This is a genomic window from Halodesulfovibrio sp. (assembly GCF_025210605.1).
Classification (GTDB): Bacteria; Desulfobacterota; Desulfovibrionia; order Desulfovibrionales; family Desulfovibrionaceae; genus Halodesulfovibrio.
In genome coordinates, this window is the sequence record NZ_JAOARI010000018.1 from 1 (window position 1) to 115,343 (window position 115,343).

The 115,343-nt window shown below is 44.8% G+C and carries 97 protein-coding genes and 2 riboswitches (1 of these 99 running past the window's edge); of the genes, 44 read left to right on the forward strand and 53 right to left on the reverse strand.

The genetic code is table 11. The features are described from left to right. The first annotated feature begins 649 nt into the window (after positions 1-649). From proV to proX, 3 genes are read left to right on the forward strand one after another with little or no spacing between them, the layout of a single operon-like run. A complete protein-coding gene (proV, locus tag N4A56_RS06760) occupies positions 650-1,888 on the forward strand; it encodes a glycine betaine/L-proline ABC transporter ATP-binding protein ProV (RefSeq protein WP_295545996.1) in 1,239 nt (412 codons plus the stop codon). An 11-nt stretch (positions 1,889-1,899) separates the two neighbouring features. Next, a complete protein-coding gene (locus tag N4A56_RS06765) occupies positions 1,900-2,733 on the forward strand; it encodes a proline/glycine betaine ABC transporter permease (RefSeq protein ID WP_293668287.1) in 834 nt (277 codons plus the stop codon). 47 nt (positions 2,734-2,780) lie between these two features. Further along, positions 2,781-3,797: a glycine betaine/L-proline ABC transporter substrate-binding protein ProX gene (gene proX, locus N4A56_RS06770; RefSeq protein ID WP_293668288.1), complete on the forward strand. Its 1,017-nt coding sequence runs from the start codon at positions 2,781-2,783 to the stop codon at positions 3,795-3,797. 71 nt (positions 3,798-3,868) lie between these two features. Here proX and N4A56_RS06775 read toward each other — a convergent pair whose 3' ends face one another. Continuing rightward, positions 3,869-5,044: an aromatic amino acid transport family protein gene (locus N4A56_RS06775; protein ID WP_295545999.1), complete on the reverse strand. Its 1,176-nt coding sequence runs from the start codon at positions 5,042-5,044 to the stop codon at positions 3,869-3,871. Between the two features lie 723 nt (positions 5,045-5,767). Here N4A56_RS06775 and N4A56_RS06780 point away from each other — a divergent pair. The 6 genes from N4A56_RS06780 (at position 5,768) to N4A56_RS06805 (ending at position 11,881) form a co-directional block, all read left to right on the forward strand. Next, entirely contained in the window at positions 5,768-7,468 is a 1,701-nt protein-coding gene (locus N4A56_RS06780) for a SulP family inorganic anion transporter (protein WP_295546001.1), read from the forward strand. A 176-nt stretch (positions 7,469-7,644) separates the two neighbouring features. Next, positions 7,645-8,778, forward strand: a complete 1,134-nt coding sequence (locus tag N4A56_RS06785; RefSeq protein WP_295546003.1) for an ABC transporter permease — start codon at positions 7,645-7,647, stop codon at positions 8,776-8,778. Between the two features lie 2 nt (positions 8,779-8,780). After that, a complete protein-coding gene (locus N4A56_RS06790; RefSeq protein WP_295546005.1) occupies positions 8,781-9,557 on the forward strand; it encodes an ATP-binding cassette domain-containing protein in 777 nt (258 codons plus the stop codon). Further along, on the forward strand, positions 9,558-10,481 hold the full coding sequence (locus tag N4A56_RS06795) for an MlaD family protein (protein ID WP_295546007.1): 924 nt from the start codon (positions 9,558-9,560) through the stop codon (positions 10,479-10,481). Between the two features lie 8 nt (positions 10,482-10,489). Further along, a complete protein-coding gene (locus N4A56_RS06800; RefSeq protein ID WP_295546009.1) occupies positions 10,490-11,167 on the forward strand; it encodes an ABC-type transport auxiliary lipoprotein family protein in 678 nt (225 codons plus the stop codon). A 249-nt stretch (positions 11,168-11,416) separates the two neighbouring features. Continuing rightward, positions 11,417-11,881, forward strand: a complete 465-nt coding sequence (locus N4A56_RS06805; protein ID WP_293668301.1) for an Lrp/AsnC family transcriptional regulator — start codon at positions 11,417-11,419, stop codon at positions 11,879-11,881. 154 nt (positions 11,882-12,035) lie between these two features. Here N4A56_RS06805 and fdhF read toward each other — a convergent pair whose 3' ends face one another. From fdhF to N4A56_RS06830, 5 genes are all read right to left on the reverse strand, one after another. Next, positions 12,036-14,732 carry a formate dehydrogenase subunit alpha gene (gene fdhF / locus N4A56_RS06810; protein WP_295546010.1) on the reverse strand — a complete coding sequence of 899 codons (2,697 nt, stop codon included), beginning with the start codon at positions 14,730-14,732 and terminating at the stop codon, positions 12,036-12,038. A gap of 10 nt (positions 14,733-14,742) precedes the next feature. Further along, positions 14,743-16,590 (reverse strand): NADH-quinone oxidoreductase subunit NuoF, encoded by a 1,848-nt coding sequence (gene nuoF / locus N4A56_RS06815; RefSeq protein WP_295546012.1) that lies wholly within the window; start codon positions 16,588-16,590, stop codon positions 14,743-14,745. Positions 16,591-16,600: 10 nt separating this feature from the next. Beyond that, positions 16,601-17,083 (reverse strand): NAD(P)H-dependent oxidoreductase subunit E, encoded by a 483-nt coding sequence (locus tag N4A56_RS06820; RefSeq protein WP_293668307.1) that lies wholly within the window; start codon positions 17,081-17,083, stop codon positions 16,601-16,603. Between the two features lie 185 nt (positions 17,084-17,268). Further along, the gene (folD, locus tag N4A56_RS06825; RefSeq protein WP_295546014.1) at positions 17,269-18,159 is read right to left on the reverse strand and encodes a bifunctional methylenetetrahydrofolate dehydrogenase/methenyltetrahydrofolate cyclohydrolase FolD; all 891 of its coding nucleotides are present in this window, start codon (positions 18,157-18,159) and stop codon (positions 17,269-17,271) included. Positions 18,160-18,243: 84 nt separating this feature from the next. Then, on the reverse strand, positions 18,244-20,043 hold the full coding sequence (locus N4A56_RS06830; protein ID WP_293668310.1) for a formate--tetrahydrofolate ligase: 1,800 nt from the start codon (positions 20,041-20,043) through the stop codon (positions 18,244-18,246). Positions 20,044-20,607: 564 nt separating this feature from the next. On the opposite strand from N4A56_RS06830, the gene hrpB reads away from it, so the two are divergent. The 9 genes from hrpB (at position 20,608) to proC (ending at position 34,356) form a co-directional block, all read left to right on the forward strand. Beyond that, positions 20,608-23,130, forward strand: coding sequence for an ATP-dependent helicase HrpB (gene hrpB / locus N4A56_RS06835; protein ID WP_295546016.1), 2,523 nt, complete (start codon positions 20,608-20,610; stop codon positions 23,128-23,130). 330 nt (positions 23,131-23,460) lie between these two features. After that, positions 23,461-24,312, forward strand: coding sequence for an AraC family transcriptional regulator (locus N4A56_RS06840; protein ID WP_295546018.1), 852 nt, complete (start codon positions 23,461-23,463; stop codon positions 24,310-24,312). Positions 24,313-25,367: 1,055 nt separating this feature from the next. After that, positions 25,368-27,527, forward strand: coding sequence for a hypothetical protein (locus tag N4A56_RS06845; protein WP_295546021.1), 2,160 nt, complete (start codon positions 25,368-25,370; stop codon positions 27,525-27,527). A 138-nt stretch (positions 27,528-27,665) separates the two neighbouring features. Then, entirely contained in the window at positions 27,666-28,316 is a 651-nt protein-coding gene (locus tag N4A56_RS06850) for an endonuclease III domain-containing protein (protein ID WP_295546023.1), read from the forward strand. 417 nt (positions 28,317-28,733) lie between these two features. Further along, positions 28,734-29,861, forward strand: a complete 1,128-nt coding sequence (locus tag N4A56_RS06855; protein WP_295546025.1) for a peptidoglycan DD-metalloendopeptidase family protein — start codon at positions 28,734-28,736, stop codon at positions 29,859-29,861. A 368-nt stretch (positions 29,862-30,229) separates the two neighbouring features. Continuing rightward, positions 30,230-31,519 (forward strand): S41 family peptidase, encoded by a 1,290-nt coding sequence (locus N4A56_RS06860; RefSeq protein ID WP_295546026.1) that lies wholly within the window; start codon positions 30,230-30,232, stop codon positions 31,517-31,519. Positions 31,520-31,885: 366 nt separating this feature from the next. Continuing rightward, positions 31,886-33,082 (forward strand): divergent polysaccharide deacetylase family protein, encoded by a 1,197-nt coding sequence (locus N4A56_RS06865; protein ID WP_295546027.1) that lies wholly within the window; start codon positions 31,886-31,888, stop codon positions 33,080-33,082. A gap of 79 nt (positions 33,083-33,161) precedes the next feature. Further along, the gene (gene ndk, locus N4A56_RS06870; RefSeq protein ID WP_295546030.1) at positions 33,162-33,581 is read left to right on the forward strand and encodes a nucleoside-diphosphate kinase; all 420 of its coding nucleotides are present in this window, start codon (positions 33,162-33,164) and stop codon (positions 33,579-33,581) included. Between the two features lies 1 nt (position 33,582). Further along, positions 33,583-34,356: a pyrroline-5-carboxylate reductase gene (proC, locus tag N4A56_RS06875; RefSeq protein WP_295546031.1), complete on the forward strand. Its 774-nt coding sequence runs from the start codon at positions 33,583-33,585 to the stop codon at positions 34,354-34,356. Between the two features lie 173 nt (positions 34,357-34,529). Here proC and metG read toward each other — a convergent pair whose 3' ends face one another. After that, complete coding sequence (metG, locus tag N4A56_RS06880; RefSeq protein WP_293671287.1) at positions 34,530-36,476, reverse strand: methionine--tRNA ligase; 1,947 nt, start codon at positions 36,474-36,476, stop codon at positions 34,530-34,532. Between the two features lie 176 nt (positions 36,477-36,652). Then, on the reverse strand, positions 36,653-37,732 hold the full coding sequence (gene ricT / locus N4A56_RS06885; RefSeq protein ID WP_293671288.1) for a regulatory iron-sulfur-containing complex subunit RicT: 1,080 nt from the start codon (positions 37,730-37,732) through the stop codon (positions 36,653-36,655). A gap of 214 nt (positions 37,733-37,946) precedes the next feature. Here ricT and N4A56_RS06890 point away from each other — a divergent pair, with 214 nt between their 5' ends. The 3 genes from N4A56_RS06890 (at position 37,947) to N4A56_RS06900 (ending at position 40,807) form a co-directional block, all read left to right on the forward strand. After that, on the forward strand, positions 37,947-38,510 hold the full coding sequence (locus N4A56_RS06890) for an HD domain-containing protein (RefSeq protein ID WP_295546033.1): 564 nt from the start codon (positions 37,947-37,949) through the stop codon (positions 38,508-38,510). A gap of 17 nt (positions 38,511-38,527) precedes the next feature. Beyond that, positions 38,528-39,481 (forward strand): glycosyltransferase, encoded by a 954-nt coding sequence (locus N4A56_RS06895; RefSeq protein ID WP_295546034.1) that lies wholly within the window; start codon positions 38,528-38,530, stop codon positions 39,479-39,481. Positions 39,482-39,793: 312 nt separating this feature from the next. Next, on the forward strand, positions 39,794-40,807 hold the full coding sequence (locus N4A56_RS06900) for a zinc-binding alcohol dehydrogenase family protein (RefSeq protein WP_293671291.1): 1,014 nt from the start codon (positions 39,794-39,796) through the stop codon (positions 40,805-40,807). Between the two features lie 6 nt (positions 40,808-40,813). On the opposite strand, the gene N4A56_RS06905 is transcribed toward N4A56_RS06900, so the two are convergent. The 7 genes from N4A56_RS06905 to thiS all read right to left on the reverse strand — a co-directional run bounded on the left by N4A56_RS06905 (position 40,814) and on the right by thiS (position 48,691). Then, a complete protein-coding gene (locus N4A56_RS06905) occupies positions 40,814-43,966 on the reverse strand; it encodes an efflux RND transporter permease subunit (protein WP_295546036.1) in 3,153 nt (1,050 codons plus the stop codon). Positions 43,967-43,975: 9 nt separating this feature from the next. Further along, positions 43,976-44,974, reverse strand: a complete 999-nt coding sequence (locus tag N4A56_RS06910; RefSeq protein WP_295546039.1) for an HlyD family efflux transporter periplasmic adaptor subunit — start codon at positions 44,972-44,974, stop codon at positions 43,976-43,978. A gap of 338 nt (positions 44,975-45,312) precedes the next feature. Next, the gene (gene thiE / locus N4A56_RS06915) at positions 45,313-45,963 is read right to left on the reverse strand and encodes a thiamine phosphate synthase (RefSeq protein WP_295546041.1); all 651 of its coding nucleotides are present in this window, start codon (positions 45,961-45,963) and stop codon (positions 45,313-45,315) included. 1 nt (position 45,964) lies between these two features. Further along, entirely contained in the window at positions 45,965-46,576 is a 612-nt protein-coding gene (thiF, locus tag N4A56_RS06920) for a sulfur carrier protein ThiS adenylyltransferase ThiF (RefSeq protein WP_295546042.1), read from the reverse strand. Positions 46,577-46,594: 18 nt separating this feature from the next. After that, positions 46,595-47,701 carry a 2-iminoacetate synthase ThiH gene (gene thiH, locus N4A56_RS06925; RefSeq protein WP_295546043.1) on the reverse strand — a complete coding sequence of 369 codons (1,107 nt, stop codon included), beginning with the start codon at positions 47,699-47,701 and terminating at the stop codon, positions 46,595-46,597. A 1-nt stretch (position 47,702) separates the two neighbouring features. After that, on the reverse strand, positions 47,703-48,491 hold the full coding sequence (locus N4A56_RS06930; protein WP_295546044.1) for a thiazole synthase: 789 nt from the start codon (positions 48,489-48,491) through the stop codon (positions 47,703-47,705). Then, positions 48,491-48,691 (reverse strand): sulfur carrier protein ThiS, encoded by a 201-nt coding sequence (gene thiS, locus N4A56_RS06935; protein ID WP_293671300.1) that lies wholly within the window; start codon positions 48,689-48,691, stop codon positions 48,491-48,493. The genes N4A56_RS06930 and thiS overlap by 1 nt, the downstream gene beginning before the upstream one ends. A gap of 63 nt (positions 48,692-48,754) precedes the next feature. Continuing rightward, positions 48,755-48,857, reverse strand: a riboswitch (TPP riboswitch). Between the two features lie 85 nt (positions 48,858-48,942). Then, positions 48,943-49,045: riboswitch (TPP riboswitch) on the reverse strand. A 232-nt stretch (positions 49,046-49,277) separates the two neighbouring features. Here thiS and N4A56_RS06940 point away from each other — a divergent pair. Together N4A56_RS06940 and N4A56_RS06945 are read left to right on the forward strand one after the other, a co-directional pair. Next, positions 49,278-49,910 carry a hypothetical protein gene (locus tag N4A56_RS06940; protein ID WP_295546048.1) on the forward strand — a complete coding sequence of 211 codons (633 nt, stop codon included), beginning with the start codon at positions 49,278-49,280 and terminating at the stop codon, positions 49,908-49,910. A gap of 115 nt (positions 49,911-50,025) precedes the next feature. Beyond that, positions 50,026-50,475 carry a hypothetical protein gene (locus N4A56_RS06945; protein WP_293671303.1) on the forward strand — a complete coding sequence of 150 codons (450 nt, stop codon included), beginning with the start codon at positions 50,026-50,028 and terminating at the stop codon, positions 50,473-50,475. A gap of 151 nt (positions 50,476-50,626) precedes the next feature. Here N4A56_RS06945 and N4A56_RS06950 read toward each other — a convergent pair whose 3' ends face one another. From N4A56_RS06950 to N4A56_RS06965, 4 genes are all read right to left on the reverse strand, one after another. After that, positions 50,627-52,021, reverse strand: a complete 1,395-nt coding sequence (locus tag N4A56_RS06950; protein ID WP_293671305.1) for a multiheme c-type cytochrome — start codon at positions 52,019-52,021, stop codon at positions 50,627-50,629. A gap of 44 nt (positions 52,022-52,065) precedes the next feature. Then, positions 52,066-52,623, reverse strand: coding sequence for a NapC/NirT family cytochrome c (locus tag N4A56_RS06955; RefSeq protein ID WP_293671306.1), 558 nt, complete (start codon positions 52,621-52,623; stop codon positions 52,066-52,068). A gap of 242 nt (positions 52,624-52,865) precedes the next feature. After that, on the reverse strand, positions 52,866-53,387 hold the full coding sequence (locus N4A56_RS06960; RefSeq protein ID WP_295546051.1) for a YgjV family protein: 522 nt from the start codon (positions 53,385-53,387) through the stop codon (positions 52,866-52,868). A 544-nt stretch (positions 53,388-53,931) separates the two neighbouring features. Further along, entirely contained in the window at positions 53,932-54,783 is an 852-nt protein-coding gene (locus tag N4A56_RS06965; protein WP_295546054.1) for a deoxyribonuclease IV, read from the reverse strand. A 182-nt stretch (positions 54,784-54,965) separates the two neighbouring features. Between N4A56_RS06965 and N4A56_RS06970 the strand changes: the two genes are divergently transcribed. Then, a complete protein-coding gene (locus N4A56_RS06970) occupies positions 54,966-56,681 on the forward strand; it encodes a YcaO-like family protein (RefSeq protein WP_295546055.1) in 1,716 nt (571 codons plus the stop codon). Positions 56,682-56,921: 240 nt separating this feature from the next. After that, positions 56,922-57,698 carry a DUF4344 domain-containing metallopeptidase gene (locus tag N4A56_RS06975; RefSeq protein ID WP_295546057.1) on the forward strand — a complete coding sequence of 259 codons (777 nt, stop codon included), beginning with the start codon at positions 56,922-56,924 and terminating at the stop codon, positions 57,696-57,698. 165 nt (positions 57,699-57,863) lie between these two features. Here N4A56_RS06975 and N4A56_RS06980 read toward each other — a convergent pair whose 3' ends face one another. The 3 genes from N4A56_RS06980 to nth form a co-directional block, all read right to left on the reverse strand. After that, positions 57,864-58,400, reverse strand: a complete 537-nt coding sequence (locus tag N4A56_RS06980; protein WP_295546058.1) for a hypothetical protein — start codon at positions 58,398-58,400, stop codon at positions 57,864-57,866. Between the two features lie 47 nt (positions 58,401-58,447). Continuing rightward, positions 58,448-58,954, reverse strand: a complete 507-nt coding sequence (locus N4A56_RS06985) for a hypothetical protein (protein ID WP_295546059.1) — start codon at positions 58,952-58,954, stop codon at positions 58,448-58,450. Positions 58,955-59,141: 187 nt separating this feature from the next. Then, positions 59,142-59,780, reverse strand: coding sequence for an endonuclease III (gene nth / locus N4A56_RS06990; protein ID WP_295546061.1), 639 nt, complete (start codon positions 59,778-59,780; stop codon positions 59,142-59,144). A gap of 399 nt (positions 59,781-60,179) precedes the next feature. Here nth and cutA point away from each other — a divergent pair, with 399 nt between their 5' ends. Continuing rightward, a complete protein-coding gene (gene cutA, locus N4A56_RS06995; protein WP_293671320.1) occupies positions 60,180-60,491 on the forward strand; it encodes a divalent-cation tolerance protein CutA in 312 nt (103 codons plus the stop codon). 13 nt (positions 60,492-60,504) lie between these two features. Next, a complete protein-coding gene (locus tag N4A56_RS07000; RefSeq protein WP_293671322.1) occupies positions 60,505-61,431 on the forward strand; it encodes a carbohydrate kinase family protein in 927 nt (308 codons plus the stop codon). Positions 61,432-61,440: 9 nt separating this feature from the next. Here N4A56_RS07000 and N4A56_RS07005 read toward each other — a convergent pair whose 3' ends face one another. Together N4A56_RS07005 and N4A56_RS07010 are read right to left on the reverse strand one after the other, a co-directional pair. Continuing rightward, on the reverse strand, positions 61,441-61,593 hold the full coding sequence (locus N4A56_RS07005; protein ID WP_295546064.1) for a hypothetical protein: 153 nt from the start codon (positions 61,591-61,593) through the stop codon (positions 61,441-61,443). Positions 61,594-61,933: 340 nt separating this feature from the next. After that, complete coding sequence (locus N4A56_RS07010) at positions 61,934-62,137, reverse strand: heavy metal-associated domain-containing protein (protein WP_295546066.1); 204 nt, start codon at positions 62,135-62,137, stop codon at positions 61,934-61,936. Between the two features lie 248 nt (positions 62,138-62,385). On the opposite strand from N4A56_RS07010, the gene N4A56_RS07015 reads away from it, so the two are divergent. From N4A56_RS07015 to N4A56_RS07040, 6 genes are all read left to right on the forward strand, one after another. Continuing rightward, on the forward strand, positions 62,386-62,631 hold the full coding sequence (locus N4A56_RS07015; protein ID WP_293671326.1) for a hypothetical protein: 246 nt from the start codon (positions 62,386-62,388) through the stop codon (positions 62,629-62,631). A 42-nt stretch (positions 62,632-62,673) separates the two neighbouring features. Beyond that, positions 62,674-64,026, forward strand: a complete 1,353-nt coding sequence (miaB, locus tag N4A56_RS07020; protein WP_295546068.1) for a tRNA (N6-isopentenyl adenosine(37)-C2)-methylthiotransferase MiaB — start codon at positions 62,674-62,676, stop codon at positions 64,024-64,026. Next, a complete protein-coding gene (locus tag N4A56_RS07025) occupies positions 64,020-64,601 on the forward strand; it encodes a bifunctional nuclease family protein (RefSeq protein WP_293671330.1) in 582 nt (193 codons plus the stop codon). Before miaB ends, N4A56_RS07025 begins: the two co-directional genes overlap by 7 nt. A 207-nt stretch (positions 64,602-64,808) precedes the next feature. Next, positions 64,809-65,147 carry a multidrug efflux SMR transporter gene (locus N4A56_RS07030; protein WP_293671332.1) on the forward strand — a complete coding sequence of 113 codons (339 nt, stop codon included), beginning with the start codon at positions 64,809-64,811 and terminating at the stop codon, positions 65,145-65,147. After that, positions 65,140-65,472, forward strand: a complete 333-nt coding sequence (locus N4A56_RS07035; RefSeq protein WP_293671334.1) for an SMR family transporter — start codon at positions 65,140-65,142, stop codon at positions 65,470-65,472. The genes N4A56_RS07030 and N4A56_RS07035 overlap by 8 nt, the downstream gene beginning before the upstream one ends. 118 nt (positions 65,473-65,590) lie before the next feature. Beyond that, a complete protein-coding gene (locus N4A56_RS07040) occupies positions 65,591-66,442 on the forward strand; it encodes a hypothetical protein (protein WP_295546071.1) in 852 nt (283 codons plus the stop codon). Positions 66,443-66,552: 110 nt separating this feature from the next. Here the strand turns inward: N4A56_RS07040 and rbr are convergent, their stop codons facing one another. After that, entirely contained in the window at positions 66,553-67,137 is a 585-nt protein-coding gene (gene rbr, locus N4A56_RS07045) for a rubrerythrin (RefSeq protein ID WP_293671338.1), read from the reverse strand. Positions 67,138-67,543: 406 nt separating this feature from the next. Between rbr and N4A56_RS07050 the strand changes: the two genes are divergently transcribed. The 4 genes from N4A56_RS07050 to N4A56_RS07065 all read left to right on the forward strand — a co-directional run bounded on the left by N4A56_RS07050 (position 67,544) and on the right by N4A56_RS07065 (position 71,762). Beyond that, positions 67,544-68,197 carry a histidinol phosphate phosphatase domain-containing protein gene (locus tag N4A56_RS07050; protein ID WP_295546073.1) on the forward strand — a complete coding sequence of 218 codons (654 nt, stop codon included), beginning with the start codon at positions 67,544-67,546 and terminating at the stop codon, positions 68,195-68,197. A 34-nt stretch (positions 68,198-68,231) separates the two neighbouring features. Further along, positions 68,232-69,734 (forward strand): hypothetical protein, encoded by a 1,503-nt coding sequence (locus tag N4A56_RS07055; protein ID WP_295546076.1) that lies wholly within the window; start codon positions 68,232-68,234, stop codon positions 69,732-69,734. A gap of 376 nt (positions 69,735-70,110) precedes the next feature. Beyond that, positions 70,111-70,569: a hypothetical protein gene (locus N4A56_RS07060; RefSeq protein ID WP_295546079.1), complete on the forward strand. Its 459-nt coding sequence runs from the start codon at positions 70,111-70,113 to the stop codon at positions 70,567-70,569. A 71-nt stretch (positions 70,570-70,640) separates the two neighbouring features. Then, positions 70,641-71,762 carry a response regulator gene (locus N4A56_RS07065; protein ID WP_293671345.1) on the forward strand — a complete coding sequence of 374 codons (1,122 nt, stop codon included), beginning with the start codon at positions 70,641-70,643 and terminating at the stop codon, positions 71,760-71,762. 129 nt (positions 71,763-71,891) lie between these two features. Here the strand turns inward: N4A56_RS07065 and yjgA are convergent, their stop codons facing one another. The 3 genes from yjgA to N4A56_RS07080 form a co-directional block, all read right to left on the reverse strand. Next, entirely contained in the window at positions 71,892-72,524 is a 633-nt protein-coding gene (gene yjgA, locus N4A56_RS07070) for a ribosome biogenesis factor YjgA (RefSeq protein ID WP_295546082.1), read from the reverse strand. Next, positions 72,509-72,814 carry a hypothetical protein gene (locus tag N4A56_RS07075; RefSeq protein WP_293671349.1) on the reverse strand — a complete coding sequence of 102 codons (306 nt, stop codon included), beginning with the start codon at positions 72,812-72,814 and terminating at the stop codon, positions 72,509-72,511. Before N4A56_RS07075 ends, yjgA begins: the two co-directional genes overlap by 16 nt. A 77-nt stretch (positions 72,815-72,891) precedes the next feature. Next, positions 72,892-73,218, reverse strand: coding sequence for a hypothetical protein (locus N4A56_RS07080; RefSeq protein WP_293671351.1), 327 nt, complete (start codon positions 73,216-73,218; stop codon positions 72,892-72,894). 221 nt (positions 73,219-73,439) lie between these two features. Between N4A56_RS07080 and N4A56_RS07085 the strand changes: the two genes are divergently transcribed. Both N4A56_RS07085 and pgl read left to right on the forward strand, forming a co-directional pair. Beyond that, entirely contained in the window at positions 73,440-73,937 is a 498-nt protein-coding gene (locus N4A56_RS07085; protein WP_293671353.1) for a hypothetical protein, read from the forward strand. Positions 73,938-74,043: 106 nt separating this feature from the next. Further along, positions 74,044-74,778, forward strand: a complete 735-nt coding sequence (gene pgl / locus N4A56_RS07090) for a 6-phosphogluconolactonase (RefSeq protein ID WP_293671355.1) — start codon at positions 74,044-74,046, stop codon at positions 74,776-74,778. A 108-nt stretch (positions 74,779-74,886) separates the two neighbouring features. On the opposite strand, the gene N4A56_RS07095 is transcribed toward pgl, so the two are convergent. The 10 genes from N4A56_RS07095 to N4A56_RS07140 form a co-directional block, all read right to left on the reverse strand. Then, positions 74,887-75,510 carry a YigZ family protein gene (locus tag N4A56_RS07095; protein WP_293671357.1) on the reverse strand — a complete coding sequence of 208 codons (624 nt, stop codon included), beginning with the start codon at positions 75,508-75,510 and terminating at the stop codon, positions 74,887-74,889. Positions 75,511-75,616: 106 nt separating this feature from the next. Further along, positions 75,617-78,616 carry a chemotaxis protein CheA gene (locus N4A56_RS07100; RefSeq protein ID WP_295546087.1) on the reverse strand — a complete coding sequence of 1,000 codons (3,000 nt, stop codon included), beginning with the start codon at positions 78,614-78,616 and terminating at the stop codon, positions 75,617-75,619. A gap of 209 nt (positions 78,617-78,825) precedes the next feature. Next, the gene (locus N4A56_RS07105) at positions 78,826-79,194 is read right to left on the reverse strand and encodes a response regulator (protein WP_293671361.1); all 369 of its coding nucleotides are present in this window, start codon (positions 79,192-79,194) and stop codon (positions 78,826-78,828) included. An 11-nt stretch (positions 79,195-79,205) separates the two neighbouring features. Further along, positions 79,206-80,192: a chemotaxis protein CheW gene (locus N4A56_RS07110; protein WP_295546089.1), complete on the reverse strand. Its 987-nt coding sequence runs from the start codon at positions 80,190-80,192 to the stop codon at positions 79,206-79,208. Further along, positions 80,186-80,962 carry a ParA family protein gene (locus tag N4A56_RS07115; protein WP_293671365.1) on the reverse strand — a complete coding sequence of 259 codons (777 nt, stop codon included), beginning with the start codon at positions 80,960-80,962 and terminating at the stop codon, positions 80,186-80,188. The genes N4A56_RS07110 and N4A56_RS07115 overlap by 7 nt, the downstream gene beginning before the upstream one ends. A gap of 36 nt (positions 80,963-80,998) precedes the next feature. Then, a complete protein-coding gene (locus N4A56_RS07120; RefSeq protein ID WP_293671367.1) occupies positions 80,999-81,877 on the reverse strand; it encodes a protein-glutamate O-methyltransferase CheR in 879 nt (292 codons plus the stop codon). Between the two features lie 13 nt (positions 81,878-81,890). Continuing rightward, entirely contained in the window at positions 81,891-83,813 is a 1,923-nt protein-coding gene (locus N4A56_RS07125; protein ID WP_295546094.1) for a HEAT repeat domain-containing protein, read from the reverse strand. A 37-nt stretch (positions 83,814-83,850) separates the two neighbouring features. Next, positions 83,851-84,903, reverse strand: a complete 1,053-nt coding sequence (locus N4A56_RS07130) for a chemotaxis response regulator protein-glutamate methylesterase (RefSeq protein ID WP_293671370.1) — start codon at positions 84,901-84,903, stop codon at positions 83,851-83,853. A gap of 408 nt (positions 84,904-85,311) precedes the next feature. Then, positions 85,312-87,465, reverse strand: a complete 2,154-nt coding sequence (locus N4A56_RS07135; RefSeq protein ID WP_293671371.1) for a bifunctional (p)ppGpp synthetase/guanosine-3',5'-bis(diphosphate) 3'-pyrophosphohydrolase — start codon at positions 87,463-87,465, stop codon at positions 85,312-85,314. After that, entirely contained in the window at positions 87,462-89,162 is a 1,701-nt protein-coding gene (locus N4A56_RS07140) for a peptide-binding protein (RefSeq protein WP_293671372.1), read from the reverse strand. Before N4A56_RS07140 ends, N4A56_RS07135 begins: the two co-directional genes overlap by 4 nt. A 209-nt stretch (positions 89,163-89,371) precedes the next feature. Between N4A56_RS07140 and N4A56_RS07145 the strand changes: the two genes are divergently transcribed. Beyond that, positions 89,372-92,575 (forward strand): DEAD/DEAH box helicase, encoded by a 3,204-nt coding sequence (locus N4A56_RS07145; RefSeq protein ID WP_295546099.1) that lies wholly within the window; start codon positions 89,372-89,374, stop codon positions 92,573-92,575. Between the two features lie 132 nt (positions 92,576-92,707). Here the strand turns inward: N4A56_RS07145 and N4A56_RS07150 are convergent, their stop codons facing one another. The 7 genes from N4A56_RS07150 to N4A56_RS07180 form a co-directional block, all read right to left on the reverse strand. After that, positions 92,708-94,525, reverse strand: coding sequence for a methyl-accepting chemotaxis protein (locus N4A56_RS07150; RefSeq protein ID WP_295546101.1), 1,818 nt, complete (start codon positions 94,523-94,525; stop codon positions 92,708-92,710). Positions 94,526-94,980: 455 nt separating this feature from the next. Then, positions 94,981-97,089, reverse strand: a complete 2,109-nt coding sequence (gene sucD, locus N4A56_RS07155; RefSeq protein ID WP_295546104.1) for a succinate--CoA ligase subunit alpha — start codon at positions 97,087-97,089, stop codon at positions 94,981-94,983. A gap of 404 nt (positions 97,090-97,493) precedes the next feature. Continuing rightward, positions 97,494-98,150, reverse strand: coding sequence for a lactate utilization protein (locus tag N4A56_RS07160; RefSeq protein WP_295546107.1), 657 nt, complete (start codon positions 98,148-98,150; stop codon positions 97,494-97,496). Positions 98,151-98,154: 4 nt separating this feature from the next. Continuing rightward, complete coding sequence (locus tag N4A56_RS07165) at positions 98,155-99,516, reverse strand: hypothetical protein (RefSeq protein ID WP_295546110.1); 1,362 nt, start codon at positions 99,514-99,516, stop codon at positions 98,155-98,157. Then, positions 99,506-100,846 carry a histone deacetylase gene (locus N4A56_RS07170; protein WP_295546113.1) on the reverse strand — a complete coding sequence of 447 codons (1,341 nt, stop codon included), beginning with the start codon at positions 100,844-100,846 and terminating at the stop codon, positions 99,506-99,508. The genes N4A56_RS07165 and N4A56_RS07170 overlap by 11 nt, the downstream gene beginning before the upstream one ends. A gap of 25 nt (positions 100,847-100,871) precedes the next feature. Further along, on the reverse strand, positions 100,872-101,531 hold the full coding sequence (gene tmk, locus N4A56_RS07175; RefSeq protein WP_293671379.1) for a dTMP kinase: 660 nt from the start codon (positions 101,529-101,531) through the stop codon (positions 100,872-100,874). A gap of 217 nt (positions 101,532-101,748) precedes the next feature. Further along, positions 101,749-102,828 (reverse strand): HD domain-containing protein, encoded by a 1,080-nt coding sequence (locus N4A56_RS07180; RefSeq protein WP_295546115.1) that lies wholly within the window; start codon positions 102,826-102,828, stop codon positions 101,749-101,751. A 194-nt stretch (positions 102,829-103,022) separates the two neighbouring features. Between N4A56_RS07180 and surE the strand changes: the two genes are divergently transcribed. The 3 genes from surE (at position 103,023) to gap (ending at position 106,220) form a co-directional block, all read left to right on the forward strand. Next, positions 103,023-103,784 (forward strand): 5'/3'-nucleotidase SurE, encoded by a 762-nt coding sequence (gene surE, locus N4A56_RS07185; RefSeq protein WP_295546117.1) that lies wholly within the window; start codon positions 103,023-103,025, stop codon positions 103,782-103,784. A gap of 483 nt (positions 103,785-104,267) precedes the next feature. Next, entirely contained in the window at positions 104,268-105,191 is a 924-nt protein-coding gene (gene fba / locus N4A56_RS07190) for a class II fructose-1,6-bisphosphate aldolase (RefSeq protein ID WP_295546120.1), read from the forward strand. A 27-nt stretch (positions 105,192-105,218) separates the two neighbouring features. After that, positions 105,219-106,220, forward strand: a complete 1,002-nt coding sequence (gene gap / locus N4A56_RS07195) for a type I glyceraldehyde-3-phosphate dehydrogenase (protein ID WP_295546123.1) — start codon at positions 105,219-105,221, stop codon at positions 106,218-106,220. Between the two features lie 183 nt (positions 106,221-106,403). Here gap and N4A56_RS07200 read toward each other — a convergent pair whose 3' ends face one another. Genes N4A56_RS07200 through N4A56_RS07230 form a run of 7 tightly spaced genes read right to left on the reverse strand, consistent with a single transcriptional unit; the run spans position 106,404 to position 113,190 of the window. Beyond that, positions 106,404-107,243, reverse strand: coding sequence for an FAD/NAD(P)-binding protein (locus tag N4A56_RS07200; protein ID WP_295546126.1), 840 nt, complete (start codon positions 107,241-107,243; stop codon positions 106,404-106,406). Continuing rightward, positions 107,243-108,301, reverse strand: coding sequence for a 4Fe-4S dicluster domain-containing protein (locus N4A56_RS07205; protein ID WP_293671385.1), 1,059 nt, complete (start codon positions 108,299-108,301; stop codon positions 107,243-107,245). The genes N4A56_RS07200 and N4A56_RS07205 overlap by 1 nt, the downstream gene beginning before the upstream one ends. 2 nt (positions 108,302-108,303) lie before the next feature. Beyond that, the gene (locus N4A56_RS07210) at positions 108,304-109,260 is read right to left on the reverse strand and encodes a 4Fe-4S dicluster domain-containing protein (RefSeq protein WP_295546130.1); all 957 of its coding nucleotides are present in this window, start codon (positions 109,258-109,260) and stop codon (positions 108,304-108,306) included. Further along, positions 109,260-109,784: a hydrogenase iron-sulfur subunit gene (locus tag N4A56_RS07215; protein ID WP_293671387.1), complete on the reverse strand. Its 525-nt coding sequence runs from the start codon at positions 109,782-109,784 to the stop codon at positions 109,260-109,262. The genes N4A56_RS07210 and N4A56_RS07215 overlap by 1 nt, the downstream gene beginning before the upstream one ends. Then, positions 109,760-111,733, reverse strand: coding sequence for a CoB--CoM heterodisulfide reductase iron-sulfur subunit A family protein (locus N4A56_RS07220; RefSeq protein WP_293671388.1), 1,974 nt, complete (start codon positions 111,731-111,733; stop codon positions 109,760-109,762). Before N4A56_RS07220 ends, N4A56_RS07215 begins: the two co-directional genes overlap by 25 nt. A 12-nt stretch (positions 111,734-111,745) precedes the next feature. Continuing rightward, a complete protein-coding gene (locus N4A56_RS07225; protein ID WP_293671389.1) occupies positions 111,746-112,621 on the reverse strand; it encodes a CoB--CoM heterodisulfide reductase iron-sulfur subunit B family protein in 876 nt (291 codons plus the stop codon). Then, positions 112,621-113,190, reverse strand: coding sequence for a 4Fe-4S dicluster domain-containing protein (locus N4A56_RS07230; protein ID WP_293671390.1), 570 nt, complete (start codon positions 113,188-113,190; stop codon positions 112,621-112,623). Before N4A56_RS07230 ends, N4A56_RS07225 begins: the two co-directional genes overlap by 1 nt. 918 nt (positions 113,191-114,108) lie before the next feature. Here N4A56_RS07230 and N4A56_RS07235 point away from each other — a divergent pair. Next, positions 114,109-114,558 (forward strand): metal-dependent hydrolase, encoded by a 450-nt coding sequence (locus tag N4A56_RS07235; protein WP_293671391.1) that lies wholly within the window; start codon positions 114,109-114,111, stop codon positions 114,556-114,558. Between the two features lie 90 nt (positions 114,559-114,648). Here N4A56_RS07235 and N4A56_RS07240 read toward each other — a convergent pair whose 3' ends face one another. Beyond that, positions 114,649-115,343: the 3' portion of a J domain-containing protein gene (locus tag N4A56_RS07240; RefSeq protein ID WP_293671392.1), read on the reverse strand. 169 nt of this gene lie beyond the right edge of the window; the window shows 695 of its 864 coding nt (coding positions 170-864); the start codon falls outside the window, past its right edge; its stop codon occupies positions 114,649-114,651.

Sequence of the window (115,343 nt, forward strand, 5' to 3'; positions counted from 1 at the left end):
TCATGTCACCACTCTCCACTTGAGCAACAACAGCCAGTTTAAAGCCTAATGTGTAGTCCCGTTGTGTTCGCTTAGTCTTTGTTCTTGTTTGCTTTCTCATAATAAGTCCTTTTCTTGTGAACTTATTCAAGGACGGGACATTTTGAAAAAATTAGGGTCTACCTTTTTAGGTAGACCCTTTTTTTATGTAAAAAACTGACCCCATTCTGCTCTTGCAAGTTTTCTGCACAATGCCATGCAAAACAATCTCTTTTTCTTTATTTTATCCCATAGTGGTTGATGATTTCAGCAAGCATTATTTTTTTTTACAAGAAAGAGGTGTCCTATCTAATAGTATTAGACTATACTGCTCTGTTTATAAGCTTTTGAAAGAATACAAAGAAACTTAACAGCTTTAAAATACTATATTTTTTAGAGCGAGCTTTGTTTTTTGCACATTATTTGATGCAGTTACAATACGTCATCTATGTCGCTTGGCTTTCAAAAGCAACTGTTATGAAGCAGCATACTGAGTGGACGCATTCCATGTGTTCACTCTTGCGTAGTGCCTTTTAATTACTGAATGCAACGATGCTCTTCTGTCCCCGATGTGTAATGAACCGATTATGAACAAGGCACTTTCTAGGGTTTACAGGAAAAAGGAATTTGTATGTCATCCCAGAAGGTGATGCTTGAAGTTAACAATCTTACTAAAATCTTCGGCTCTAATCCCAAACGAGCCTTACCGTTACTGGAAGAAAAAATGTCTAAAGAGGACATTCTCCAGAAAACCGGTCTCACCGTAGGCGTGCACGATGCATCGTTTACAGTCTATGAAGGGGAAATATTTGTCATCATGGGACTTTCAGGGTCCGGCAAATCAACCCTTGTGCGCATGTTAAACCGGCTGATTGAACCAAACGCCGGCAGCGTCTCAATGCATGGAAAAGACATCATGAAAATGACGCACGACGAACTGGTTCAATTCCGGCTCCACAACATGAGCATGGTATTCCAATCCTTCGCTCTCATGCCCCATCTTACCGTTCTGGAAAACACAGCCTTCGGATTGGAACTGGCAAAAGTGCCAAAAGAAGAACGGAAAAAACGCAGCCTCCAAGCATTAGAACAAGTTGGCTTGTCAGGCTGGGAAAATGCTTATCCAAAGCAACTTAGTGGTGGAATGCAACAACGTGTAGGTCTCGCAAGAGGTTTAGCTGTTGACCCGGAAATAATGCTCATGGATGAAGCATTTTCTGCTCTAGATCCACTTATCCGCACAGAAATGCAGGATGAGCTGTTGATGCTCCAAGAAAAATACCGCCGTACCATTATCTTCATATCCCATGATCTGAATGAAGCGCTCAGAATTGGGGACCGAATCGGCATCATGGAAGGTGGCAAACTTATACAAGTAGGCACACCTGAAGATGTACTGCAAAACCCAGCTAACGATTATGTGCGAGCCTTTTTCAAGGGTGTTAACCCTGCCAATGTGCTTAGCGCCAAAGATATAGCCTCCGGTAGTCATCCTACAATCATAATCAGCAAGAGCGGAAACCTGCGTACATCGCATGAAATTCTCAGCTCCAGTGAACGTGACTATGCGTTCGTGCTTGACCCGCAGCACAAGTTGCAGGGGGTTGTTTCAGCTGACTCAATTCAGAACAAGCTTAAAGAAAAAAATCCTGATAATACTCTTCGTGATGCGTTTTTACCACATATTCACACAGTCAACGAAGATGATACGATGCAGGAAATTCTCCCAATCGTAGCACAAGGTTCTTGCCCTGTGCCTGTTGTAGATTCAGATAACCGTTTCAAAGGTGTTGTCTCGAAAACTCGTTTTCTTGATACACTTCACCGCAACGGCGACTCATTCGAAAATACAGTAGCACACAGCATGTAGGGAGAATTCATATGTTTGACGAACAAGTAATACCTTTGGATGTGTGGATTTCTGACTCCATTGAATGGCTGGTAAACAATCACAGGGAGCTTTTTCTCAAGCTCAAATGGCCTGTTGAACAAACGCTTACTGCGATTGACCATGGTCTAAATGCGCTGCATCCACTTATAATAATCGCTGCTGTCGTACTACTTTCATGGCGTCTTGCAGGCAAAAGAATATCGTTTTTTTCAGGTTGCTCTCTAGTCTTTATAGGACTGCTTGGGTTGTGGGAAAACACCATGACCACATTAGCAATGGTTCTGTCATCGGTTATATTCTGCGTTCTTGCCGGAGTTCCCCTCGGTATCTGTGCAGGAAGAAATAACCGTTTCGATCAGGTGATACGCCCGATGCTGGACGCCATGCAGACCACACCATCGTTTGTATATTTAGTCCCGATTGTAATGCTATTTTCTATCGGTAACGCCGCGGGTGTGCTTGCAACTATCATATTTGCTCTTCCGCCAATTATTCGCCTCACCTCTTTGGGTATCAGACAGGTACCGCGTGAGCTAGTTGAAGCAGCTGAAGCCTTTGGTGCAACAAACTTTCAGGTGTTACTCAAGGTGCAAATACCTCTGGCACTGCCTACCATTCTAGCAGGACTCAACCAAACCATTATGATGGCGTTATCCATGGTTGTGGTAGCTGCGCTTATCGGTGCTGGCGGTCTTGGTTCACCTGTCGTCGTCGGGCTTAACTCTCTCGATATAGGACTCGCCGCCATTGGTGGCATAGGTATTGTCCTTATGGCTGTAATGCTTGACCGCATCACACAAGCCGCTGCTCAAAAACGAGTGTAACGACACAAGCCCTGCACGAAACTCTTATTTCTTAGGAAAAATTCATTATGATTAAAAAAATAGTACTCGCATTATTGATTGTGTCTCTGGCAATTCCTGCTTTTGCATATAACGAATTACCGGGGAAAGGCGTTACGGTAAAACCGGCGCGCGGTCCGTGGAGTACAGGATATTTCCACGCATTAATTATTGAAAAAGGCTTGCAAGAGCTGGGATACAAAGTCCAAAGAACTAAAGAATTGCCTGTGGCACTGTTTTTTAAAACAGTTAACATGGGTGACATCGACTACTGGCCAAATACTTGGCTGCCAAATCAAGGTGACTATCTCAAAAAAAGCAAGCATGCGTCAGCTATCGGCTATGTATTAAGAAAACAAGCTCTCCAAGGGTACGCCGTTGATAAAAAACATGCAGAAAGCCTGAATATTACTTCTCTCGAGGATTTTAAACGCCCTGAAGTGCAGAAGGCTTTTGACAAAGATGGTGACGGCAAAGCAGACCTGACTGGTGCTCCACATGGGTGGAAAGCAGTTAAAACCATCAATCAGCACATCAAAGAATATGGTCTCAGCAAGCATGTTAAGCAGATAAGTGCCTCCTATGAAGCTGCAATGGCTGCAAACATCGCTGCTTATAAAAGCGGCGAGCCAATCTTCTACTACACATGGACTCCATGCTGGACAACGTACAAGCTTATTCCGGGACAAGACGTTGTATGGCTCAATGTGCCGTTTAATATCTCCCAGACTGAATCTAAAGACGACGTTAAGCTCATGCATCTTGAAGATGTCCAAGGCGCTGTGACAAACCCTATCGATATGGGATTCAGCGTTGCGGACATTCGTATTGTCGGCAACAACGAGTTTCTTGCCAAAAACCCAGCAGCTAAAAAGTTCTTTGAACTGTTTACAATCGACTTAGCTGACCTGAGTGCACAGTACACCAAGATGATGGAAGGGGAAAAATCTCGAAAAGATATTAACCGCCACGCTGATGAATGGATTAAGAATAATCAAAAAGCGTGGGATAGCTGGCTTGACCAAGCGCGTCATGCAGCAAACTAATCCTTTCTTCTCAAAATAATACACAAAAAAAACCGCCTTCAGCTGAAGGCGGTTTTTTTTCAGATGATATCTTATACATAGTTTGCAACAAGAATTACAACGCCGCACACCGCAGCAGTTGCAATCCCCATGTTGCCACCAGGAGTCATGTAGGCAAGTTTTTTTGCTGCTGCCTTTGCTTCAGAACGAAGTTTGTAGCTCATAGCACATGGAAGCAAAATGCAAATAACGGCAAGAGCTGCACCTGCATGAGCAAGAGCTGCAATAAAGCCACCCGGAGCCAGCAATGCTGCAACAAGCACTGGGACAAACACGATGAGTGTAGTACCAATGCGATCTTTTGCAGAATTTGTACGGCGCAATGTTTCTGCCATTAAGTCAAAGAGAGATAACGCCACCCCGAAAAAGGAAGTGATAAGTGCAAACGCTGCGAAAATAGACAAAATAGTCTGGATCACAACAGAACCATTACACATGGACTTAATTAACGCATCTACGCTGCCGCTCATGTTAACAATCTGATCCATAGGCACGCTACCAAGAGAAAGGAACAACCAGACCATGTAGCAAAGAAGCGGAAGTAATGTGCCCCAGAACATAATACGAACGAGCTGTCTGGTATCTGTTCCTACCACACTCGTGATACTTGGAATACAGAAATGGAAAGAAAAAGAAGCAAATAAAACAGGAACAGCACCAATCAGATAACTATAGTCTGGAGCAACGTTAACCAGCACGTTCACATCAACTGTTGTGCTCAACGTAGCAAATGCAATTGCCATTGCGCCAAGCATGCTCAGGAAAAACAGACTATTAAAGCGGATAATTGCGTTAGTTCCGCAGAACATGATTACTGCCATGACAACGGTAAATCCAACCGAGCATGCCCCCGTGCTGAAAGCATCACCATTGACGCCCAAGGCTGAGGCAATAATGCCACCCATTGCAGTCACATACGCAACAAGAACAGCGTAAAGAAGGAAGCCAAGGCAGACAACAGCAATAATCTGTCCCCAGCGTCCAAGAACTTTTTTAACCATCATATTCACGTTCAAGCCAGTTCCAACTTGCAGATTAACTTCGAGCAGCAGAAGAGATGTGTAGAAGGCCAAAGCCCACATAACTAGAAGCAGTACCATGCTGACCTTAAAGCCCAAAAAACCGATTGCCATCGGCAAGCCGAGCATTCCGGCACCAATGGTAGTACCGGCAACAACACATACTGCGTCCAGAGATTGCGACTTCATAATTGTAATACCCCCAATAGGTAAATTGTGCTCGCGCCTACACCTGATAAAAAACAAAAGTGCCCAAATATCTAAGTTCAACCGTTTTTGAACCAGACAAAAAAATCACTTCACGAGTGAAAATTGCAAGGGAAGAAAGCGTGGCGGCATCGCTTGCTATTGCAGGAGCACTTGCACTTATCAATGCAAAACCTGCTAATTTGTGTGCAACGATGTAGTAGCGATGCCAGCTTATACAGTTGCGCGATTAATCTTTATAGTCAGCACCAAGTACACGTTGTTCTAATGCATGGTCAAGCACTGTAATGCATATTTTTTACGTTTCTGACAAAATTCAATACTTCCAAACCATTATTCAATTTGATGCGAAACAAGGCTTTAGCAGTCTTTTTACAATATTGTTCACTGTATCGACAATATTGTTCACAGATTTTACAATCATGTACTATTCGATTTTACCAATTTTGCAAAAATTTCCTTCTTGCGCCATTGCGAAAAACCCACTATTAAGCTTTCGCTTTCTGTACAAAAAGTGACTGCTCACATAAAACCAGCCACATTTTATCCTATATTTACAGAATAATATCGGAAAAAGAACCTTTTGTTCTTCAAACGATTCCATTGTCAATATCTGACAAAGACCTCCAGACCGATCCGAAATTTCATACGGACCGCGCCTGTGTCCACCTTATGTGTTTTATACTATCTCATGGAGGATGCACTGTGCGTTCACACGCTTTATTCAGCAGGAAAACATTTCGCCCTGCCCTACTCAAAACTCTCACTTCCGGTTATAATCTTTCACAATTTGCCAAAGATGTAGTTTCCGGCTCGACAGTCGGCATTGTAGCGCTGCCACTGGCTATGGCATTCGCCATTGCAAGTGGCTGCACGCCTGAAAGAGGGTTATTTACCGCCATTATTGCTGGTTTTATCATTTCTGCAATTGGTGGCTCACGTTTTCAAATCGGAGGTCCTACTGGGGCATTCGTGGTTATTGTTGCAGGCATCATTGCCCGACACGGTTATGCAGGACTCGCTGTAGCTACCAGCATGGCTGGTGTCATCTTGCTCATCATGGGCGTATGTGGTCTTGGTAAGCTGCTCAAATTTATTCCATACCCAGTGACTACCGGATTTACTACAGGCATAGCCCTACTCATTTTCACAACACAAATTAAAGATCTTTTAGGACTTGACCTTGCTGCAATTCCCGCATCGTTTATTCCTAAAATTACCACACTAGCTCAGGCAACGCCGACCGCACATATTGATGCGTGTATTGTTGCTGCAACCACGCTTGCGACCATTTTTCTCACACGTAAACTATTTCCCCGCTTTCCATCGCATATTGCGGGAATCATAACCGCTTCTGCCATTGCAACATTTTGCGGGCTTGATGTTGCTACAATCGGCACACGATTCGGAGGTATTCCAGCAGAGCTACCATCTTTTGCGCTTCCTGCCGACCTTACGAGCCTTGCAGTAACTATGATTCCTGACGCCATCACAATTGCGCTGCTGGCTGCAATCGAGTCTCTGCTAAGCGCAGTCGTTGCGGACGGTATGACAAGTGAACGCCATCATTCTTCAACCGAGCTTCTTGCACAGGGCATTGCAAACATTGCCTCATCATGTTTCGGGGGTATCCCTGCTACGGGCGCTATCGCTCGTACAGCTACCAACATTCGCGCTGGTGCTTTTTCTCCGGTATCCGGCATGATCCACGCAATTGTTCTCGCTTTGTTCATCAAATTCTTCGCCCCAGTAGCATCTGCCATTCCTCTCGCCAGCCTTGCAGGGGTGCTCACCTATGTAGCTTGGGACATGAGTGAACTCCCTAAGTTTATGCACATTCTTCGTGCGCCAAAATCTGATGCGGCTGTCATGGTCTCAACCTTCCTGCTTACCGTTCTTGTTGACCTGACGGTTGGCGTTCAATTCGGAGTTGTCCTTGCTGCTCTCTTGCTTATCGGGCGAATCAGCGACGCAACCCGTTTTCAAAACTGGGAACAGACAAAACCTGCTTCAAACACACATGAGCCTTCATGGAATGGTGAAGTTGAAGTTTATGAGATCAACGGGCCTTTCTTCTTTGGATGCGCTGACCGGTTCTCACAGACTTTTTCACTCATGAGAAAGCCGCCTCGTGTCATTATATTCAGAATGCGTCATGTCCATACGATTGATGCAACTGCACTGCACGCACTGGAACTTGTCCTGCTGCAAATGAAACAGCTTAATGTGCATATACTCTTTTCCGGTGTTGATCCGTCAATCCGGCAGCAAATGATCCGTTTCGGTCTGCTTACCCACATAGCAGAAGAGGACATACTGCACTCCTTCGGTACTGCGTGGACAAAAGCGCAAAACCTCACCTCCCCATCTACTGTCTCTGCTACAACTGCACCAGCAGCAGCTTAAATCCAAAACGCCCTGTAGAATCTACTACAGGGCGTTTTTTTGTATTCAACGCTTTCCTTTCGTTAGCTCCTGTCTTTTAAGGGTATTAAGTATTTTAAACAGTATACGGTTCAGAAATACTCTCTGAGTATGCTACTGTACTCACACTGTTTTTATTTTTTACCCAAGCAGAGCATATGACGACCAATACAGCACCTTCTTTTACAGTCCAAACTGATACAGAAGCGACGACCATTTCACTTTCTGGAGCATGGACTACACTACGTTTGGATACCGTAGAGCGCTCTTTTATGGATTCTATTAAGAGTGCATCGCACTCTATTGTACTTGATATTAGCAAATTATCATCGTTTGACACAAATGGTGCGTGGGTTATCGAACAGTATAAACGCAAGGCTGCGTCGAAAAATAAACTCTGCACAATTCTCCACGCAAACGAAAAAGATCAAATACTGTTAAAAGCAGTCACAGGCAGACCGGAAACAGAAAAAAAACAGAAGCGCGACCCTTTTTATATAACCTTACTTTGTGACATAGGCGAAACAGTAGTAACGGAACTAAAAACCACCTTGAATATCATAGGATTTCTCGGTGAAATTATGCTGGCGCTTTTACGCTCCTGCTATAAACCGCATCGATTCAGAACAACTGCTCTCTTTTATCATCTTGAACACGTCGGATTACGCGGCATCCCTATTATTGCCCTGCTCTCTTTTCTTATAGGTATGGTGCTCGCCTACATGGGAGCACAGCAGCTGCAAAAATTTGGCGCGCAAGTTTTCGTTATTCAGCTCGTACAGGTTTCCGTGCTTCGTGAATTGGGTATTTTGCTCACTGCAATTGTTATTGCCGGACGTTCCGGCTCTGCATTTACAGCGCAAATAGGGGCTATGATTGCTAACGAAGAAATCTATGCCATGCGGACAACCGGTCTTGATCCTGTCGACACACTGGTAATTCCCCGCGTGCTCGCTCTACTAATTATGCTCCCTATTCTCGGACTTATTGCAGACATCATGGGCTTACTGGGTGGAGCACTGATGGTCTGGCAATCACTGGACATCGGACTGCACGGATTCATCATCCGCCTTCATGAAACACTGAATATCTGGAACTTCTATGTGGGAATAGTTAAAGCCCCATTCTTTGCCATTGTTATCGCTACAGTTGGCTGTTTTCAGGGACTACAGGTTTCCGGTAGTGCCGAATCAGTAGGACGACTCACAACAACATCAGTTATTGAATCCATTTTTGCCGTAATCGTTATTGATGCCGGATTCGCAATTTTCTTCGCAGCAATAGGACTGTAACCATGACTGATACGATTCTTTCACTGCGCAATGTAAAAACACAATATGGAAAAAAGGTTATCCATGAAGATGTTAACCTTGATGTACGGCGTGGGGAAATAATAGGCATCATCGGTGGGTCAGGCTCTGGAAAGACTGTATTGCTGCGAACAATTCTCGGATTAAACCGACACACGTTTGGGAAAATAGAAATTTTTGGCAAGGAATACCACACACTCAGCACCAAAGAAAAACATAAGATTGAGCAACGCTGGGGAGTGCTTTTTCAAGATGGAGCTTTGTATTCTTCATTGACGGTCATGGAAAACATTGATGTTGCGCTTAAAGAATATACAAAGCTAAGCACCACCACACGTAATGAAATTGCACTTCTCAAAATATTTTTAGCAGGACTGCCGCTTGATTCAGCAGAGCTTATGCCATCAGAGCTTTCGGGCGGTATGCGCAAAAGAGCGAGCCTTGCCAGAGCACTGGCAATGGACCCTGAAATACTCTTTCTTGACGAACCGACAGCAGGTCTGGACCCCATAACTGCGAGCGGGTTCGACGAGCTACTGAAAACACTCCAACACGCGCTCGGGTTCACAGTTTTTTTAGTCACTCATGATCTGGACACACTCTATACCATTTGTGATCGGGTGGCTGTACTGGCGGAAAAACGTATTTATGCCATCGGTACAATTGATGAGCTTGTACAAAATCCATATCCGTGGATTCAGGAATACTTCAACGGCCCACGTGGAAGAAGCGCAAAAATGAAGCCTTGCGGGGAGAAATAGATGGAAACAAAAGCACACTATATTATTGTAGGAGCCTTCATCATAGCGGCTGTATGCTTCGGGTTCGGCTTCATCCTCTGGGGAGCCAATACAAGCTCGGACACTGATGATCTGCCGTACGACATCGTCTTTTTCAACAGCGTAAACGGGCTTTCCATCTCAAACCCCGTACTTCTCAACGGAGTGCGAGTCGGTAAGGTAACAAACATACTCCTCAGTCAGGATAAGCCGGAAGAAATCCGCGTCCGCATTCTTGTGCGGCGCAACACACCGATACGAGATGATTCTAAAGCCAAACTTGTTCCCATCGGCATAACAGGACAGTCTGCTGTTTTCATATCAGGCGGCACAGCCACAAGTCCCATGCTCAAACCGTTATTTAAAGGCAATATTCCCGTTATCAAAACAGTACCTTCACCAATCAACGAGCTTATTAATGCCCTGCCGGAAATGCTGAATACAGGCAAAAAACTTCTTGCTGACCTGCGCAAGATTGTTGATCCGGAAAATCGGGAGCACATCAAGAAATTCCTTAGCAACGTTGTTTCCTTTTCCGACATGCTTGTAAAAAGTGAAGCGAATATTGAACAAGCTCTCACAAATATTAAAAATGCAGCAGATCAAACAAGACAGGCAATGACGCAGACTGAAAAGACCTCCAAAGCTGTGGACGTATATGTCGCCAAGCAGTTGGGACCGGCAACGGAAAAAGTTGGTGAGCTTGTAAAACGAATCGACAAGATCGTGAAGAATATGGAGCCGGGACTTACACGATTTAGCAAAACCGGACTCAACGACATTACATCGCTCGTTAACGAGAGCAAAGCTCTTGTCAAAACATTAGAAAGCATTGCCCAAAAACTTAATAATAACCCGAAACAATTCTTACTGGGAAAAACAGTACCGGAATTTCAAACGCCATAGGAGCGTTTATGCGTAAAATTATCGTTAGCTTAATTATTATGCCGTTGCTGCTCATGACTTGTTCAGGATGCGCTTTTGATGTTGGGTTAAACCCTCCGCCTCCTTCATCACGGTACATGTTAGCTGTGGCAACGGACACGCCAGAAACAGCCACTGTACATTGTACCCCAACAGTGTCCATTGAACGCCCGCAAGCAAATGCATTTTTGAATTCAACTGGCATTGCCCTCATCCAGCAAGATCAAAAAGTGCTGTACTACTCAAAAGGGGAATGGGCGACTTCGTTACCGGAAATGCTACAAAACGCAGCCATCCGGTCACTGAATTCAACGCAGCAAGTACGCGCTGTTACCACATCACAGGCGGCTATCCCTTCAAACTACAACCTTGTTTGGAACATTGAAGATTTCTATGCTCGGTACACGGGTAAAGATTTACCACCCCGCATTTGTATCACATTAAATTGCTGGTTGATTGACATAGAAACAAGCACCCCTGTTGCCACAACGGTATTTTCAGCACAACGTTCCGCCCCTGATACTGGGCTTGAACCTATTGTGCACACCTTTAATGCCTCAGTTGCAAAAATTCTGGCTCAGATGAATGCATGGGTAGTATCACACATACAAAATCATCAGATAATGAAGATGCGTAAAGAGCAAGCAGAAGCAACCACAGATAACTAGATATTGTAACCAGTTGAGACCACTTAAAACCACTCTATCTAGTTTCTGAAACACCTTGAAACGCCGTATCACTACGGCGTTTCTGCATTTCTAGCCAGAACAAGACCTTACGAATGAAGAAATGCGCTATTTTTATCCGGTGTTATTGAATTTTGTTGTGAAAATTAGTATCGATAAAATTACTATTGCTTTGCCGTTCATACATTTTTTTGTATCCCCAAAAGGCAAGCCTGTAACCGGAGGGAATTTATGAAAATTGATAAGCTGAGTTTTCAGATTGCAGGGCAACTTCTCGAAGGGCGTAAATCTTTCAGAGAAATTGCGCAGGAACTAGCCGTTGCAGAAAACACTGTACGCTCCAGAATTAACAAAATGCAAAAAGAAGGCGTGATGGATATTGTTGCACGCCTTGATGTAGAAAAACTGCCGGGACATACGATGGTATTTACTGGCGTGTTGCTTGATGAACGTGACCTTTTTGCAAAATGTCAGGAACTTAGCCAACTACGCGGCGTCGTTTCCGGTGCAGTTGTTACAGGCAGATTCGATATTATTCTAACCTTGTTGCTTCGCGACGGTTACGGACTTCTCGAGTTTTATTCAGAAGAAATGTCCAAAATTGAAGGCATCAGATCTGTGGAAAGCTTTGTTGTATACAAAGGCGCAAAGCTTATGACTCCATACATTCTTGATCCAAATACTCTTCCTGAGTAAAAATCGAGCGTCCCCGAATACGGGAACAACAACGCTCTGTTATATTGTAACAAAAACTCCCTCCTGTATTCAGAAAAACAAACTGGAAGCGGGTTCACAGTATACTGTGAACCCGCTTCTGTTATATGTGGTTGTTGTGGCTACTAGAGGGCGTCTAGTTACCGACTGGTTCAATAGCAACAGCGCACACCTTCACCTCGGCAATACCGGACTCAGGACACTCTGCACTGTTTGTGAGCACGTTAGCAGCTGCTTCTGCAAAATGGAACGGGATAAACACTGTACCATCCACTGCTTTTTCAGAAAGCCTTACCGCCAGTTGTATAACTCCGCGGCGTGATGACACTTTTACTGTGTCACCATCTGCAACGCCATATTTTGCAGCATCATGCTTGCTCATTTCTATATAGGCAGCTGGTGCTTTAGAAGTAAGTTCGACTGCTTTTCGTGTCATCGTTCCCGTATGATACTGGTACAACACACGACCTGTTGTAAGAATCAGTGGATACTTCTCATCAACAACTTCAGCAGGTTCAACAAAGTTTACCGCATGAAACTTACCCTTTCCACGGACAAATTTACCCACGTGTAAAATAGGTGTTCCATCACTTTCTGCACTTGGACACGGCCACTGAATACCCGTCTCATTAATTCGTTCGTAGCTTAATCCACCGTATGAAGGTGTTACTGATGTCATTTCATCAAAGACAGCAGCTATATTTTTGCCACCTTCAGGGGCAATAGCTACTCCCATTTTTTCCGCAAGGCTGCATACTATTTGTGCATCATCACGAGCACCTTGTGGCGGATTTACCGCCTTGCGCACACGCTGAACTCGTCGCTCTGTATTACTGAAAGTACCATTTTTTTCTGCAAAACATGCTGCTGGTAACACCACATCTGCAAGCTGTGCAGTTTCTGTCAAAAAGATATCCTGCACAACAAGAAACGGTATTTTTTCTAAGCAATGCACAGCATGGGCAGAATTTGCATGAGATACAACCGGATTTTCTCCGATGAGATACATAGCTTTCATTGCCCCACGCTCTACAGCATCAAACATTTGGCGTGATGTCATACCGTTAGATTGAGGCAGATTTACATTCCATGCGGTTTCAAAACGAGCACGTACCGCATCATCAACAACCTTTCCATATGCAGGATACGTTGTGGGAAGTGCACCCATATCGCACGCACCTTGAACATTATTTTGCCCGCGCAACGGATTCAATCCACCACCCTCTACCCCTATGTTCCCGCACAGCATAGAAAGGTTTGCAAGAGCTTTTACGTTATCCGTTCCACTTATGTGCTGGGTAATTCCCATGCAGTAGAGGATTGCACTACGTCCTTTTGCGTAGAGGTGCGCTGCTTTTTCAAGCTCAGCAGCCGGAATACCGCACATCTTCTCTGCGTACTCCGGTGTGAATTGCGTAAGGGATTCCGAATAGGCTGTGAATTCTTCTGTGCGTTCATCTATATACTCCTGATCGTGCAGACCATCCCGCAAAATTATATGTGCCAGTGCGTTAATCCAGATAACATCTGTCCCCGGCTGTGCCCGTAACCAGACATCAGCAAAACGCACAATATCTATATTGCGCGGATCTGAAACTATCAGCTTAGTTCCGTGTTGCGTAATAGCACGCTTCAATGCTGCCCCCATCACAGGATGATTTTCTGTTATGTTTGATCCTGTAATCAGAACAGTCTCTGCATTTTTCAAATCATCAATTGGATTTGTTGCAGCACCACTTCCGAATGCAGCAGCCAGACCGGCTACTGTTGGAGAGTGTCAGTACCTAGCGCAGTGGTCGACATTATTTGTTCCGATAACTGCTCGTGCGAACTTCTGAAAAAGATAATTCTCTTCGTTTGTACAGCGTGCCGATGCCAGCACACCAATTGAATCAGCGCCGTTTTCGGCTTTATACCCACCTAGCTTTTCCGCAATAAGGTCAAGCGCCTCTTCCCATTCTGCCGGAACCAATTCGCCATTTTTGCGGATGAGCGGTGTTGTCAGTCGTTCATCAGAATTGATAAACTGCATTCCAAAACGACCTTTAACACACAGGCTGCCATAGTTCGGAGCTGCATCCACCCCGTTCACCATTTGCACAATATTATCTTTCACATGCAAATTCATCTGACAGCCGACGCCACAGTATGCACACGTTGTACGTACCGTTTCTGTCTCGCATGCCCGTGATTTCTGTCGTGCTTTTTTCAAGCTTAACGCACCCACCGGACAAACCTGTAAGCACTCCCCACAGAACACACAATCCGAATCACCCAACGGCAGATCACACTTAGCAATAATTTTCGCATCACTGCCACGGTATCCATAATCAATGGCGTTGTTTACCTGCACTTCTTTACACGCTTGAACACAACGTCCGCACAGAATACATTTTGAGAAGTCACGAATGAGGAATGGATTGGAGAAATCGGGTGTATATTTCGGTTTAGTCCTCTCAAATCTCTTGCCCGTAGCATTGTACCGGAAAGCTAGATCTTGCAACCGACAGTCACCAGACGCCGGACATAGCAGACAGTCATGCGAGCCAGAGGAAAGCAACAATTCCAGATTCATCTTACGAGATTTCACGACAGATGCAGATTCAGTCTGCACTTCCATACCTGCGCCAGCAGGTGCAGTGCATGATGCAATTAACGAGCGTGCGCCCTTGACTTCAACAACACACATGCGACATGCACCAGTAGGCGTCGTGTTCTTTAAATGGCACAGTGTCGGAATATAAATATCATTTCTGCGCGCCACATCCAGAATGGTTTCCCCTTGGGTGAATGCATATGCGCTGCCATTAATGGTCAGTTCTAAGGTACTCATGGGTCACCACCTAATCTATTGCATCAAACGGACACGCGGAGTAGCAGCTCATACACTGCACGCACAATTCCGTATTGATTTTTGCAACTTCTTTTTTCTTCCACTCCACTGCCCCGACTGGACAAACGGACGCACACTTGCCGCATTTTTTGCATCGCTCATCGATAACTTTAAATTCAACCAGAGCAGGACACCGTTTTGCTGGACATTTCTTTTCAAAAATATGCGCTTCAAATTCTTCACGGAAATGACGAAGCACAGAAAGCACAGGATTAGAGGCGGTCTGCCCCAACCCGCACAGTGCTGAACTTGTAATCATTTCTGACAATTCTTCGATGAGAGCAATATCCTCAGGCTTACCCTGTCCTTCACAAATACGTTCTAGGATTTCCAGTTGTCTGCGTGTGCCCTCACGACACGGGGTACATTTACCGCAGGATTCTTCCTGAATAAATTCGAGGAAGAAGCGAGCCATATCCACCATGCATGTTTTATCATCCATTACGATAACGCCACCGGAACCCATAATGGCTCCAACTTTGGCTATTTCTTCATAATCAACAACAACATCCATATGGTCTTCTGGAATACACCCGCCGGAAGGACCGCCAAGCTGAACAGCTTTAAGCTTCCGCTTCTTCGGAATCCCGCCGCCGATATCGTAGACTATCGAACGCAGCGAGGTTCCCATCGGCACTTCAACCAGACCGATATTATTCACATCACCAGAAAGTGCGAAGACTTTTGTACCTTTGCTGTTTTCCGTTCCAACAGAAGCATACCACTCGCCCCCGTGCACCATAATCTGCGCTACGTTCGCCAGTGTCTCGACATTATTAAGGATAGTCGGTTTCTTCCAAAGTCCCTGTGCTGCCGGAAACGGAGGACGCGGAATAGGCATACCGCGTTTACCTTCGATAGATCGCATAAGAGCGGTTTCTTCACCACAAACAAACGCGCCAGCCCCTTGGTAAATAGAAATATCAAAAGAAAATCCCGTGCCCATAATGTTATCACCGAGCAAGCCCAGTTCACGAGCCTGATCGATAGCAATTTGAACACGTTTAATCGCAAGCGGATATTCAGAGCGGCAGTAAATATATCCTTCCGTTGCATTGATCGCACGGGCGGCGATGGTCATGCCTTCCAGCACAGCATGGGGGTCTGCTTCTAAAATACTCCTGTCCATGAACGCACCGGGGTCACCCTCATCTGCGTTACATAAAACGTACTTAACATCGCTGTCATTCTGTGCAGCAAAAGACCACTTCATCCCTGTAGGGAACCCGGCACCACCACGTCCGCGAATACCGGATTTTTTCATCTCCTCGATAATCTGAGAAGGTTCCATTTCCAGTAAGACTTTTGACAGCCCCTGATATCCTTCGCGCCCAATGTAATCTTCGATTGATTCCGGGTTAATGATACCCTTGTTGCGCAATGTCCACGGCTTTTGCAGCGCAAAAAAAGGAATATCCGAAAATAGCGGAACACGTTTTTTTGACTGAGGGTCTTTGTACATAAGCCGTTCTATCGGCGTATTATTAACCAGATGTTCGCTGACAATTTCAGCCACATCTTCAATCTTCATCTTCTGATAAAAAACGTTATCAGGATGTACGACCATCAAAGGCCCTAAAGCACAGAAGCCATTACAACCTGTTTCCACAACGCGGACAGAATCGTTCAAGCCATGTTTTTCAATTTCTTCATGCAACACATCTTTTACTTTCAAACTGCCCGTTGCATGACACCCTGTACCGCCGCAGATAAACAAATGCCTAATATTCGGTTCAGCAATGCGTGCAGCATATTCCTGCTGCATTTCATTAAGCTTTTGCGGTGTGATATGTGACATAACCGCTCCGTTACGAATACTTTTCTAAAATTTTCAGCACAGAATCAGCTGTCACATCGCCGTGAATGTCACCATCTACAACCATCGCCGGAGCCAAGCCGCACGCTCCAACACAGCGGACTCCTTCGAGATCAAAGCGTCTATCCTCTGTGGTTTCCCCTTCTGCAATGCCAAACTCGCCAGAGATTCGCCCGATAACTTCACGCGCACCTTTGACGTAGCATGCCGTGCCGGTGCACACTTTAATAGAATTGCGTCCCTTAGGTTTAAGGGAAAACAGAGAGTAAAACGACACCACCCCGAACACATCGCTGGCAGGGATATTCATACCTTTTGCTATGTATTCAATAAGTGCCTGAGGAAACCACCCCACAACATTCTGCGCCTCGCGCAGCACCGTTATCAATGCTCCGGGAGTCTCGCGGTGGCGTTCAATAACGCTATCAACCTCTTTCCACATTTCTTGAGAAATTTCTTCACTGCAACAGCTCATTGTTCCTCCGCACAGGTACAGCACCACCTCAGTGCTCCACATATGACGTCTATCTATTTTCTACTGATATAATCTGCATTCGTACTACGAAAAAAGACCGTCAACTTACGCACAGCCAAGTTAACGGTCTTTTTATTCTACAGTAACAAATTGATACCTCTACTCTTTAGTCTACACACAGGGAGTTACGACGTCCCTAAATGACGCCATGCAGAGGCAACAGTATTTTTCATGAGCATTGCGATAGTCATAGGACCTACGCCCCCCGGAACAGGAGTAATTTTACCGGCAATTTCTTTTGCCTTATCAAATTCAACGTCGCCACTTAAAAGTGCTTTGCCGGACTCAGCAGTGCCAATGCGGTTTACACCAACATCAATTACGGTTGATCCAGGTTTAATCCATTCCGGTTTAACAAGGTTAGGTACACCAGCAGCAACAATAAGAATGTCAGCACGCTTGCAGTGCTCTTCTAAATCCTTAGTACGTGTATGTACCATAGTCACAGTACTGTTTGCGCCAACACCTTTTTGTCCCATCATAATAGAAATAGGCTTGCCGACAATATTAGAACGCCCGACGACTACGACTTCCGCGCCGCTTGTCTCTGTACCGGAACGTACAATCATTTCCTGAATGCCAGCCGGTGTGCACGGGAGGAAGCCCCCTTTGTCACCTAGAACCATACGACCAAGGTTTACCGGATGGAAGCCGTCTACGTCTTTGTCCGGATTAATCGCTGTAATAACTTTTTCTTCGTCAATGTGTTTAGGCAGGGGCAGCTGTACTAAGATGCCGTGAATAGAAGGGTCGTTGTTGTACTTTTCGATAAGCGCGAGAAGCTCATCTTCTGTAATATCTTCAGGCTGGTTATCCTGAATTTCATGAAAACCAAGGCTGAGGGCGGTTTTCACTTTAAGGGTCACGTAACTTATTGAAGCCGGATTTTCCCCGACCAGAATAGTTACAAGACCGGGAACGGTATCGTACTTTTCTTTAATAGCCGCAACTTCACCACGCAGTTCTTCCAGAATTGCTGCGCGCATCTCGGTTCCACTGATAATTTCAGCACTCATCGTCTGCTCCTTTTGCAATGCACCTATAGTCGGGCTTTACATGCTGCAAAGCCCGATTGAATTGTGCACGCGCGCTTTTTCTTGCTAGAACAACCCTTTAACCTGTCCGGTATCCGGGTCAACATCAATTCTTCTAAATGATGGGTTGGAGCCTGTACCCGGCATAAGTGAGATAGCACCAGCTACCGGTACAAAGAATCCAGCACCACCGAAGACAAGAACATCACGAATGGTAAGACGCCAGCCTGTTGGAACACCTTTTAATGTAGGAATGTCAGAAAGCGACAAGTGACTTTTAACCATACACATACCAAGTTCACTTGCTTTAGGGTCCGCTTCAATAGCTTTCAGCTTCCGAAGTGCTTCAACAGAATAATCTACACCATCAGCACCGTATACTTCGGTAGCTACCCGCTCAATACGTTCGCGTGCAGGCATATCCCAAGTATACAGCGGTGTAAACTCTGTCTCATCTTCACAAGCAGCAATTACAGCATCAGCAAGTTCAAGTGCACCGTCCCCGCCGTGTTCCCAATGGCGAGAAAGCGCAACACGAGCACCAGCCGCTTCACAAAGCTCACGAACCTTTGCAATTTCTGCATCTGTGTCCGTTACAAAAGCGTTGATACAAACAACAGGTGACACGCCTGACTTTTTCACGATGTTAACGTGGTGGAGAAGGTTGGCACAACCTTTTTCTACCCACTCAACATTCTCGGAGTTGTATTCTTCAGGAAGCGGTTTACCAGGAGCCGGTACCGGAGCACCACCGTGGCACTTAAGTGCTCGAATAGTTGCCACTACAACAGCAGCATCCGGTTTAAGTCCTGAATAGTGACACTTGAGGTTCCAGAACTTTTCATATCCGATATCCGCACCAAAGCCAGACTCAGTGACGTGGTATTCAGAAAGCTTCAAACCTACCTGATCGGCAATAATGGAAGACTGCCCGATTGCAATGTTCGCAAACGGCCCAGCATGAACAATAACAGGCTGCCCTTCCAAGGTCTGAATCAGGTTAGGGTTAACCGCTTCTACAATCCATGCGGTCATAGCGCCGTCAACTTCAAAATCTTTCGTTGTCAGCGGATTTCCTTTCTTGTCATACGCAAGAATAATCTTAGACATACGCTCGCGCAGATCATGCAGATCTTTTGCAACAGCAAGAATCGCCATTACTTCAGAAGAAACTGCAATATCAAACTTGGAACGCATCATGTATCCGTCGCGCTGTCCGTTAACACCATCAATGCCGATAATAACATTACGCAGTGCCTGACAGCAGAAATCAATTACCCAACCCATTTCAACACGGGTAGGATCGATATCAAGACGTTTCATGCCAGAAAGTTTTTCCAGCTTCTCATCATCATAGTTACGCTCATGCTGCATGCGGGAGGTTAATGCAACCATCGCAAGGTTATGCGCGTTCATAATAGAGTTAATATCGCCGGTAAAACCGAGAGAGAAAGGAGTAAGCGGAATGCACTGAGAGCGCCCGCCGCCAGCTGCCGAACCTTTTACGCCCATAGTTGGACCGCCGGACGGCTGACGAATAGCAGCAGAAGATTTTTTGCCCCGCTTGCCAAGTCCCTGCACAAGACCGATTGTCGTTGTGGACTTTCCTTCACCAAGCGGAGTCGGGGTAATAGCAGTTACGTTAATGTATTTACCATTGGGTTTATTCTCTAACCGTTTAAGAACAGCACGGTAATCAATTTTACCCATGTAGTGTCCATACGGAAGAAGTTCTTTTTCGGTCAAACCCATCTCATCAGCAATTGCATAGATGGTCTTCATCCGTTTTTCCGCATCCTGAGCAACTTCCCAGTCAGCGTGATTCTTTGGGTCCAAGGTCTTGTTTTCTGTTTCCACAGAGGCCATTTCTTCACCCTCCCTTAAAAGGTAAAAAAACATGTCGTGCTCTACACAGAGAATTCACCGTATCGCTCGTCTCAACATAGAATCTCGATGAGCGCCATTTCCAATAATCACCAAAGTGCTCCGCGTGAGCAAAAATAACAAACATCAAGCCAATCATACAGATTCAGGCAATCCAGATGTTGCAGCGTTGCCCAACCTGCCGTACGAAACGTTATGCAGCTCGATGCGAGTAGAAAAGAAAAGTGGCCTTCCCAGTTTGGCTACCAGTCCAGGATGAAGGTTTTTTGTAATAACCTTATACCCATCCAATCATCCCGCAAATATTGTGCATACAGCTTTGTAGGTACGAAAGGCATACACACACTTTTGTATTTACGTCAATATGCACAGATTTTTTTGCAGAAAACTCATCAATTGAGCGATAAAATCACGCAACCTTGCAAAAAGGATTTTTGAAATTGCATTTTGCCTTTCCGCACCACGCAAATACTCTTACGTTGCAAGGCTTTCTTGAATATATAATGCATGTTATTTTTTTCACATAAACCCAGACAGTTACTGTTTATGCACACAAACTTTTTGAATGCTCTACCGCCACTTCCCATCGACTCCAGCTTGTCTGAGATCGTATCAACTCTCTGTAAAAGCCCGAACTGCGTGCTTCACGCACCTCCCGGTGCAGGCAAAACCACGAGAGTTCCACTTGCTCTTCTAAAAAATTTTGATTTAGCCGAAAAAAAAATCATCATGCTTGAACCCCGACGTCTTGCTGCTCGCACTGCCGCGATACGCCTTGCCCGTTCATTGGGTGAGCAAGTAGGCGAAACTGTGGGGTATCGTATAAAAAATGACACCAAAGTTTCTGCATCGACAAAAATAGAAGTCGTTACAGAAGGTGTTCTCACGCGCATCATGCAAAATGACCCAGAACTATCTGCATACGGATGCATTATTTTTGACGAATTTCACGAACGCAGTCTTCATGCAGATTTAGGTCTAGCGCTGGCAATAGAGATTCAGGAAGCATTACGAGAAGACTTACGCATTCTCGTGATGTCCGCCACGTTGGACACACAGGAAATTTCTGCATTACTAAATGGCTGCCCTATCATTAAAAGTGAAGGAAAAAGCTACCCTGTCACGGTGCGGCACATGCCCTTACCGCAACAAGCAGGTAGAATCGATCAAAATATTCCAGCTGTGCTGAATCACATGGTCAAAACTATCCACTACGCCCTTGCCCATGATGACGGTAGCATTCTGGCTTTTCTACCCGGTGCAGGAGAAATATCCCGCGTCGCAGAAATGCTTGAAGGCAATCTGCCGAATGATGTTGATGCCACGCCGCTGTATGGTAACCTGTCCCAAGCGCAACAGGATGCAGCCATTGAGCCAGCACCGGAAGGTCGTCGCAAGATTGTACTTGCCACGTCCATTGCAGAGACATCGCTTACATTAGAAGGAATCCGCATTGTTATCGACAGCGGACTCTCTCGTTCTGCACGATTTTCACCTACTACGGGTATGAACAGACTTGTAACAGAACCTGTTTCCTTAGCTGCCGCAACGCAACGCACAGGTCGTGCAGGACGTATAGAAAGCGGAGTCTGCTACCGCCTGTGGTCGCAAGTGCAGGAGAACTCCTTCCGCTCATTCACTCAGCCGGAAATTAAAGAAGCAGATTTAGCCCCGCTCGCCTTAGAGCTTGCAGAATGGGGAGCATATGGAGAAAAAGGCGTCCACGCACTTGCATGGCTGGATGCTCCTCCAACCAGCAGCTATACTCAAGCAATTACCCTACTACAAAATCTTGGTGCATTGCATGCAGATTTCTCCATCACTGAACACGGCAAAGCTCTCGCCGCCCTCCCTTTACATCCACGACTTGCTCATATGGTGCTGACCGCGTCTAAAAGCGTATACGGTCACACGGCATGCACTGTAGCTGCCCTTCTGTCAGAAAAATCCCACGACGAAGATTTGCGTCATAGTGTCGAAAAAGCTGCCGTCAATTCCACTATCAAAAAGACCACGCAGCAGCTGTGCAAGCGACTACGTATTTCTTCTACAGAAGCAGTAAACTCCCGCGTTACAGGATTCTGCCTCGCTCTTGCCTACCCTGACCGCATTGGCATGCTGCGCCCAACCAGCCGGACAGAATACAAACTCAGCAATGGCAGAAAAGCCGAGCTTTCCGAAACCAGTTCTCTGGCTGGCACTCCATTTATTGTTGTTGCAGAACTCAACGATGCCCATGCAACCAGCCGTATCTGGCGATGCGCTCCTATAGATATTGATGAAATTTTCACATTGTTTGAGTCAGATATCCATACGCAGAACACTGTAGCATGGAACACGGAAACAGCAGCCGTCGCAGCCCTCCAGACAGAGCACCTAGGCGAGCTTGTTCTCACACAACAACCATCATCAGATGCTTCACCAGAGCAAATTACCAATGCAATGTTGGTAGGAATTGAAAAACTCGGCATTGCAGCCCTGCCATGGACCAAAGAAGCAACGCGCTTGCGTCAACGCCTTGCCTTCATGCACCAGCACGCAACTCTGGCTAACTCTTCAGGAGATAATCACAATTGGCAGGATGTTTCCGACAAAGCGCTGCTCAACACCCTTCCCACTTGGCTTGCACCCTACCTTACAGGAATGCGCAAAGCATCAGACCTTCGCAAACTTGATCTCGAATCAATCCTGCTTGCGACACTAGACTGGACACAGCAGACAGCATTGCAGAAACAGGCACCATCGCACTTTGTAGTGCCATCCGGCTCAAGCATTCGTATAGATTACAGCGACCCCAATGCACCTGTGCTTCCGGTAAAGTTGCAAGAAATGTTCGGCGCAACACAAACGCCTTGCGTGCTAAACCACCAACTCCCCCTCACAATACATCTTCTCTCACCAGCGGGAAGACCACTACAAGTAACGCGCGATCTCGTTTCATTCTGGCAAAGCGGTTACCCCGCTGTCAGAGCAGAAATGCGTGGCAGGTACCCGAAGCACCCGTGGCCGGAAAATCCGCTTACCGCGCTTCCTACCCGTAAAACAAACAGGGCATTACGCGGCAAATAAGGTTTTCGAAGAATATAAGAAAGAGTAAGCCTACGGCGCTTTTTTGCTCCGACGGGCGGGGAGATAATCCCCTGCACCTCTAATATTCGATACAAGCCGTGCGCACTGTCCCATTCACGGCTCAGTCGCCATATTTTTTATAAATAGCAAAAAAAATTACACCTAAACGGGGTCAAGGGGACGCGTCCCCTTGCGGGGGTGCAGGGGGCAGCGCCCGCCTGCCCGTCGGAGACCCGCCGGAGGCATCAACAACTACTCATGCAATTTAGCAAAAACGATCAAGACCTAATGTAATGTTTCAGGCAGGATGCCTTATATGGAGACACGAAGATGAATGCTTACGACAGAATACGCCGTGCATTACAGTACATAGAATTACACATGGACGATACCATATCGCTAGAAACCCTTGCAGCGCAAAGCATGTATGCCCCGCATCACTTCCACCATGTATTTAGAGGTGTCATTGGCGAAGGCGTAGCGGAGTATCAGCGCAGATTAAAAATGCAACGCGCTGCCAGTGCGTTATTGTACACCAGTAAACCGATTATCGATATCGCATTGTATGCTGGCTATGGTTCCCAAGAAGCATTCACTCGTGCGTTCAAACGTTGGTGCGGCTACACACCTAAACACTATAGGAAGTACGCACCAGAACACGAACTAATATCAGGAGAAATGCTTATGAATGCCGAACACAGTCTTTTAGAAGAACATAACATGAAAGTAGAAGTTCAAACTTTACCAGCAACACACGTTGCCTCGCTCCGCCATGTCGGCGACTACCACGACTGCGGTAAAGCACACGAAGAATTATGCAGATGGGCTGGTGAGGAAGGCTTATTCCAGTCTGAACCGCAGTTTTTAGGTATAGCCTACGACGACCCTAAAACAACACCGGTAAACAAATGCCGTTACGATGCATGCATTGTCATTCCAGAAACATTTGAAGTAACAGGCGAGCCGGAAAAAAAAGTTATCGAAGCAGGTCGCTACGCATCTATTATCCACACTGGCTCATACAGTAAGCTCTACATAGCATACGCAGCACTGCTTGGTGAATGGCTTCCGCAGTCTGGCGAAGAACTGGCAGACGCGCCAAGCATTCAGGTCTATTTGAATGATTATGATACAACACCGGAGGACGAATTGCGTACAGAAATCCGTATCGCGCTAAAATAGCTTCAGTCCACCATAGCAGTAAACCCTGCAAACAACGCTAACATTCTATAATCGTAACCACCTCTCAAATCCCATGCAAAAAGCGCCAAGCTTTCCACACAGAGCAGTGTAGAAAACTTGGCGCTTTTTTGCGCGCAACCCCATATACGCCAGAAACAAAAGGCTTCTGACGCAGAAGAGCGCCCTGCACTGGCAGGACGCTCTTAAGTTATATGGTGTTGCATATAAAGTGTAGGGAAGTTTTTTACGCTGATGCATCAATAGGCGTAATGATATGCGTCAACAAAAAGACTCTACATGAAGTTTTTGCGTTCGTTAAAACTTCAACTACTTTGTAAACCTCTACACTAGCGCTGTCAATACATAATATAACATTAAAACAACAAAAGTTTTTCCCGATGTGCAAAAACAGTACAAGCACCCGCTGTCACCAAACGCTACTGGTAGGCTTCAGTTGTTAACATGCAAAACCAATTTGTAAACATGCAACGCAAGCAACATGTCCAGTACTGCGCAATTTTACTTCTATATAATGATGTAAAAGAAATAGTGGCTACTACCACCCCTGCTTATCCCACAATCATAAATTTGCAAATAGTACAGCCAGTCGCAAAAAAAACAAAAAAAAGACAACACCGCTACTAACACTTTTTTTGCCTTGCCTACTTTTTTCTACAAGAAGTCATTTTTTTATAGCAAAAAAGTAGCTATTTAATTTTTCCTAATAACCAAAGACTATTGTATTTAATATTTTGATTTTTTAACAATTGTTGCAAGTGAATACTAACTGGGCTATACGCTTTTTTTTGTAAAAACATTAAATTCCGGCAATTTTGATAACCCTTAAAAACCGCGGCATTCATGGATTTAAAGCATAATTAACACAAATTAAACTGTTGACACAAAACGCCCGATACATATACAACGCCTAAGAAGTTCCTATTTATAGGTAATTTTTCTCATTGACTTGAAAAAAGATTTTAGTCCATTTATAAGCGTAAGCACATGTAAAAGGACTCCACTCTCTATGAATTGCTTTTTCAAAAGGAGCAACTATGAAAAAAGCACTTTGGTTATTATCCCTTCTCGTTCTTACTGTTTCTCTGACCGCGTGTGGCGGCAGCAGCGGTAGCAGCGACACTACTACTTCTTCTACTCCTAGCTCCCTTTCTGGTGCAGTTGCTTCTGCTCCTGTAAAGGATGCTAAAGTAATGGTTTCTTTTGATTCTCTTACAGCAGAAGCACAGAAAGCTACAGCTCTTAAAGATCAGAAAAAACCAGTTCAGGTTGGTCTTACAGACAAAACTGGTGCAATCAAGTTTGACGCAGCAGCAGTTGCAAAACTTGACCGTACTAAAGACATCGTTCTTTACTCTGCTGGTGGTGTACAGTTCACTTCTGCATACGAAACTGAAAAAGCTGTTGCAGACGCAGGTGCTGGTGCAGACGCTAACCTTTACAAAGGCTCTATGAAAGCAGTTCTCGCTCCTAAAGCAACTACTGCTTACTTGACTCCAGCTAACACTCTCGTTGCTGAACTCGTAAAAGGTGGCGACACTCTTGCTGAAGCAACTCGTAAAGTAAACAACCTTGTTAAAGTTCAGCTTGGTCTTGTTGCAATGGAAAACCCACTTGGTAACCCACTCACAGACCTCGCAAAATCTGAATTCACAACACAGGCTCTTCTCGCTGTTCTCAACGTTACTGAGGACGCTCTCATCGCTGGCACAGCAGTAGACTTTGCTGACAAACTCAGCAAAGTAAGCAGCACTGCTATCCTTGACAAAGCCGCTTTCGATGCAGCAGTAAAAAGCGTAGAAAAATACCTTGGCAAAGCACATGCTGCTAAACTTGCTCAGGACGAAGTTATCTCTACCGCTGTTCTTACAACTTCCATGAGCCTCAATTCTACTATTACTGGTGACTTGAAAGAAGCTCTTGGTACAAATGTATTTGCAGTTGCATACAAAGATACAGCTGCTTCCTCTACTTTTGCTTTTACAATCGACTCTACCTCTAACACTGCGGGCAAAGCTGGTAAGTTCCTCATGACTGCTGCTCCTGCTGTTGGTACTGTTTCTGCTAAAGGTGAAACTGTTGTTGCTGACCCTAAAAAAGAGTTCGAAGGTAGCGTTACCTTCAATTACACTCTTACTAAAGATGAATACACCGCAGCTATCGGTTCTACACGCACCTTTACTTTCGTAGCTGTAAATGGTGAGTACGTAACTCCTGTTACTCTTACTGTAAAATACACTAACGAAAATGAAGTAGTAATTAGTGGCTTCGAATTTACTACTACTGAAGCAACTAAATTGGTGGAACTTGCCGATGCAGCTAAAAAAGTAATGAGCATCGAAGATGAAGATGAAGTAAAATTTGCTCAGATTGCTCTTGATACTTCTAACACCGCTTACGAACTCAAAATTGACACCATCAATAAGTTCAAAGCTGATGCAAAAATTACAGTTGCTGTAAAAGCTCCTGAAGGTTTCCACTTCATTAAAGGCTCAGGTGACCTCGCAGAAGGTAACTCTATCTCTGCTGATAAACTCACCTTTACCACTACTGTAGTACCTGGCAACGTAGACACCAAGACTTTTAAAGTTGGTGATGCAAACCTCATTCTGAAGTCTTCTGCAACTCAGGACGCAGGCAAGCGTGTTCTTTCTGCAACCGTATCTGGCACTGATTTCGCTGCTGTATCTACAGACAACAAACAGCCTGAGTCTGCAAAGTACTTCATTGCTGCTGGTTCCAAAACATTCCCACATGAAATTACTGTTGAAGCAACAACAGCAGGTGATGATGAGATGGAAATTGCTCATGATGCAGCTAAGAAATTTGCTGGTAGCTTAGAAATCAAATTCGAAACTTGGGAATCTATCGTTGCTGACGCTGAAAAAGCAGTTGCTGCTGGTAGCTGGAAACTCGTAGCTGCTGGCACTCCAGCTCCTGCAATTCTTGCAGCTGACACAACTAGCGTATCTGCTGTAGACAACCTTTCCTTCGCTACTGCTCCTAAAGCACATGCAGCTGATCCAACTGCTGACCTTGCTACAACTATTGCAGACGCTGGCAAAGCAGGCTTTGCAGGCACTAACGCAACAGATGACACAGATTATGCTTTAGACCTCGTATTCACTCCTACCGTTTCAGGTTGGGAAAGTGTAACTTCAACAGTAAAAGGTGTATTTACACTTAAAGCTGACTAAGTTTATACGATAAGGTATACTCTAGCCCCCTCCTCAGAGGGGGCTTTTTTTTGCCCAAATCACTTTTTGTCACAACACCAAGTTGTACCTTTCACCACCTTGTCACTAGATAGAATTAGAGATAGAATTTGTGGTATTATGAATCGTGAAAAGTTATTAATGGATATGTTCACAGCCATGCAAGATGTACTGGGCACTAGTAAATGGTGGCATGCAGAGAGTGCATTTGAAGTGATGGTTGGCGCAGTGCTTACACAAAACACCAACTGGAACAATGTAGAAAAGGCTATTAACACATTAAAACAACAAGACGTGCTGACACCGCAGGCTTTGCTTGCCCTACCTCAGGACGAGCTGGCAACCTTAATCCGCCCTGCTGGGTATTATAATGTTAAAGCCAAACGGCTACAGAATTTAGTCCGCTGGTTCCGCGATACTGCAAACTATTCTTTTGCTGCGCTTGATACTTTTTCTACAGAAGAACTCCGCACAGAATTACTCTCTGTTAACGGCATAGGGCAAGAAACAGCAGACTCTATTTTGCTGTACGCACTAAATCGCCCCTCTTTTGTTGTCGATGCGTATACAAGACGAATTTTCAATCGCCATAGTCTCGTTTCAGAAGATATTTATTACGAAGAACTACGCGATTTTTTCATGGATGTTCTCCCAGAGGATACCCAGCTTTTTAATAAGTACCATGCCCTTATTGTTCGCGTTGCGAAAGAATGGTGCCTGAAAAAAACTCCCCGCTGCGAAACCTGCCCCTTAAAAATATTTCTTGAGTAACTCCCCTTCCCCTTCTTTTCCTCAAAAAAAACTTCGCACAGCACAAATTCAATACGAGCAAAGTACCGAATAGCCCTAATCCCCTATTCGGTAATGCTATTTTCATAACAAATCCCTGCAACTGGCGATGTTTTGCATTCTCTACCAAAACATTATACTAAAACAGCACACGAACGCGATGCATAACGATACTCAGCACCACGCAACCCAATATTTTGAATATTAGAATGCATGTATAATACTGCTTTTGCACACTAAATAACACACCACAGCGAATTTACCTGCTATATAATAAAGTAGTGGCAATGCGTTCATTGTAAAAAGTACCACACCTGAACAAAATTATTCGCGGTCAAGGGGGCGTCCCCCTTGCGGGTGGAGGGCAGCGCCCCCTCGCCGAAGGCAACCATATACAAAATGAAAAACACTCTCCCTTACGTCCTTCTCATCCTTCTGGCATTGCTGTTTGCAACAGCCACGTACACTCCTGCATATGCAGAAAATGCTTCGAGCCTAGCCCAAAAGCTTAAGCAGGAAAAACGCCAAGCAGAAGAAAAAAAGAAAAAGCTTTCAAAACTTAAACGCAAGGCGCAGGAATTAAAGCGCGCGGTAAGTCAGGAAGAAGCAAGCATCGCCAAGCTCTCACGTGCCATCACCGAACAGGAAAAGAAATACAGCACGCTCGCGGCACAGCATAAGTCAATCGATCTTGAATATAAAAAGCTGGAAATAAAGAACAACTTAACACAAAGTGAATTGATATCATTGGTAAAAAAGTTGTGGCCGTTGTACATTAATAGCCAATTGCTTGCCAACAGTTCGACAGAAGACTGGGACGAGATGGATAGACGCTACATGTGGGCTTCTACCCTTTATGCTTCTGTGGAAACAAAGCAGCGAAAGCTCATGGAGCAGCAGCGCAAACTAAAACGGCTGGCAGCAAAGCAAAAAAAACTTTCAGCTGAGGCAAAAGCACAGCTTGCACAAGTTAACAATAAAAAAGATGAGCTGCTGAAGCAGCGCTTGCAGCATAGCCGACAGCTAAAACAAGTGAGTGCGCAAAAAGCTTCTGCCGAATCCTCGTTGCGCGGTGTTCTCTCAATTATCGACAAATTGAATTATAAGATTGAAGAACACAGCCAATCCGGTTCTAACATCGCGCTGTTAAAAGGTGTACTTCCTTGGCCTGCACGGGGAGTTATTGCAAGGCGCTTTAACCCGCGAGGCAAACCACCCGTTCGCGGCGTGGGGCTGGCGCTGCAAAAAGACAGCTTCATTTCTGCTGTATCCGGGGGGCGTGTGGTGCATAACGATGTTTTGCGAGGTTTCGGGCGAGTTGTTATTGTCATGCACGGTGAAGAATATTATTCGCTCTACGCATTTCTTGCTTCCAGCAAACTTCACGTAGGGCAAATTATTAAACAGCGACAAATCATCGGTAAAGCAGGTTTCTATCCTTCAGTGGATGGAACAGGTGTGTATTTCGAATTGCGCTTTCATCAAAAACCAATTAATCCAGAGACGTGGCTTTCAGCACTCAACTAGGAACATTTGACATTTCGCACAGTGCACTTATTTCACATAGACGCCAGCACGACTTGCCCCTGTTTATGGCTATGCATCTGCAACCTTGGGGCGGAATTGCTAAAAAGATACACACTAAACGATCACTTGCTGCGTCATCAATATTAGAAGCATATTCGTTCAGCTAGGCTGCTGCGACAAGATTTGCACTGCATAGATTTTACAATCGACAAGTTTTCTTTTTTAACAGTATTGAAGACTTGTCGACACACTGTATTTCGTAGCTATGCCAAGTACCGTTAGCAAGCCATCGAACATATTATAACAAACACCTGCAAAAGGTGCGGCAATATATTTGCCATCAATTTGAACTTGGAGGATCTTTGATAATGCGCTTAACTATGTGGTTAGTCGCCATCATGACTACAGCTTTACTTGCTTTTACTTCTATTCCGGGCATGGCGACCGACGCCCAAAGTAAGTTTGAGTCTCTCAAGCGATTTAGCCAGATTCTGGATCTCGTCGAACGCTACTATGTACAAGATGTTCCACGAACAGACCTTATCAATGGTGCCATCGATGGCATGTTGCAGTCTCTCGACCCGCACTCCACATTCATGGATCAGGAAGAGTACAAAAGCATGCAGGAATCCACCACTGGTGAATTTTTTGGCATCGGCGTAGAAATCACACAGGACGAAACAGGTGTACTGCGCGTAGTAACACCTATTGAAGATACTCCGGCTGACAAAGCAGGGCTCGCCGCTGGCGACCTTATTCTTGAAGTAAACGGTAGCCTGACACAAGACCTCGGTCTGCGAGAATCAGTAGCACGCATCAAAGGCGAGAAAGGCAGCAAAGTTAAGCTGACTATTCTTTCTAAAAAGGCAAAAGCTCCACGCGAAGTGGAAATTGTGCGTGACTCTATCCCGCTCATCAGCGCTAAAGTGCGCGAGCTAGACGACGGTGTTATTTGGGTACGCCTCAGCCGCTTCTCCGAAAACACTACTGATGAACTCAAAGAAAAACTCACTGCGTACACCAAAAATCACAAAATTAAAGGTGTAGTGCTTGATTTACGTAACAACCCTGGTGGACTGTTAGATCAGTCTATCAAAATTGCAGACATCTTCCTGCAAGGCGGCACAGTTGTTTCTATCAAGGGTAAAGGAAACGATTCCCGTAACTTTGATGCAGCTAAGCAGTCATCTGACATTACGGCGCCAATGGTTGTGCTCATTAACGCTGGTTCCGCTTCTGCTTCTGAAATTGTTGCAGGTGCACTTCGCGATCATAAACGTGCACTCATCGTAGGTGAGCCGAGCTTCGGTAAGGGTTCTGTGCAAAACATCATCCCACTTAACGACGGAAGCGCTATTAAGCTTACAATCGCACGGTACTTCACCCCTGACGGCACATCTATTCAGGCAAAAGGCATCAAGCCTGACCTGTTAGTACCGTTTGAAGCTCCAGCTAAAGAAGAAGACCCGACTGTGAAGTTCCTTAATGCACCACGCGAAAAAGACCTTCAAGGTCATCTTGAAACAGCAGATGAAAATAAAAAGACATCTTCTTTCAAGCGTAACGAAGATGTGCAGAAACGCCTTGATAAAGACAACCAACTTAGACTCGCTGCAAGTCTTGTTCAGACATTGCCGCGCATCAAAACATTAAATTAGTCAAGAATACGTATCCGCAGGGGGGAGGCACAACATGTGCTTTCCCCCTTTTTTTGTGCTGTGGTACTATAAAAGTTGTCGTAAATCCGGTGAAAAAAGTACCCACTACAGGCAGAATGTGATAGCGCAATCATTTGCAATGTTACGCTTTTAAATAGCACAACTCTGATGTATGAGACTCAAGTGTTCAGATTGAGGTACACTTTGTACCATCTTATATTGGTAGAAAAAGTCATAACCTTTACAAAGATCATGTATTTTTATTCTACGACTTTTTCAAATCACATCCACACATGCAAACCTCAATCTGGCAAACAACAATTTTACCAAAACTTGGCAATGAAAGTTTTTCTTTCTGGAGCTTAGATGTCTAAATCACAACAGAACCAGTTTAAACGCTGGCCTTACTATATACTTGCTGTTGTAAGTTGCTTTACACTGGCTGCACTCGTTTTTGTGCTGACTGACCATACTTCCCCAAAAAAAGCTGAAGCTGTAACAGAGCACCGCGCTCCAGTGCATATTGCGTCTCTACCGTATGAAGAACGTCTCGACGCTCCTATGGAAGAAGGGGTTAAACGAATTGATTATGCAATATTACGGGCACTACAAAACACTAACGTTTCTACATCCGGCATTAAACTTGTTTCTATTAAGCAGCAAAAGTACGGTGATGAAATATTTCATTTTCAACAATTACATATCAACTCACAGTACAGTGCCCAAGAACTTATTAAGCCTATTGCCGCTGCACTGGTACAATGGTCGGACAAAGCCACTCTCACCAAACTTTCAGATGCAGTATACCGTGTCGCGCTCAATGATGTAGAAACACACTTACTTAAGTTTACTCAGAATACTAAACCAGTAGTTCCTGCCAAGGATGCAGCAACTTTGGATATTGGCGGTCATCTCACTATTGTGATAGACGACCTAGGTGAAAGCATTTCGGCAGCACATTCGCTTGCAGGCTTACGCTATCCTGTAACCTTTGCGATATGGCCACGAGCATCATATCCTAAAGAAATTGCAGCAATAGCAAAAGCTGCCTCCCGTGAAGTCATCATTCATCAGCCAATGGAGCCGATATCTGCTGACGCTAAACCGGGACCCGGAGCCGTATACGTCACCATGACACCTGAAGAGATTCGAAGCACTATTCGGACAAACTTGAAACTTGTTCCCGGGGCTGTTGGGCTAAACAACCATATGGGATCAAAGTTCACGCAAAACCGAAATGCCGTTCGAGCTGTTGCACAGGAAGCAAAGAAGAGTGGGTTCTTTGTTTTAGACAGCGTAACTCATGCAAAATCAGTGTTTTTTGACGAAGCAAAGCGGCAAGGTTTAGTTGCCTTCCGGAGAAGTGTTTTCATCGATAATGTAAAAGAGGTTCAAAGTATTCTGCATCAGCTTAAAAAAGCTGAACGCATAGCTCTGGCAAAAGGCACTGCCATTGCTATAGGACATCCATATCCAGCAACCTTGCTTGCATTGCAAGAGTGGGAAAAGCAGCGCAACAAAAAGGTGGCGGTTGTCACATTATCAGAGCTTCTGGACTTCTAACGGGCTAGATACAGCAGGTCAGGCAAACACCCGACCGTTGTATCCTTCAATTACCTTTCTATTTGGAGGATCATTGGCAATGATTCAGAGAACGTTTTCTATTATTAAACCAGACGCAACCGCACGCAACCTTGAAGGAAAAATTCTTGCACACATTCAAGGTGCTGGACTTCGCGTCGTTGCGATGAAAAAAATTCGCATGACCCAAGAACAGGCTGAAGGATTTTACCACGTTCACAAAGAGCGTCCTTTCTTCCAAAGCCTCATTGAGTTCATGACATCAGGTCCTGTTGTCTGTTCTGTTCTTGAAGGCGAAAACGCAATTGAAAACTATCGTGCTATCATGGGTGCAACCAACCCTGCTGATGCAGCTGACGGTACCATCCGCAAGGAGTTTGCAGAAAACATCGAAGCCAACTCTGTTCATGGCTCTGATGCTCCTGAAACTGCTGAGTACGAGATTAATTACTTCTTTAATAATCTGGAGATCACTGGCTAACATGATTACGTTCGGTTGTATCGGCTGTGGCAATATGGGTTCCGCTATTCTTGGCGGTCTTGAATCCCAAAAGAACGTTTCACTCATCGGCTACGACCCGAGTGGTAATGTTCCCTGCACTGCGTGCGACTCAAATATCGAACTTGCCAAACAAGCTGATATTATCATGCTTGCGACAAAGCCCGATTATGTCGAATCAGTGCTCGAAGCTATCCAGCCCGCTCTTTCTGAGGATAAGGTCATCATTTCTATAGCAGCAGGTGTTTCTATGGAAACCCTGATGAAATACAGTGGCGGAAAATGTCCTGTTGTCCGCTGTATGCCGAATACTCCGGCGATGGTAGGCGAAGGTATTTTTGCATTCTGCTTTGAAGATCCTGCCCTTACGGAGAAGCAACAGACAGCCGTTCTTACCATGTTCGAGCAACTCGGTCAGGTTATGGTGCTGCCAGAAGCTAAATTCAACGCATTCACAGCCATTGCCGGTTGCGGCCCTGCTTATGTTCTTTATTTTATCGAAGCTGTAACAGAAGCTGCTGTCAGTGTCGGTTTTCATAGAAATGAAGCTACAGAAATGGCGATTAATCTTTTTAAAGGCACAACAAAGCTTGCGGATGATTCTGATCTGCATATTTCTCAACTTCGCGAAATGGTGTGCTCCCCTGCCGGTGTGACCATTGCTGCTGTGAACCACATGGACAGAACAGCTGTACGCGGTAATATTATTGATTCTATTTTCGAAGCCCGTGATCGTGGCATTGAAATGAGTAAATAATTCGCAAAGAAAGACTAAGGGCGCATTCACAGGATGCGCCCTTTTTTTGTGCAAAATTCCATGAAAAAGTCCCCGCACAATACTATCGCGCGAGGACTTTTTTATAACAAACGACTTAGCTACTGTTCCGATATCCTACCGAATAAACAGCATAAGCATACAATATTTTGAGATTATGATGCCTTTGTGCCTGCTGGAACTTCACCGGAAGCAGTAAGCATTTCCATGCCATCAGCAGTCTTCAGAGCCAGCATCATACCGTGAGATTCAAGCCCACGAATTTTACGTGGCTTCAAGTTCGCCACAACAACCACCTGACGACCACGAAGATCATCAGCGGTAAAGTGCTCTTTCAGACCAGCAAGAATCTGACGCGGCTTTTCTTCACCAAGATCAACTTCACAGCGGAACAAACGGTCAGCTTTAGGGTGATCTTCAACAACAAGTACTTTGCCAACGCGAAGGTCTACCTTAGTAAAATCGTCAAACTCAATAGGTGCTGCAACATCCTGTGCAGGAGCTTTTTCTTTTTTGGCTGCCTGTTCTGCTGCTTTTGTTGCTTCTTCAATTTCTTTACGGAGTTTATCGATATCCACACGCGGGAACAGGTTAGACCCCGGAGCAATTTCAATACCTACTGGCAGAACACCCCATGCCTCAATTTCAGCAGGAATATTGGCGCATGCAGGATCAAAATCAAGACCAAGCTGAGCAACAAGTTTTTCAGCAGATTCCGGCATTACCGGCCACAAGTGAATTGCAACCTTACGCATGCATTCAAGCATGGTGTACATAACAGTACCAAGGCGCGCAGTGTCGCCCTCTTTTGCAAGTGTCCACGGCTGACTTGAATCTACGTATTTATTCAAAGCACGAACAAGTTCCCACAGTGATTCAATACCATAAGAAAAACGGACGTTATCGAACAGCTGCTGGAAGTTTTTACAAGAGTTGGATGCAAGCTCGCGCAATTCCATATCTGCTTCTGTGTACTCTGCTGGCTGCGGAACAACGCCACCAAAGTATTTTTTAACCATAGACAACACACGGCTGAAGAGGTTGCCAAGATCGTTTGCAAGCTCTGCATTCTGACGCATTGCAAGTGCTTCTTCAGAGAAGCTTGCATCGTTCCCAAAATGCATGTCACGCAGAAGGAAGAAGCGGAACGTATCGTTACCGTACTTTTTCGCCATATCGAGCGGAGCAACTACGTTACCGAGAGATTTAGACATCTTGGTATCGTTAACAAGCCAGTACCCATGTACATTCAGGTTATTGTATGGGGTAAAACCAGCAGCTTTCAGCATTGTAGGCCAGAAAATTGCGTGCGGCTTAAGAATATCCTTTGCTACAATATGCTGTACTTCCGGCCAGAATTTTTTGAAATTCTCTCCATCAGGGTATTCGAGAGCTGAAACATAGTTCAACAACGCATCAAACCACACATAGGTAACGAAGTTGTTGTCAAACGGAAGCTCAACACCCCACTCAAGGCGTGATTTAGGGCGGGAAATACACAAGTCTTCCAATTCGCCACTATCAAGCAAAGAAAGAACTTCCTTGCGGTAGCGCTCTGGACGAATAAAGTCAGGATTATCCAGAATGTGCTGCTTCAACCAATCCTGATATTTAGACATTTTGAAGAAATAGTTTTTCTCTGCAATGTACTCAGGTTTGGTCTGGTGCTGAGGACAAAGACCGTCTTCTAATTCTTTTTCAGTATAAAAACGCTCACAGCCGTAGCAGTAATGTCCGCCATATTCACCGAAGTAAATGTCACCGGAATCATACACTTTCTGCAATACATCCTGCACAACTTTTTTATGAGCAGCATCTGTTGTGCGAACAAAATGGTCATTGCAAATACCAAGTTCCGGCCACAGGTCTCTGAAAAGCTGGCTGATCTGGTCAGTGTATTCCTGCGGGGTGCATTTATTTTTTTCAGCAGCCTGAACAATTTTATCGCCGTGCTCGTCTGTACCGGTAAGAAAGAACGTTTCTTTACCCATCATCTGCTGAAAACGCTTCATGGTATCAGCAATGATTGTTGTATAGGCGTGTCCAAGATGTGGCTTAGCATTCACATAGTAAATCGGAGTCGTAATATAAAAACGTTCCAAGAGAATCTCCCGACGGCTTCGTCCGCTGGAAACGGACGCTGGATTCTTTGTTGTATTTTCTGGCTGCACACAACCGCATGCAGCAACACTCATTCTATCGTATTTCTTGAGAAAGACTTCATTACTACACAGTAATGAAGTCTTCTTCTCAAGCTTAATTCAATCGGTACACCGAACTAGTCGTTAGATTTCGGTTTGCGCTTACGTTTGCGCTTACCACGGCTAGTGCGCTTTACAGGCTCGGCGCTTTTAACTCCAGGCTTGCGGATCAACTGCTCACGCAGCGTTTCCACATCAACACCTTCAGCCTTTGCGCGCTCTTCAAGTTCTTTTTCCATCTCAGCACGGCGCTGTTCTTCTTCTGCTGCTTCTTTTGCTTCCTGCTCTTTACGGGCGGCATCTTCCTCAGCTTTCTTAGCAGCAGCACGTGCGGCATCCTGTAATGCCTGATCTGGACGAGTGGCTTTCATCTCTGCCCATTCCTCAAGAGTAACTTCCATCTCTTCATTAAATTCTGAGAGCAAAGAAACACTGTTGCGGAACATGTTTGCACGGAGAACTTTTACAGAGCCATCTTCGGTAAAGTACTTTTTACCAAGTTTAGGACATGCACGGTGAAATTCTTCATAGTTTTGCTGTTCATAGGAAAGACAGCAAAGCAAGCGACCGCATATGCCGGATATTTTTGCAGGGTTAAGGAATAGATTCTGCTCTTTTGCCATCTTGATGGTTACCGGAGCAAATTTACGCAAAAATCTGCGGCAACAGCAAACCATACCGCAGTTACCTACAGCACCCACCATCTGCGTTTCATGACGCACACCAATCTGGCGCAGTTCTATACGGGTGCGGTAATTTTTAACAAGATCTTTTACAAGTTCTCTAAAATCAATCCGATTAGGAGCGGTAAAATAAAAAATTATTTTGCTGCGATCAAAAAATACTTCAACATCAACAAGCTTCATATCAAGCTTACGCTGTCGCACGCAATCTAAGCAGTACTGAAAAGCTTCACGAGAAAGCCCTTCATTTTCCTGATGCCGTACGAGATCTTCATTTTCCGCAAGTCTGTTGACTGCCTTCAACTCATCACTCTCTGCATCCTCTGGCACATCGTCGCGCAAAACAACAACTTCACCAAGCCCCTGCCCCTGATCCACAACGACCCAGTCGCCCATCGAGACTTCCAGATCTTTTATTTCAAAATAGTATATGTTCCCGTATTCCCGGAACTTAACACCGGCTATTGATGACATGGTTATCCACTCTTCATGCTGCTGCCACAGCAGCACGTATATGTTATATGCTGAGCTTAAAAAAGCATGCAGCATTTATTTATTGATAAGAACATTTCTTTTCGGCTTTATTGACGCTCGTGTCAACAAATCGAATATAAGGTTGTGTTCTGGCGCATTCATGTTTATGAAAAATCGTTCGCATGATTTTGTAAATGTATTTTAGGAGAATAAAATGATTGATCGTGAGAGCGCTTTTCAATTGCTGGAGATGCAAAACCCTGAGCCACATCTTGTGCACCATGCTCTGCAAACCGAGGCAGTTATGAACGGTCTTGCACGACATTTTGGTGAAGATGAAGCTCTCTGGTCCATCACCGGTCTTTTGCACGATCTTGATTTTCCGAGCACAAAGGAAACACCTGAAAAACATGGAAAGCAATCTGTTGAACTACTCAAAGGAAAGCTTCCAGAAATAGCACTGAATGCTATTCTTGCCCATAATTCGGAATACACAAAACACGACCCCACCACAAAACTCGATATAGCACTGAGATGTGCTGAAACAGTTACCGGCCTTATTGCCACGAATGCGCTTGTTCGACCCAATGGCATGGAAGGCATGAAACCTAAAAGCTTAAAAAAGAAAATGAAAGACAAAGCATTTGCTGCGTCTGTCAGTCGTGACCGAATTAGAGAGTGCGAGAAACTGGACTTGGATTTAGGACAGTTTTTTCAACTGGCCATTGAATCCATCACTCCCATAGCTGATTCTGTTGGATTAGCTAAACGTACATAGCATAAGGATTCACAATCATGAAACTTTCTTTTGTTATTGTAACAAATAACACAAGCAAATTCATCGGGCGCTGCCTCAATTCCATTAAGGAAACCATTGATAATCAAACCGCATCCAAATTTGATGCTGAAGTCATCGTTGTTGACAACGCATCTTCTGACGACTGCGGCAGTATAGCAAAAACAGCTCTTCCAGAGATTGAGCTTATCCAAAACTCTGACAACAAAGGCTACGCCGCTGCGGCTAATCAGGCGATTGAACACGCAACTGGCGACCTTATTGTATTTGTTGACCCTCGTGTTGAAGTTCTTGCAGGTTCTGTCCGTCGCCTGATGGATCAGTTTGCAACCAACGCTTCCTGTGCTGTTGCCGGTGGTAAAATTGTAGGCACTGACAATCTCAGCCTTAAAACAGTTGACCGCCTTCCAGGACTTGTTGCTAACTTTAAACGCATGTTCGGATGCACCTGCTCAAAAACTCGCAATGCAGAACAGCCTATGAGTGTGGACTTTGTTCCTTTCACTTTTGCTGCTGTGCGTCGCGACATTATTACCAAACTCGGCCAGCTTGACGAGCGTTTCTACGCAAGTCTTGCAGATGCAGACTTCTGCCGCCGTGTGGTAAAAGCTATTAACCCATCTTACGCAATCTACTACGTGCCGCAGGCAACTGCACGCGTTCTTGATAAATTCTCTCTGCAATGCGAATGCTCAGACTACGCGCTTCATGGCGCAGATGTAGTTAAAGCACGCACACGTAGTGAGCAAATGTACTTCTGGAAACACTACTGCTCCTTCACCGCCCTTTTCTTTGGTGGTATGGACATGCTCGTATTTGCTGTACGCTTTGCAGCATACCTTATTCCGGGTGTAGGTTCTAAAGATAAACGCGGCTATGCTTGCAGCGTTTTCAGTGAATCTGCTAAAGCAATGCTTGCTACACAGCTTGGAACTCAGTTTCCAGCAGAGTAATACTCTGAAATATCGTTTCTAGCGATGACCTCAAAAAGGGATGCACAAGATGTGTATCCCTTTTTTTGTAGCTAGAAACTACCCTTATACAATTTGCAGCACCAGCTCTTCCCCTATAGCAAGGCAACACAAAAAGACAATACATAGTAAGTATTTATAAACAAACACTACGCATATCCCTTCTACCACGGCATGCTGGTTGAGTATTTATAGATTCTGTATTGTTTCTTAATTGCACTGGAAGCTCCAAAGAACTTGCTGCTACTATGAACTAAGGAAATCCCAAAACTACCAGCAACACGCGGAGAGACTATGCTTCAAATACAAGCACGCGGCGGGGGAGCTGCCATTGACAGCACTACATTTTCTGAAATTTTAGGAACCATGCCGACCCCGAAGGAACTTGAGGTGTTAGTAAAAGTGTCAGCAGCATCAATAAACCCTGTTGATACTAAAATGCGTATGCGCACCCCACCCAAAGAACACTTTGTTCCCGGTATGGACACATGCGGCATCATTACGGAGGTTGGCTCTGAAGTCACAAACTTCAAGAAAGGTGACCGCGTCTTCTTTATGGGGCAAACCAAATACTCCGGTTCGTTTGCACAATATCAGCTGGCAGATGCCAGAACAATTGCCCTAGCACCTGATCTTTCATCCGATGCCGAAGCAGCAGCACTACCTGTTGCAACGTTCACAGCCTATGATGCTCTTTTTACCCGCCTTGGCTACATATCATCATCCAACGCAAATGCTGAAAAAACAATACTCATAATCGGCGGTGCTGGTGGTGTAGGTTCCATGGCAATACAACTTGCCAAATGGGCTGGGCTAACAGTGATTGCTACGGCGTCTCGCGAAGAGACAGCAGAATGGTGCAAAGATTTGGGGGCAGACTATGTCATAAACCACAACAAAGACATGGATGAGCAGGTACGTAATCTTGATATGAAATGGATGCATTCGATTTTCTGTACAACTCACTTGAGCAGGCATTGGGCTTCAATGGCTGCGCTCATCAGACCACAAGGGTCTGTTGTCTTGATTGATGATCCTGAGGAGCCGCTCGACATCCGCATGTTTAAAACAAAGTCCGTACAACTTTGCTGGGAATTTGCTTTAGTCCGAACAATGTACGAAACATCCGACATGCACATGCAAGGTTTCATTCTTGCGAAAATCGCGCAGTTAATCGATACGTTACAGATTCGTTCTCCGTTAACAGAAACACATTACGGATTAACTGTCGCCAACGTGCAGAAAGCCCATGTCCGGCAGGAAAGCAACGCAATGGTAGGAAAACAAGCAATAATTATTGCTCCATAATCTGTACTATTTTGCCCAGCGCTCTTGCACGCCCATAAACATGTGCCACAAAATCGGCACAATAAAGAGAGTTAGCAGCGTGGCAGTACATAGTCCTGTTACAAAGGTGGCAGCCATTGTTCCCCAGTTCAGGGAGTAATATGGTATACCCACTGCCATTGGCAGCAAACCGAGTGTTGTTGTCAACGTTGTGAGCAAAATTGGGCGTAGTCGCATACGCACGCCCTTATACACAGCCTTATCTCTATGCATCCCTTCTCGAACCAAATTATTGAGGAAGGCAATAAGCACCAGTGAGTCATTTACAACAACACCTGTAACCCCGATTGTCGCGATAAAACTGTTAATAGTGAATAATGTGCGAGTAAGAAACACGCCGTACACAACACCTATAAAAGCAAACACAACCGCAGAAAGAATGATAAGCGGCTGCACATATGAATTAAACTGTGTTGCTAAAATCATATAGATTACCAGCAATGCAATAATAAACGCAAACATGAGAGACGAATAAGACTTTTGTGTCGATTCATATTCTCCGGCAAAGTTAAGAGTTGCACCGGGATATTCTGACCGGATTGTTTCATAATGCTTTTGCACTTCTTTTACGACATACGCGGGAGAATAAGGCGAGCCGGACTTCAAGTTCGCAGACAACGTAATGGCGCGTTCCCCTTGAAATCTGTTAAATTGCCCCGGTTCTGTATACGTCTGGATAGTGACAATATCTTGAAGACGGATAGAACCACCATCCTCTTCAATCACGGGGATAGCCATCGCATCTTCAGGGGTTTGCAAATAACGTTCATCAACTTGTAGGCGCAAATCAATATCCTCGTCATCTGCCCTGAACTCTCCTACGAGCGAACCATCGAGAACAGACCCCGCCAGACGAGCCACATACCGAGGCGTCAGCTCATATTGTGACACACGCATCACATCAGGGATAAATCTAATAATCCTGTTTGGATACCCCGTATCAGGGCGCAGATCGACAAGATATTGTGCAAAATCGTCATGCTTTTTCAAATAACTCCAAATAGCTTGTGTTAGTTGATTCACTTTCTCAGTATCCACACCCATAACACGTATGGTTAGATCTTTGCCCGTCGGTGGGCCATCTGATTCTGCACGAACCCGCACGACCCATGAATCCCCCCAATGTTCATGCGCATAGGCGGTCATCTGTTTTCGCATTCTATCCAAATGAGCTATTGGGTCGTTCGTAGGATAATCTTCAAACTTTCGGGAATTAATTTCTGGCAGTTCAACATTTATTGTTCCGTAATTGGAACCGTACACCTGCTCATAATCCTCATTCACATAAAACCCTGCAAATGCTGTCGCGGCACGCACAACTCCACTGCCCAGTGCATCAATCTCCACTGTCATTTCTTTTAAACGACGTGACACCTCGCTAAGCGCAGTTCCGGCGGGAGCCTCAACATTCACATAAAAAATATTGTAGTTATCAGGAAAAAACTTGATGCGTAACAGCGGAAGTGTGCCGGACACAGACACAACAAAGATAAACATAGCACCAATGAATGCGAGCACAACTGCGCCGATACTTTTTCCTCTGTGCCGCATAAATATTCGAACAACAGCTTCTGCATAATCTTTAAGCTTGCGCATAAACTCCTGATCTGGTGGAGGAGTATAGCCGTGCGCAAATTTATGTGCCCCAGGCCAGTCATAAAAATGTAGTGGAAGAATCAGTAGACACTCAATAAGCGACGCAGCAATGGCAAAACTCACTGCAATAGGAATCTGTGCGAAAAATTCCCCAGTTGCCCCCGACATGATGAGCATCGGCAAAAAAGCAGCCACCGTCGTTGAAGTTGCTGCAATAACAGGTACAGCCACTTCTGCCGCACCATCAATAACAGCATCTCTAAGCGGCTCTCCCAGTTGAATATGCCTGTAAATATTTTCAATGACGACAATAGCATCATCAACAATAATCCCTGCCACAAGCACAAATGCAAACAGAGTAATTTCATTTAAGGAATTGCCTGATAATTTCATGAAGATCATAGTCACAAGGAAAGAAAACGGGATGCCCACTGTTGTTATAACGGCATTACGCAGCCCCATAACTATCCAAATAATGACAAGTACAAGTGTGATACCCACCAGCAGGTTAGAGCCCATAATATTCATAGATTCATCAATGAATATCCGTTGATCCTGCGTTATAACCGGCTTCACTCGATTAGCGAGTAACTTATCTTTATGCTTTGCGACTATCGCTTCCACCATGTCGCAAATAGCAATGGCATTACCGGAGCTTTGTTTCATAACCGCAATGGTGATGCAGTCTTTGCCGTTTACAGAAGTAATTACATGTGGGTCACGGTATCCATACTGCGCGGTGGTCATAACATCGCCGACACGTACAAATGAACCTTCATTATCTCGACGCAAAATAACATCTTCAATATCAGCCTGCGTACGGAATCGTTCATCAACCACTACGATGTATTCAGACTCCCCTGTTTCAAAGTCACCAGCAGGAATTGATACGTTGGCATCCAGAAGCGCTTTTCGAACCTCTTCAAACGTAACCATGTATCGCTGCATTTTAGACGGAGATAAACTGACATGGTACTCCCGCGAATATTCGCCATTCAAACGAACATCTTTCACTCCGGGGATACGTCCAAATTCATTTTTTAATTCTTCTGCAATCAGGCTGAGTGCTCTATTGGAGCGTTCGCCTACTAAAATCACATTGAGTGCAGGCAACCACTCATCAATAGCAATTTCTGTAAATTTAGGGGGGTCCATTCTTTCCGGCAGGTCATTTTGAATAGATAAAACCTTGAAGCGTAACTCGTCGTATAGCTTTTGATAGTCTGAATCATCAATAAATTTGACAAGAATAGAGCTTCGCTCCCGATATGAACGAGAACGGATATATTCAACTTGCTCCAGACTCTCTAGCGCCTCTTCGATCTCTCTTGTCACAAGCGATTCGACATCAGAAGGTGATGCACCGGGGAGAAATGCGCTTATGTGTACTTTGCCCATTTTCACATACGGCATTCTATCCACAGGAATGGTAAGAATACTTATGACGCCAAGGATCATAAGTACCACAAAAGCGAGATTCACCAGTACTTTTTGATTAAGTGTAAAAGCAATTAGTGAACGCATGCCTTCTCCCTAAAACCCTGATTGTGGCGGGTTGAGTATAAAACGCTCTCCTGCTGAAATATCCTTTGAGCGCACGCGTTTGGCTCCGTCTTTCCCTCCGTTCCCCATAATAATAACAGGCACTTCTTCACCATTTTCCCGAACAAGGTATGCCTCTTCATACCCTTGAACCAGTGCACTTTCCGGAACAACAACTGCCCCTTTTGCTTCATCCATCGGTAAATGAAGATCAGCACGAATACCGCCACGCTTTTCGATAGGAAACTTTTCGATAGCTAGATCAACCTTAATTTTTCGCATTCCGGGATCATAATCAGGAGAAATATGCTCTATGCGTGCCTCAACTTTTTCACCAAGTTCAGGCAGGTTGACCACAATTTTTTTCATTTTTTGCAAGGTAATCAATTCCGAAGGTGTCAGTGCAAGGGGGACAAGCAACACGTTGAAATCACCTATCTTAGCAAGTTCATCTCCTACCCCTACAAGCTCTCCCGGTTCGATATAGCGCTCAATAACCTTCCAGCCTTCAGGGGCAACAATGGAATGGCGTTTCTTGTGTTCACGCAAAATCAGCTCTTCAACTTTCAGTGCATCCGCAGCTTCACGGGCAGATTCTAAATCACGTTCAAGCGCATCTAGCGTTGTCTGCGCGGCGTGTTTTTTTTCGATAAGAGTTCGATACCTGCCAGCTTCTTTTTTATAAAACGTTACTGCGGTTTGATTTGCCTGCTGTTTGTCGAGGTTCCGCAAGATATCCAGATCAATAAACGTTGGATCAAGCTTCGCGAATATGCCCTCTTTGCCAATAGAATCACCAACATCGGCATAGACTTTAAGACACCGGGCATTTTCTTCACTGGATATAGTGATAACCTTTCGTGGACGGGTAAAACCAGTCATCTTCACATGACGCTTTGCCGCCTTTGCTACAAAGACTTCCTTGCTATAAGCAATCTCGACAAATGCCAGAAGAATAATCAGAATAAGAAAGAAAACTTTGCGCCACATATATGCTCCTTCCGCTCTGCCGACTGAAACACTGCACAACACACCAGTACCCGAATACGAATGCAGCAATAACACTTCTAATTTATTTACTATTATTTTTACTTATTTACCCCCTTACGTCGATTATCTTTGCTTCATCACACCGGTATCTAATCACACAAAAAAGCTGTCCTTCTAAAAGAAAGACAGCTTTAAAAGAATGATGACCATCCACCATAAAAAAGTCAGAAACCTTACGGCTCCTGACTTTTTACAAATCAACGTTGTATGTGTTGGTTACTTTTGGCAGACAAGAAATAGAGCGACTTGCCCCAAAAACAACTATGGTTGGTTTGATATTATTTCACCAACGACTTACCAGCCATTGCCTTGCGTAATTCCAGCACAGTGGCGGTAATATCATCCGCGCCCACTATTTCAGAAACAATTGCACAACAACGAGCACCATGCTGTGCTACATCATGAATATTGTGCAGCTTAATTCCACCAATAGCCACATGAGGAATAGAGTGTTGCTGCGTTACATACTCAAGGTACTCATACCCAACTGGTGCACATACGTCTTTCTTAGTTTGCGTCGCAAAAATAGGACCCACACCAATGTAATCAGCACCAACTTCAATAGCGCGCTTGCACTCTTCTGGTGAATGCGTGGAAAGTCCGATAATTTTATCTGCGCCGACAAGCTGGCGAACCTGCTGCACAGGGATATCTTCCTGCCCTACATGTACGCCGTCTGCATCACACAGCATTGCAATATCAACGTAGTCATTCACAATAAATTTGCAGCCTGCCTGCTTTGTCATAGCGCGTATTTGCAAGCACTCTTCCAACATCACACCGGATTTTTTATCTTTTTCTCTATACTGAAGAACCTTAATGCCTGCTTTAAGCATTGCATCAACGACTTCAATATTAGAACGCCCTTTTGACAGACCTTCATCTGTCAATGCATAGAGGTCAGTATCCAAAATTTCTTGAAAATTCATGTTATTTCCCCAAAATATGCGTTAACACAACATCTGCCTGCATAGCGGCTGCCATAAGCACTTTGGGCGCCATAGGCGGATGATCGGCAATATCGGTTGTAAAATCACCTACAAGCACGGCATCATCACGAATCTGCCGTTTTTGCATGTACGGCTCACCCCATCCAGCCATGCCGGATGCTGAAACATACAGACGCGGGTCTGGTAAATATTTTTCCGCCATCATCTTTTTTCCATCCACACTATCAAGTGCTTCAATAATGATGTCGCATTCTGCAAAAAGCTGTTCTGCTGTTTCGGGTGTAATACGTTTGTTATGTACGGCAATGTCTAATGTACTGTCTATACGCAGCAAATTAGATTTACACACATCAACCTTGGCTCCCCCTACCTGCTCTTCAAAAAAGAACTGACGATTCAGGTTGGAGAAATCCACAGTATCGTAATCAACAATAACAAACTTGCGGACACCACTCCGAGCCAGCATAAACGCACAGTTAGAACCTAACCCGCCGCAACCTGCTATGCCGACAGTTACGGAAGCAAGACGTGCTCGCTGCTCTGGTGTCAGATAACGGGATAAACCTTTTTGCAACGAAGACGTGTCAGTCATACCAGAACCCTGCATAACCTAGAATGGTTCCCAATCTTTGAATATTGGCTGGAATCCTCGGGCTTCAATAGCGCTGCACATTTCCTCAACGCTTCGCGGATCAGAAATTTCAAACTGTTCAGTGCTGCTGTTATCAGCAGTGTGACCACCTACAGCGGTTGTCACTCCGGCAGACATTTTAGTTACACCAAGCGGCATCAAGTTATCACGCAATACTGCCGGTTCCCGTGTAGACACAGTTATTCCCACACTTGGCAGGAAAATGCGCTGCGCCAGCATAAGCTGCACTAAATGTTTATCTGTAACGATAGATGCGGGTTGATACGAGCCAGCATGAGGACGCATACGAGGCAAAGAAATAGCGATATTAGTACCAGGATACTTGCGCTGCAAGTACTCTGCATGCACACCTGTGTAGAATGCATCACGCTGCCATACCGATTCAAGCCCGAGCAGTGCCCCAACGTTCACCGTACGCATTCCCGCTTTACAACCGCGCTCCGGTGCATCCAGTCTGAAACCGTAATCCCGTTTAGGACCTTTAGGATGCAGTTCTTCGTACAACGGTTTGTTGTACGTCTCCTGATAAATCGTCAGACCATCCACACCACGGTCGATGAGGTATGCATACTCATCCTGGGTCATTGCGTAGACTTCAATACTGATAGAAGAAAAATACTCACGAAGAATATTAGAACAGTCGCCTATGTATTCAACGGTCGATTTTGCTGGCGCATCACCAGTAAGAATAAGAATATGTTTCAAACCCGTTGCAGCAATTGCCTGCGCTTCTTTGGTCAATTCTTCCGCAGTCAACTGCATGCGTGAAATCTTGTTAGCTGTATTAAAGCCACAGTATACACACTGGTTAGTACAGTAGTTGGCAAGATACAAAGGAGTAAACAATTGAATTGTTCTGCCGAAATGACGCAATGAAATTTCATTTGCTTTCCGCGCCATAACTTCCAGCATGCCCTCTGCCGCCGGAGAAAGAAGAGTAAGGTAGTCATGCGGAGTTAACGAATACTTTGCAAGCACCCTTTCCACATCAGCCGGTTGCACAGCAGCAAGATACGCTGCCATATCCAGCGTATCATACTGTGCGAGAACTTCTGAAAATCCCATATTACATACCGCCTAAAAAGCCGGTCAATGGTGATGATGCATCTGCTGTGCCTGTCGAAACAGTAGCGGTCTGGGCAAGGTATGCCGCTCGACCTGCACGCACAGCCTCGCCGAAAGCCCGTCCCATTGCGACAGGATCACCTGCGGCTGCGATAGCAGTGTTTACAAGACAGGCAGCCGCGCCCATCTCCATAGCTTCACAAGCCTGAGACGGAGCACCGATTCCTGCATCAACAATAATCGGCAATGAAATTTCATCAATCAGGATACGAACCATTTCTTTTGTTTTAAGCCCGCGATTGCTGCCAATAGGAGCACCAAGCGGCATTACCGCAGCAGCTCCGGCATTAACAAGGTCACGCGCTATATACAAATCCGCATTAACATACGGCAGCACTACAAAACCTTCTTTTGCAAGAATCTCTGTAGCTTTTGCGGTTTCGTATCCATCCGGCAACAAATACTTATTGTCGGAAATAACTTCAATTTTAATCCAGTCCCCACATCCGGCTGCGCGCGCCAGACGAGCAATTCGCACTGCTTCGTCGGCGTTACGCGCACCGGACGTATTAGGCAACAACTGCATGTGCTTAGGAATGTGCTGCATAACATTCCCTGTAGCTGCGTTTGTGTCGACTCTGCGTAACGCAACCGTAATGACCTGAGATCCGGACGATGCACACACATCAGGAATAATTGTATCTGAGCCATATTTACCGGTTCCGGTAAAAAGTCTGCTGGTCAGGCTGACTCCGCCGATAACCAATGCGTCGTTGTTGTTCGCTTCCATTAGCCCCCTCCTACGAATTGCAGGATTTCCAATATATCCCCGTCAGTAAGTACGGTAGTTCCAAAATCATCAGCCGTCACAACGGTTCGGTTCAGTTCAACGACAACCGCTTTCACATCCACGCCGTTGCCCTGCAAATATTCAAGCAGGGTTGTGTCGTCATCGCACAGTTGCATCTGACCGTTTACAGTTAGTTGCATATAGGGTTCCTTTGCTGCTTTAAGCACATAAAAAAAGCTTGCACGAAGGCAAGCTTAGAATACGGGTTAAGTACTCAGCCTTCCTCCGGCGGTATAAACCGCGTCAGGTTCAAAGGGTCTGAACAACATGTTCACTCTCAGCCCGAAGACTCCCCTAGCTGTATGTAGACACACCCTGTATGGCATAAAACGCTGTGCGCCCTATGCTACAGGCATAAAAAAAAGCTTACCCCTTCGGATAAGCCTACAGTTATGGTACTATTACGCTTTCCTCCGGTGGTATAAACCACATCAGGTTCAAGGGTCAGAACTCGTTCGCTCACTCTCAGCCCGAAGGCTCCCCTAGCTGTTGAAATTTTTATAGTCAGAATTAGCAATTCTGTAAAGTTGTTTATTTAACCAATACCATTATTTTATGCCCAACCCCCTATTTTATTGAAGTATACTAATGCACCACACAAAAAGAATCCTTACCTTGATGCGTGTTACCTTTTTTTATATCGTCACACATGGTAGGCAATTTTTTATCACTACATGGAAGCCACGTTCTTTTGAACTCATCTATAAAGCCTTTGCAGGAGCCATCATGCGTTTTCCAACCATAGTCCTGACACTTTTCATTTTCTGTTTATTCTCACAAACCGCTTTCGCTCACAAAGTAAATGTATTCGCATGGACAGAAGGAACAACTGTTCATACGGAGTCGTACTTTTCTAGCGGCAATAAAGCGCAAAGCAGCACCATCACTGCGACAGATCAAAAAACAGGCAAGGTGCTGGCAACAGGAAAAACAGACAGCAAAGGTGAATGGTCTTTCACACTGTCACCTGAAGCTTTGAATGCCAAAGACCCTATCGTCATTACGCTTAATGCAGGGCAAGGTCATACAGGAACCTGGACACTGGAAGCAGAAGATTTTGCAGGGGAAGCTCCAAAGCAGACAACCAACGCTTCCGCAGAAACTGTCTGTAAAATACCTTCTCCGGCACCACAGAAGACAGCCCCCGCCGCAACAATCACCCTGACTGAAGAGCAGTTACAAACACTTATACGCAGCGCCGTACATGAAGAATTAATTCCGCTTAATGCCAAACTTTCGAAACTTAATGCGCAAATCCTTCAGCCTAAAACAACCATGAAGGATATTTTCGGGGGGATTGGCTACATTTTAGGACTACTTGGTCTTGCAGCCTTTATGCAGTACCGCAAGAAGGCGTAGCGGCTGTTGTATGGAACGAGCCTTCCATGCGAAGGGAAGATTACGCCCCACATATTGCTCTTCTTCCATAAAAACACTATGACGCGGCAGACATCTCATGAAAAAGGAGCCTCGCATGGCTAAATCCAAAAAAGAACAGCAAAAGATAAAAAAACGCATTGCTGCCATCAAACGCCGCAAGGCATCAACTGCTGATGATTTTTCCGATACCGTTATGAAGTTTTGCAAGCCGCTTCTCGCAGAATCAGAAAGCTTGAGCGGAGATGATAACGCCATCGGTCTTGGTGTATTTGCATGGAACGCATCATTCCTTACCCGTGACCGCTGGGAAAACGGTCTGCACCGCTCTCTTGAACAATTTGATCTTACTGACGAAACCAAAACGACTCTTGTTGATATTGTAGAAGAAATGGTTCGCCAGAAAGAAGTTATGTTCCCGAATGACCTTCGTGTCATTACTGACTACAAAGTGCATGAAACTGAGGAAGGTCCTATCCTCACAGTTGATGCCAAGCTTGCTAAAAAAGCCCTGCTTCCTTCTTTTAAAGGTGTGCCTAAAGCGTAGTCCTTTTCGCCAAAGACAGTTACATTTAAAAAGTCAGAAGCTTGCACAGCCCAAACTGTGCATAGCTCCTGACTTTTATTTTTTCTCTACACAAGGGTTCAGCACCCTGTCATCGCTGTGCAGTTTTCTATTTTAGAATACAGGTTCCCTATTAATCAGGACCAGGGCAAGCTACGTTGCTCAGTTCTTCAATCTTGCCATTTTTCAGACGCCATTCATAAATGCCCTGCATATCCATGAACATCTGGAACATCTGGAAGAAACCATGCCAGTGAGCATAGTCTGGACCATTCATAGCTGCACCCTGACGGGCGCGGCGTCCTTCATGGTGCCACAGGTAGTACATCATACGCTGGAAGCCATCTCTCCATGGGTCATCCCCAAGCAGATTCTTCGCTGCAAGCTCTTTCTTCATAGCCACTGCTTTATCCCAGTAGATATTGTAAAGCTTCACAGAAGCATCGAGCGTATCCATTGTGGCATTTGTATGGAGTGTTGAGTGGCAGTTTTTACAAACTAAACGCATTCGTTTTGCACCTTCGAGTCCAGCACCACGAGTGCCTTCGCGAATTTCCGAACGCTTGCTGTACAGCTTCCACTTCAGACGGGTTTCAGGGTTATGTGTGGTAGTCAGTTCACCAATACCGCTTAAGTGGCATACTGCACAGGTAGGTGCATCATAATCACCCGGCTCCCATGTATCTGGAGCTGCGGTGAAGTTCCAATTTTCACCATGTGCTGCGTACACTTGTCCGTGCTTGGACTGGTGATAAATTTCAATATTCGGATGATCCGGTCCAAGGTGACATGTTCCGCAAGATTCAGGCTTACGAGCTTCTGCAATGGAAAACATGTGGCGTGTGTGACAAACCGAGCAGTTACCTACAGAACCATCAGGGTATCTCTGCCCCGGACCAGCTGGCCATGTCATGTTGATAGGCTTATTGTCTGCACCAATTTCAATAATGGTACCATGACACATCTGACAACCGGAGGCACGCGGTGCCATTCCTTCCGGACTATTCCGATCAACACCCATAAAGCCCAGACCTTCATAATAATGCATGAGCTTATCAAATGTCGGGTTATTCATAATCGGTTCTGAGGATGGCTTTGCATGGGAGCTTTCAAGGAACTGTGAAACTTCCACAGGGTGGCAACGGGAACATGTTTTTGAAGATACCATCGGGCTGGTATAAATATTGGTTCCGCGTACACCTTCACACTGGCTCGCCATAGGAGAGGTCTTTTCTACTACGTGACAGTCGTAACAGGAAACCTGTGCATGAGCCATGCGACCATTTCTCCAGTTATCAACAATGCCGGGAGTCTTTTTAGAGTGACATTCAATACATTTTTTCGCATCTTCAGAAAAACCACGCTGTACGAGAATCTGCTTATGCAGTCCTCCAAGGGTTGCATCCCCTTGCGACATGGCTTTCGGTGGCTTTTGCTGCATGCTCTCCTCAGCACCGGCAATGCCCGCGCCCAACATGCAACAGATCACCATTCCTAATAGGATTACCAAGGTCCTCCGTATCTTCATTCCATTTCCTCCACACACTTTCAGGTTTTCATGAGTAACTATCGTTATGAATCCCTGTTGAAATACTGGTTCACGTAATGCATCATGTCTTTATGCCCCACATGTTCATGGCATTTCACACATCTGAGCTTATTTTCTTTTCTCAGATATTCACGGTGTGCCAAAATCGCTTTTATCCCCATCTTCGGAGACAATAATCTTGTATGGCATTTGAGACAGGAACTATCGTACGTGTAATCTTCACGGTATTTGCGCCGCGCCGCCCAGTCATACGTATAGGGGTCGATTATCATATTCATTATAACATCGCGTGTACCGGTATACGCTTTGGCTGCAACGTACTCTACGAGGGTGCCATGTGGCAGATGGCAATCCACGCATTGGGCAACAACCCCTTGTGGGTTGTTACCTCCATGAACCGAGGCAAGCCATGACTGCCTGAACGGTTTCATTACATGGCACGTTACGCAAAAGGTATCAGTATTCGTCAGTGCAATCATATGACCAGAAGCCAATACAAGAACGATACTTAATACAACACCGGCTACACCCCCTACCAACAATAGTTTTTTTCGTTTTCTCCTATCGTTGCGCTGAGGCATAAACCTCCCCTTTGCCAATAATTAAAGGGTAAACATCAGACAATTGATAAATACTACCATGTTAAGGGAGTATACGAAGTATAATTTTTACATATTTCACCGCATTACGAGCCAGTCCGCCGCAACAACCCTGAACTTAATACAAAGCTCCCCATTACTTTTTTTCTGACTCAAACGCATACCCACAAAAAAACCTCGCTGTTGCACACAGCGAGGCATTACTAATTTAAGTTTCAGTATTGTTATTCTTGTTCAGTCACAAGCTCAGGTTGAGAGGGACGAATATAGTACCTGTAGTAACCCACGACATTACTCATAAGGAAAAGTGACTCCAACGCAATGGCAGATGGAGACCATACAACAACGTTATGAATAATCCATAACCCAACCCCGAAAAACGTAATTTCACGCAGGCGTTTATCTGTTTTAGAAAAAGCTCCGACCGTCAGCACAAAGGTTGCACCAAAGCTTAACAGACTAGCTAGCCCTGCGTACGTCCAAACTGTTCCCGCAACAGCTGCCATACAAAAAAAGTACATCCAGCGCCGGTCTGTCGTATACCCGCTGACTCCATAACGAAACGCGGAAAGCCCCATAAGTACGGTTGCTGTCCATTGTTCGAGCAACAAAAAGTGTACTGCCATAAAAAAACATGCTGCTGCAATTGAGTGTAGAATATATTTTCTATTCTTGAACTGAAAAGAAAGAATATCAAATATAAGAGCTACACCGACAAGCAACTGTGAAATGAAAAAGACTGACATAAAAATATGACCACTTCTCTATTAGTTTTTTATAGAACACTTTATGCGATTCAAAATTTTATACAGATATTGAATACTGAAAAAAAGCATGTTCTACAGCAAAAGACACATTGCTCTCAATATTATCGCATAAGATATATGAAACCCGTTTCATTTACCCACAACATTCAAACTAAATACATACAGAATAAAAACAAAACAGGACATAAAAAAAGCTGACATCATTCCACAGTGATAGCTAAAAAATGAAGAACCCAACCATCTACATTTCCGTTTAAGTACCACCGGTGATAACAGTGACATACGAGTGTTACACTCGAAAATTGTCTTTCTGCTTGCATCCCTACAGACCAGCGCACTTATTGCATCGCCATTGTGAAATAATGTCAGCACCTGATTACTAGAATGAAGATATCGACAAGACAAGTAAAAAAATCTTTATTTCGTGGCAAATATAGGTTTTTCGTCATTATTTCATGGAAAAAGCCTGTCGTTCTCACACCCCTTCGGTCTGATATATCAGACAGTTACAGCAACAAACACCTTAGCTGACAACCAACCCGCGTAAAATGTTAATATTTTTTTTATCTTCAGCTAAATCCTCTCCTTTCGGGGTTTCCAAAACCATAGGCAAGTCAATAAACCTTGGATCATTAACTAACTGCGCAAACGTTTTTTCCCCAAGAAGCCCCGCTCCAATATGATCGTGCCGGTCAAGATGGCTACCCAATGCTCCCTTGGAATCATTCACGTGCATAAATTTGAGGTTATTCATTCCTACAACTCGTTCGAATTCATCAAAGGTCGCCTCATAGCCTTCCTCAGTCGCTAGATCATACCCCGCAGCATACGCATGGCAGGTATCAATGCACACACCAATCCTGTCTGCATTGTGTGAATGGTGGATAATAGCTGCCAGTTCTGAAAAGGAACGCCCAAGAGTTGTACCCTGCCCCGCTGTATTTTCCAGAAGAACCATCACACGTTCTGTACGGGATTCTTTTAACGCAGCATCAAGATTCTGCGCCACGCGCTCCAAAGCTTCTTCTGTCCCGCTCCCTAAGTGTGCTCCCGGGTGCATCACAAGATACGGAATAGCAAGTTGCTCAGCCCGTTCTAACTCATCAGCAAGAGCAGCAACAGATTTTTCCACCCCATCTTTTTTAGGCGAACCGATGTTAATTAAATATGAATCATGCACCGCTACAGGGTAGTTTCCCCACTCGCCACATGCAGCAATGAAAGCATCAATTTGCTTTTGCTCCAACGGCTTAGACTTCCACTGTCGCTGGTTTTTAGAAAAAATTTGCAGTGCTGTTCCATCCACATCAATAATACGTTCAACAGATTTTTCCAGTCCACCTGTTATGGACATATGAGCGCCAAAATACGGCATTGTTCCCTCTCTGCTCCGTGTAAAAGACTATAGTAAAAATACCATATCAAAAGAATGGATATCCTGCACTAATCATATGCTTTAGTAAGGCAGGTCAGCATCCATTTATTGTTCACAGCTTCCATTGTCCACTACGAAAACATGCGCTATAACGCCTTATTCATCGCATATGGGAGTTTATGATGCCGTCATCAATGAAATACAAGTTTAATCTTTCCGATACCGTTGGCACTGTAGGATATGTTTCCTGCGAGCCACCCGCAGACCTCACATTTGAAGAAGCACTAGCATATCTCGAAGAGCACCCGCTTGATGATTTCATGCATAAGCACCTGCTTACCCGCGTGCAAGATTTCGATCAAAAGAAATTCAAGGCTCTTCTCAAAACAGCTGTGCAAGACTACACTATTATCAAGCCAGTCCTTGCTGCTCTGCTGTACGAAACATGCCTGCTTTACGGAAAATTTTCTAAGATGCTGCCGCTGTTTCCTAATGATGCGTCAGAGCAACTGCAACACCATACTCCTCTTATCTATATCCGGTGGGTTAAACAGAAAGATAAAAACGACCACCTCGCATGGATCAATACGTTCAAAAAGAATATTCACGACCACCGCATGCTTCCGTTGCCGGAGCTTATTGAAGACTTTGATCTCCCAATGCTCTATGAGCCGCATACCGAATCATTTGTTTCCATCGAGACGATTCGCGAAAAGTTACTGCAAACGCCTTACAGTAACCCTTGGTCACGTCCACCTGCACAGGAAACAACCGATCTTGCATTAAGCAGACTAGATAAGACAGCTCTGTTTGCTGATGTAGAAATGCGTCATATTGCGTCGTTATCGCCCATTGCACTTCTGCGTCGCTGGAACATAGACCTTTCGGTTACAAACGGATCATTGGACTACACCTTACAAGGATTAGCAACATCCTACGGACGCGGGTTAGCGTTAGCAGACGCTAGAGCAGGATTAACAATGGAGATAGTTGAACGCGCCTCCTCATTTGTTTCGTTTAATAGCGAAGGAGTGCTTAACACTCTTAAAGAACATCCACTCGAGCATGCCACCTATTCTGAGCTGACAGAAAAAAATATTTCTGCCTTTGACCCAAACCTTCTCTCGCTCGAAGTTCCGTATGAAGATGAAAAACTGTACTGGATGGAAGGACACACCCCAAAACAGAACGAAGAAGGGTACGAGCCTATTCTCGTACCAGTTCAAATGGTGTACATGTTCTGCAACCTAGATGAGGTCTCTTTATTCTCATCTCCGGGTTCAACAGGTCTTGCCTCCGGTAATATTCTTGAAGAAGCAAAGGTCGCTGCCCTTATGGAGATTATTGAACGCGACGCCGAGGCAACCAAACCATTCAGCAAAGAAGAATGCTTTACCCTTACAACAGAAGACCCGAAACTTAGCATGTTGCTGAATGACTATGCCGCACGCGGTGTACATGTCATGTTCCAAGACATTACAGCAGAGTTCGGAATCCCATGTTATTCAGCATTTGTTATGGGCAGACGCGGAGAAGTGTACCGTGGCACAGGTGCAGGGCTGGATGGCAGAAAAGCCATTGTATCCGCGCTGACAGAAACCCCGTACCCATATCCGCAAAGTCCACCTTCAGCACCGGCACTCCGTGGCATCGCCACACGTAAGCAGAAAGATCTACCGGATGTGTCTATGGAAGACCCTATCCGAAATGTTCAATTGCTAGAAAAATTGCTTATCGCAAACAACAGACGCCCAGTATATGTTGAACTGGCACGCAAGGATCTTCAGTTCCCTGTAGTTAAAGCGCTTATCCCGCATATGGAACTCACAGCAGATTTTGATTCCTTTACCCGTGTAAGTCACAGGTTATTTACAAACTATCTACGTATGGAAGACTAACACAGTTCCTCACCGCAACGGGAAAATGTATTTTTCGAGGAAACATCTGCACCACCTCAAAAATCAACTCATGGTAAATTCTCTGTGTGCACTACATACATAGTAAAGTAGTTTACGGAGCGATTGTATATTTCAACAATCGCTCCGTTTCTTTTTTTCACACTACTATCGTACAATTTTGTTTGTAAAACACAGTTTTTCTAAATTGATCTCTATTCAAAGTCGCGCTATCGTGTATCTATGCGCACGTATTATGTATACATAGCTCGCACTACCGCAGCACTATTTTTCATTCTTGCAGTATGTGCGTTGCTCACTCCTACGACAGTATCGGCGAAAGGCAGATTACGTGTCATTTACGATCTTCCAGAGCCGGAAGACATCAATGCTGCGCGCATAATATATCAGTCTGAGGTCGCGGAAGAAATTGCACAGATAGTTGAAGAATGGAGCTTGTTGAAAAAAGACGTAACGCTACGCTTCGGGACTGTCCTCGGTCCACACTTTGCGGTACTGGACAATGGAAAGCTTGAAATTCATATTCCATACGACTTTTTTAGCAATACACAAAAATTATTTGCTGCAAAGAAGTATGCTGAAACCAAAGATGCTACAACAGCAGCGCTAAACTCATTGCACCACACAATATATCACGAATTGGGACATGCTATCATCCACAGCCAGCCAACAGGTATTCCTGCACAGCTGGAAGAACATGCTGTGGACACTCTCTCAGCTATACTGCTCATTAGCATCTATGAAGATGGGGCAGAAATAGCTTCCAGTGCCGCCAAAGCATTTCAACTCCTCGCGACGGAGACAGAATCTCCTCTCCATACAAAAAACGACATACAACGCTTTCAAGAAATCAACTGCCTAGTCTACGGCAGTAACCCCAGAAAATACGCAGCGCTTTTAGAAGACCTGCCTACTATGACCGAGTCAATCTGCCCTACCCGCTTTCAAAAAACGCACAAGCAATGGGAACAAATTTTTAAAATTGCACTTCCTGACTAGCTGCTAGCAGCGGATATTACATAGATGACACATCACGTTCACTAACATAGTGTCGCAAGCTGATTTTGCAATTCATTACTAGTGGTACCAGCAACAAAAAAAGCTGAAACTACAGTACGCAGTTTCAGCTTTCCGCCTTGTCAGGCAGCAATAGTTTCCACACACTTACACACGAATCGAAATCCGCGGTGCTGCCGAAGCTTTTGCAACACTTCTATGTTTAGGAATAGAAGCAACTCTTACAGGTCGTTCAACTTGAGTTTGCACTGATTCTTTACGTTCCTGTGCCCGCTCAGCTCTGTTTTCTTTTGCAACTACAGCGTCATTACCGCGCTGAACTTCCTTGTTCTGCTCAAGCGTAAAGTAGACCCCAGCTCTAGCGCCAATACGAGCACGCCTTGAATATGAAAAATCCAGCGGTCCCAAATAAAGGGCATTATTTTCAGGCTGATTATTTGTTTCATAATCAATCTGTGCCTGAAGCAACGATGTCACAGTATTCATTTTATTATCGAGCGCTTCATGCACCGCCTTGGCAGATTGAATATTCGCACGAATATATTGCGAATGATCTGTTTGCTGATTCACAAACAAATTCGACATGGATACAGGCTGTTGAGATTTCTCACGCATCGCTTTAGCAGTTTTTTGCAACTGCATCTGCTCAACAGTTTTGACAGGTAACTGAATCTTCATCGACATACATACCACCTTTCGCAAACGTTAAAAACATGCACTTGAAACAACCATTACACACGAATCGAAATTCGCGGTGCTGCTGGAGCGTCTGCAACGATCTTTTTACCTGTCGAAACTGATGCTGTCTTTACAGGAGTAGAAATAGCGGCAAGTGCAGCCTTAATTTCTGCTGTAACTTTAGCATCGTGTTTATCTTTTTCCGCACTGGCATCGTTATTTTTATTAACCATCTTGTCACGTTGATTTCGATATATTCCAGCGATTCTATTCCTAATCATAGCAGCGCTGGCACGACCATCAGGAGCATTTGTATCTACGGTAAGAATTGACGTACCCAAAAGATTAGAAAAAGCTTCTCTTTTGCTTATGCAAAATTCTTCCATAGCCCTGAGCGACCTCAGTTTCGCTTCATACGACTTGGAGTGTTCTGGCTGCTGATTTACAAAAAGATTATTCATCGATGCTGGCGTTCGAGATTGCTCCCGTATCGCTTTAGCTGCTTTTTGCAGATGCATCGACTCCATCGCTTTGCCTGTTACTGTACTCACTACGGACATAACTATTCCCTCAATAAAGATAGAACCCGAAAGATAGTGGACACTCTATCATTATATCGTCAGTACTCTTACAGACTTTAGCGCATATACGATATTTTTACATAAAAATACCAAGTGATTCTATACCAAAAAAGAAGTAAATCCTATAAAACCTCACAGCAGCGTAACTTTCACCGACAAGGTGATATTACTTACCCACTCCTTTTTTCGGACAAAATTCCTCCATTTCACAAACATCACACTGCGGGCTTCGCGCTATACAGACATCACGTCCGAATGAAACCAGCATGTGATTGACGAACCCCCATTCTTCTCGTGGAAAGAGCGGCAGCAAATCTTTTTCAACCACCGAAGGGTTTGTAGATTTTGTTAAGCCCAGCCTGAACACTATCCGCTTAACATGAGTATCAATAGCGATACCCTCATTGATGCCGTATCCATTCCATAAAACGACATTTGCTGTTTTACGGGCTGCACCCGCAAGTGTAGTCACGTCTTTAGAAGTCTTCGGAATTTCGCCTCCGTAGACCTCCACTACCCGCCTCGCTGCTGCTACAATGTTCTTTGCTTTATTACGATAGAACCCAGTAGAACGAACAACTTGCTCCACGTCCTGAACATCAGCCTCTGCCAATTCATACGGCGATGGCCAACGCTCAAACAACACAGGAGTCACCATATTTACACGCTCATCAGTGCACTGTGCTGACAGAACTGTAGCAACAAAAAGCTCCCATACGTTTTTAAAATTCAAATGGGTCGTTTTTGTCGGATATCGTTTATGCAAGCGCGCCAGCATTTCAAGCGCGCGTTCTTTTTTCTGCATGGTATCTCCATATAAGCCTATAATTCATACAACCAGACTCTTGATATACCCTTTAATCACTTCAGATAGGTTGCTTGAAAGATACTGTAGACAGGCTTTGCCGAAATTGATTCATATCTACAAAGCTCGCCAGCTAAGCCTTGTTGCATGCCATTACACAGAATCGGGACAAGCGTCCTGAAGGATGTCTTTTCAATAGTCTGTAATTGCGACATATTGTAACGTTCCTATCGCAGGCAGTTTTGCAACAGAAAGCTGCTTTGGCAAGCGATGAAATCACCCTTGGTAAAGACTGTTCTTGCTACTTTTTTTACTATTGACCGGTGAACAATTGCTCTCACCCATAACTTTTTGTACTGTCGCGCCACTGCAACAGCACTTCAACACAATGGAGATGCCATGTCTTTTCTTGTATATATGACGGTTCCGACACAAGAAGAAGCACGATCAATTGGCAAAGAGCTTGTTTCAAGCCGCCTTGCCGCATGTATCAATATTTTTCCCGCTGTAGAATCCATATATCGATGGGAAAATGAAGTGCAGTCATCTCATGAGGTTGTTTTGATTGCAAAAACATCGGAAGAAAAAGTTACCGCGCTCACTCAACGGGCACGAGAACTGCATAGCTACGATGTTCCATGCATACTGTCTTTAGCAATCACGGGTGGAAGCCCTGAATTTTTATCCTGGATTGAAAACGAAACCCGCTAGGAGCACCATTTCAATGGCAATTTATGTATTCGGCTCTATCGCTTATGACCGCATTATGAACTTCGACGGAAAATTTGCTGACCACATTCTCCCTGACAAAATCCACATGCTGAACGTATGTTTCTTTATTGAGCGTCTGGAAGAAAAACTTGGCGGTACAGCTGGAAACATTGCTCATTCACTGGCACTGCTTGGCGAAAAACCGACCGTTCTTTCCACCGTAGGAAAAGACTTTGACCGTTACAAAAAAGTGATGGAAGAGCAAAACCTTCCACTCGACGGCATCCGCGTTGTAGACGATCTCTTTACCGCCAGTGCACATATTACCACTGACCAAAGCGACAACCAGATTACCGGATTCCATCCGGGTGCTATGATTCACCCATGCAACTACGAGTTCCCGACTCTTTCTAAAGAGAATGACATTGCGATCATTTCTCCGGGTAACAAAGATGATATGATGAATCTGCCTAAGTACTTCCGCGAAAATGGTATCCGCTACATTTTCGATCCGGGTCAGCAGATTACAATTTTCTCTGGCGAAGAAATGCTTGAATGCATTGAAGGTGCACACATGCTGGTATCAAACGATTACGAGCTTGAACTTATTAAGAGTGCTACCGGATTATCCAAAGAGCAGCTTCTTGAAAAATGCGACTACATCATCACAACACTCGCAGAGAACGGCTCCCGCATCGACAATGGCAGCCCTATAGAAGTTGGGATTGCTAAACCTACCGACGTGGTTGACCCTACAGGATGCGGCGATGCATTCCGTGCAGGTCTCCTTAAAGGCATTGTCGATGGCAAATCTGTTGAAGAATCTGCAAAACTCGGTGCTGTGTGCGCGAGCTACTGCGTAGAAAAATACGGAACCCGTGAACACTCCTTTACGCAGGATGAATTTGAAGCACGCTTCGCTGAAGCGTTCAGTGCGTAACGCTTTTAATTAGTTCGGCGAGTACGAACTTGTTCCCTTCGGGGAGCCTTCGGTGAACAGGTGGGCGCTGCCGTCACCACCATCGCGAGTATAGGCTTTACCCTTCGGGGAGCCTTCGGCGAACAGGCGGGCGCTGCCCCCTGTACCCCCGCAAGGGGACACTGTCCCCTTAACCCCTTTTATTAAGAGGCGTAGGGGTAAATATTAATTATATCCCATGTTGAAAACTCACGAAACAGCAGTGTTTTCAGCAAGTTCAAAATAAATATCTCAATAACAAAACGAGCTGTTCTCTTTGGAGAACAGCTCGTTTTGTTATTCTTTTTTCAAACGTTTTTAAGCCGTGCATGGAAATACAGGATAAAATGTTCTCGCCTAATGGGGGATGCAAGGGGCTTCAAGTCCCTTGCCCGTCGGAGACCAAAAAACTCCAAAATAGTAAAGGGTGGATTTTCAAGTTCCACCCTTTGATAACCATCAAACACAACCTAGAGTGTTTTTGCTAATTCTCTTCCGGTTCGTATCCTGCTTCTTTGAGCATTTCCTCAACCATCGCAGGGTCAACGCATTCTGTCGGGCCATACGTAACTTCACCGGTTGCGTAGTTCACGCTTACCACTTCAACACCGTCAGCTGTTTTTACAACATCAGTTATCGTTGCAGCACAGTCAGGACTTTTCATTCCAGACACTTTTACTGTTGCCATAATTGTATCCTCCAACTTGCAGGGTAGTAAACAAATACAAGGTAACAGAATGCTTATTTCCACCACACAACCACTGGGTCATGGAAACAACGCATAATGCGGTAAAATTCTATACGGTTTCAGTATATCCGCTATATCCTACCCTGCCAATAGGAAATACAGATGGCTTCACTTGCACCCGCTACTGTTATACCGTATTGATACTCACCGCACTCACGCGGCAACGATACAATTTACGGAGAATTTTCATGAACGATATGCTGGCACTTGATTTTTCCAATACCGGATATATCTACATGTTTATTGTTTGGTCTATCGCAGGAATCATAGGTGCGACTTTTGCTGTTAAAAAAGGTCGTAATCCCTTCTTCTGGGGAATTTTATGCCTCATCGTTCCAATGGCACTTTTTGCCATCGGTGGAATGCGTGCGCCGGGTGAACCTGTGCCCGAACGATTCCGCACTGATAAAGACGACAGTATCTCTCCTGAATAATACACTGTCCGCCTGCGCCTCAGGCGATAACGAGATATTTTTATGATTGAACGCAAATTTCACATCATGACGTTTGGCTGCCAGATGAACGTCAGTGATTCTGACTGGCTGAAACGTACACTTGCTTCCAGAGGCTTTACTGAATGTGAAAAGCCGGAAGATGCTTCTATTTTCATTGTAAATACTTGCTCAGTTCGCGAAAAACCGGAGCAGAAAGTATACAGTCTTCTCGGACGTATTAACGTCATGACCAAAGGGCGTGAGGACATCATTGTTGCTGTTGGCGGCTGTGTTGCCCAGCAGGTTGGTCGCGGGTTCTTCAAACGCTTCAAGCAAGTCCGCCTTGTCTTTGGTACAGATGGACTCTCCTCTGCGCCACAAGCGCTTGATCGCCTTGTTGATGATCCTTCTCTGCGTATGAGCTTGCTTGATTTCTCTGAAGAGTACCCAGATCGCGACGGTAACTGGGATGATGCAGAGGCTCCAGTATCCAGCTTTGTTAATATCATGACTGGCTGTGACAACTTTTGCGCATACTGCATTGTTCCGTACACACGCGGACGCCAGAAGTCTCGTCCGACACAGGCTATTATCGACGAATGCAAAGATTTGCTTTCACGCGGGACTTGTGAAATCACGCTGCTTGGACAGAATGTTAACTCCTTCGGACAAGACAGCCACGGCGATGGTACATCTTTCACTGAGCTTCTTTACAAAATTGCCGAGCTGGACGGCTTAAAACGCCTGCGTTTCGTCACATCCCACCCGAAAGATATTGCGGATGAGGTTATTGAAGCATTCGGCAAGCTGGACGTACTCTGCCCGCGTCTGCATCTTCCTGTACAATCAGGCTCTGATGCTATTTTGAAAAAAATGGGACGCAAATACGATATTCCAGCATACACAAGAATCGTTGAAAAACTTAAAGCGGTTCGCCCGGATATTCAGCTGACGACTGATATGATTATCGGCTTCCCCGGTGAAACCGAAGAAGATTTCCTTGAGACAATGCGTATTGCAAAATTTGCTGACTACGCACAGAGCTTCTCTTTCAACTACTCCGACCGTCCGGGTACTCGAGCAGAAATGCTGCCCGACAAAATCGAAAAGAAAGTAATGCAGGATCGCCTTACACGCTATCAAGCATGGCAGACTGATAATACTGAACGCATCCTCCAATCTATGGTAGGTAAAAAACTGGACATTCTTTTCGAAGGAGTCAGCAGACGTCCGGGAACCGAGGGCGTGTCTTGGCAAGGTCGGGACGTATATGGTCAGTTGGTGATCGTTACATTGCCGGAAGGCGAGGATGTTACAGGAAAAATTCTTCCCGTAACTGTTACCAAAGCCACAAGACACTCTCTCATTGCTGAAAAGGCAGGAGACACATGGTAAGAATGGAAGTCGCCGGACTTTCCCTTGATAAAAAGACCCGAGCTCCAATACTCATGCTAAAAGATCTGGCAGGCGAAAAAATGCTGAATATCTGGATCGGTGCAATGGAGGCAATGGCTATTTCCATCTTTTTAAATCAGGTGGAAGTTCCTAGACCTCTGACACATGATCTTATGCTTAGCAGCATGGAGGAGTTAGGCGCTCAGTTATTGGGAGTCGATATAGTCCGCGTTGAAAACGGAACCTACTTTGCAGAACTGGATGTTGACATGGGGGGCAAACGCAGCCGTATTGACTGTAGACCATCCGATGCTGTTGCACTCGCCTTACGTGCAGGCATTCCTATTCTAGTATCACAGACCGTTTTAGACAAAGCTGGAGCTGCCCCTGAAAAAGAAAAGCACGGCGACCCAGCCACTGACGGAGCAGCACAAATGATGCGTTCTGCACAAAGCAGTCAGCAATCACAACAAGACTCCAAACGAGTTGCACAGGCGGCAACGTCTGAGAAAGATGAAGATTCTCTCGCAGACCTGCTTCAACGAATGCAACCTGATACAAAATACAAAATGTAGACAAAAGCGCTCTAGGTTCTAGGGCGCTTTTTCTTATTATTTTGTTTACCTTTATGAAAAGCAGGATAATAGTGATTGCTTCATGAAGGGATGTATCCCGTTTTTTACTATCATAGTAAGCCACTTCTCAATCTTACGGATTTTCTGATGCCTCGCTCACCTGCTCACGCTACTGTCTCTGTATCCACGAAAAAGTCAGGAGAAATTATGCTCCGCTATTGGCTGTTTCTGTTAGCTGCCATCGTCAGCGAAATTGCCGGAACTACGTCACTAAAAGCTTTTGACACCATTCATTCCGGCGAAGTCGGCATGCTTGCTACCAGCGTATTTATTGCGCTGTCATATTATCTATTATCAAAAGCTGTGCTGCGCATTCCCTTAGGCGTCGCATACACTTGCTGGGAAGGTGTAGGGCTGGCACTTGTAGCTACATCAAGCTATTTACTGTTTGATGAGCCAATGCCACCTGTAAAACTGTTGGGCATAGCGTGCGTTATTTGCGGGTTATTATGGCTGCATCACGAAATGAGGCATTCAGATGGGTAGTGCACTTTTCTGGATTTTCAGTTCTATCTCTCTTGATATAGCAGCAAACTGGGCTATCAAGCGCTCCAGAGGCTTCGCGATAAAACGGTGGGGAATTCTTTCCATTGCGCTTGTTATCTGCGCCTTTTTAATGCTTAAACCAGCTCTGGCGTACTTTCATCTTTCTGTTGCGTATGCCCTATGGGGAGTTGGCGGGATAGCTGGCAGCTTTATTGTTGATCGCATTGTTTTTCATGTACATTTAAGTCCTCGTATCATCCCCCCTATCCTCTTGATGATTGTTGGAATTATTCTTATTAACATGACGACTCCACCAGTTCACTAGTGACTATTAGTCCGAATTACATACATTTTTTGTGCAAAAAGGTTCTATATCCTTTGTTTTTTGTTTATGATATTGAATTTTGGATTTTTTGATCACAGATACAAATGGATAACTATATATGAGTAAACCTGAATCACCCGTAGTTACAACAGCCAAGAATATAGCGGCGCTTTTTACTGGTAGAGCAATATCAGATGGTACAAATGTCTGGCGTGCTGCACCACAAGTGTCTGATGCTTTCATCACAAAGCTTCAGGCAAAGTGGAAGGAAGTACGCGAAACTGTGTTGCCGAAAGAGTTCCGTTCTAAAAACAAAAAACGCGAAGCACTTGGCGACATTTCTTTTGTTGTTGATGGAGTTGAGATTTTCCCTAAAATTTACACTCGTAATGATTACAAGCACAAACTGTTGCATGGTCTGTTTTTTTCAGAAGCACGCCGAAACTTCAGTACCATGTATTTTTTAATGGAAAATAATATTCCGACTACAGAGCCACTGGCACTGCTTTCAGGTGACAGACTGCATCCCGGAACAGAAACAGTCCTTTTTACAAAAAAACTCAAAGAGACTGACATCTATTTTTATACATTCCGTGATGAACTGCATAACTTTTCACAAGAAAAACGAAATGCATTTTTTATCTTGTTTGGTCAGAAGATGGCAGAATTGCACAATCTCGGAATCTACACAGAAGATACAGACAAAAATATTAGTATCCGTCCAATCGGTGACACGTACGACTTCCATTTTTATGATTTTGACAACTTCTATCCGTGGCGTTGTATGAACATGAAACGCACCATTCACGCAGTGCTGCACAGCTTATTCTGTCGCCACTACGATGCATCGTTAGAAGAATCTGAAATTTTCTTAGAGGCATATCTTACAGTCCGGCAACGCCCAGATTTAAAAGAAGAGCTGCTAAAAGAAATCAAACAGCGCATAGCATCCGGTGGATCAAAAAAATAAAATACCATGTCGGTTTTGAATAGCTTTCAAGCCATTCATCTCAAACCGACATGGTATTTTTTATACTCAGCAGCTAATTCAATCACTGCTTGAAGCAGATAACGCTACTGTTATGGCATAAACCACTTTTCGAGACGTACTTCAAAGTATTTCTGCGGATGGTCACATGCAGGGCAAACATGAGGTGCTTCAAGCCCTTCATGAACGTAACCACAGTTAATGCAACGCCATGCAACAGGCTTTGCTTTTTTGAAAATATCACCATTTTCAATTGAGTTCATCAGCGCAAGGTAGCGTTGTTCGTGGTGTTTTTCTGCAATCGCAATAGAATGCATTGCAGCAGCAACTACTGGAAATCCTTCCTGAGAAGCAATTTCTGCAAATTCAGGGTACATTTCTGTATATTCGTAATGTTCACCGGCAGCAGACTCTTTGAGGTTTGTTACAGTATCTGCAATAATCCCTGCTGGGTAGGCAGCAGTAATTTCAACTTCACCGCCTTCCAAGAATTTAAACAGGCGCTTTGCGTGTGCTTTTTCCTGCAATGAAGTCTCTTCAAAGATTTTTGCAATCTGAACATACCCTTCTTTTTTAGCAACGCCTGCAAAATAGTCATAACGGTTGCGAGCCTGAGATTCACCGGCAAATGCTGTCAAAATATTTTTTTCTGTTTTGGTGCCTTTAAGCTTGCCCATGTGCTGCTCCTATTTATTAGTAATTATTCTTAATAAGTATTCTTTACTTATACAACTTGAGTTGTAAGGGCAAGAGAATTTTATCAAAATTATAAATAGTTGCGAGCGCGTATGCCCACACATGCCTATCAAAACAAGTACAGGCAAAGCCAATATGGGGCAAATACCCAACAATCCCTGCGCATACTGCTTAAAAGGCGTACGGCACCCACAACACTTTACTCAATAATCCTGAGTTGATTTTTTCAACGATATAGCACGTAATAGTGCAGCATTGCCATGAAGCGTATTATTCCTGCCAACTCTGTGGACAAAGCCCACAGCTACCCGATATATAGATAGTTATTGAAACTGGTACAAACACAATCCTTTACAGACGTCTATCCAGACAGGATTATGCACAATAATGATTGATCTTCACGTTCACACTACGCTCAGCTCCGGCGAGCAGACACCCGCAGCGGCAATGCGCTTTGCAAAGGCTGCGGGTTACCGTGCAATTGCATTCACAGACCATGCAGATGCAACCAATATGCAACATATCTTAGAAAGCATGTTGCCGATGATACGCACCTACTCTTTATACTCCGGTATTGATTTGTACGCAGGAATTGAGCTTACCCATGTTCCTCCCCAGCTTATTCCCGATACAATTACCGAAGCGCGGAGCATGGGCGCACAACTCGTTTGTGTTCACGGACAAACCATTGCAGATATTGTTGATGAAGGAACAAACCTTGCCGCCATTGAAGGCGGTGCAGACTACCTTGCGCACCCCGGGCTTATTACAGAACAGGAAGCATTGCTTGCCGCAGAAAAAAAAGTGTATCTTGAAGTAACCGCCCGACCAGAGCATGCTTTGACAAACGGTCACCTTGTTAAGGTTGCGGAACTTACAGGCGCTCCGCTTATTTTAAATAACGGGGGGTACCGAGGGTATGACTTTATCAACAAAGATAGACGCCGCGCCATTGCTCTTGGTGCTGGCATGTCTAAAGATCAATATCAGCAAACAGAAAACAATTCCCGCATGATCGTTTCAAAAATGATGATGCTCTAACTATGTGACGGCACGTTTTATTTCAGGAGTTTTTATGAATTCTGCTCGAACTATTTTCGCCTCTGCACTTACGTTTCTGCTTTTACTCTCAACTGCTCCTGCTTTTGCAGAGCCTTCCAGTTCTGCTAATGAAAAAAGTACGCAGGCATTTTACGAAACAATCCGTTCAAACCCGCTCACCCTTCGCGGTTTTATTTCCGGCATGCCAAAGGGTGCAGATTTACGCGTGCGGTTGCAAGAATCTATCTTCCCTGAAGATTACCTACTGCTTGCTGAAAAAGAAAACTACTGCATTACATTACCAAGCTATTTTGCAGTACCACCACTCAACGGAGCTTGCCCTCCCGGAACAAAATCTGCCAAAAAGTTTTTTACAACAGAAGAAAACTACCGCAAAGCAATCAAGGAACTTTCAGCAGGTCCTAATGAATCCCGAAAGCGCATTATATCCGCAACGAGCGTTACGCCAGATCAATTCGGCTTCTTGCTTGGGTCTGTTCTCAGAAATGCGGCGTATCAAAAACTCGACTACCTTGAGTTATTAATACCATGGTTCCCTGAAGATCTCTCTAAGGCTGCGACAAAAGTTACATGGCAAGGTAGCCCTGCTGACATGTTCCCGAAGCTGTCCGAAATTTCCGGTATGCAATCAGTCGACGAAGGCAAAGAGCGTCTCACCGGATTTATGGAAGGCACACAACAGTTTCTTGGCGAAGACAAAGCAAAATCTGTTATGGTGCGTATGATCGCAGATGTAGACCGTACGCAAGACCCATCAGTTGTTTTTGCGCAGCTTATCTACGCATTCAAAACAGTAGCATCCGACCCGCGCTTTGTCGGCGTAGCCCTTTCCGGTAACGAAGATCATCCCGTTGCACTCCGCGACTACCAGCTGCATATGAATATGCTGAACACATTAGTCAGCATGGAGCGCTTTGCATCAGTCAAACCTATTATTACCGCTGGCTACTTGAAGTTTGGTATGATTCAGCCGACTAGATTCAAAGACAGAATCAGAATGGCTGTTTTAAAAGGAAAAGCGGCGCGCATCAGTCACGGCTCGGCTATTATGTATGAAAACAATCCATTTGCCCTGCTGAAACTCCTTGCCGGACGCAATATTCCTATCGAAATCGGTATCACAAGTGAGAAGAACGCTTTATCTATCTCTAAAAGAGATAATCCATTCCCTATACTTACAAAATACAATGTGCCTGTCGTTCTTGTCACAGAGAATAGCGGACTCACACGCATCGATATTACAAATGAATACGTACGTGCAGCGTATGACTACAATCTGTCCTACCCAGACCTAAAAAAACTGGTGCGGAACAGTCTTGAATACAGCCTGTTACCGGGGAAAAGTCTTTGGAAAAGCTCTTCACCGTACACAATGGGCAAAGAATGCAGCGATTCGTTAACAACTAAAAAAACCGGACTGTGCCAAAAACTGCTTAACGAAAGCCCTAAAGCACGCAAACAGTGGAATTTGGAAACAGCATTCGTCGAATTTGAACGAAACTTTTCTGATCGCTAGTAGGTAAATAAAAGCAGCGCTTTTCTTTACAGCCAGCGATCTATTGATGAAACTTTTTTAAAATAGGTTCGCTGTCTACAATTAAGCGTTGCTTAATAAACAGTTACCGACACTCTAAACTTTATATAGAAAAGCTTTCGAAACAGCCTGAATTATAAGATCGCACGATTTTGTGCGATCTTTTTTTATGATTTTTACTCAGATAATTTTTTCTATACATTTCGTGCATCTTCGTTGACGGCAAGCCATTTCAAGTTGTAAAGGAAAATAAATCTAATACAAAGACAACGCTTAACTGTTTCCGTTTTTTAAAGATTTTTCTTTGAACTCCGATAGCTGTAGTAAGACAACTTACAACATGCATACGAGGCAGTTAATGCTCGATTACTCTAAATTCAAAGAAGTCAGCGAACTTTTTTTGAAAGGAAAAAACCGCGAAGCGACACTCCTGCTAAAAGAACTTCAATCGAAGTATGTTTCGCTTTGCGATGAAGTTTCATCGCTCAAACTTCAGGTGAAAGAATATGATGACATTCTTCATTTTTCAGAAAACCTGATATTTGACGGAAATTACTATTGGCTAAAAAACGGCAACGTTCGCCACGGTCCTTATTGTGCTGAATGCTGTAAAGATGAAGGAAAACTTATTCGGCTGCCACATGGCAACAGCAAGAAAATATGCTGGCGCTGTGGCACGCAATATAATGTTTTAGCTGCGCCACAAAAACGACCTGAAGAAAAGAAAATGGGTAAAGTGATTCCATTGCACGCCGCATCAATTTCTTCAGATAAAGCCTGTGGTGATCGCACAACAAGTCAGGCGATGCACGACTAATCTTTCAGCATTATCACCTGTAGTACACGGCCCTGCAACATACTTTGTTACTGTACATTTAGAGGCGCTATATGAGCACACCCAAAAAACCTGAACACGCACTCATCATTAACGGAAACAGTGCAGAAGCAGCATTAGACAGGAAAATGCTGTTCCGTATTGGAGTTCGTAGTGCACTTATCGTAGATTCCGTCTCGGGAACGTTCAAATCGCTATCCAAGGCACAGTCCGGTGAAATTCAATCATTTGACTTGATAATCTGCGGTGCTCAAATGAAAGATGGCGATGCTCAATATTTAATTGATAAACTCAAGAGTATCAGAGCACAAATTTCTATTCCGGTACTCACAGTCTCTACATCGCCCACAAAAGACTTTGTGATGCGTACATTGACACTTGGATATTCCTCTTTTTTGGCTCGCCCGTACACTATGGACGGATTAGTACAGCAGGTTATCCATGCAGTCCGTAACACATATGGGGTTGCCATTCCCTCTGCTTCGCAAACGCAAGCACAAGGTAACGCGAACACATCCAGCGCAGTGCTGGAGCCGGAACCGGACACAGCTGAAACGCTTTGTGATCGTGGCAAAAAGCTACTTAAGAACCACCATTGGGACAGTGCCATTGAGACGTTCACGCAAGCTATTTCCATGAACCCGAATCACGGTGCAGCCTATGTAGGACGCGCTAAAGCGTGGAAAGGGAAACGGGATAAAGAGCAATACGAGCAGGAGCTGAATGCTGCTGGTGACATAATGATGGCACAGCACGACTACAAAGGAGCAGCAGACGCCCTCGCCCCGCTCTATGGTTCTCACGACAAAGACAACCCACTGTACACAACTGCAAAAAGCTTATTGCAGGAAGGCGATTTCGCTAACGCAGCATCAGCCTACATACATGGGGAAAAGTTAAGCCCCGGCATACACTTGCATCAACAAATTTCTCGAGCCTGCCTATTTACAAGGGCTCCGCAAAAAGCGGCAAAAGGGATATGCAAGAAAATGTATGAACAGGGACACGAAGAAAAAGCAAAGCTGCTTTATAAAAGAATAGTGGGTGCGCCAGCCCGGCGGCAATGCCCGAAGCAACAGAAGGTAAACTGGCTAGATAACTACCCAGCTTTATCTGAAATTGTTTCTGTAGCCAAATACAGCTATCGGACCTATCAGGCAGTTCAGCATCCCTAAGGATGAGAGACTGTCAGGTCAAAAAGTGGTAAATGCTTAGTAAATGCACACAATAAAAAGTAACTGCCCCGAAAGAAATTCTTTCGGGGCAGTTTTTATGTTCAGAACAATAAATCTGGTAACACATGGTTACCCTTGTTCTAATTCGCGCAAATAACGGAAAAGTAACTTTGAAGACTTAGGCGGCTTCTGCTTTTCAATTTCTTTTTTTGCATTTCGTACAAGCTGTCTCAATTTTTGAATATCAACATGCTGGTAAGTTTCCATAACAAAAGTTAATGCTTCTTTATCACCTTGGAGCAGGCGCTCACGCAACCGTTCCAAATGATGAAAATCAGCACTTTGCGCTGCCTTACCTTCCTGCACTTCTTCAATACGTGCTTTAATCGGCTCTATATCTACGTCACGCAATACCTTTCCGATATATTGCATTTTCCGACGTTTAGCTTCGTGTTTCGTTATTGTGTGCAGTTCTTCATATTCCTGCAATAATTCAGGCGGAAGGTTAAAAGAACGGATAGCACTGATAGGAAACGATGCCAGCTCTTCTCCAATTTTCTGAATAGCTGTGCTGCGGCGCTTCTTCTCAGATCGGCTCAGATATTCTTCACCCTCTTCAACTGCTTCCAATTCCTGCTCATGTTCTGTAACCATCATAGACCTCCAAGAGGTCGCTTCTACCGCAGGGAGTTCCATTCGTAAAGTCTCTGCACAAGCAAAAGCCGCGCTACCTTTTCTATCTTCACTTACCGAAAGTTCCACAAGGCACTTGGCAGCTCCACATAAAACTCAATGTCATGCCGTGGCAGTTCTATCAACAGCATCAACGTGTCTGAAGGTTCCAGCCTGAATACGTTATCGAATAAACGGGAAATAATCTCTTCACGCGTCACCGCCGATTCACTTGCAACCTTATCCGCTGCTGAACGCACAACAGTCGTCGCTTCGTGATGCAAAAGAATCCGCTCAGGATCAACAGGTACGGCTATTTCCCCAAACCGCTCTGTTTGCAGTTTTTTTGCTAAATAGTATTGTCTCATTGATAATTGCATACTATCTCCGCGCTTGAACAGCCCATCAATACATATTATACTAGATTACGATACAATGTACTTACTGGCTGCTTTTTTCAGTTTACAAAACGGTCGTTGAGCTTAAACGACCACATTGATTGAGGCATCTGTGCAAACATTTCAATTTTCTTTTCGGGAAGAGATATAGCAACAACAAGAGGACCTGCCGGTTCAATATAGTATATATTATTATACAGATGCTTTTGCAGGCTATGGCGATGCAAACCTAATTTTTCTGCTAATGTTTTAGCACTCTTAAACAATGCATCTTTTCCGTCTTTGTTGAGTTTTATATCCTCAGAATCAATGTGTATTGCACCAGTTGCGTTATATTCGCTTTTTATTTTTTCAATAATTACTGACTTGGCATTAGCTTGTTTCATGTGCTGCTCCTTTCTCTACAATAACAGGAAGTTCATATCACTATCATGCAACACAAAGAATGCTGTATATACAGTAGTCAGGTATACAAGGTTCTTTGTTCTATGTAACTCACTTAGTCTTTAATTATTGCTTATGCATCACATATCTTATCTTGCAATGCTGCCTGCTCATTTTTTGAGCCTGTTAAATTACTCGTAAGCATGACATAGGTACTACAACAGTGCGAACCCCATTATACACAACTATCATTCGATACATTAAAGTTGCACCGTTTCCGCACGCAACAGCGTTAACATTGTTGTTTGTAGCTACAACACTTTATCTTGAAGCCCATTTCCTTCTTAATGACGGTATTTCGTTCTATACAACCGCTCTGTTCATTCTTTCTGCACTGTTAGGCTGGGGTGTTATTTTATGTCAGGCAGACGCCTTCTCACGCTTCCGTGAGTTTAAAAGAATCAAAGCTATCTTTTCGCGTAGAGGATTCAGCCCGCGTATACTCAGGCATGTATCCACCTCCCGCTGTCAGCGGGATGCCGCGCTACTTGCTGCCAAAGAAACAGGCTGCAAACACCTTGCAGCAAAATATTTTAAAGAAATGGGCTACCGCTGGTATCACATCATCCCAGATGCTATTACGCAAAATCCCATGAACTTTTTTGATCCAACTTTTCTGCGTACAACATTTCTGCCTCGCAAAGACACATTGCAACAATAAAACCGTTTTAATCGTGAACAAAGTATGCAACCATGCAGACTACCACGAATACGGCGGTTGCAGTGCCCATCATAGCTGCACTGCTGTTGTGCAATACGGAGGCACTATGACCAAGACTATCGACCTGACTCTTTCTGTTACTGAATCACCACAAGCGCTTGCCAATCACGCTGCAAAACTATTCGTAGAACGCTGTCATGATGCAATAGAAAAGCGCGGAGAGTACAATGTTGCACTCTCCGGTGGACATACTCCTAAACTTTTTTTCAAAGCTCTTGCCTCAGCAAAGATAGGCGGAAGTATTCCATGGGAAAAAGTAAACTTTTATTGGGTGGACGAGCGCTGTGTAGAGCCGGACAGCGAACAGTCCAACTATCGATTAGCAAAAGAGGAATTGCTGCATAAAGTTTCAGCTACTCATTTTTACAGAATGAAGGGTGAAATCAATTCTGAAAAAGCAGCAGATGAATACGAAAGCCTGCTCCGCAGACATTTCCAGTTGGGCGAAGGACAGATTCCAAGATTCGATTTCATTTTGCTGGGAATGGGTCCAGACGGACACACTGCCTCTTTATTCCCAGATTATGATGGTATCGAGATTACCAATCGCTTGGTTACAGATCAGTACATCCGCAAAATGGAAAGCTGGCGTATTACGCTGACATTGCCAGTATTGAATAATGCCCGTGCATGCGTGTTCCTTATTCAAGGAAAAGAAAAGCATAGCGTCTTAGCCAGAGCTTTAGACTTGCTTAGTGAGCGCACCTTACCTGCCCAACGAGTTCAGCCAACTGACGGCAAGCTATACTGGATTGTCGATCAAGACGCATACGAAGGCTAACAGATCATAAAAAGCCCCCTTGCTCATTAGAACAAGGGGGTTGCTTATGCCATACATCTACGCGTTGTACTCATAATTCAAAAAACAGCTCTGAAGCTCTGGTCGTAATTAGCCTTCGGTGATGTCATCTATCAACGCATTTCCGTTTGTAAGCTCTACCACAGCTGCTGAAAAAGCCTCTGCGTGCTCTTTAGGCATTTCCACTCGAAACGCCGCATCTGCACCAAAAATTTCTTCCAGTACTTTTATCTCATACTCTGGCAGCATGCGCTTGAACAACGTTACCGCGCTGTAATCAATAATAACTTCAAGCCGAACCGGCGTAATTTTTTCACGAGTCGGCAAGGTTTCAAGCCCAAGCTTCACCATACCGGAATACGCACGAACCAAACCGCCAGTACCTAATTTTGTCCCGCCAAAATAACGGGTTACCACAGCTGATATTTCCCCAATATCAGAGTGTAGCAACATATTCAGCATTGGCTTGCCTGCCGTTCCATGCGGCTCGCCATCATCACTCATACCGACCATCGCCGTTGAGCCGGGAGGACCTGCCTGATATGCCCAGCAATTATGGGTGGCATCTGGAAATTCAGCTTTCATAGCAGCAATAAACGCCTTTGCTTCTTCAACAGAAGGCGTATGTGCCAGCGTTACAATAAACTGACTCTTCTTTATTATATCTTCAACACGATACTGTGTTGTATCTGGAATAAGGTACCGTTCTGACATGAAATGCAAATACTCCTCAGTAACGTTCCTTGCAATTCTTTTTCGACAATAAAAAAGAGAACCCCTTAGAGGAGTTCTCTTTATCAATACTATTGTACGTTACCTGCTACAACGCTTTGGATGTTGCCATCAGGTAAATTTCATGAGGATCAAGAATAAGAATTACGGAACCGTCACCCATGATTGTTGCACCGGAGATACCTTTAAGATCTCCAAGGTATTCGCCGAGCGGCTTAATTACAATCTCCTGACGTTCGTGCAGCTTATCAACAACCAGACCCAACCTTCTGTCATTGTCATGAATGACAACAACTGAAAGAACATCTGACTCTTCAGAGCGAGGAAGATCAAGCAGGTCAGACATGTATACAAGCCCAAGAACTTCACCGCGCAGAGTAACAGCTTTACGACCATTAACATCTGTGAGGCGTTCAGCTTCAATCTTGGTGGTTTCGGAAACCGCATCAAGCGGAATGGCAAACTCTTCACCAGCGACGTTGACCATCAGGGCGTCGATAATTGCCAGTGTGAGCGGCAAGGTCAATGTAAAGCGAGTGCCTTTTCCAAGTTCGGAATGGATAGCAACGCTACCTTTGAGGTTCTTAATGTTAGTACGAACAACGTCCATACCAACACCGCGACCTGAGATATCAGTGATGGTTTCTGCTGAAGAGAAACCTGGAGCAAAGATAAGCTCCATTGCTTCGCGGTCATCGAGCACCTTCGCTTCATCGTAGCCTATGATGCCTTTGCGCACTGCAACTTCACGCATTTTTTCAGGATCAATACCTTTACCATCATCTTCAATTTCAATGGCAACAGAGTTACCTCTGTAGTAAGCACGAAGGTGAACAGTGCCTTTACCTTGCTTTCCAGCTTTAAGGCGGTCTTCTTCGGACTCTACACCATGATCCATTGCATTTCGGATAAGGTGAACAAGCGGATCACCGATAACCTCAACAACACTTTTATCGAGTTCAGTCTCTTCACCTTCCATAACAAGCTCAACTTGCTTACCGCTTTTGCGGGAAAGGTCACGTACCAAACGCGGGAATCGGGAAAATACAGAAGAAACCGGAACCATGCGAACCTTCATGATGGTATCCTGAAGATCATCAGAAATGCGAGCCATCGCATAGGTAGTTTCAGTCAGTGACTGTGCAACTTCCTGAATATCTACATTTCCGTCTTCAAGGTTACGCGCAAGCATTGTGTAACGGTTTCGGTTAATAATAAGTTCGCCAATAAGGTTCATTAAATGGTCGAGCTTTTCATGATCTACACGAATTGTGCTGGAAGATTTTGGCTTTTGCTGCTTTGCTGGAGCCTTGTCCTTTGCTTTGGCAGAAGGAGCAGGCGGTGCAGCTGGAGCTGAAGCAGGCTGCGCTTTAGGTTCAGGCTTTGACTCTACCTTAGGCTCAGCTTTTGGCGCTGGTGCTGGCTCAACTTTCGGAGCAGGCTTTTCAACTGGTGCTGGTGGCTCAACTGCTGGTGCAGGAGCAACAGGAGTATCTTTTTCCGGCTCAGGCTCTTCACTCAATGCATTTGCAACAAAAGATACCGGTGAATCTGCACTACCAGATTCCGGCAGTTCTAAATCAATATTCAGCTCTCCTTCTGGTGCTGGGGCAGCCGGAGCCTCCGGCTCAGGCACAGGCTCACCTACTCCTCTCAACTCCGCTTCTGTATCAATGGCAAGGTTGAAGACGTTCAACTCTGCATCGACCATGTCGTTGAGAATTTCAATTTCCTGAAGCAGCAGATCAAGCATAAGGGCAAAATCCATATCTGCGCTACGACCAGAATCAACCAGTCCGGCAGTACGTTCCGCCTGCACGCGCGGCTTATCGTACTGCATGTAGCTACAAGAATTTTGCGTTGTAACAAGGCTTCGATAAAGGCTATTAATGCACTCTTCTTGTGAAGAATCTTTTTCCAGCTCTTTAATTGAAAGCTCAATTGCAACACGCTGCTGAGTTAGAGTCGCGATAAAGATATCCATATCTTCTTTATCGTACTCAGGAATTTCTGCCGGTTCTTCAACGACTTCTTCCGGCTCTTCAGAAGCAACAGCTGTCTCCTTTTCAATTTCAGGAAACTCGCCGTGCTCTACAGCGTGACGCAACACGGATAAAATTTCAGAAATATCTACAAGTGGAACCTGACCGGATGAAGGGTCAATTTTATTCACGAGGATATCAATTATGTCAGCACAACGCAGCAGAACATCAATAAGTCCCTGAGAGACTGGAAGCTCACCTTTGCGTGTTCTATTCAGCAAGGTTTCTGCTTCATGCGTAAGGCTGTTCAGTTCATGGAAACCAATAATTCCGCTGTTCCCTTTCAAGTTGTGGAAAAAACGGAATAAATCGTTAACAAGAGTATCGTTATCATCAGGATTTTGTTCAAGTTCCAGTAAACCGTTACTTAAATCTTCTGTGTTCTCATTAGCTTCTTCGATAAAGTCACGAAGATGCCCTTCACCAAATGACGTCAGCGCATATGGCTCACCTTCCGGCAAATCAACATCTGCGCGCTCATTTGTGTTCAGCTGTGCAGTTTCGTAGTCGATAGCACTTTTTTCCTGCACATCTTCAAGAGGAGTCTCTTCAACCAGCGGTTGCGCAGGTTCTGAAACAACTTCCTGTGCTGCAACAGGTTCAGGTTCTACAACTGGTGCAGCAGCGGGGGCTTGTGCCGGAGCAGGTTCTTCACCGGCAAGCAACGCGTCTAATGTCTGGTTGATCGGCTCAGTTTCTACGTCGCCTTCTTCCCCCTCACTCTCAAGGTTATCGATAATTTTTCGCAATGCATCGGTAGCCTCGAGAATCACATCCATAATGGCAGGAGTGGCTTCCATAGTCCCCTTGCGCAATTCGTCCATGATGTTTTCAGCACGATGGGCAAGCGTATTTATCTTATTGAGACCAAGAAAGCCGGATGCACCTTTTAATGAATGCATCGGCCTAAAGATTTCATCAAGTAACGAGGTATCTTCCGGAGCTTTTTCAAGTTCCAGTAAGTTTGGCTCGATAGTCTCCAGATGTTCTTTTGCTTCGATAATAAAATCAGCAAAAATTTCCGGATCTAAAAAATCCTGGCTCATACTTTGTCCCCAAATGGATGTAGTGAAAAACTCTTTATGCAGGCAAGCTTAACCATGCTCGCCACTCTATATTTATTATCGGTATAAATTTACAGATAATTAGAAAACATAAGGAAAAAACAAACAGATAGCGTGATAGAAACGTTTTCCAGCACGCAAGAAGCTGCTGCGGACATGCGCCCGCAGCAAATTTGATAACAATTACGTTCTTAGCCTAAAAGCATTCTAACGTTACGTACCATTTTTTCCGGTTGTGCAGGCTTAACCATGTACAGGTTAGCCCCAAGGCTCATGCCCAGTTTAATATCCTGATCTTGTCCTTCTGTTGAAAGAACTACGATAGGCAAATCACGATAGGCATCTTGTTTGCGCACATTTTCTATGAATGTGAATCCATCCATATGCGGCATATTGATATCTGTAATGATTAAATCTACCGCTCCGCATGAATACAATTTTTCCAACCCGTCAAGACCGTCTTCAGCAGCTGTAACTTTAAAGCCTTCATTTTTCATAATAAAGGCGACAAGATTTCGAACAGTCTTTGAATCGTCTACTACTAGAATATGTTTACCCATTTTTGCGCTCTCTATTCTTCCAGAATTGCTTCAACTATATTATCAACAGAAATAATACCAATAAGCATATCATCAGACTTCATTAATCCGAATATGTATTGAACTGTAACTCCAAGATGGGATTCCACAGCCCAATCAATGGACTCTTGCGGCACGCGATACATGGTGTGCACTGTATCAATAACAAGTCCGAACTGAAGTCCGTGACGCTTGCAGACCACAATAAATTTGTCTGACCGCTCTTGTTCATCTAACCCGACAATACCGAGCAGCTCGCGCAATTGAATAATCGGCGTAACTATTCCGCGTAAGTTAATAACACCGGTAACAAACGGCGGTGCAACAGGAAGCTTTGTAGGTGGCAAATACCGTATAACTTCCTGCACTGTGTTGATAGGCACAGTAAACTCTTGCTTGCCCAGAAAGAAACTTACCATCTGCAATTCGCTTTCAGTGCGAAGCTGCTCAAGTAAATCCGGTTCTCGTTCAATAGTTGACCCACCCCAGCTGGCATCCCCACCATCAGAAGTAAGCACGCTAAGATCAGAATCGTCAACCGACGATTCATTACTACCACGTTCGTCAGTTGCAGAAGTTGCTGTCTCAGCCGTAAATTCAGAGACAGGCTCAGCGGTTGCAGCTTCCTGTACAGGCTTTACTGCCTCAACGACCGGCTCTGGTGAAGCTGCCACTTCACGCACATCCGCTTTAACAGAAGCTGTTGCCTGTTCTACTGGCGATTGCACAGGAGCCGAAACAGTAACTGTTGGAACCGGTTCGGCATCCGCAACTGTTGCGTAGTCAGAGCCAGATGCACTTAGAACACATTCCGGCTCAACAGGGGTCTGCAACCCAAGACGTTCCAGAGCCTCTGCTTCGTTTACCCCAAGATATTTCGACATAAATGCAGCTTCTGCCGCGCTAAAGCTGTCAGTCGGCTCGGTCTGCACTACATCAAACAAATGATCTTCAAAATATTCTTCAGGAGTTTTTACCATAAGGCTTCTACCTCTTTTGCCAAAAGCTCATACCCGCGTGCGCCACGACAGGATGCATCAATTTCATACACACTTTTGCCAAGTGCGCTCGCATCCCTAAAACGGGTATCAACTCCAATTACCGAGGAAAACATCAAATCTCCCATTTTTCTGCCGAGCAAATCTAACACCCTACGGCAAGCACCCGCCCGTTTATCGTACATCGTCGCCAATGCCCGATACATAACCGGTTGCGGCAGCACTTTATTTAGAGTCCGCAGCGTGTCAAAAAGTAGTTTCAACCCGTGCAACGCAAGGAAATCTGTCTGTATTGGAATAATTAACAAATCACAGGCAACAATCGCATTAACCTGAAGCATCCCCAGTTGGGGCGGGCAATCCAAAAGGATATAGTCATACTGGTCACGTATTTCTTCCAGCGCAGCTTTAAGCAAACTGCCCTTACCGTGCTTTTCCTTAAGATCAACCTCAAGTTCTGAAAGCCTGATAGATGCCGGAGCTGTGTCAAAACTTTGACCCTCATTTCTACCAATAAGTTGCTTCCATAGCAGAGGCCAGACCTTTCGTGGTGCTGTAAACAAATCATATGTTGTACGCTGCACCGTATCCGGAAAAAAGCGTAAATGCACAGAGGCACAAGCATGAGGGTCCAGATCGATTACCAGAACCTTCTTTTGTTTACGCGCCAACGCTGCACCGAGAGTGACAGTTGTTGTGGTTTTACCCACCCCGCCTTTTTGATTGGCAATAGCCAGAACTTTGGCGTTCAAACTATACTCCTCTTTCGGGTGCCCTACGACTTCAGATTAAGAATCTTTGCGATAGACGATTGCACCCTTGTGATGTTCGGGTCTAAATGCCCGAGATATATTATGTAAAGACTCTGAATGCCCGATAAGCAACGCACCGCCCGGGAGCAAGTTATCGTAGAAGGCACTCATAACCCGAGTCTTCATTTCATCATCAAAATAAATAATTACGTTTCGGCAGAATACTATCTGAGAGCGCTCAACCCGTCGCATCTGCAACTTGTCGTTCAGATTTAACTGATCGAACCGAACAAGTTTTTTTACGCTTTCTGCAAGGTGGTACTCTTTTCCTTCCTTCTTGAAGTACTTACGCGTGATCTCAGGAGGAGTGGTACGTAATGCATAATCGGAATAAATTCCACTCTTAGCTGCCGCTAATACCGCTGTAGAAATATCACTGGCTGTGATTTTAATATCCCAGGAAGCAATTTCTGTTCTCAAAACTTCATGCAAAATTATGCCCAAAGTATATGGTTCTTCTCCTGAAGAACAACCAGCAGACCAAATACGCAGTCTACGGCTTCCTTTTGCCTTAAGCTCACTCAGCATATTTTTCAACACAACTTCCTGAAAAACCTTAAGTTGTGGTGGGTTTCTGTAAAAGCTGGTTTCGTTCGTCGTAATTACTTCGTAAAGCTTATTTAACTCGTCTCTACGATTTTTATCATAGCGAAGGTAGTAGTAATATTCACCGAAGGTCTTAAGATTCAAGTCTTTCAAACGTGCGGCTAATCTATTTTCAATAAGGTACTTTCTATTGTCGGCGATATGGATACCGCACAGATCGTAGATAAAATCTCGAATCTGTCGGAATTCTTCGTCACTGGCTTTAAGCTCCCGTTGGAAACTTGTTGTTCTAGAAAAAAGTGATGACACATGGCCCCCCTAATTATCTGCTTCTTATCAGATTCGCCGCTTGTTCAGCTGCGTCACAAATCTCAGGATCATCGTGACTCATCATTGTTAACAGTGCACCGAAACAACGTTCCGTCCCAAGGTTGCCTAACATTTTTACTACCTTATGCTGTACCAGAGCGCTTCGCTCTGCAAATACTTTTAGCAATGGTTCCACCACGTCATCGTTACCGAGTGCACCTAAATGCTCTACAGCACGTACAACAACCCAATCATCCTCATCGTCCAGAGCCTCAATCAAGTACTGGAGATACAGATCAGACTGCGTTTTACCAATCATATCAACTACGGCAATGCGAATATCGCGGTTGTCATCGTTAAGTAAAACTTTTGCCTGTTCCATAAGGGAAGCAGGGTCTGCATTTAATGCAATAAGTCCTTCAAAGGCTACCAGTCGAACATCGACAACAGGGTCGGAAAGCGCTTCTTTGAGTAAATCCACATACACGTCGTTTGTAGATTTACCTAAAGCGTATACTGCCATCATACGCTCGGTAGGGTCTTCACTCTCTACTCTGGATACAAAACGAATCCACAGCATTTCGTTATTCATGGCTATAGCTGCCTCAAGTGCCACATCCTTCACTTCAAAGGATTCATGTGACAACATGGCAAAGACAATCTCAGCACTTTCAGGCGCTTTCGAATTTTCACCAAGGAAATAGAGTGCCTTTTTCAAAATCAATTCATCGGAATGACTGATTAATACATTCTGGAAGAATGCTTCTTCTGAAGAACCAGCAGCCGCAGCAAGTACAGTAATTAAATCTCGCTGAACCAGCAGATTTTTTTCTTCAAAAGTAGAAATAATAGTCGGGATTGCTTTTCGCATTTCATCATGAGACATGCGGGAGACGGCTTCCGCCGCAACACGTAATCCTAACTCGTTATCACCGTGGAATACTTCTAAGAATCCAGAATTACAACCAATATGTGCAAGACATTCCACCGCAGCAAGAAGTTTGTCTGTATCACGGTCAACATCAAAGGTAACAACCGTACTCATTACTTTGCGAGTAGCATCATCGCCTTGAGCTGTAGAAAGCCCACGCAGTGCAGCAAGCTGTACATCTTCATCTTCGTCTTCAAGGGCAGCGAGTAATGCTTCTGTAAACTGCTCTCTTTTATCAGCAGGAAGCAGTTCAAGAGTCTTGTCACCCAGAAGCTGCACAACAGCTTTACAAATTTTGTTCTGAAGCGGCGCTGGAGCTGTTTTCATCTGCTCAACAAGCAACGGTACAATTTTCAAATCACCCATTTCGCCGAGTGCTTCAACAATCATGGATGCAACAAGCGGAGTGGCATTGCTTAGCGCTCTTACTAACGCTCCGGCTGTCTGCGCTGCACCAATTTTTGTCAGAGCTTCAATAACAGAAAATTGCACCCACTCTTCATCGCCTAATGCTTGAATCAAACTATCCGCTGCATCAGCAAACCCAAGTTCGCCCAAGCTTACCGCTGCCTGATAGCGAACGTTGACTTCCTCATCTTTGAGCAATGCATCACACAACGGGGCAACTGCAAACAGGCTGTTGCTTGAGCCTAAAATATCGGACACAAAAATTCGTAAATCCGGATCTGAACTCTTCAGTTCCTTCATCACACTTTCCAGATCATCTTCTGCAACCTCGCGCAGAATATCCATGGCAGCGTTACGCACTGGTGCTTCTTCTGAAGCAAGCAGCGGAATAACAGCTTGAACAGTTTTTTCCCCTCGGATTACACGCAAAGCACGATCTGCTGCTTCCTGCACACCCAGGTTTCCTTCCTGAATATGCCGGATCAGTTCCGGGATTGCACACTCTAATTTTTCCGTACCTGCAACATAGGCAGCGTCGCGAACGGATTCTGAATCATCAGAGCGTAACCGGCTTAAAATAGTGTCACATTCAGACATACATAGACCTCTTATTTGGCGGAAAATACCGCATTTATTATTTGTAAATGCTTGCCATCAGAGCTGCCGCCATATCATCAATATCTAGAATCTCATCGGTCAGCTTTGCGTCAACAATAGCTTTAGGCATACCGTAAACAACACAAGAGGCATCATTTTGCGCTAAAATATAGCCACCTCTATTTTTTAATTCACGGATTCCTAGCAAGCCATCATTCCCCATACCGGTAAAAATTGCCCCCACAGCTCTGCGTCCCTGTGCTTTGGCTACGGATTCAATTAATACGTTTGCAGATGGTTTATACAGTGCGTCAGCAGGCTCTTCTTTCACCGCAACTTCCATTCTGGAGCCACGCTGCTGCAACACAATATGTTTTCCCCCCGGTGAAATGTACGCTGTCCCCGGTGCAATCGGTTCAGTGCCGTTTGCTTCTTTCACTTTAATTTTGCACACGCTATCAAGACGCTTTGCAAAAGGCCCTGTAAATGCCGCAGGCATATGCTGTGCAATTAGAATTGAAGCCGGATAATTAGCAGGAAGTTTGGATAATACTTTCTGTACAGCAGGAGGTCCCCCAGTAGATACACCAATTGCAACCACATCGCGTTTAGGTCTGCCATGCATTACAGGTGGTGCAACGCGGGCTGCTGGTCTGGCAGCCACTGATGGTCTGCGGGTGCGCGGAGCACGAAGCTTACGGCGGGAAACGTATTTAACTTTTTGTTGAAGATCTCTTTCTATTTTGACGATATCAAGTGAAACCTTAGACAGCTGCTTAGGAATAAAATCAACTGCACCAAGCTCCATAGCTTTAAGCGTTGATTCCGCCCCTTCCATAGTAAGCGAGCTAATCATCAGAACAGGTCGCGGCATCTCCATCATAATATGACGCAGAGCTGTCAGACCATCCATTTTAGGCATCTCAATATCGAGAGTTACAACGTCCGGGTTATACTGTCGTATGACGGTAAGCCCTTCTGCACCGTTGCGTGCCGTTGCAACAACTTTAATGTCCGGATCTTTCTCCAGCATCGTTGTCAACGCTTTGCGCATAAACGCAGAGTCATCTACTACTACAACCTTAATCAACAGAATCTCCTGTTCTCATTTTACAACGGACCAGTACAGCATGCCTCAATCTGTCCAGACATGACATACTGTATGTCGCTCCCAGTCTGTTTAAAACACCATAGAGAATTCTAATTATTTTACAATAGGCAAGCATTCGCTATTTTACAAAAAACTGTATTCTCATGTAGATTCTCCCATAAGCAAATGCTCCCGCCTTGTGAGTAAAACTTCCACAAGCCAAGACGCGAGCCTCATGCAACACCAGCACCATGCACACAACTGTTATGCAGTACAGCCTATAAAAAAAGCCGCGAAACCATTTTACGGCGTCGCGGCTCTTCTATTTATTGTTTCAATGCAGAGACAATACACAACAAGTACTGTAGTCACATAAACCGCGCCTACAAACTTATCGGCAAAAACAAATTAATCTGAAGAAGAAAGTCTAGATACTTCTACCATTCCTTCCAAAGCACGAAGTTTATCAATAGTTCTGTACAGATGTGCAATGTCGCGCACTTCTACCGTAAACTCCATTTCAGACATACCGTCTACCATTGAATGGAACATACCGGCATCTAGGTTAACATTCTCCTGCATAAGCAGGTCACTGACTTTCGCCATCATGCCCATAATATTTTTAGAAATCATCTTAATACGAGCAGGGTAAGGTTTATTCTCAGTGCCATCCCAGTACACAGAAATCAGGCGCTCAGCCTCAAGGTTCTGCACATTAGGACAGTCAGATGTATGAACAGTAACACCACGCCCTCGACTGATGAAACCTACAATAGCCTCACCCGGAACAGGGGTGCAACAGCGAGCAAAACGAACCAGAACGTCATCGACACCTTTAATGCCAACACTGTTCGCATGGGTTTGCTCCACACGCTCTTCAGCCTGAGGTTCTGCTACGGTTTCTTCCGGCTCTGGCACTTCTTTAGGTTGCAGACGCTGGAGTACTTTGCGTGGTGTCAGTCGAGCATAGCCCACCTGAGAAAGCAGTTCGTCCACTTCCTTCAGATTAAACTCTTCCGCTACCGCTTCAAAAGCACCTTCTTTGAGAGCCTTCTGGACATTAATATCCATACGGCGTCCCAATTTTTCCAGCATTTCTTTACCAAGGCTGATGGAACGGGTTCGCTCTTCGGTACGGATAAAATGATTAATACGGGTTCGCGCTTTTGCTGTTTTAACAAAACGCAACCAATCACGGCTAGGATGCCTGTGCTGATCGGTAATAATTTCTACTGTGTCACCATTTTTCAATGTAGTAGAAAGAGGAACAAGTTTACCGTTGACCTTTGCACCGGAACATTTGTCACCAACTTGCGTATGGATCATGTACGCAAAATCAACAGGACTTGCGTCTTCCGGCAGTTCCTTTACATCCCCGCCCGGTGTAAAGACATATACTTCATCTTTAAATAGATCGAATTTCAAAGAGCGCATGAACTCTTTGGAATCTGTTTCCATCTTTTGCCAGTCAAGCAATTCCCGAAGCCAAGTAAACTGCTGAACATCACGAGCTTTAAGACGTCCACCGCCGCCTTCTTTGTACAGCCAGTGAGACGCAACACCGAATTCCGCCATCTGATCCATTTCGTCTGTACGAATCTGGATTTCGATACGCTCGCCTTCAGGTCCCATAACTGTAGTATGGAGACTCTGATACATGTTCGCCTTCGGCATGGAGATATAATCTTTGAATCTTCCATGAACAGGCTTCCACATGGCATGCACAAGCCCAAGGACGGCGTAACAATCACGAACATCTTTGACGATTACACGGAAGGCAATAATGTCATGAACCTGATCGAGCGTAAGATTTTGTTGCTCCATTTTGCGGTAAATGGAGTAACGGTACTTAATACGTCCTTTAATTTCAGCATTAATTTTGTTGTCACCCATCATTGCTGTAAGCAATTCAATGACGCTTTCAATGTATTCCTGTCCGGAAGTTCTGTTTTCTTCCAACCATTCAGTAATGGAGTTAAACACTTCTGGACGCAAATAGCGGAAACTTAAATCTTCAAGCTCAAGTTTTATACGGTGAAGACCAAGCCTGTTCGCAAGTGGAACATAAATATCCATGGTTTCTTGCGAAATAAGCTTTTGTTTATGCGGCTTCTGAAAATCCAGAGTTCGCATATTGTGCAGCCTGTCAGCAAGCTTCACAATAAGAACCCTGATATCTTCAGCCATCGCAAGAATCATCTTACGAATGTTTTCAGCCTGTGCAGCTTCCTTGCTCTCAAACGTCATAAGGCTGATTTTTGTCACACCGTCAACAACGTCTGCCACTTCCTCACCGAACTGGGCATCAATACCTTCGATAGTTGCAGATGTATCCTCTACAGTATCATGCAGCAGCCCAGCAGCAATGGAAATATCATCCATACGCATACTGGCGAGTTCATAGGCGACAGAAAGCGGATGCGACAAATAAGGCTCGCCCGAAAGACGGGTCTGCCCTGCATGCGCAGCAGCAGAAAACACATATGCTTTCTGAATCAAAGCAACATCCGCATCTGGACGCAGCTCTGTTACTTTATCTAAAATTTCCTGAATCCTGATCATGGATTAGTTACAACCTCGTAGCGCCTCTGGCTTTTAGGAACCCACCATCGGTCTAAATTATGCGTAATACCTGCCGGTGCAGGCTCAATTCCTTTAAATCGCTTTTGGATGATCGGTAATGAATAGGAAACATATAAAAAGCAGTACGGCTGATCCGTGTGCAAAATTTCCTGCACGCGGTCGTACGCTTCCTTCCGCACCCCCATATCCAGTGTGTTACGACCAACCTCGAGCCATTTATCAAGTTCCGGATTAATATATTTAATAAAATTCAGCCCGCCTTCTTCAGCCCGTGAAGAATGCCAAACTGTGGAAATATCCGGATCTTGAAGGATGTTCCACCCCAAAATAAGTGCGTCAAAGCGTCCCTTATTAATAAATTCTTTGATGAATGCCGCCCATTCAACGGTTCTAATAGTGACCTGAATACCAATATCTTTCAACTGGCTTTGAATAATCGTAGCTGTTTTTATCCGTTCCTCATTGCCCTGATTGGTCAGGATTGTGAACGCAAACGGTATTCCATCCTTCTCCAGTACGCCATCTTTATTCTTCTCCCATCCAGATTTTTTAAGCAGTTGCGATGCTTTTTCAGGGTCATACCCGTAATCTTCAATAGCCGTGTTATACGGCCATGTACCCGGCTTGTAGGGACCGACTGTCGGTTTTCCCTGACCAAAGAGCACCCCTTTCACCAAGCCTTCTTTATCAATTGCGTAAGAAATAGCACGGCGAACCTGCGCATCCTGAAAAAACGGACTTCTAAAATTGAACCCTAAAAAAGAGTATCCGAAAGAAAGATATCGGTATTTATTAAAATTATCTTGAAAAAATTTACTGCTTGTCTGGTAAAGATACTGCTGTGGCGTCAGTGACATCATATCAATATGTCCTGCTTTCAATTCCAAAAACATTGTAGATACATCTGGAATAACACGATATACTATCTCATTCAGATATGGTCTTCCTAGAAAATATGTATCACTTGCTTCAAGAACAACTTTTTCTCCCCTGTCCCATTTTTTAAATTTAAATGGCCCTGCGCCAACAGGCTGAGAAGTAAGGGGAGACGTCAGCAAATCTTGCCCTTCGAGCAGATGCTTTGGCATAATATCAAACATCCAACTCAGTAAAACACGCGCAAGCGGTTTTTCATATGTTGCTTCAAACGTATATTTATCTAGTAAAGTAAACTTTTTCACTAACAAGTAGTCTTGTGCATACGCAGTTGGAGTGTTGGGATCTATATATAATTTGTAGGTAAACTCTACATCTTCCGCAGTAAGCGGCACACCGTCTTCCCACAACACATCCTTACGCATAGTAATGCGTATCCTTTTTCCTTCATCGAGTACTTCAAATGATTCTGCTGCATAGGGAACTATGTTTAAATCTTTATCATACTTTAAAGGGGATACATAAATATGCGATGCAACTTCATGGGAACCAGCATCAGAGCTCAGCATAGGGATCATATTTGTAATATCTCCTATTGAGCCTAAAATAATGCGCCCACCGTATTCCGGTTTGTGAATATTTATTGTATTGTCGCCAACGGCTCTTTCGGATTGCGTGCTAGAAGTCGCCGACGCGGTAGATGCAGATTGCTTTTTTTCAGCAGGAGAGCTGCAACCTGTTAAAAACAAAAAACATAGCAGTACTCCTAAAAGTACTCTTTTTTGCAAACTGCAATGCATAGCATCCTCACTATTGCCAAAATCATCAGATAGAGTATCCTGAGCCGATACGGAAAAAAACATTTCAGACGGTAAAAGTAACGCTAACAAACTTCTACCCTATTGAAAACTGATTGAATTTTGAATAACCTTATGCCCCTCTTGCTATTAGGGTAAAATAGCAGGACGTCCCTTTCGGACGTTACACACTCCACAAGGAGCTTTTTTAGATGGATGAAGCTTCCGCAAAAAAACTGCTTCACGAATTGGTATCAAGTACCATTCCAGAATATATTATTGAAGGTTCCCAATATCTTCTCGACTCCGGCGGAGTTCAGAAGATCAGCGTCAAAAAAGGGGACGGCTACTGGGATATCTCCGGTACAGTGCAGGGTGAAGATTTTCAGATTTATTCTCCGAAAATCTCGTTGGATTTCCATGAGAATTCCACAAACTTTCTCTGCAACTGCCCAGAGGCCTTTTCTGGTGCGTGTCGTCACGTAGGTGCCGCTGCTCTCAAGTTTATTCCTTCCCTTGAAGAAGGTAACACAGCAGAAGCAACCCCGACAAAGCCACGGTCTGACTGGAGACAGAATTTCAGATCATACTTTGCTACTGAGCTTGAGCCAGAAGCGGGCAGACATTACCTTCTTTACCGTTTTCACCCCGAACCGGGCAGACTTCAGGTTTCATTCTTCCGCGCAAGGCAGAATAAATCCGGTCTATCCACAGTGCATAACGAAATTACTATCCAGCAAATCCTCGATCATCCGGATTGGCATGAGCAAACTCCGGGGCTTGCGGAATTGCTGGAACAAGTTGGCAAATATAATGACTACTTCGGGCATCGTGTAGAAATCCCTGACGGATTACTCACATGGTTTTTATGGACTGTTAAGAGCGAGTACTACTTGTTCTGGCAGGACACAGATAAGCCGTGCCGTATCGAAACTACAACCATGCAGCTCAAACTCAAACCAGATCTTGAGGAAGAAGGACTTACCTTTGCTGTTATGATTGAAGGCAGCGGAAAGCAGCCTTTGTCCATTACAGAAGAAGAAGTTTCCTTCCATGGTCAAATGCCATTATGGGTTTGCTGGAAAAAGGGTTTTCACCCTGTACACACAACTCTGGACTCAATGCTTGTTCAGGATCTTGTGCAGCATCCTCCACATGTCAGCCGTGATGATATTCCTGAATTTCTCGACAGAGTTTGGACACAGTTCCCGACATCCGACTTGCATGAGCCGGAGAAGTTTCTTGAGCACATGGAACCTATTTTTGTTCCCGGCACATACAACCCGAAACTTTTCCTTGATGAAGAAGGATCACTGCTCACCTTAGAAATTCAAAACTTTTATGAAACAATTCATGGTGAATTCCTGCTTCCGGGACCTAACCCTGAATTCATGACAGGCAGCTATTCTTTCGAAGACACAACATATCTTATTCGTCGCATGCAGGACGAAGAAGCTAAGCTCGCTGAAAAGCTGCTCGAAATGAACTTCCAGCCTCGTAACAACCGAATCTGGTTCCTTGAGCCGGAAGAAGCCATTACGTTCCTTTTGGATGCATACCCTAAACTTATTGAGCAGTACCGCGTCTTCGGTGAAAAAGCGCTCTCTAAGTATAAGGTACGCCTTGCCACTCCAGTTATTAACGCTACAGTGGAATCCAACGAAGAAGAAAAATGGTTCTCTCTCGACATTGAAGTTGATTACGATGGTCAGAAAGTACCTATCGATCTTATCTGGAAAGCATGGTCTCACGGCAAGCGCTATGTTCAGTTGAAAGACGGTTCATACACTAGCCTGCCTGAATCATGGCTGGAAAAAGTTGCACACAAACTGCGTGCCATGGGTCTTGACCCTGAGAAACCACCTCAGCAGAGATTCGAGCAGTACGAAGCGCCTGTATTGGACAACCTGCTTGATGATCTTCCTGAAGTAGAAACAGACGGTTTCTGGGATACGCTGCGCGAAAAAATTCATACCTTCAAAGAAATTGCCGTTGTTAATCAGCCGGATGGCTTGCAGGCAACTCTTCGCGGGTACCAGCAGCAAGGTCTCAGTTATCTTAACTTCTTGCGTGAATACGGTTTCGGTGGAATCCTCGCTGATGAAATGGGGCTTGGTAAAACAATCCAGACTCTTTCTTTCATTCAGCACATGGTAGAACGCGGCGACACAGGACCAAACCTGATTGTTGTACCGACTTCTGTTCTTCCTAACTGGGACCGTGAGGCATCTAAGTTTGTACCAGAACTTAAACGCCTTATCATCTACGGAACCCGACGCGAAAACATGTTCAAGCAGATTGCTGAATCTGATCTGGTTGTTACAACATATGCATTGCTTCGCCGTGACCTTGAAGAGTTACAGAACTATGAGTTCAACTCTATTATTCTTGATGAAGCGCAGAACATTAAAAACCCGAACACAATCACAGCACGCTCTGTTCGTAAAATCAACGCACAGCAGAGACTTTGTCTCTCCGGTACTCCGATTGAGAACAACTTGTTCGAGCTTTGGTCATTGTTCGAGTTCCTTATGCCTGGCTTCCTCGGTTCGCAGCATGCATTCCAGCGTGGCATTGTAAAGCCGATTAAAGATGGTGATGCAGAAACTATTGAGCAACTTCGTACTCGCGTAAAACCGTTTATCTTACGCCGTACAAAAGCAGAAGTAGCCAAAGACCTGCCGCCTAAAATCGAAAACGTCCAGTACTGTGCTCTTGCTGAAGAGCAGGCAGAACTGTATGGCGCTCTTGCTGCCAAGCTTAAAGAACAGGTTATGTCTGACGTGGATGAAAAAGGTATGGCAAAAAGCCAGATGTCAATTCTGGATGCGCTTCTCAAACTTCGTCAGATTTGTTGTCACCCTCGCCTTCTCAATCTCAACATGCCTGGATTCACTACAAACCTGCCTTCCGGTAAGTTTGATGCGTTCAAGGACATGATTACTGACATTGTTTCCGAAGGTCATAAGGTATTGGTGTTCTCACAGTTTGTATCCATGCTCCACATTATCCGTTCATGGTTACAGATTGCTGACATTCCATACGCATACCTTGACGGTACATCAAAAGACCGTTTCGAGCAGGTAGACAGGTTTAACGATTCACCGGATATTCCTATCTTCCTCATTTCCTTGAAAGCAGGTGGTACCGGTCTCAACCTTACCAGTGCCGACTATGTTATCCACTACGACCCTTGGTGGAACCCTGCTGTTGAAGATCAGGCAACTGACCGTGCTCACCGTATTGGTCAGAAGTCTCAGGTATTCTCATACAAAATGATTTGTCAGAATACCGTTGAAGAAAAGATCCTCAAACTTCAGGATATGAAAAAAGGCGTTGCAGACTCCATTATTCCTGGCAAGGAAGCATGGAAATCTCTCACCAGAGACGACCTTGAAATGCTGTTCGACATTTAAGACACAAAACAAGCAATATAAAAAAAGGGAGCCATTTGGCTCCCTTTTTTTATATCGTATCGGTAATCTTGCTATCTTCATTGCGCACAAACGCTAGCGGAAAAACATCAAGATATTTTTTCTATCCATCCGCTATTTAGATGCATGAGCGTGGTGACGTAACTCTTCAGTTACACAGGTGATATGCTCGGTAGTGCCACCAAGTTCTTCAATAACTTGCGTTGCTCCACTAACCTCTTCGCCCGAAGCAGTCACAAAGCCTTGCATTTGTTCCAACGCATTCGAAACCTGAACATATTCTTGAGCCTGTCTATCCGCTGCTTCAGAAATCTGCATAGAACGGTTGTATGCGGACTCAGCCCCCAAAGCAATTTGACTGAAGCGTTCACCGGAATCTTCTGCGAGTCCAGCGGTAGCGGTGATATCATCTGCAATTCCATTCATAGAAACTGCATTGACCTGTGTTGCCTGCTGAATACCGGAAATTGTTTGCCCAACTTCCCGTGTTGCTTCCATTGTCTTTTCTGCAAGCTTTCGCACTTCATCCGCAACAACAGCAAATCCTCTACCAGCTTCGCCAGCGCGGGCTGCTTCAATAGCAGCATTAAGTGCAAGCAAGTTAGTCTGGTCTGCAATGTCTGAAATAACAACCATAACCTGATTGATAGATTCCGCCTGCTTATCAAGCTGACTCATCTGCTCTTGCAACGCATCTGCTTTTTTATGAACCGCTTTGATAGCAGAAAGAGATTTTTCAATCATCTGAGAACCTTCACGAACTGTGTTAAGTTCATCTTCACCTTGCGACATTGCCTGATTTGCAAGTTCTTTAATCAGAATAGCAGCTTGATTTAAGTTCTGCATTGCACTGTCAACTTCTGTCATTTGATTCTGCTGATCGTCAGAACGCTCGCCAACAGTCGCCATGTGTCTGGAAAGAGTTTCCATCATAGATTTACTGTGTACAGCAGCCTCTTCGAGCACATGCGCAGTACGTAAAATTTCATCATATGATGTTTGTAAATCGTGACGGTTCTTTTCCGCATCATCTTGCGCTACTGCGGCTGCCTGTGCTTTTTCTTTGGCATCAATTGTCGCTTTTCGCAGCTCAGAGTTACCGGTTACAAGTGCCTCTGACATTGCATTCATAGCGACAGCAAGCTCTGTAAGCTCATCTGCACCTTCAACAGGGATATGCAATTCAAGGTCACCATCTGCAATTTTTTTAGCACCATCTTTAACAATTGAAAGCGGTGTAAGTATACTGCGAATGATATACACACAAAGGAACATTATCCCGACAAGAAAAACAGTAAAAAGCGAACCAACCAGTATTATTCGAGGACGGACAAGCTCATGAAGAGCCACTGTAAATGCTGCATGGCTTTTCTCAATGTTGGACAAATAAATACCAGTGCCAAGCCAAATATCTGTTCCTGGAATATATTGTGCGGAGCCAATTTTGGGCTGTACACCAGCACCGGGTTTATTCCACACAAATTCGGAGATTCCCCCACCAGACTTGGCTATTCGATACAAGTCCTTAATGATAAAAGCACCATTGGGTCCCTTTAATCCACTCAAGTCCTTCCCAATAAGAGAAGGATTCGACCCGTGGGCGACACAGGTAGTTCCCCTGTAAGCATAAAAATATCCAGATCGATCTTTTTCAAATCGAATATTTGAAAAAACTTTCTGAATAATTTTTTGTTGCATGGAAGGGTCACTTACCCCCTCAAGCCTTGTAGCAAGCGTACTTGCAAGCACGGTTGTTGCTACTGCTATCTTATCTTTTTCCTGCATCGTCATTTGGCTATTAACTTCCGCCGAACTTGTATCAATCAAGTTATTGGAAGCCTGCCAATATTCTACCAGAAGTCCCCCAAGAGAGAGAAGAAGTAACGCAAAAAGTATCTGAACCCTACTCGCAATTTTGAATTTCCGAATCATAGCAATTTTCTCGACTCTTCTTTCATAAAATTAATTAGTTACTAAATATGTAATACTAACCCCCAGCAGTATTACTCTCTCCTTTGCCCAATAAACATACTGTGTATTACAGCGTATATGCATACCACATTATCGCTAAAGCATAGTTAATTGCATAAAAAAGAGCGACACTAAAAAAGTTACATGTATAACTGCTGTGCAAAACAATGCCGCCCTCATTGCAACAAGCTAGATTTACCAGTCGTAAATACATCATCGCTTTATTACAAATAGATATCTTTATCAATAACTACATTTATAATGAGTAGCACAACCGTGTATGTCATGACTCTACATCCCTACAAACTACTTTCAAAAAAGCTGACACTACACATCTCATTCAAGATAGATACGGTCAAAACAACAAGGCAACCACTACCGCAGTTGCCTTGTCAGATATTCACGCATAAAATAGTTTATGCTGTCATTTTATCGGCTGCTCCAGAAAGAACGCCTTTTACTAAATCAGGAAGCTGTGCAAGATCAGGACTGATAACAAATCCTGCATCGCGCATTGCTTGAAGTTTATGCTCAATACCGCCAGAATTTTCATCTAAGATTGCTCCGGCATGACCCAAACGTTTTCCCGGAGGCGCTGTACGCGCTGCAATAAAGGATACTACAGGCTTTTCAAATCCCGTTGATTTCACGTACGCTGCAAGTTCCTCCTCAGCGGAACCACCTACCTCTCCTAAAATAAGAACTGCATGTGTATTATCATCATTCCGCACCAGCTCGAATAAATCCGTAAAACTTGTGCCAATAAATGAATCGCCACCAATTCCTACACAGAACGACTGCCCGATGCCTGCGCGCGACAGCCTGTCCGCTGCTTCATACGTCAACGTACCGGAGCGGGAGAATATAGCCACATGCCCTGCCGTAAAAACACTCGCAGGCATAATGCCAATCTTGCACTGCTCAGGGACAATTATTCCCGGAGTATTCGGTCCGACAATACGAGTTGTTGAGCCGTTGATATCTTTCAGAGCAGAAAGCATGCTCGCTTGGGCAATCCCCTCAGTAATGCATATGACCCACGGAATATTTTCTGCGGCTGATTCTGAAACAGCATCCGCTGCAAACGCGGCTGGAACAAAAATTATTGAAGCATCAATGCGGTGATTCTTTTTTGCCTCGTGCACTGAGTTGTATACAGGAATCCCCATTACTGTTTGACCACCTTTAAATGGCGTCACTCCGGCAACAATGTTCGTGCCGTACTCTTGCATCAAAGCAACATGACGCTGTGCGACTTTTCCGGTAATGCCCTGAACGAGAACCTGAGAATCACTGTTTACCCCAAGTACATTCCCCCTGCCAGTACGGGTGAATGGCGGCATAATTGAAGGAATTTTTTCCTCTTCTATGGGGTATTCAATTGTCGGAGCATCCGCAGGTTTGAGAGCATGAAGCTGTTCAAGCGCTTCATTCATTTCAGTAGTAATAAATACATTTTCAATGCTGGATTCTTGTAGCAAAGCACGCCCTTCATCAGACTCCAGCCCAGCCATGCGGATAACAATAGGCTTAGGGGCGGACTTGCCATCAAGCACAGCAAGAAGTGCTTTTGCCACTTCCTTGCATGATACAATTCCGCCAAAAAGATTTATGAAGACAGCTGCAACGTCATCATTTCCAAAAAGCAAATCAAGAGCGCGCTTAATGCGCTCTCTGTCTGCTGCACCGCCTAAGTCCATAAAATTTGCAGCAGACAGCCCGTTAAAATTCAACAAGTCCATGGTAGCCATTGCCAACCCTGCACCGTTTACAAGAATACCCACCCAGCCTTTTAGCTGGACGTAGCTCAACCCCGCTTCACGAGCGATAGTTTCTTCAGGGGAATGATGTTCTGGAGTGTAATATCCTTCCAGCTGCTCTGGATACATTTCAACAACGTTGTCATCAAGCTCCACCTTTCCGTCCAAAGCCACCCACTCTCCTTGAGCAGTGATAACCAGCGGATTAATTTCTGTCATAAGCAGACCATATTCGGAAACAACGCCGTACAACTTTTTAACTAGATCACAAAAATCTGAATAAAATTGTTTATCTACTCCGAGATCAAAAAAAGCTGCACGCAAATGATGGTCTTTAAGACCGGAGGAAAGGTGCACACGCTGAATAAGCGGCTTTGTAGCCTGAGCGGCATTCTCAACCTCTATGCCGCCAGCTGCGCTTACTGTGAAGAGAAGGTCTTTGCGCTCTCTTGAAAGCACAAAGGAAAGGTAACATTCTTTGGCAATCTCCGTTGCCTGCTCGACTCGGATAAAAGGAACAGCATTTCCTTTAATTTCCATTGCAAAAATCTTTTCAGCTTTCTGATGAAATTCTTCAGGAGTGTCTGCCCGTAAAATGCCACCTGCTTTTCCCCGCCCGCCGGTAAGTACTTGCGCTTTTAAATACCAAGGGGGAGTAAGATGCTCAGGCACGGTTATGGATTCTGGTGTTAAAAGAGTTCCCTCAGGGATAGTAATTCCAGCCTCTCCAAACAACTTCTTGCTCAAATGCTCATTTAAAAACATGGCGCTCCGTCCGTAAGATGAGAGTTATCAGTCATCAAGTGTTGGAACCATTCGCTGGACAAGAATTTTACGCACGGTCATCCGCACAGGTCGGCTTATGTCATTCTATGCTCCGGCTACTCAAACCATAACCGCAGCAAAAAGTGTGTCCCCGTATACCCTCAGTGTTACTATCAAACCTCCTCAGCAATAACCAAAGGGCACATTCCGACCATAGTCTCATAATCACGCAACAGCGTTACCATCCAACATCCTTAGCAGCACGCACTCTGGCTCATGGTAAAGCTAAGTGCTACGCGGGAAATATATCTCTATACGTTCAACAAAGAGTATATGAAAAGGCAGTGTCCCGCCGCAACGCAACACTGCCGCATCAATTCAAGTTAAACGACTTTTAGTAAATGCTAAAAACCGGCATCTTCGTTGATTAACACAATTTTAATGCGTTTTGCAGGGAAAGACTTTTCGGTAATAGTCCAAATATTACAAATGCGCTGTGGACTAGAACAGTCCATACAGTGCCCTGTTTTTTTGCACGGTGTTTTCATATCCAATCGCATGGTGTTGACGGGCGCTGCATAGTCTTTGATGCGGAACATCGCATCATCGACAGTTTCAACCAGTTTGTTACGGCTGATAAACAAAACTACATGCTTAGGTCCAAAGTTCAACGCAGCAACACGGTTACCAATCATATCAAGGTTTACGAGTTTTCCGCACTCTGTCACCGCGTTTGTACCTGTAAGAAAGACATCAGCAAGTAACGCTTTACGGCGCAGCTCGTGCTTTTCATCAGCAGGCAGGGTTTTATCGAACGTATCGATCACTTCAAGAGCGTCATTCTCGCGCACAGACTCAACAATGCCTGTTTCTGATAATGTCAGAGAACCGCCAAAAGAAATAGTTTGAGCACCTTCAAGAGAAGGAAGAATTTCTTGCTCAAAAACATCTTTTGCACCCGCGACAGTGTCTGCCATGAATACATCAAAATTATTCTTTTCAAGCGCCAGTTTCAGTTCAGCTAACCGTAAAGTCCAGTAAGTCGTAATTGGGTTGCTCATAATCTTATTCCGTTGTGCTTCTAAAAGGTCGATTGTCAGTGTATAGCGCAAGGCGCTTTTCATAATTTCGCAGCTGGTAGGAAGGTAGGCGATATTCATTGCCACGTTCAATCGCTTCTTTTTGTATTTTCATAGCCTTATCAAATTCATTCGTTTCTGCATATGCAGCAGCTAATGAATCTAATACGCGAGGATGCCGCTTGCTTTGCTCGACAATCGGCAAAAGCATTTTCACAGCCCGCTTGCCATCTCGCACGGCTTCTGATGGGCATGTTGCCAGAAACCATCCAGCTTCGTTAATCACCGAAATAGAGTCCGACCGACTGAGAATATCTTCCATATCCTCTTTCGCCATTAAATATCGTCCCATATCCTGCAACGTCTGCATTCGGGAAACAAGTAGGCGGGTATCTCCGGCAGAAACCTGCAAGCCAGCATTCAGGTCTTCCAGTGCAGCAGATAAATTATCTGTAGTGCGCCACAAAGCAGCCCTATTCAGCAGAGCTTCGGTGTACACACTATTGATAGCAAGCGCACTCGTAAAATCTTTGAATGCGCCTTCAATATCGCCCATGGCAACTCTGCTATACCCTCTGTTGTTATATGCAACAGCATTAGTAGAATCTATTTCCAACAACTTGGTGTAGATTGATTCCGCTGCGGCAGATTGCCCTAACTTTTGCAAAAGCTTCGCCTGTCCCATTACCAGATCAAGGCGATCAGGAGCTAATGCAACGGCTTTTTCCAGCCAAAAATATGCTGTACCTACCTCATCTTTTTTGTGCGCCAATTTATACAGATAGTAAACAGGTTCAAATAAGCTTTTATCAAGCGCAAACGCTTTTTTTAATAATTCTTCTGAAGTCTTATACTCTGCGCGTGCATACGCTACGACACCCCGTGCAGCAGGAATAATACCAAGGTCATCAGCATAGTCTTGCACCGAATCGAGCAGTTTTTCTGACTCAGTAAGTTGTTTCTTTTTAGCAAAAGCAAGTGCTGCATACCCATGACTTGCAGCAAACTCTTTTTTCATTTTGTGCAACAATGCATTATGGTTGGCAACATCACGATTGTGCTTTTGCCGTTCTTCAGCATCCACACTAAAAGCAGAGGTTTTTACCTTGAGCAGCTGTACTTGCTCGGCAGCGCGTTTGTACCGTTTGAATGCACGCAAAACCGTATCCCACTGCTTAGTTTCGTATGCATCACGCAACGAATTATAAAACGCAGAACTTTTATCAAACTTTGCTTGCACTTCCGGCGTCATAAAAGTTTTCGCCGATGCGGGCAGCATCAGCCCTGTAAAAAAACAAACGGCGAGGAGAAGTACTCCTGCGCCGTTATGCAGTCTTTTAAAAACCATATCGAATATATTCCTTATCCCTTCGATTGATGCTCTGTACGTAGCGGTACTTTTCATTCCCTCTGGCTTGCTCCAGAATATTTTTCCCAATAGCAAGACAGCGGTCACACGCTCCTACAGGCACTTCTACCCCAAGACTTAGAGGGTTTACTGACGACCACGTTTCGAGTCGCAGCGTTCCTGAACAGTCTGGACATAATATCACAGACTCTATCTGACTTTCGCTGATCCCATCCGTATCGTAGTAAACATCTTTTGCACGGACGATAAAATCGCCATCACGCTCATAGCCGATTTCTTTAACAAGCGCTTCAATATCAGGGGTCGTTGAGGCAAAATAACTCGCAAGCAGCTCTTCAGAAAGCTTTTCAATATATTCTGTTACCTGTGGAGTCTGAGCATAACGTTTTGGATCAAAGTCCGGTTCCGCCACATATTCATAGTCAATACCAGCCATGGCAAGGCAGATACCCAAGTTCACATACGGCAATGCCCCTTGAATAGCATAGCCGCCTTCCAGCACGGCAATATGCGGATTCAACAGCTCATTCAATTTCGCATAGCCGCGTGCAGAAAATTTCATATTGGTTATCGGGTCAGAATAATGATTATCCTGTCCGGCAGAGTTAATTATGATGTCCGGCTTAAAATCTTCCAGAACAGGTAACACTACATGTTCAATGGCATATAAAAAGCCTTCATCAGAAGTATTTGGTGGAAGCGGAATATTCAGAGTTTTTCCATACGCGTTCACACCACCACGCTCGGTAGGGAAACCAGTCCCCGGATAGAGCGTTCTGCCGTCCTGATGCATGGAGATAAAGAGCACATCTTTATCGTTCCAATACACATCCTGCGTACCGTCACCGTGGTGGCAATCCGTATCTACAACCGCAATTTTGAGTGCACCATATTTTTCTCGAATATACTCGATCATCACAGCTTCAATATTGATGTTGCAAAAACCACGGGAGCCGTGCACAGACTTCATCGCATGATGCCCCGGAGGTCGAACAAGTGCGAATGCCTTATCTTTTTCGCCCTCCATAACCAGCTGGGCAGCACGTATAGCGCCTCCGGCAGAAATCAAATGAGATTTTGTGCACACACTTTCAACATTAGGAAAGCAAAAGTGTGTGCGCTCAATATCTTCCAATGCTGCCACAAGCGGTTTGTATTCCGTAATTCCCTCAATATCAAAAAGCCCTTCTTCACGCAGCTGATCTTGCGTGTACAAAAGACGCTCTTCACGCTCAGGATGGGTCGCACTTATCGCCCAATCATATGCGGGGAAAAAGATAACCCCTAAAGAATTTTTAGCTCGTAGCATAGATACTCTTCTGCCCTGTAGGCTATTACTGATCGATAACTTCTGTTTTCATAACGGCAATGCAGGTGCGCATGCGATCAACAATCTGCTCAAACACTTCATCCGGACTTACGGAAGCATCAATAACAGCAAAGCGTTTATTGTTTAACGCAGCCCATGTCAGATACCCTTCGCGCACGCGGGAATGAAATTCCATCGCTTCTGCTTCAAAACGTCCCTCTGCACGGGAAAGTCCTTTTTCGATATTTCGTGAAAGAGCACGACGCAGCCCGATTTCAGGATGGACATCCAGAAGCAGCGTAATGTTCGGCCATAACCCTTGCGTTGCTACTTCATTAAATGAATGTAACAAGCTTGGGTCAAGTCCTCGACCATACCCTTGGTACACGACAGTGGAATCTGCATATCTATCACAAAGCACAACCTTACCAGCTTCAAGTGCTGGCTTAATAACCTGTGATACATGCTGTGCTCTGTCCGCAAGATACATAAACAGCTCTGCTTCACTTGTAATATCGGTATTGGCAACATCAAGCAGCAATGCACGCAATGTTTTACCTAGTTCGCTTCCTCCCGGCTCACGGGTAAGCAAAACTTCATACCCTTCTGATTCAAGCCAAGCGTGCAACCTTTTTAAAACGGTACTTTTACCGGAACCTTCCATTCCCTCTAAAGAAATAAACATATACATCCTTACTACTGCCCTAAGCAGAGCTTTCACAGGCTAGGCTCTGTCTTCACAGGATACTGACAAAGCTATTTTTTATACTATTTTTTCGCCGACAGGTAACGCATTGAAGCTCTCTGCCTTCCCTTCAAACGAGTCTTTTCTGTTTGCTGCTCATGTTTTTCACTGCAATTATAAGCGAATAGAAAAACAATAGTGCCCACCGACCAGTTCCCTACTCATCGCCACTTATAGAAGTGGGTGGTGGCGCTACTGTGAATGCTTCAGATGAACCACTCACAGCGGTATCACCAAAAACGTCCTGCGAGAACGCATTTGGTTCCGGTGGTGTCATAGTCGGTTTAAAAATAAATCGACCAAGTGTATTCTGGTACGGAGTCCAGCCAGTATCGCCATATTCAAAATCACTGAATAAACCACGAAGCTGGGCAAGCTTTGCATCAATGTTATCCGCATAATGCAACACGAGCGCTTCTGCGGTAGCTGGAAGCACTGGGGAACCCCATTCCCGTTGACCATGGTGTCCAAGAATCAAATGTTTAAAATGCATTTGCAACTCAGCGGACAAACCGGAAGCAGCAAGATACGGTTCTACCTTTTCCAGTCCGATATTGATATGCCCGATAAGACGACCTTCGTCAGTATAATCTTTGACAAGCCCCGCGCTTAATTCCCATGCCTTGCCGATGTCATGAAAAATTGCACCTGCAAGCAGCACCTGACGATCAAGCTCTGGATAATGGTCGCAAAGTTTCATGCAAAGTTCAGCGACAGAAAGGGAGTGCTCCAACAATCCGCCAAGATATGCATGATGCACATTCTTAGCACCGATTGCATTTTTAAACCGAGCAGAAATTTCTTCATCGACAAGTGCAGATTCTACAAATGTCATCCAAGGTGCATAGGTGAATACTGAAGTACACATTGCCAGCAGATCAGCGTACATATCGTCAGGATGACGCTCAGCAGCTGCAACAAAGTCGCCCATATCCAATTCAGCAATATCTTCAGGCGTAAGAATTTTCATATGCTCGATATTTATATCTAAAATATCACGATATGTGCTTGCACGTCCTTTCACTGCCAGCATTTGTCCGGCTGCAATTTCTGGAAACTGCTGTGCAAGTGGACTCCATGCTTTAGCGCCTATTGCGCCTGTCATATCAGACAGTTCAAGTCTCCAGTAAGGACCATTGCGTGCCTGAGCAAGCGTTGCCTGCGTAATAGCAAAAATGCTAAGCACTTCATCATTATTGGAAATATCCCGAACAAATTGTATTTTTTTGAGGTCCATTCTATACCCTGAAGAAATAAAAAATTACGCTTTAGAAAAATCACACTTTCTAACTACGTACCAATTAAACCATACTCAACGACAAAATTTCAGAAGGAATGATTCCAACCAGTATGGCGATATGATTCCTGCTTTTCCAACACGTTGTCAAACCATTTGATAGCTGCAAATACAAGTATTGATTAGAGGTACCTATGATTATAGCACTCACAAACGATGACGGCATTCAAGCTCCGGGCTTGCGCGCCATATATAAAGCGCTTGTTGCCGCAGGGCACACTGTGCATTGCGTAGCTCCAGTTACGGAACAATCTGCTGTAGGTCACGCTGTGACTATTTCCATGCCACTCAGAATAAAAGAATTCCAAGAAAACGGCTTTCGTGGAAAAGGAGTATACGGAACACCGGTAGACTGCGTCAAACTGGGACTCAGCAGCCTTATTGAGGATACAATTGACTTGGTTATATCAGGCATTAACTCCGGCGCGAACGTAGGGCCGGACATTCTTTACTCTGGAACAGTCTCCGCAGCAACAGAAGGTGCCAGCATGGGCTATCCTTCCATGGCAGTTTCTTTTGATAACTTCCGCCCCGAAGATCTATCCGGTCAGGCAGAATTTGCTGTCCAGCTTGCGGAAAATCTTCCATGGAACGCACTCCCTAAACGCTGCGTAGTTAATGTAAACTTCCCTGATCGCCCTATGGAGCAAACAAAAGGTCTGCGAGTATGCCCACAGACAAGCGCCACATGGAAAGACTGGTACGTCCACAAAACAGACCCGCGCGGCGGCAGCTACTGGTGGCTTGACGGTAAAATTCCACCGGAAGATGTTGCAATGGGAACAGACCGTGACCTTTTAACCGAAGGCTACGTCACCCTTACCCCTCTTAAATTTGACTTTACAGACGATGAAACAATGTCTGCCCTTTCCGTACTGAATATGGATCAGGATTAGCGCTCAATTTCGAACAACAGCATGCTGTGGCTGCGCTGAAACCTCTACTTTTAGTGCAGCACAACATGCACAAATCGATTCTCTAAAAAGCAAGAAAAACTATAACGTAAACGGTTATTCACAATTTTTTTTAAGAAAAGTGCTCCTAGCTATTGCAGTTTGTTTACTTTGCTTTTATGAGCACCACGTGTAAAGTACACATGTTTGACGTCACTGCGGATTTTTATCCTGACGGCAATATGTATTATAGATGAATAAAGCTTATCCACTCCGGTCTCTTTGTACATACATCGTGGCGATCAAATGCGCTGCCAGTGTAAACGGTTAACTTTCCGTGCGACCCCAACCGCGCCCATGGTCGAACACTTCTTTATGTAACAAAGTGGCAGGGTTAAGCTTATACTTTTTGTATCAGTAATCATGGAATTACGATATGTTCTACGTAGTATCATGATTACCGTAATATTTTATGAGGAGGTTATTATGCCACTTATCGGTACTACAGAGATGTTTGCTCGCGCATACAAAGAAGGCTACGCAGTTGGTGCGTTTAACGTAAACAACATGGAAATCATTCAGGGTATCATGGAAGCAGCTCAAGAAGAAAAAGCTCCTCTTATCCTTCAGGTTTCCGCCGGTGCACGCCGTTATGCAGGACAAACTTACATTAAAAAGCTTATTGAAGCTGCTCTCGTAGAAACTGATCACCCGCTTGCCTTGCATCTTGACCATGGACAGGACTTTGAAATTTGCAAGCAGTGCATCGACGGTGGTTTCACCTCCGTAATGTACGACGGTTCACACCTCGACTTTGAAGAGAACATTGCCGTTACCAAACAGGTAGTTGAATACGCTCATGAGCGCGGCGTTGTTGTTGAAGCTGAACTCGGTCGCCTTGCTGGCATTGAAGATGATGTTCATGCCGAAGAGTCCATATACACTGATCCCGATCAGGCAGTAGAATTTGTAGAACGCACTGGTTGTGACTCTCTTGCTATTGCTATCGGTACCAGTCACGGCGCATACAAATTCAAAGGCGAAGCCCGTCTTGATTTTGCGCGTCTTGAAAAGATCTCCAACATGCTCCCTGAGTACCCTATTGTACTCCACGGCTCTTCTTCCGTGCCACAGGAGTTTGTTGAAATGGCAAACAAGTACGGCGGGGACATTGGTTCTGCTAAAGGTGTACCGGAAGAACTTTTGCGTAAGGCAGCAACCTTTGGTGTTTGTAAAATTAACATTGATACAGACATTCGTCTTGCAATGACCGCAAACATTCGTAAGCATTTTGCAGAAAACCCATCTCATTTTGACCCACGCCAGTACCTCAAGCCAGCTCGTCAGGCTGTAAAAGATATGGTTCAGCACAAAATTAAGCACGTGCTGGGCTGTTCTAACAAGATTTAACTAGAACTACCGCTAGGGAGCTTTCTCATGGCTGTGAAGCTTGGTATCAACGGTTTTGGTCGTATTGGTCGCTATCTCGTTCGTCTTCTTATTGACGATTCAGAACTTGAAATTGCTGCTATTAACGCGCGCGCAGACAACGAGTCTCTTGCTCACCTCTTCAAATACGATTCCGTTCACGGAACCTTTAACGGAGATGTTGAAGCAAACGAAGAAGGCTTTAAGGTAAACGGTAAACAGATTGTAGTTACACGTTGCGCACGCGGCGAATGGAAATGGGGCGAACTCGGAGTCGAGATCGCCGTAGAAACCACCGGTACCATTAAAGACCGCGACGGTCTTGCTGAGCACATTGCATGCGGTGCAAAGAAATCTGTAATTTCTGCACCCGGCAACGGCGTAGATGCCACAATTGTAATGGGTGTTAATGACGACACCTACGATGCTGAAAAGCATCACGTACTTTCTAATGCATCTTGCTCTACAAACTGCCTTGCTCCGGCAGCTAAGATCATCAATGATGCGTTCGGCATCAAACATGGTCTTATGACAACCATTCATGGTTACACCATGGGGCAACGAATCCTTGACGGTTCCCACAAAGACCTGCGTCGCGCTCGCGCGGCTGGCATGTCTATGATCCCGACAACTACAGGCGCAGCAAAAGCTGTTGGACTGGTTCTTCCTGAACTCGCAGGCAAGCTTGATGGAATGGCTATTCGCGTACCAATCCCTGACGGCTCCCTCATTGACCTCACCTGCACTGTTGAAAAAGACACCACCGCAGAAGAGGTTAATGCAGTTCTTAAAGCTGCTGCTGAAGGGTCTATGAAAGACCACCTTGGCTACTCTGATGAACCGCTTGTTTCCGTTGATTACATCGGAGACACCCACGGCGGCGTAGTCGATAGCCTCTGTACCAGCGTAATGGATGGTAACATGGTCAAAGTTCTTGTCTGGTATGACAACGAAGCTGGCTTTACCAACCAACTCGCACGCCTTCTGAGAAAAGTTGGCGCCTCCCTGTAGAAAACTCATCTGAGTACAAATAAAAAGCCCGCTGTACATTAGTACAGTGGGCTTTTTATTTTTTAGGTACATGTTCCCCGATGAGCAACAGGGAGAAACGTAACAGTAACAGCCCATAGCCACACATAAGAAAAGCCCTCGATGCATAAACACCGAGGGCTTCATTAGTATCGTGCGATCAAACTACAGTTCGTTCGGCAGTTCCTGAAGTTCAGAGTACTTGAACACAGGACCGTCTACACAAACGTATTTATCACCAATGTTGCAACGACCACAGAGACCGACGCCACACTTCATACGTTTTTCGAGAGTAGTAATGATTTTGTCATCTTTAAACCCAAGCTCGTTAAGAGCCATGAGAGTAAATTTAATCATGATTGGAGGTCCACAAGTTACAGCGTAGCCGCTGTTATCTGGACCAATCTCTTTAAGCACGTTCGGGATAAGACCTGTTTTTTCCCAAGGATTTTTGCCCCATTCTTCGTCTGGGTTATCCACGGTAAGAACAACGTCAATGTCATCACGACCAAGCCATTCTTCAATATCGTACTTGTAGCTCAAGTCCTGAGGAGAACGAGCACCGTACAGAAGAGTGATTTTGCCGTAGTCGTCACGGTTATCCAGCATGTACACAAGAAGTGTACGCAGAGGAGCCATACCGATACCACCACCAATAAAAGTAACGTCCTGACCTTTCATTTCTTCAGTCGGGAATGCGTTACCAAGTGGAGCACGAACGCCTACGGAGTCACCAGCTTTCAACTGATGAATACGTGAAGTTACTTCACCTACGAGCATTACGGAGAACTGAAGGTAGTCCATGCGAGTTGGAGAAGAGTTGATTACGAAGGTGGATTCACCGCTACCGAAAACAGAAAGCTGACCAACCTGTCCCGGTTCGAAGGTGAATTTTTTCATAACATTTTCATCATCAAAACGTACACGGAACGTTTTAATGTTGGATGTCTCTTCTACAACTTCCAAAACAGTAGCCATATCCGGCAGAATTGGATTAGCCTTCATTACTTAGACTCCTTCTCGGCGCCGCGAGTCTGTGCTGCTTTAACAATAGCGCGAATATCCACAGAAGCAGGACAGCTTTTAATGCAACGACCACAACCGCAACATCCAATATGCTTATCGTATGTATTAGGAATGTATGCGAACTTATGATTCACACGGTTTTTAAGGCGGTTAGCTTTGATAGAACGTGGGTTATGCCCGCTACCTTCCAATGTGTACTGGAAGCTCATGCAGGTATCCCATGAACGTACGCGTTTGCCTGTTGTACCGGTTGGTTCATCAGTGATGTTGAAACAGTAACAGGTAGGACAAAGGTATGTACAAGCACCACAGCTGATACAACCGGCAGCCTGCTCTTCCCAGAACTCAGCGTCATCAAACGCAGCAAGAAGCTTCTCAGGTGCGTCGGAGAAGTCATGTGCTTCGCCAAGTAATTCACGAGTAGCTTTTTTAACTGCTTCTGCTTCAGCACATTTGTCACCACCGTCAGCAAAGAAGGATGCTTCAAGCATCTTTGCGCCACGGTCGTTCACAGCTTCAGCAGTGTAGCCGCCCTGTACAGGAGTAAGCAGAACGTCAGAACAGTCTGTGTCTGCCGGACCGCTACCAACTTCATGACAGAAGCAAGTAGATTCAACTTTAGTACATGCAATAGTAACGTGCAGTGTGTTTTCACGACGTGTTGCGTAGTAAGGATCACGAATGCGATCATTATCGAACACTCTGTCAAACACACTCATACCGCGAGTACCACATGGACGCGCACCGAAAACTACTGCACGCTCGCGCGGCAGAGTTTCTTTAATGCGAACAGAGGTACCATCCTGATTTTCAGGATCTTTGTCGTATTTATAGGTAAGCAGAGTTTCTGTTTGCGGGAACACTGCTTCTTTCGATGAGCGAACAGGCATACGGTCAAGAACCGGCTTACGCCCTTCTGCAAACGGACGGAAGGTTACGGAACCGCCGTCCTCCACCGGAACAAACACTACGTGATCTTTTGCAAGAGCTTCGATCCACTTAGTGGTGTCTTCGTTTGAGATAAATTTGCAAGCCATGACTAGTGCCGCTCCTCGATAGTTGGTTCTTCCACTTTAAACTGCATAAGCGGAGGAGTATCTTCTGCGTTGGTTCCTGCATTGTATGCGAAAACATCGCGAACAATACCGGCCATTTTGCGTCGTAACAGCATAATTGGAATATCCATTGGACATGCACGTTCACATTCACCGCACTCTACGCAACGACCAGTAAGGTGCATTACGTGAATCATCTGGAACATGAGGTTGTTCTGCACGTCAACGTCTTCGCTCAGCCATTTAGGCTCACGGGAGTTCGCAAGACAATGGTCTTTACATACGCACATTGGACATGCGTTACGGCATGCATAACAACGGATGCAACGGCGCATCTGATCCTGCCAGAAAGCAAAACGCTCTTCCAAAGAAAGCTTTTCAAATTCTTCGAGAGCCTTATCCTGCTCAGATTCTGGCTGCTTATCAGATTTTTCACCAGCAAAGTGAGTACACTGCAAGGTGTTCGGGTAAGAACATGTTAAACACTTGTCCGCACATACTTCTACGAACGGTACAGTTTCTTTCTTACCTTCAACTACGAGGCTTACAGTTGAACCATCATTTTCAATAGACTCGATAAAGCCGATGTTGCCAAAACGAGCCTGAAGTTTTGCATGGTTCAAAACACCACTACAGCCAAAACCGAAGATGGTGAGGTCTTCTTCTTTAAGAAGATCTTCCTGAATAAGCTGGATAACGGAACGGGAATCACACCCTTTCAGCACAAGACCAACTTTCTTGCCACCGCGCATTTCACGCAGGTAGGAAGAAGGGTTCACTACGCAGAATTCGTTAACTACCAGCTTATCAATATCAGCTTCGGAGCGGATAAAGAGAGGGCGAGTGTGCAATGCATCAAAGCCCTCCTGCCAACCGATAACTACATCCAGCTCAGGCAATGCCTGACGGATTTGTTCTTTAAGTTCTGCAAGAGCCTGCATTACGCTTTCTCCTTATGGCACGGGCACTGCTCACCAAGGGAAACAGCAGCCGCGATTTCTTTCAGACACTCTTCGTCATAGCCGGTGCCGCCAGAAATTTTCGGAGCGGGACCGAGATCGCGAATGCGTTCTGTAAAGGAGGTTACAACATCCTGCCAGCGCTGACCTTCGGATGCAGAAACCCATGTGTAATGGAAGCGTTCCGGATCAATACCGGTAACGGACAGGAACTGCTTGAGCATTTCAAAACGGCGACGTGCGTAGAAGTTACCTTCTGCGTAGTGACAGTCACGAGGGTGACAGCCGGATACGAGAACGCCATCTGCACCGCTAAGAAGTGCGCGTGCAATGAACAGCGGGTCGATACGACCAGAACAAGGTACGCGGATTACGCGCAAATCTGTAGGCTGTTCAAAACGTGCAACACCAGCGGTATCTGCACCACCGTAGGAGCACCAGTTACACAGAAAACCAACAATACGAAGATCGTGACCTTCTGTTAAAAGTCCAGTTGAGCCTGACATAAGGCGTTAACCTCCGCGAGAATCTGGTTGTCTGTAAAGTGCTGTAGCTGGATAGCACCCTGAGGACAGGTAACGGTACAAATACCGCAACCCTGACATACTGTTTCAATAACTTCAGCTTTTACGTTACCTGCACGGTCAGTCACTTCTTTAATAGCGCCGAACGGACAAGTAGTAGCACACTTCAGGCAGCCTACGCAGCGAGATGCATTAACGCTGGAAACCTGAGGGTCACTTTCAAGCTTATCTTTAGAGAACAGGGTCATTACCTTAGCTGCTGCTGCACTACCCTGACCAACGGAAGTAGGAATATCTCTAGGACCTACACAAGAACCTGCAAGGTACACACCGGCGGTGTTTGTTTCTACAGGTTTAAGTTTAGGGTGAGCTTCCATGAAGAATCCGTAGGAGTCGTAGGAAATACGCATTTTTTCAGCAAGTGCAGGTGCGTTTTTAGCACTTTCCGCACCAACAGCCAGAACTACGAGATCTGCTTCCACTTCTACCTGAGTGCCAGCGAGAGTATCCGCACCACGTACGATGTACTTGTCGCCTTTAGGGTAGATCATGGACACGCGACCACGAAGGTACTGCACGCCGTACTGTTCCTGTGCTCTACGGGTAAATTCGTCATACCCTTTACCAGGGGAACGAATGTCCATGTAGAAAACGTAGGAATCAGAATCAGGGATATGGTCTTTAGTAAGAATTGCCTGTTTTGCTGTGTACATGCAGCAGAAACCGGAGCAGTATGGACGACCAACGGCAGGATCACGAGAACCTACACACTGTACGAACACAACTTTTTTCGGCTCTTTACCGTCAGAAGGACGTACAATATGACCGCCGGTAGGACCGGATGCGTTCATAAGACGTTCGTACTGAAGGGAAGTGATAACGTCCGGGTACTGACCTGCACCGTACTGTTTGTACACAGAGTGGTCGAACATATCGTAACCGGTCGCTGCGATGACTGCGCCGACTCTTTCGGTCAGCACTTCATCCTTCTGTTCAAAGTCAATGCACTTGGTAGGACAAATTTTAGCGCAAACGCCACATTTGCCTTTCTTGAGCATTAAGCAGCCTTTCGGATTGATAGCAGCTTTCTTTGGAATAGCCTGCGGGAACGGAATGTTGATGGCTGTACATTTGGAAATGCCTTCGTTGAATTCATCAACGTTTTTCTTACTTGGGCATTTTTCCATACATGCACCACAACCGGTACAGTTATCCCAGTTTACGTATGTAGCTTTTTTGCGCACCTGCACTTCAAAGTTACCAACGTAGCCGTCAATTTTCTCAACCTCAGACATTGCATACAGCGTGATATTTTCATGCTGTGCTACGTCTACCATTTTAGGGCCGAGAATACAGGAGGAACAGTCAACGGTCGGGAATGTTTTGTCGATTTTTGCCATTTTGCCGCCGATGGACTGCTCACGCTCAACCATCACGACCTCGTAGCCAGCATCTGCACAATCAAGGGCAGCCTGAATACCGGCAACACCACCACCGATAACAAGAACGCGTTTGTTTACATCGAACTTGTTAGCGTACAGTGGAAGGTTGTTACGCAGCTTGGCAACAGCAATTTCAACAAGTTCAAACGCTTTTACTGTGTTGCGTTCCTTGTTTTTACCAATCCAGGAAACATGTTCGCGGATGTTTGCCATTTCGAGCATGTATTTGTTGAGACCTGCACGCTCAAGAGCACGGCGGAAAGTAGGCTCGTGCATACGTGGTGAACAGGAAGCAACAACAACACCATCAAGGTTGTGCTCTTTAATAGCTTCAATAATTTCATTCTGTCCCGGCTCGGAACAGGTGTACATAGTGTCTGTTGTAAACACTACGTCCTGTAACATCTTTGCTTGCTCCGCTACAGCCGGACAGTCAACAGTAGCCGCGATGTTACTGCCGCAATGGCAGACAAATACGCCTATACGCATACTCTCTCCTTGCTATAAAACGCCAGCAAAACGCAGACGAGGTGTCGGGTCTACTACGAGTTTGGACAAGCCAACCTCTTCCGCAGAAAGACCAAGAGCCAAACCGAGCAGCTGTGTAAAGTACACAACCGGAATATCGTAACGGGTGCCGTTTGCACGGTTTACCTGTCCCTGACGAAGATCAAGGTTCATCTGGCATAATGGACAGGCAGTTACAATAATCTCTGTGTTCAGGCTATCTGCAACATCAAGCAGACGACCGGAAAGCTCAGTAACAATGTCTTTCTTCGGCATACCGGCAGCAGCACCGCAGCATTCAACTTTAAGCGGGAAAGGCAGTACAGTTGCGCCACACGCTTCCATGATCTTATCCATTGCCATTGGATTTTCAGGATCATCAAACTGCATGAGTTCCGGTGGACGGTTCATAATGCAGCCGTAGTAACAAGCTACGTTAAGGTCTTTAAGCGGTTTAACAACAGCCTTTTTGATAGCGTCCAGCCCAACTTTTTCTACGATAAGCTGCAATGTAGAAACAACGCTTGCAGCTTCCTCACAAGATTCATCGAGAAGTTCTTCTACCTTCGGGCGGTAGTTTTCATCTGCGATTTTATGTGATGCTGTGCGAAGGTTAGCAAGACAGCTAGGACAAGGAGTAATAACCTCATCCTGACCCTGTTTTGCTGCAAGTACGAGGTTACGTGCAGAAAGAGCAGCAGAAAGAGTGTGGTTTACTGTATGAGCCGGAGTGGAGCCGCAACAGCTCCAATCGTCGATTTCATTAAGCTCGATACCGAGCTTTTTACAGACTGCGCGGGTGGATTTGTCATATTCTACAGACGTTCCACTACCGGAACAGCCCGGGTAGTATCCTACAGAAATGGACATTAACTGTTCTCCTTGGCAGCGCCGCGTTCTCTGAAACGTTTGAAGATTTCAGAAACGTGTTCTTTACCGCGAATTTCGTGCGGTTTAATCGAAAGCTTATTTTTAGGGAGCATAGCTGGAGCAAGATCAACGTCTGTCCAGAATCTACCTGTTTTAGTGATGTATGAAGCCGTTACGCCAAGCTCATACACACGACCGTGCTTTTCGACTGACTCAAGGAAAGCGTCACCAAAAGCTTTAACGTTACGCTCAGTTGCGTAACCAGCTTCGCGTGCCATATGACGCAGAACATCCATAATTTTGGCAACATCAATACTGTTTGGACAACGAGTTGTACAGGACTGACAAGTAGCACACAGCCAAATAGAATGGCTTTTAAGAACGGCATCACGCTGACCAAGCTGCACAAGACGCATTATGCGACTAACAGAAAGGTCATACGCGAAATTATAGGGACAGCCAGCAGTACAGTTGCCACACTGGTAACAACTTAGCACATTCTGTCCGCTTCTCTCCTGAACTTCACGGATGAATTCTTTATCCGGTGAGTTAAGAGGGATAGTTTCCATGGCTCCTCCGAGTGTTAACTGAAAAAGGCAGCAAATTGGCATAAACACATGCCGTGAACACCTGTTCAGTAATCGTGATACAAAGAAAAAAAGACGAATGAGGTACTTACAAACCCCAATTGATATACCTCAAGCGCAAGGTAAAAAGATTGCGAGAGCAATACGTTCAGAAAAATACTCCGAAGAGCACCGTTTTTTTGTTGCTTGAACCCACAAGAAACAACATTCCGGTTATCTTCGGTAGTGGTGTGCTTTACCTTGCGCAATATACTCTTCAACGTTGAGGCTACTCGTTGTGCGGGTACCAATCACACAAGCCTACCCCAAAGTGTATCACACTATTTATAAACATAGACTAACGCCGCTAACAAGCATTGGCAACCCGTATAGTCGTTTTTTTTGGATTTATCCATTGAAGAAAAAAATATATTTATCAACAAGTTATGAAAATACTATCAACTTAACTATCTATTTTTACTCAATTTTTCAAAAAAAGTGTAAGCGGTTCAGAAAATTCTTCAATCATTTACGCCTGTTATTTTTGATTGAACACTCAATCACTACAAGCAAAGCACGCCATTCCATGCACACATAAAAACGGGAAAAAAAGTGAAACTATATTCACTCTTTTTCCCGTTTACCAGCCCGAAGGCTCGGAGTGTTTCCATTGGCCGGAGGCGTCCCTCCGGCGCTTTATGTGCAAACAGGCAGCGTGCCCGTCCTGCGCTACACAACCTGTATTATGCCCACAAAACGCAAGCCTACCATGATTTCAAATCGTAAAAGCACTTTTATAACAGATAAATACACAATAACACATGTACCTATCCATCACTTCCACTTATGACGGGTTCTTTACTGCTCCACATATTTTCAGTAGGTTATCCTACAACTATTGCTTCAGAACAAGGAACTAGTATGCCCGGATATAAAGGACACCTTGCAGGTGGCGCAGCGTTAGGGGGCAGCACCATAGCTGCCGCAGTTTATTTTTCATATCTTCCAAAAGACATATGGCTTCTGGCAGCACTTTTTTCCATCGCAGTTATGGCATCATTGTTTCCAGATACGGACACCGAATCCAAAGGGCAAAATTTTTTCTACTCCATAATGGCTCTCACCGACGTAGTACTTATCATTAATAAATATTATGAGTGGGCAGCGATTTTAGGATTATTTGCCATGCTTCCGGCATTAGGAAAACACAGAGGCTGGACGCATACATGGTGGGCTATGCTCATTGTTCCGGCTCCTATCATGATTCTTCCTTGGATATTTTTTAGGGAAGACTGGATGGTAACCCTGCCCTTCTACTTAGCCGCAGTAGTCGGATATTTTTCTCACCTGCTGCTGGACAGAGAGTTTTAACACAAAAAATCCTGCTGAACCAATTCAGCAGGATTTTTTTACCATTGTCATTATGTGACGCGTATACCATGGGAGCCATCATAATAAAAATTACATGCGCCCATGAATTGTGAGATACAAGTCACCCACCCAGCCGCCAATTTTACGTCCCAGCTTACGCAAGCGTATGGGATAGCCCACACGAAAATCAGCAGGCAGTGTAATTTCCAAATTTCGAGTACCACCGCTTAACCCTTGCGAAAGAGTTAAGCGTACCTTGGCTCCGGGACGCAAGTTTTGCATCGGCAAATGCATTACCTGATTATCATCAAGCTGTCGTTGCAGCCACCCTTTTACGCCGCCTGTCATATCTACAGAAATATCTCTGTCACCCCACTGCATGGAAAGCTTACGCTTTTTGGGTGCAGGTGCCGGTCTGCTGCCGTCACGGCGTATCTCACTGTAAATATCTTCAAAAACACGCTTTGCAAACGGGTCATTTAAAATTTCATTTAAGACAGATTCTTTAGAATAACCACGCTGTTCTTTATTCCAGAATGAATCGTCAAATTCTTGCCGTGGTTTATTGTATGTATCACCACTTGCAGCGGTTTTATTCTTTTGGGCATCAAAGTTTGTTTTTGCTTTTCGATACGCAGCACGGGCACGATCACGAACTGACTCATCACGGGAGGCACGCTGTGACCTGTAACCACTGGCAGCAGAGCGCGGTCTACCTGATGATTCGCGTCGTTGTGATGTAGTTCTTCTACCGCCAAACGCTTCATCCTTAGCACTGGAAGTGA

Coding starts and splice junctions, on each gene's coding strand:
- N4A56_RS06765 (WP_293668287.1), top strand. CDS start 1,900: ATGTTTGACGAACAAGTAATACCTTTGGATGTGTGGATTTCTGACTCC.
- N4A56_RS06785 (WP_295546003.1), top strand. CDS start 7,645: ATGACGACCAATACAGCACCTTCTTTTACAGTCCAAACTGATACAGAA.
- N4A56_RS06890 (WP_295546033.1), top strand. CDS start 37,947: ATGATTGATCGTGAGAGCGCTTTTCAATTGCTGGAGATGCAAAACCCT.
- proV (WP_295545996.1), top strand. CDS start 650: ATGTCATCCCAGAAGGTGATGCTTGAAGTTAACAATCTTACTAAAATC.
- N4A56_RS07065 (WP_293671345.1), top strand. CDS start 70,641: ATGAGCACACCCAAAAAACCTGAACACGCACTCATCATTAACGGAAAC.
- N4A56_RS07220 (WP_293671388.1), bottom strand. CDS start 111,733: ATGCGTATAGGCGTATTTGTCTGCCATTGCGGCAGTAACATCGCGGCT.
- N4A56_RS07125 (WP_295546094.1), bottom strand. CDS start 83,813: ATGTCTGAATGTGACACTATTTTAAGCCGGTTACGCTCTGATGATTCA.
- N4A56_RS06840 (WP_295546018.1), top strand. CDS start 23,461: ATGAATGCTTACGACAGAATACGCCGTGCATTACAGTACATAGAATTA.
- nuoF (WP_295546012.1), bottom strand. CDS start 16,590: ATGTCACATATCACACCGCAAAAGCTTAATGAAATGCAGCAGGAATAT.
- N4A56_RS07105 (WP_293671361.1), bottom strand. CDS start 79,194: ATGGGTAAACATATTCTAGTAGTAGACGATTCAAAGACTGTTCGAAAT.
- N4A56_RS07075 (WP_293671349.1), bottom strand. CDS start 72,814: ATGCAATTATCAATGAGACAATACTATTTAGCAAAAAAACTGCAAACA.
- N4A56_RS06900 (WP_293671291.1), top strand. CDS start 39,794: ATGCTTCAAATACAAGCACGCGGCGGGGGAGCTGCCATTGACAGCACT.
- N4A56_RS06930 (WP_295546044.1), bottom strand. CDS start 48,491: ATGGAAGCGAACAACAACGACGCATTGGTTATCGGCGGAGTCAGCCTG.
- N4A56_RS06830 (WP_293668310.1), bottom strand. CDS start 20,043: ATGGCCTCTGTGGAAACAGAAAACAAGACCTTGGACCCAAAGAATCAC.
- N4A56_RS07225 (WP_293671389.1), bottom strand. CDS start 112,621: ATGTCCATTTCTGTAGGATACTACCCGGGCTGTTCCGGTAGTGGAACG.
- N4A56_RS06790 (WP_295546005.1), top strand. CDS start 8,781: ATGACTGATACGATTCTTTCACTGCGCAATGTAAAAACACAATATGGA.
- ricT (WP_293671288.1), bottom strand. CDS start 37,732: ATGTCATCAATAGCCGGTGTTAAGTTCCGGGAATACGGGAACATATAC.
- N4A56_RS07100 (WP_295546087.1), bottom strand. CDS start 78,616: ATGAGCCAGGATTTTTTAGATCCGGAAATTTTTGCTGATTTTATTATC.
- cutA (WP_293671320.1), top strand. CDS start 60,180: ATGTCTTTTCTTGTATATATGACGGTTCCGACACAAGAAGAAGCACGA.
- N4A56_RS06800 (WP_295546009.1), top strand. CDS start 10,490: ATGCGTAAAATTATCGTTAGCTTAATTATTATGCCGTTGCTGCTCATG.
- N4A56_RS07055 (WP_295546076.1), top strand. CDS start 68,232: ATGAATTCTGCTCGAACTATTTTCGCCTCTGCACTTACGTTTCTGCTT.
- N4A56_RS06860 (WP_295546026.1), top strand. CDS start 30,230: ATGCGCTTAACTATGTGGTTAGTCGCCATCATGACTACAGCTTTACTT.
- N4A56_RS06945 (WP_293671303.1), top strand. CDS start 50,026: ATGGCTAAATCCAAAAAAGAACAGCAAAAGATAAAAAAACGCATTGCT.
- N4A56_RS06795 (WP_295546007.1), top strand. CDS start 9,558: ATGGAAACAAAAGCACACTATATTATTGTAGGAGCCTTCATCATAGCG.
- folD (WP_295546014.1), bottom strand. CDS start 18,159: ATGAGTGCTGAAATTATCAGTGGAACCGAGATGCGCGCAGCAATTCTG.
- N4A56_RS06775 (WP_295545999.1), bottom strand. CDS start 5,044: ATGAAGTCGCAATCTCTGGACGCAGTATGTGTTGTTGCCGGTACTACC.
- N4A56_RS06895 (WP_295546034.1), top strand. CDS start 38,528: ATGAAACTTTCTTTTGTTATTGTAACAAATAACACAAGCAAATTCATC.
- N4A56_RS06865 (WP_295546027.1), top strand. CDS start 31,886: ATGTCTAAATCACAACAGAACCAGTTTAAACGCTGGCCTTACTATATA.
- N4A56_RS06975 (WP_295546057.1), top strand. CDS start 56,922: ATGCGCACGTATTATGTATACATAGCTCGCACTACCGCAGCACTATTT.
- N4A56_RS06965 (WP_295546054.1), bottom strand. CDS start 54,783: ATGCCGTATTTTGGCGCTCATATGTCCATAACAGGTGGACTGGAAAAA.
- N4A56_RS06955 (WP_293671306.1), bottom strand. CDS start 52,623: ATGCCTCAGCGCAACGATAGGAGAAAACGAAAAAAACTATTGTTGGTA.
- N4A56_RS07160 (WP_295546107.1), bottom strand. CDS start 98,150: ATGAGCAACCCAATTACGACTTACTGGACTTTACGGTTAGCTGAACTG.
- N4A56_RS06985 (WP_295546059.1), bottom strand. CDS start 58,954: ATGTCCGTAGTGAGTACAGTAACAGGCAAAGCGATGGAGTCGATGCAT.
- N4A56_RS07010 (WP_295546066.1), bottom strand. CDS start 62,137: ATGGCAACAGTAAAAGTGTCTGGAATGAAAAGTCCTGACTGTGCTGCA.
- thiE (WP_295546041.1), bottom strand. CDS start 45,963: ATGAATTTTCAAGAAATTTTGGATACTGACCTCTATGCATTGACAGAT.
- gap (WP_295546123.1), top strand. CDS start 105,219: ATGGCTGTGAAGCTTGGTATCAACGGTTTTGGTCGTATTGGTCGCTAT.
- rbr (WP_293671338.1), bottom strand. CDS start 67,137: ATGGGCAAGCTTAAAGGCACCAAAACAGAAAAAAATATTTTGACAGCA.
- N4A56_RS07180 (WP_295546115.1), bottom strand. CDS start 102,828: ATGGACCTCAAAAAAATACAATTTGTTCGGGATATTTCCAATAATGAT.
- N4A56_RS07095 (WP_293671357.1), bottom strand. CDS start 75,510: ATGTCAGAACGGTACCTTATTCCAGATACAACACAGTATCGTGTTGAA.
- thiH (WP_295546043.1), bottom strand. CDS start 47,701: ATGGGATTTTCAGAAGTTCTCGCACAGTATGATACGCTGGATATGGCA.
- N4A56_RS07110 (WP_295546089.1), bottom strand. CDS start 80,192: ATGGTAAAAACTCCTGAAGAATATTTTGAAGATCATTTGTTTGATGTA.
- tmk (WP_293671379.1), bottom strand. CDS start 101,531: ATGTTTATTTCTTTAGAGGGAATGGAAGGTTCCGGTAAAAGTACCGTT.
- N4A56_RS06905 (WP_295546036.1), bottom strand. CDS start 43,966: ATGCGTTCACTAATTGCTTTTACACTTAATCAAAAAGTACTGGTGAAT.
- N4A56_RS07170 (WP_295546113.1), bottom strand. CDS start 100,846: ATGCTACGAGCTAAAAATTCTTTAGGGGTTATCTTTTTCCCCGCATAT.
- N4A56_RS07060 (WP_295546079.1), top strand. CDS start 70,111: ATGCTCGATTACTCTAAATTCAAAGAAGTCAGCGAACTTTTTTTGAAA.
- N4A56_RS07150 (WP_295546101.1), bottom strand. CDS start 94,525: ATGATTCGGAAATTCAAAATTGCGAGTAGGGTTCAGATACTTTTTGCG.
- N4A56_RS07205 (WP_293671385.1), bottom strand. CDS start 108,301: ATGGCTTGCAAATTTATCTCAAACGAAGACACCACTAAGTGGATCGAA.
- N4A56_RS07000 (WP_293671322.1), top strand. CDS start 60,505: ATGGCAATTTATGTATTCGGCTCTATCGCTTATGACCGCATTATGAAC.
- nth (WP_295546061.1), bottom strand. CDS start 59,780: ATGCAGAAAAAAGAACGCGCGCTTGAAATGCTGGCGCGCTTGCATAAA.
- thiS (WP_293671300.1), bottom strand. CDS start 48,691: ATGCAACTAACTGTAAACGGTCAGATGCAACTGTGCGATGACGACACA.
- N4A56_RS06950 (WP_293671305.1), bottom strand. CDS start 52,021: ATGAAGATACGGAGGACCTTGGTAATCCTATTAGGAATGGTGATCTGT.
- N4A56_RS07040 (WP_295546071.1), top strand. CDS start 65,591: ATGAGTAAACCTGAATCACCCGTAGTTACAACAGCCAAGAATATAGCG.
- pgl (WP_293671355.1), top strand. CDS start 74,044: ATGACCAAGACTATCGACCTGACTCTTTCTGTTACTGAATCACCACAA.
- N4A56_RS06940 (WP_295546048.1), top strand. CDS start 49,278: ATGCGTTTTCCAACCATAGTCCTGACACTTTTCATTTTCTGTTTATTC.
- surE (WP_295546117.1), top strand. CDS start 103,023: ATGATTATAGCACTCACAAACGATGACGGCATTCAAGCTCCGGGCTTG.
- miaB (WP_295546068.1), top strand. CDS start 62,674: ATGATTGAACGCAAATTTCACATCATGACGTTTGGCTGCCAGATGAAC.
- N4A56_RS06820 (WP_293668307.1), bottom strand. CDS start 17,083: ATGAGCTGTTGCAGTGAAGAAATTTCTCAAGAAATGTGGAAAGAGGTT.
- N4A56_RS07210 (WP_295546130.1), bottom strand. CDS start 109,260: ATGCAGGCTCTTGCAGAACTTAAAGAACAAATCCGTCAGGCATTGCCT.
- N4A56_RS06845 (WP_295546021.1), top strand. CDS start 25,368: ATGAAAAAAGCACTTTGGTTATTATCCCTTCTCGTTCTTACTGTTTCT.
- N4A56_RS07050 (WP_295546073.1), top strand. CDS start 67,544: ATGATTGATCTTCACGTTCACACTACGCTCAGCTCCGGCGAGCAGACA.
- N4A56_RS07080 (WP_293671351.1), bottom strand. CDS start 73,218: ATGAAACAAGCTAATGCCAAGTCAGTAATTATTGAAAAAATAAAAAGC.
- N4A56_RS07200 (WP_295546126.1), bottom strand. CDS start 107,243: ATGAAGGCTAATCCAATTCTGCCGGATATGGCTACTGTTTTGGAAGTT.
- proC (WP_295546031.1), top strand. CDS start 33,583: ATGATTACGTTCGGTTGTATCGGCTGTGGCAATATGGGTTCCGCTATT.
- thiF (WP_295546042.1), bottom strand. CDS start 46,576: ATGACTGACACGTCTTCGTTGCAAAAAGGTTTATCCCGTTATCTGACA.
- N4A56_RS06805 (WP_293668301.1), top strand. CDS start 11,417: ATGAAAATTGATAAGCTGAGTTTTCAGATTGCAGGGCAACTTCTCGAA.
- N4A56_RS07145 (WP_295546099.1), top strand. CDS start 89,372: ATGGATGAAGCTTCCGCAAAAAAACTGCTTCACGAATTGGTATCAAGT.
- N4A56_RS07135 (WP_293671371.1), bottom strand. CDS start 87,465: ATGATCAGGATTCAGGAAATTTTAGATAAAGTAACAGAGCTGCGTCCA.
- N4A56_RS07030 (WP_293671332.1), top strand. CDS start 64,809: ATGCTCCGCTATTGGCTGTTTCTGTTAGCTGCCATCGTCAGCGAAATT.
- N4A56_RS06850 (WP_295546023.1), top strand. CDS start 27,666: ATGAATCGTGAAAAGTTATTAATGGATATGTTCACAGCCATGCAAGAT.
- N4A56_RS07215 (WP_293671387.1), bottom strand. CDS start 109,784: ATGTCAGGCTCAACTGGACTTTTAACAGAAGGTCACGATCTTCGTATT.
- N4A56_RS06960 (WP_295546051.1), bottom strand. CDS start 53,387: ATGTCAGTCTTTTTCATTTCACAGTTGCTTGTCGGTGTAGCTCTTATA.
- ndk (WP_295546030.1), top strand. CDS start 33,162: ATGATTCAGAGAACGTTTTCTATTATTAAACCAGACGCAACCGCACGC.
- N4A56_RS06910 (WP_295546039.1), bottom strand. CDS start 44,974: ATGTGGCGCAAAGTTTTCTTTCTTATTCTGATTATTCTTCTGGCATTT.
- N4A56_RS07165 (WP_295546110.1), bottom strand. CDS start 99,516: ATGGTTTTTAAAAGACTGCATAACGGCGCAGGAGTACTTCTCCTCGCC.
- N4A56_RS07035 (WP_293671334.1), top strand. CDS start 65,140: ATGGGTAGTGCACTTTTCTGGATTTTCAGTTCTATCTCTCTTGATATA.
- N4A56_RS06980 (WP_295546058.1), bottom strand. CDS start 58,400: ATGTCGATGAAGATTCAGTTACCTGTCAAAACTGTTGAGCAGATGCAG.
- N4A56_RS07235 (WP_293671391.1), top strand. CDS start 114,109: ATGCCCGGATATAAAGGACACCTTGCAGGTGGCGCAGCGTTAGGGGGC.
- N4A56_RS06970 (WP_295546055.1), top strand. CDS start 54,966: ATGCCGTCATCAATGAAATACAAGTTTAATCTTTCCGATACCGTTGGC.
- hrpB (WP_295546016.1), top strand. CDS start 20,608: ATGCACACAAACTTTTTGAATGCTCTACCGCCACTTCCCATCGACTCC.
- N4A56_RS07230 (WP_293671390.1), bottom strand. CDS start 113,190: ATGGAAACTATCCCTCTTAACTCACCGGATAAAGAATTCATCCGTGAA.
- N4A56_RS07015 (WP_293671326.1), top strand. CDS start 62,386: ATGAACGATATGCTGGCACTTGATTTTTCCAATACCGGATATATCTAC.
- proX (WP_293668288.1), top strand. CDS start 2,781: ATGATTAAAAAAATAGTACTCGCATTATTGATTGTGTCTCTGGCAATT.
- N4A56_RS07025 (WP_293671330.1), top strand. CDS start 64,020: ATGGTAAGAATGGAAGTCGCCGGACTTTCCCTTGATAAAAAGACCCGA.
- fba (WP_295546120.1), top strand. CDS start 104,268: ATGCCACTTATCGGTACTACAGAGATGTTTGCTCGCGCATACAAAGAA.
- N4A56_RS06855 (WP_295546025.1), top strand. CDS start 28,734: ATGAAAAACACTCTCCCTTACGTCCTTCTCATCCTTCTGGCATTGCTG.
- sucD (WP_295546104.1), bottom strand. CDS start 97,089: ATGTTTTTAAATGAGCATTTGAGCAAGAAGTTGTTTGGAGAGGCTGGA.
- N4A56_RS07140 (WP_293671372.1), bottom strand. CDS start 89,162: ATGCATTGCAGTTTGCAAAAAAGAGTACTTTTAGGAGTACTGCTATGT.